The organism is Micromonospora sp. AB353 (assembly GCF_049538395.1).
In the GTDB taxonomy this organism is placed as follows: domain Bacteria; phylum Actinomycetota; class Actinomycetes; order Mycobacteriales; family Micromonosporaceae; genus Micromonospora; species Micromonospora aurantiaca.
Genome location: NZ_JBMVFV010000008.1, coordinates 1 through 115,062 on the forward strand (window position 1 = coordinate 1; position 115,062 = coordinate 115,062).

The 115,062-nt window shown below is 71.0% G+C and carries 87 protein-coding genes and 3 pseudogenes; 40 read left to right on the forward strand and 50 right to left on the reverse strand.

Translation table 11 applies throughout. From position 1 onward, the window contains the following. Positions 1–396: pseudogene (locus ACPCK6_RS06255) on the forward strand (hypothetical protein); the annotation flags it as partial. A 45-nt stretch (positions 397–441) separates the two neighbouring features. Further along, the gene (locus ACPCK6_RS06260) at positions 442–867 is read left to right on the forward strand and encodes a VOC family protein (protein WP_423480636.1); all 426 of its coding nucleotides are present in this window, start codon (positions 442–444) and stop codon (positions 865–867) included. A gap of 3 nt (positions 868–870) precedes the next feature. On the opposite strand, the gene ACPCK6_RS06265 is transcribed toward ACPCK6_RS06260, so the two are convergent. Further along, entirely contained in the window at positions 871–1,860 is a 990-nt protein-coding gene (locus ACPCK6_RS06265) for a BtrH N-terminal domain-containing protein (RefSeq protein WP_423480566.1), read from the reverse strand. Then, a complete protein-coding gene (locus tag ACPCK6_RS06270; protein ID WP_423480567.1) occupies positions 1,857–3,044 on the reverse strand; it encodes a DUF3800 domain-containing protein in 1,188 nt (395 codons plus the stop codon). Before ACPCK6_RS06270 ends, ACPCK6_RS06265 begins: the two co-directional genes overlap by 4 nt. 93 nt (positions 3,045–3,137) lie before the next feature. Between ACPCK6_RS06270 and ACPCK6_RS06275 the strand changes: the two genes are divergently transcribed. Continuing rightward, on the forward strand, positions 3,138–4,079 hold the full coding sequence (locus tag ACPCK6_RS06275; RefSeq protein WP_423480568.1) for an efflux ABC transporter ATPase subunit, DrrA-related: 942 nt from the start codon (positions 3,138–3,140) through the stop codon (positions 4,077–4,079). Then, complete coding sequence (locus ACPCK6_RS06280; RefSeq protein WP_318333226.1) at positions 4,076–4,822, forward strand: ABC transporter permease; 747 nt, start codon at positions 4,076–4,078, stop codon at positions 4,820–4,822. The genes ACPCK6_RS06275 and ACPCK6_RS06280 overlap by 4 nt, the downstream gene beginning before the upstream one ends. Here ACPCK6_RS06280 and ACPCK6_RS06285 read toward each other — a convergent pair. Continuing rightward, a complete protein-coding gene (locus ACPCK6_RS06285; protein ID WP_423480569.1) occupies positions 4,806–7,943 on the reverse strand; it encodes an ATP-binding protein in 3,138 nt (1,045 codons plus the stop codon). The genes ACPCK6_RS06280 and ACPCK6_RS06285 overlap by 17 nt on opposite strands. A gap of 480 nt (positions 7,944–8,423) precedes the next feature. Between ACPCK6_RS06285 and ACPCK6_RS06290 the strand changes: the two genes are divergently transcribed. Together ACPCK6_RS06290 and ACPCK6_RS06295 are read left to right on the forward strand one after the other, a co-directional pair. Continuing rightward, positions 8,424–9,104, forward strand: coding sequence for a hypothetical protein (locus ACPCK6_RS06290; RefSeq protein ID WP_423480570.1), 681 nt, complete (start codon positions 8,424–8,426; stop codon positions 9,102–9,104). Positions 9,105–9,247: 143 nt separating this feature from the next. Continuing rightward, positions 9,248–9,883 (forward strand): helix-turn-helix domain-containing protein, encoded by a 636-nt coding sequence (locus ACPCK6_RS06295; protein ID WP_228532064.1) that lies wholly within the window; start codon positions 9,248–9,250, stop codon positions 9,881–9,883. A 74-nt stretch (positions 9,884–9,957) separates the two neighbouring features. Here ACPCK6_RS06295 and ACPCK6_RS06300 read toward each other — a convergent pair whose 3' ends face one another. From ACPCK6_RS06300 to ACPCK6_RS06365, 14 genes are all read right to left on the reverse strand, one after another. Next, on the reverse strand, positions 9,958–11,049 hold the full coding sequence (locus ACPCK6_RS06300) for an alpha/beta hydrolase (protein ID WP_423480571.1): 1,092 nt from the start codon (positions 11,047–11,049) through the stop codon (positions 9,958–9,960). Between the two features lie 5 nt (positions 11,050–11,054). Next, positions 11,055–12,053, reverse strand: coding sequence for an LLM class flavin-dependent oxidoreductase (locus ACPCK6_RS06305; RefSeq protein WP_396880710.1), 999 nt, complete (start codon positions 12,051–12,053; stop codon positions 11,055–11,057). Continuing rightward, positions 12,050–12,379, reverse strand: coding sequence for a TIGR04076 family protein (locus ACPCK6_RS06310; RefSeq protein ID WP_423480572.1), 330 nt, complete (start codon positions 12,377–12,379; stop codon positions 12,050–12,052). The genes ACPCK6_RS06305 and ACPCK6_RS06310 overlap by 4 nt, the downstream gene beginning before the upstream one ends. Continuing rightward, positions 12,376–13,380 carry a zinc-binding dehydrogenase gene (locus tag ACPCK6_RS06315; RefSeq protein WP_396880712.1) on the reverse strand — a complete coding sequence of 335 codons (1,005 nt, stop codon included), beginning with the start codon at positions 13,378–13,380 and terminating at the stop codon, positions 12,376–12,378. Before ACPCK6_RS06315 ends, ACPCK6_RS06310 begins: the two co-directional genes overlap by 4 nt. After that, complete coding sequence (locus tag ACPCK6_RS06320) at positions 13,377–13,790, reverse strand: nuclear transport factor 2 family protein (RefSeq protein WP_423480573.1); 414 nt, start codon at positions 13,788–13,790, stop codon at positions 13,377–13,379. Before ACPCK6_RS06320 ends, ACPCK6_RS06315 begins: the two co-directional genes overlap by 4 nt. Further along, on the reverse strand, positions 13,787–15,052 hold the full coding sequence (locus tag ACPCK6_RS06325; protein ID WP_423480574.1) for an amidohydrolase family protein: 1,266 nt from the start codon (positions 15,050–15,052) through the stop codon (positions 13,787–13,789). The genes ACPCK6_RS06320 and ACPCK6_RS06325 overlap by 4 nt, the downstream gene beginning before the upstream one ends. Beyond that, positions 15,049–16,719, reverse strand: coding sequence for a hydantoinase B/oxoprolinase family protein (locus ACPCK6_RS06330; RefSeq protein WP_423480575.1), 1,671 nt, complete (start codon positions 16,717–16,719; stop codon positions 15,049–15,051). Before ACPCK6_RS06330 ends, ACPCK6_RS06325 begins: the two co-directional genes overlap by 4 nt. Then, complete coding sequence (locus tag ACPCK6_RS06335) at positions 16,712–18,400, reverse strand: hydantoinase B/oxoprolinase family protein (RefSeq protein ID WP_423480576.1); 1,689 nt, start codon at positions 18,398–18,400, stop codon at positions 16,712–16,714. The genes ACPCK6_RS06330 and ACPCK6_RS06335 overlap by 8 nt, the downstream gene beginning before the upstream one ends. Continuing rightward, positions 18,397–20,448 (reverse strand): hydantoinase/oxoprolinase family protein, encoded by a 2,052-nt coding sequence (locus ACPCK6_RS06340; RefSeq protein ID WP_423480577.1) that lies wholly within the window; start codon positions 20,446–20,448, stop codon positions 18,397–18,399. Before ACPCK6_RS06340 ends, ACPCK6_RS06335 begins: the two co-directional genes overlap by 4 nt. After that, entirely contained in the window at positions 20,445–22,478 is a 2,034-nt protein-coding gene (locus ACPCK6_RS06345; protein WP_423480637.1) for an ABC transporter ATP-binding protein, read from the reverse strand. Before ACPCK6_RS06345 ends, ACPCK6_RS06340 begins: the two co-directional genes overlap by 4 nt. Positions 22,479–22,480: 2 nt before the next feature. After that, entirely contained in the window at positions 22,481–23,365 is an 885-nt protein-coding gene (locus tag ACPCK6_RS06350; RefSeq protein WP_013285150.1) for an ABC transporter permease, read from the reverse strand. Then, the gene (locus tag ACPCK6_RS06355) at positions 23,365–24,375 is read right to left on the reverse strand and encodes an ABC transporter permease (RefSeq protein WP_013285149.1); all 1,011 of its coding nucleotides are present in this window, start codon (positions 24,373–24,375) and stop codon (positions 23,365–23,367) included. The genes ACPCK6_RS06350 and ACPCK6_RS06355 overlap by 1 nt, the downstream gene beginning before the upstream one ends. 15 nt (positions 24,376–24,390) lie before the next feature. Next, on the reverse strand, positions 24,391–26,046 hold the full coding sequence (locus ACPCK6_RS06360) for an ABC transporter substrate-binding protein (protein ID WP_355513074.1): 1,656 nt from the start codon (positions 26,044–26,046) through the stop codon (positions 24,391–24,393). Between the two features lie 252 nt (positions 26,047–26,298). Next, positions 26,299–26,472 carry a hypothetical protein gene (locus ACPCK6_RS06365; RefSeq protein ID WP_423480578.1) on the reverse strand — a complete coding sequence of 58 codons (174 nt, stop codon included), beginning with the start codon at positions 26,470–26,472 and terminating at the stop codon, positions 26,299–26,301. A 314-nt stretch (positions 26,473–26,786) separates the two neighbouring features. On the opposite strand from ACPCK6_RS06365, the gene ACPCK6_RS06370 reads away from it, so the two are divergent. The 11 genes from ACPCK6_RS06370 (at position 26,787) to ACPCK6_RS06420 (ending at position 40,950) form a co-directional block, all read left to right on the forward strand. Continuing rightward, on the forward strand, positions 26,787–28,094 hold the full coding sequence (locus ACPCK6_RS06370) for a CE1 family esterase (protein ID WP_423480579.1): 1,308 nt from the start codon (positions 26,787–26,789) through the stop codon (positions 28,092–28,094). A gap of 274 nt (positions 28,095–28,368) precedes the next feature. Continuing rightward, entirely contained in the window at positions 28,369–30,798 is a 2,430-nt protein-coding gene (locus tag ACPCK6_RS06375; RefSeq protein ID WP_423480580.1) for a ricin-type beta-trefoil lectin domain protein, read from the forward strand. Between the two features lie 124 nt (positions 30,799–30,922). Then, a complete protein-coding gene (locus ACPCK6_RS06380) occupies positions 30,923–32,647 on the forward strand; it encodes a family 43 glycosylhydrolase (RefSeq protein WP_423480638.1) in 1,725 nt (574 codons plus the stop codon). An 11-nt stretch (positions 32,648–32,658) separates the two neighbouring features. Then, positions 32,659–33,783 (forward strand): RICIN domain-containing protein, encoded by a 1,125-nt coding sequence (locus ACPCK6_RS06385; protein ID WP_423480581.1) that lies wholly within the window; start codon positions 32,659–32,661, stop codon positions 33,781–33,783. An 89-nt stretch (positions 33,784–33,872) separates the two neighbouring features. After that, positions 33,873–34,289 carry a PPOX class F420-dependent oxidoreductase gene (locus ACPCK6_RS06390; protein ID WP_194800788.1) on the forward strand — a complete coding sequence of 139 codons (417 nt, stop codon included), beginning with the start codon at positions 33,873–33,875 and terminating at the stop codon, positions 34,287–34,289. 43 nt (positions 34,290–34,332) lie between these two features. Beyond that, entirely contained in the window at positions 34,333–34,923 is a 591-nt protein-coding gene (locus tag ACPCK6_RS06395) for a DinB family protein (RefSeq protein WP_423480582.1), read from the forward strand. Positions 34,924–35,012: 89 nt separating this feature from the next. Continuing rightward, positions 35,013–36,824, forward strand: coding sequence for a putative glycosyltransferase family protein (locus ACPCK6_RS06400; protein ID WP_423480583.1), 1,812 nt, complete (start codon positions 35,013–35,015; stop codon positions 36,822–36,824). Between the two features lie 48 nt (positions 36,825–36,872). Then, positions 36,873–37,874, forward strand: a complete 1,002-nt coding sequence (locus tag ACPCK6_RS06405; protein WP_396880724.1) for a glycosyltransferase family 2 protein — start codon at positions 36,873–36,875, stop codon at positions 37,872–37,874. Positions 37,875–37,997: 123 nt separating this feature from the next. Beyond that, the gene (locus ACPCK6_RS06410; protein ID WP_463673744.1) at positions 37,998–39,119 is read left to right on the forward strand and encodes an SPFH domain-containing protein; all 1,122 of its coding nucleotides are present in this window, start codon (positions 37,998–38,000) and stop codon (positions 39,117–39,119) included. Between the two features lie 53 nt (positions 39,120–39,172). Next, on the forward strand, positions 39,173–40,204 hold the full coding sequence (locus tag ACPCK6_RS06415; protein WP_396880726.1) for a TFIIB-type zinc ribbon-containing protein: 1,032 nt from the start codon (positions 39,173–39,175) through the stop codon (positions 40,202–40,204). Positions 40,205–40,251: 47 nt separating this feature from the next. Next, positions 40,252–40,950 (forward strand): DUF4386 domain-containing protein, encoded by a 699-nt coding sequence (locus tag ACPCK6_RS06420; RefSeq protein WP_423480584.1) that lies wholly within the window; start codon positions 40,252–40,254, stop codon positions 40,948–40,950. Between the two features lie 93 nt (positions 40,951–41,043). Here ACPCK6_RS06420 and ACPCK6_RS06425 read toward each other — a convergent pair whose 3' ends face one another. Continuing rightward, positions 41,044–42,282: a cellulose-binding domain-containing protein gene (locus ACPCK6_RS06425; RefSeq protein WP_423480585.1), complete on the reverse strand. Its 1,239-nt coding sequence runs from the start codon at positions 42,280–42,282 to the stop codon at positions 41,044–41,046. Between the two features lie 241 nt (positions 42,283–42,523). Then, positions 42,524–43,387, reverse strand: coding sequence for a DUF6745 domain-containing protein (locus ACPCK6_RS06430; protein ID WP_423480586.1), 864 nt, complete (start codon positions 43,385–43,387; stop codon positions 42,524–42,526). Between the two features lie 152 nt (positions 43,388–43,539). Here ACPCK6_RS06430 and ACPCK6_RS06435 point away from each other — a divergent pair, with 152 nt between their 5' ends. Then, the gene (locus ACPCK6_RS06435) at positions 43,540–44,001 is read left to right on the forward strand and encodes an SRPBCC family protein (RefSeq protein WP_423480587.1); all 462 of its coding nucleotides are present in this window, start codon (positions 43,540–43,542) and stop codon (positions 43,999–44,001) included. A 46-nt stretch (positions 44,002–44,047) separates the two neighbouring features. Here the strand turns inward: ACPCK6_RS06435 and ACPCK6_RS06440 are convergent, their stop codons facing one another. The 4 genes from ACPCK6_RS06440 to ACPCK6_RS06455 form a co-directional block, all read right to left on the reverse strand. Beyond that, positions 44,048–44,740, reverse strand: coding sequence for a hypothetical protein (locus tag ACPCK6_RS06440; protein WP_423480588.1), 693 nt, complete (start codon positions 44,738–44,740; stop codon positions 44,048–44,050). Between the two features lie 16 nt (positions 44,741–44,756). Then, entirely contained in the window at positions 44,757–47,027 is a 2,271-nt protein-coding gene (locus ACPCK6_RS06445; RefSeq protein ID WP_423480589.1) for a fibronectin type III domain-containing protein, read from the reverse strand. A gap of 200 nt (positions 47,028–47,227) precedes the next feature. Further along, positions 47,228–49,036 (reverse strand): AfsR/SARP family transcriptional regulator, encoded by a 1,809-nt coding sequence (locus tag ACPCK6_RS06450; RefSeq protein WP_423480590.1) that lies wholly within the window; start codon positions 49,034–49,036, stop codon positions 47,228–47,230. Between the two features lie 239 nt (positions 49,037–49,275). Further along, positions 49,276–50,508, reverse strand: a complete 1,233-nt coding sequence (locus ACPCK6_RS06455; RefSeq protein WP_423480591.1) for a zinc metalloprotease — start codon at positions 50,506–50,508, stop codon at positions 49,276–49,278. A 37-nt stretch (positions 50,509–50,545) separates the two neighbouring features. On the opposite strand from ACPCK6_RS06455, the gene ACPCK6_RS06460 reads away from it, so the two are divergent. After that, positions 50,546–51,115 carry a hypothetical protein gene (locus ACPCK6_RS06460; protein ID WP_423480592.1) on the forward strand — a complete coding sequence of 190 codons (570 nt, stop codon included), beginning with the start codon at positions 50,546–50,548 and terminating at the stop codon, positions 51,113–51,115. A 112-nt stretch (positions 51,116–51,227) separates the two neighbouring features. Next, the gene (locus ACPCK6_RS06465; protein WP_423480593.1) at positions 51,228–51,632 is read left to right on the forward strand and encodes a DoxX family protein; all 405 of its coding nucleotides are present in this window, start codon (positions 51,228–51,230) and stop codon (positions 51,630–51,632) included. 24 nt (positions 51,633–51,656) lie between these two features. Here the strand turns inward: ACPCK6_RS06465 and ACPCK6_RS06470 are convergent, their stop codons facing one another. Both ACPCK6_RS06470 and ACPCK6_RS06475 read right to left on the reverse strand, forming a co-directional pair. Then, positions 51,657–52,781: a glycoside hydrolase family 53 protein gene (locus ACPCK6_RS06470; protein WP_423480594.1), complete on the reverse strand. Its 1,125-nt coding sequence runs from the start codon at positions 52,779–52,781 to the stop codon at positions 51,657–51,659. Positions 52,782–52,792: 11 nt separating this feature from the next. Next, complete coding sequence (locus ACPCK6_RS06475; protein ID WP_423480595.1) at positions 52,793–53,977, reverse strand: cellulose binding domain-containing protein; 1,185 nt, start codon at positions 53,975–53,977, stop codon at positions 52,793–52,795. 199 nt (positions 53,978–54,176) lie between these two features. Here ACPCK6_RS06475 and ACPCK6_RS06480 point away from each other — a divergent pair, with 199 nt between their 5' ends. The 3 genes from ACPCK6_RS06480 to ACPCK6_RS06490 all read left to right on the forward strand — a co-directional run bounded on the left by ACPCK6_RS06480 (position 54,177) and on the right by ACPCK6_RS06490 (position 56,158). Continuing rightward, a complete protein-coding gene (locus ACPCK6_RS06480) occupies positions 54,177–54,455 on the forward strand; it encodes an FmdB family zinc ribbon protein (RefSeq protein WP_423480596.1) in 279 nt (92 codons plus the stop codon). A gap of 21 nt (positions 54,456–54,476) precedes the next feature. After that, entirely contained in the window at positions 54,477–55,730 is a 1,254-nt protein-coding gene (fmdA, locus tag ACPCK6_RS06485) for a formamidase (RefSeq protein WP_423480597.1), read from the forward strand. A 98-nt stretch (positions 55,731–55,828) separates the two neighbouring features. Then, positions 55,829–56,158, forward strand: a complete 330-nt coding sequence (locus ACPCK6_RS06490) for a cupin domain-containing protein (RefSeq protein ID WP_423480598.1) — start codon at positions 55,829–55,831, stop codon at positions 56,156–56,158. Between the two features lie 86 nt (positions 56,159–56,244). Here ACPCK6_RS06490 and ACPCK6_RS06495 read toward each other — a convergent pair whose 3' ends face one another. The 3 genes from ACPCK6_RS06495 to mraY form a co-directional block, all read right to left on the reverse strand. After that, on the reverse strand, positions 56,245–57,141 hold the full coding sequence (locus ACPCK6_RS06495; RefSeq protein WP_423480599.1) for a hypothetical protein: 897 nt from the start codon (positions 57,139–57,141) through the stop codon (positions 56,245–56,247). After that, positions 57,138–57,521 (reverse strand): PadR family transcriptional regulator, encoded by a 384-nt coding sequence (locus tag ACPCK6_RS06500; RefSeq protein ID WP_135239087.1) that lies wholly within the window; start codon positions 57,519–57,521, stop codon positions 57,138–57,140. The genes ACPCK6_RS06495 and ACPCK6_RS06500 overlap by 4 nt, the downstream gene beginning before the upstream one ends. Before the next feature lie 110 nt (positions 57,522–57,631). Beyond that, positions 57,632–58,735, reverse strand: a complete 1,104-nt coding sequence (gene mraY / locus ACPCK6_RS06505) for a phospho-N-acetylmuramoyl-pentapeptide-transferase (protein WP_318333179.1) — start codon at positions 58,733–58,735, stop codon at positions 57,632–57,634. Positions 58,736–58,862: 127 nt separating this feature from the next. On the opposite strand from mraY, the gene ACPCK6_RS06510 reads away from it, so the two are divergent. Next, entirely contained in the window at positions 58,863–59,072 is a 210-nt protein-coding gene (locus ACPCK6_RS06510; RefSeq protein ID WP_423480600.1) for a hypothetical protein, read from the forward strand. Between the two features lie 67 nt (positions 59,073–59,139). Then, positions 59,140–60,147: an aminoglycoside adenylyltransferase domain-containing protein gene (locus ACPCK6_RS06515; RefSeq protein ID WP_423480601.1), complete on the forward strand. Its 1,008-nt coding sequence runs from the start codon at positions 59,140–59,142 to the stop codon at positions 60,145–60,147. Between the two features lie 40 nt (positions 60,148–60,187). Here ACPCK6_RS06515 and ACPCK6_RS06520 read toward each other — a convergent pair. The 7 genes and pseudogenes from ACPCK6_RS06520 to ACPCK6_RS06550 all read right to left on the reverse strand — a co-directional run bounded on the left by ACPCK6_RS06520 (position 60,188) and on the right by ACPCK6_RS06550 (position 78,908). Continuing rightward, positions 60,188–60,770, reverse strand: a pseudogene (locus ACPCK6_RS06520) (aldo/keto reductase). Positions 60,771–61,840: 1,070 nt separating this feature from the next. Further along, positions 61,841–66,496: a DEAD/DEAH box helicase gene (locus ACPCK6_RS06525; RefSeq protein WP_423480602.1), complete on the reverse strand. Its 4,656-nt coding sequence runs from the start codon at positions 66,494–66,496 to the stop codon at positions 61,841–61,843. 294 nt (positions 66,497–66,790) lie between these two features. Beyond that, on the reverse strand, positions 66,791–71,383 hold the full coding sequence (locus ACPCK6_RS06530; protein ID WP_423480603.1) for a DEAD/DEAH box helicase: 4,593 nt from the start codon (positions 71,381–71,383) through the stop codon (positions 66,791–66,793). A 55-nt stretch (positions 71,384–71,438) separates the two neighbouring features. Next, entirely contained in the window at positions 71,439–72,077 is a 639-nt protein-coding gene (locus ACPCK6_RS06535; RefSeq protein WP_423480604.1) for a KpnI family restriction enzyme N-terminal domain-containing protein, read from the reverse strand. A gap of 24 nt (positions 72,078–72,101) precedes the next feature. Further along, positions 72,102–73,889: a DrmB family protein gene (gene drmB, locus ACPCK6_RS06540; protein WP_423480605.1), complete on the reverse strand. Its 1,788-nt coding sequence runs from the start codon at positions 73,887–73,889 to the stop codon at positions 72,102–72,104. Further along, positions 73,886–76,879 (reverse strand): helicase-related protein, encoded by a 2,994-nt coding sequence (locus ACPCK6_RS06545; RefSeq protein ID WP_423480606.1) that lies wholly within the window; start codon positions 76,877–76,879, stop codon positions 73,886–73,888. The genes drmB and ACPCK6_RS06545 overlap by 4 nt, the downstream gene beginning before the upstream one ends. A 196-nt stretch (positions 76,880–77,075) precedes the next feature. Beyond that, positions 77,076–78,908 carry a UvrD-helicase domain-containing protein gene (locus ACPCK6_RS06550; RefSeq protein WP_423480607.1) on the reverse strand — a complete coding sequence of 611 codons (1,833 nt, stop codon included), beginning with the start codon at positions 78,906–78,908 and terminating at the stop codon, positions 77,076–77,078. A 561-nt stretch (positions 78,909–79,469) separates the two neighbouring features. On the opposite strand from ACPCK6_RS06550, the gene ACPCK6_RS06555 reads away from it, so the two are divergent. Continuing rightward, positions 79,470–82,625, forward strand: coding sequence for a protein kinase domain-containing protein (locus ACPCK6_RS06555; protein ID WP_423480608.1), 3,156 nt, complete (start codon positions 79,470–79,472; stop codon positions 82,623–82,625). Beyond that, positions 82,622–84,079 carry a serine/threonine-protein kinase gene (locus tag ACPCK6_RS06560; RefSeq protein WP_423480609.1) on the forward strand — a complete coding sequence of 486 codons (1,458 nt, stop codon included), beginning with the start codon at positions 82,622–82,624 and terminating at the stop codon, positions 84,077–84,079. The genes ACPCK6_RS06555 and ACPCK6_RS06560 overlap by 4 nt, the downstream gene beginning before the upstream one ends. Positions 84,080–84,129: 50 nt before the next feature. On the opposite strand, the gene ACPCK6_RS06565 is transcribed toward ACPCK6_RS06560, so the two are convergent. Both ACPCK6_RS06565 and ACPCK6_RS06570 read right to left on the reverse strand, forming a co-directional pair. Next, positions 84,130–85,980 (reverse strand): N-6 DNA methylase, encoded by a 1,851-nt coding sequence (locus ACPCK6_RS06565; protein WP_423480610.1) that lies wholly within the window; start codon positions 85,978–85,980, stop codon positions 84,130–84,132. Between the two features lie 211 nt (positions 85,981–86,191). Further along, positions 86,192–86,629 (reverse strand): very short patch repair endonuclease, encoded by a 438-nt coding sequence (locus tag ACPCK6_RS06570; protein WP_423480611.1) that lies wholly within the window; start codon positions 86,627–86,629, stop codon positions 86,192–86,194. 53 nt (positions 86,630–86,682) lie between these two features. Here ACPCK6_RS06570 and ACPCK6_RS06575 point away from each other — a divergent pair, with 53 nt between their 5' ends. Further along, complete coding sequence (locus tag ACPCK6_RS06575; RefSeq protein ID WP_423480612.1) at positions 86,683–87,789, forward strand: DNA cytosine methyltransferase; 1,107 nt, start codon at positions 86,683–86,685, stop codon at positions 87,787–87,789. Between the two features lie 71 nt (positions 87,790–87,860). Further along, complete coding sequence (locus ACPCK6_RS06580) at positions 87,861–88,955, forward strand: NaeI family type II restriction endonuclease (protein WP_423480613.1); 1,095 nt, start codon at positions 87,861–87,863, stop codon at positions 88,953–88,955. An 87-nt stretch (positions 88,956–89,042) separates the two neighbouring features. Here the strand turns inward: ACPCK6_RS06580 and ACPCK6_RS06585 are convergent, their stop codons facing one another. From ACPCK6_RS06585 to ACPCK6_RS06600, 4 genes are all read right to left on the reverse strand, one after another. Next, a complete protein-coding gene (locus ACPCK6_RS06585) occupies positions 89,043–91,514 on the reverse strand; it encodes an FtsX-like permease family protein (RefSeq protein ID WP_423480614.1) in 2,472 nt (823 codons plus the stop codon). Beyond that, positions 91,511–92,260, reverse strand: a complete 750-nt coding sequence (locus tag ACPCK6_RS06590; RefSeq protein ID WP_423480615.1) for an ABC transporter ATP-binding protein — start codon at positions 92,258–92,260, stop codon at positions 91,511–91,513. Before ACPCK6_RS06590 ends, ACPCK6_RS06585 begins: the two co-directional genes overlap by 4 nt. Before the next feature lie 129 nt (positions 92,261–92,389). Further along, complete coding sequence (locus ACPCK6_RS06595; RefSeq protein WP_423480616.1) at positions 92,390–93,073, reverse strand: ABC transporter ATP-binding protein; 684 nt, start codon at positions 93,071–93,073, stop codon at positions 92,390–92,392. Beyond that, positions 93,070–94,161, reverse strand: a complete 1,092-nt coding sequence (locus tag ACPCK6_RS06600) for an ABC transporter permease (RefSeq protein WP_423480617.1) — start codon at positions 94,159–94,161, stop codon at positions 93,070–93,072. Before ACPCK6_RS06600 ends, ACPCK6_RS06595 begins: the two co-directional genes overlap by 4 nt. Positions 94,162–94,333: 172 nt before the next feature. Here ACPCK6_RS06600 and ACPCK6_RS06605 point away from each other — a divergent pair, with 172 nt between their 5' ends. The 3 genes from ACPCK6_RS06605 to ACPCK6_RS06615 all read left to right on the forward strand — a co-directional run bounded on the left by ACPCK6_RS06605 (position 94,334) and on the right by ACPCK6_RS06615 (position 97,433). Continuing rightward, positions 94,334–95,554, forward strand: coding sequence for a sensor histidine kinase (locus ACPCK6_RS06605; protein ID WP_423480618.1), 1,221 nt, complete (start codon positions 94,334–94,336; stop codon positions 95,552–95,554). Next, on the forward strand, positions 95,551–96,189 hold the full coding sequence (locus tag ACPCK6_RS06610; protein ID WP_423480619.1) for a response regulator: 639 nt from the start codon (positions 95,551–95,553) through the stop codon (positions 96,187–96,189). Before ACPCK6_RS06605 ends, ACPCK6_RS06610 begins: the two co-directional genes overlap by 4 nt. A 140-nt stretch (positions 96,190–96,329) precedes the next feature. Continuing rightward, complete coding sequence (locus tag ACPCK6_RS06615; protein WP_423480620.1) at positions 96,330–97,433, forward strand: FUSC family protein; 1,104 nt, start codon at positions 96,330–96,332, stop codon at positions 97,431–97,433. A 52-nt stretch (positions 97,434–97,485) separates the two neighbouring features. Here ACPCK6_RS06615 and ACPCK6_RS06620 read toward each other — a convergent pair whose 3' ends face one another. Continuing rightward, positions 97,486–98,253, reverse strand: a complete 768-nt coding sequence (locus tag ACPCK6_RS06620) for a helix-turn-helix domain-containing protein (RefSeq protein ID WP_423480621.1) — start codon at positions 98,251–98,253, stop codon at positions 97,486–97,488. A 29-nt stretch (positions 98,254–98,282) separates the two neighbouring features. Between ACPCK6_RS06620 and ACPCK6_RS06625 the strand changes: the two genes are divergently transcribed. Beyond that, positions 98,283–98,723 (forward strand): nuclear transport factor 2 family protein, encoded by a 441-nt coding sequence (locus ACPCK6_RS06625; RefSeq protein ID WP_423480622.1) that lies wholly within the window; start codon positions 98,283–98,285, stop codon positions 98,721–98,723. Positions 98,724–98,772: 49 nt separating this feature from the next. Here ACPCK6_RS06625 and ACPCK6_RS06630 read toward each other — a convergent pair whose 3' ends face one another. Next, positions 98,773–99,159 (reverse strand): VOC family protein, encoded by a 387-nt coding sequence (locus ACPCK6_RS06630; protein WP_423480623.1) that lies wholly within the window; start codon positions 99,157–99,159, stop codon positions 98,773–98,775. A 168-nt stretch (positions 99,160–99,327) separates the two neighbouring features. Here ACPCK6_RS06630 and ACPCK6_RS06635 point away from each other — a divergent pair, with 168 nt between their 5' ends. Continuing rightward, positions 99,328–99,837 carry a hypothetical protein gene (locus tag ACPCK6_RS06635; protein WP_423480624.1) on the forward strand — a complete coding sequence of 170 codons (510 nt, stop codon included), beginning with the start codon at positions 99,328–99,330 and terminating at the stop codon, positions 99,835–99,837. Positions 99,838–99,868: 31 nt separating this feature from the next. Here the strand turns inward: ACPCK6_RS06635 and ACPCK6_RS06640 are convergent, their stop codons facing one another. Further along, positions 99,869–100,819, reverse strand: a complete 951-nt coding sequence (locus tag ACPCK6_RS06640) for a helix-turn-helix transcriptional regulator (RefSeq protein WP_423480625.1) — start codon at positions 100,817–100,819, stop codon at positions 99,869–99,871. Between the two features lie 58 nt (positions 100,820–100,877). Here ACPCK6_RS06640 and ACPCK6_RS06645 point away from each other — a divergent pair, with 58 nt between their 5' ends. From ACPCK6_RS06645 to ACPCK6_RS06655, 3 genes are all read left to right on the forward strand, one after another. Further along, on the forward strand, positions 100,878–101,621 hold the full coding sequence (locus ACPCK6_RS06645) for an alpha/beta fold hydrolase (protein WP_423480626.1): 744 nt from the start codon (positions 100,878–100,880) through the stop codon (positions 101,619–101,621). A 92-nt stretch (positions 101,622–101,713) separates the two neighbouring features. Then, positions 101,714–102,229, forward strand: a complete 516-nt coding sequence (locus ACPCK6_RS06650) for a SigE family RNA polymerase sigma factor (RefSeq protein WP_423480627.1) — start codon at positions 101,714–101,716, stop codon at positions 102,227–102,229. A 419-nt stretch (positions 102,230–102,648) separates the two neighbouring features. Continuing rightward, on the forward strand, positions 102,649–103,236 hold the full coding sequence (locus tag ACPCK6_RS06655; RefSeq protein WP_423480628.1) for a hypothetical protein: 588 nt from the start codon (positions 102,649–102,651) through the stop codon (positions 103,234–103,236). A gap of 94 nt (positions 103,237–103,330) precedes the next feature. Here ACPCK6_RS06655 and ygiD read toward each other — a convergent pair whose 3' ends face one another. Continuing rightward, complete coding sequence (gene ygiD / locus ACPCK6_RS06660) at positions 103,331–104,176, reverse strand: 4,5-DOPA-extradiol-dioxygenase (RefSeq protein WP_423480629.1); 846 nt, start codon at positions 104,174–104,176, stop codon at positions 103,331–103,333. Positions 104,177–104,333: 157 nt separating this feature from the next. On the opposite strand from ygiD, the gene ACPCK6_RS06665 reads away from it, so the two are divergent. Then, on the forward strand, positions 104,334–105,422 hold the full coding sequence (locus tag ACPCK6_RS06665; protein WP_423480630.1) for an epoxide hydrolase family protein: 1,089 nt from the start codon (positions 104,334–104,336) through the stop codon (positions 105,420–105,422). A 79-nt stretch (positions 105,423–105,501) separates the two neighbouring features. On the opposite strand, the gene ACPCK6_RS06670 is transcribed toward ACPCK6_RS06665, so the two are convergent. Further along, positions 105,502–106,665, reverse strand: a complete 1,164-nt coding sequence (locus ACPCK6_RS06670; RefSeq protein ID WP_423480631.1) for an MFS transporter — start codon at positions 106,663–106,665, stop codon at positions 105,502–105,504. Positions 106,666–106,890: 225 nt separating this feature from the next. Here ACPCK6_RS06670 and ACPCK6_RS06675 point away from each other — a divergent pair, with 225 nt between their 5' ends. Both ACPCK6_RS06675 and wrbA read left to right on the forward strand, forming a co-directional pair. Then, entirely contained in the window at positions 106,891–110,166 is a 3,276-nt protein-coding gene (locus ACPCK6_RS06675; RefSeq protein ID WP_423480632.1) for an AfsR/SARP family transcriptional regulator, read from the forward strand. 48 nt (positions 110,167–110,214) lie between these two features. Further along, on the forward strand, positions 110,215–110,856 hold the full coding sequence (wrbA, locus tag ACPCK6_RS06680; RefSeq protein WP_396880763.1) for an NAD(P)H:quinone oxidoreductase: 642 nt from the start codon (positions 110,215–110,217) through the stop codon (positions 110,854–110,856). A gap of 296 nt (positions 110,857–111,152) precedes the next feature. Here the strand turns inward: wrbA and ACPCK6_RS06685 are convergent. From ACPCK6_RS06685 to ACPCK6_RS06700, 4 genes and pseudogenes are all read right to left on the reverse strand, one after another. Further along, positions 111,153–111,453: pseudogene (locus ACPCK6_RS06685) on the reverse strand (hypothetical protein). Next, positions 111,450–111,629 carry a hypothetical protein gene (locus ACPCK6_RS06690; protein WP_423480633.1) on the reverse strand — a complete coding sequence of 60 codons (180 nt, stop codon included), beginning with the start codon at positions 111,627–111,629 and terminating at the stop codon, positions 111,450–111,452. Before ACPCK6_RS06690 ends, ACPCK6_RS06685 begins: the two are co-directional and overlap by 4 nt. 306 nt (positions 111,630–111,935) lie before the next feature. Beyond that, on the reverse strand, positions 111,936–113,147 hold the full coding sequence (locus ACPCK6_RS06695) for a helix-turn-helix domain-containing protein (protein WP_423480634.1): 1,212 nt from the start codon (positions 113,145–113,147) through the stop codon (positions 111,936–111,938). A gap of 386 nt (positions 113,148–113,533) precedes the next feature. Further along, the coding region (locus ACPCK6_RS06700; RefSeq protein WP_423480635.1) for a hypothetical protein at positions 113,534–115,062 on the reverse strand (1,529 nt) is incomplete at its 5' end.

Sequence of the window (115,062 nt, forward strand, 5' to 3'; positions counted from 1 at the left end):
CGGGCCGGGCTGGTCGAGGCGGCGCGGTGGCTCGCCGGCCAGGACTCCTTCCTGGGTACGGCCACCGGGCTGCTCGTCGACCTCGGCCGCCTCGACGACCTGGACGAGGTAGCCGCGCTCTGCGCCGGCCGGCCCGTGGTGGCGGTGCGCACCGCGCACCGTATCCGCGAGCGTCTGCTCACCATGCGGCAGCGGCCCGACCCGGCGGCCCTCGCCGGCACCGTGGCCCACCTCGCCGGGCGCGGCGACCTGGCCGGCGGGCTGTTCGCGGTGACGCTCGTCGGGCACGGGTCGGAGTTCGGCTGGAAGACGCCGTGGCGGGAGCTGCTGACCGGGCTGCGCGGTCACCCGGACGCCGACGTGCGGGAGGCCGCGTACACGCTCGACATGAGCTGACCGGGCAGCGTGTCGCCCTATGCTCGGGGCGTGACGCTTCAGCGGATGGACCACGTCAGCGTCGTGGTGGACGACCTGCCGGCCGCGATCGCCTTCTTCACCGAACTCGGGATGGAGGTGGAGGGCGAGATGCCGGTCGAGGGGCAGTGGGTGGACCGGGTCAACGGCATCGACGGCGTGCGGGTCGACATCGCGATGATGCGCACCCCGGACGGCCACGGCAAGCTCGAACTGACGCGGTTCCGGGCGCCGGCACTCGTCGCCGCCGAACCGGCGGACGCGCCGCCGAACACGCTGGGCCTGCGGTCGGTCATGTTCGCCGTGGACGACGTCGACGACACGGTGGCCCGGCTGCGGGCCCACGGCGGCGAGCTGATCGGTGAGGTGGCCGACTACGGGGACGTCTACCGGCTCTGCTACCTGCGTGGTCCGGCGGGCGTCATCGTGGCGCTGGCCGAGCAGCTGAGCTGACGCCTACCGCGCGTCGACCGCGGCCAGCACTGTCATCGCCTCGCGTTCGCGGACGGCCAGGTCGGCCAGGACCGCCGACGCGCGGGTCAGGTGGGCGGCGTCTCCGGTCCGCCCGGCGGTGGCGAGGTGGTCGGCGACGGTGGTCCACAGCGGCGCGATGCCGGCGTACATGAGCTGTGCCCGGCGCACATGGGCGTCGCCGGTGACGGTGGCGGCCTCGGCGAGGAAGTCCCGGTACATGGCGCGGAACAGCGCGCCGCCGGTGCCGCCGCGTTCCATCAGCGTCGCGGCGAGCGGCAGGTCGCGGGCCGGGTCGGCGGCGCGGTCCAGCCAGCGGGTCACCCGGGCGGCGGCGGTGGCGATCCCCCGGTGGCCGAGGTTGGCGATCGGCGGATCGAGGAACGCCCCGGCGTTGGCGCGTACCGCCGCGCGGACGGCGGCGTCCAGGTCCGGCGGGCCGCCGGGAGCGGTGAGCGTGTACGACAGGTGGCGCGCGGTCATCGGCCCACGCGCGGCGCGGGCCCGGGCCAGGCTGTCCAGCGTGGTGGTCACCGCGCCGCCCTGCTGGGCGGTGTCGACCAGGTGGGCGTGGGTGTCGTCGTAGCCGTACATCGCGACCGTGTGCCCGCCGAAGTGGACCCTGGTGGTGAAGTAGTCCAGGTGGTACGAGTCGAGTTGCAGGCCGACCGGCTGCCCGGCGTCCAGCGCGTCGGTGACGTTCCGCCACGCCCTGGCCGCCGACGTCGTCTCCCGGACGCGCAGGTCCAGGCCGAGGCGGCCGGCGGCGGCCCGGGTCACGCACAGCGGCTTGGTGCGCCCGCCGAGGAACGGCACGTCCATGCTCTTGGCGTCCCAGTAGACGAAGCCGAGCCCCTCGCCGAGGCCGAACAGCATCGGCTCGGACAGGTCCAGGCCCGCGTGCCGGGTCAGCACGCCGAGCGTGGTGGTCTCGCAGTGCAGTCCGGGGCGAGGCGTCACGTCGTCGAGGATCACGTCGCCTCCTGTTCCGCCGGCTCGGCGCTCGGGTCGTGCGCCCTGACGGCGGTGCCCGGGTCGTGCGTCGCGACGACGGCGTCCGGGCCGTGGTCGGGGGCCGGGGACAGCAGCGGGCGCAGCGGCCCGTCGCCGGGGGTGCCGGACATCCGGCGGGCCACCCCGGCGAGCAGGTCGGCGGCCTGGACGCGCGGGTCGTCGCGCGAATCGGTCATCACCAGCCCGGCCAGCGGTGACGGGCCGGCCGGGTCGCCCGCGGCCAGTGCCGCCTGGAGGCGGCGCAGCCGGTCCTCGGTGAGCGCGCTCTGCTCGTCGTGGATCACCAGCACCCGCCGCCGGCCGGCGCTCCAGTGCAGCACGGTCTCGGCCAATGCCGGCAGCAGCGGCTCCAGCGGTGGCGGGATCGTCCGGTCGCCCGCGTACAACCGGGCCTGCACGGCTGCCACCCGGGCCGGGTCGAGCGCGTCGAGGACCGCACCGGCCTGCGCGTCGCCGACGTCGCGACGCAGCGCGTCCCGCGCGGCGAAGAACCGCTCGACGCTCCGGTCGTCCGCCCGGTCCCGCCGCTTGGTGCGCAGCATCTCGACAACGGCGGCGAGGAAGGCCGCCCAGCCGCCCCCGGCCGCCTGCCCGGCCCGGTGCAGCGCCGCGGCGGCCGGACGCCGGTCACCGGACAGCCGGGTGCCCGCCGCGTACGACGGCTCGGCCAGCAGCAGGTCGACGACCCGGGTGGCGAGGAAGAACTCCTTGTCGACCAGGTGCACGTGCGCCCGCCCGCGCAGCGCCGACAGGAACCACCGCACCGCCTCGGCGGCCTCGCGGCGGCGCAGGAACTGCCGGGACTTGACCTCGTCGGGCGAGAACCGGAACCCGGACCGCAGCGTACGGATCAGCTCGGCCGCCTCGTCGCGGCTCAGGTCGACGCCGGCGTGGACGATCACCGGAGTGGCCGGGTCGAGCAGGTTGGTGCCGGAGAAGCCGGACTCGTCGCAGGCGATCTCCACCACCGGCCCGGTCACCGCGCCGGACGGCGGCAGCCCGCCCTGAAGCGGCAACCTGGTGGTGGACGTTCCCCCGGCCATGCCGACATGCTCGCCGACCGGGCGCGCCGGGGCCAGCCGATTCGGCCACGCCGGCCTCATTCCCGCGGCGTCGAGCGCCGCCAGGAACGTCTCCCGATCCACGGCGGGACCGTACGCCGCCCCACCGACAAGCTGTCAGCGGCCGTGTCAGCGCCGTGTCAGGGCGGTGGCGGTACGGCCGCCCATGGTGGTCGCATGACGAGTTCAGCGATAGCGGTCTCCGGGCTGCGCAAGGCGTACAAGGACCGGGTGGTGCTCGACGGCATCGACCTGGACGTCCCGGCCGGGACGATCTTCTCCCTGCTCGGCCCGAACGGGGCCGGCAAGACGACGACTGTGAACATCCTGACCACCCTGATCCGCGCCGACGCCGGGTCGGTGCGGGTGGCCGGGCACGACGTGGCCACCGAGGCCAAGGCGGTCCGCGCGGCGATCGGCGTGACCGGGCAGTTCGCGGCGGTGGACGAACTGCTCACCGGGCGGGAGAACCTGCAACTGATGGTCGACCTCGGCCCGCGCAACCGGGTGACCGGCAAGCGGGTCGTCGCCGAACTGCTGGAACGGTTCGACCTGGTCGAGGCCGCCGACAAGCTGGTGTCGACGTACTCCGGGGGTATGCGCCGCAAGCTGGACCTGGCGATGACGCTGGTCGGCGAGCCGCGGATCATCTTCCTGGACGAGCCGACGACCGGGCTGGACCCGCGCAGCCGCCGCACCATGTGGTCGATCATCAGGGAGCTGGTGGCCGGCGGCGTGACGGTCTTCCTCACCACCCAGTACCTCGACGAGGCCGACCGCCTCGCGGACCGGATCGCGGTGCTCGACCAGGGCCGGCTGGTCGCCCAGGGCACGCCGGAGGAGCTGAAGCGCCGGATCCCCGGCACGCACGTGCGGTTGCGGTTCGGCACCGGCGCCGAACTCGACGCGGCGGCGCTGGTGCTGCCCGAGGCGGTACGCGACGAGGAGGCGCTGGCGCTGCGCGTGCCCACCGACGGCGGGACCACGGCGCTGCGCGCCCTGCTCGACCGGCTCGACGCGCACGCGATCAGCGCCGACGACCTGTCCGTCCAGACCCCCGACCTCGACGACGTCTTCCTGGCCCTGACGGGCCGCACCACGGAGGTGGCCGCCAAATGAGCAGGAACCACTCGGTCGTCATGCTGCGCCGCAACCTGACGCACCTGCGCCGCAACCCGACCTCGGTGTTCAACGCCGTGCTGATGCCGATCATCGTGATGCTGATGTTCGTGTACATGCTCGGCGACGCGTTCTCCGTCGGCGTCGACTACGTCGACTACGCGACGCCGGGCCTGATGCTGCTGGCGGTCTGCTACGGCCTCGGCGGCACCGCGACGTCGGTGAACTCCGACATGACCAAGGGCATCATCAACCGGTTCAAGGTCATGCACGTCTCCCGGGGCGCGGTGCTGACCGGCCACGTCGTGGCCACCGTGCTGACGAACGTCCTCGCGGTAGCGGCCCTGGTCGGGGTGGCGTTCCTGCTCGGCTTCCGCCCGGCCGCCGGACCGCTGCACTGGCTCGGCGTGGCCGGCGTGGTGGTGCTGCTCAGCGTCGCGGTCAGCTGGTTCACCGTCGCGCTGGGCCTGTTCGCCAAGTCGCCGGAGTCGGCGGGCATGGCCTCCGTGCCGCTGGTCCTGCTGCCGTTCTTCAGCAGCGCGATCGTGCCCGCCGACAAGATGGGGCCGGGTCTGCGGCAGATCGCCGAGTACCAGCCGTTCACGCCGATCATCGAGACGCTGCGCGGCCTGCTCGAGGGCGCGCCGTCGGCCGGCGACGTGATCCCCGCGCTCGCCTGGTGCGCCGGCATCGCGGTGGTCGGCTACCTGTGGGCGCGGTCCACGTTCACGAAGCGAGCGTGACCTCGACCAGCCGCTCCCAGCCGGTCTCCCGGCCCTGTGCGACCGCCTCGGCGAACCCCGCGTCGCCGAGGCGGTCGCGCGCCGCCGCCTCGATCCGGGGCACGTCGGGGTGGGTGCGGTCGGGCTGCCCGCGTACCGCGGTGGCGGCGCCGAGCAGCCGCGCCGCCTGGTCCGGCCGGTCCAGGCGCAACGCCAGGTCCGCGACACCGACGAGCACCTGCGCGGTCAGCGGCGCATAGCCACCCTCGCGCGCCGCGCGGCACGCCGCCGCCCGATGGGTACGCGACTGCTCGACGTCCTCGGTCAGGTAGCCCAGCAGATCCTGGGTGCCCGCCCGGACACTGGCCAGGTCCGCCTCGTCGCCGAGCAGCGCCGACACCGACCGCAGCTGCGCGTACGCCTCGTCCGCGTCACCGTCGTGACGGGCCAGGTACGCCCGGACCAGCGCCAGTTCGGCCAGCGCGCCCGGCCAGGCGACCCCGGCGGCGAGCCGGTGCGCCTCGGCCAGCGCGTCGGCGCTCGCCGCCGCGTCGTCGCCCAGCCGGTACAGCCAGGCCAGCCGCGCCCGCATCCGGATCACGTCCTCGACGGCGCCGACCTCGGTGACCGCTCTGACCGCCTGCTCGTAGTAGTCGCAGGCGGCGGCGACGTCACCGCGTACGGCGATCAGCTCGGCCAGCTCGCTGAGCGCGAACGAGATCCCGAAGCGTTCACCGACCGCCCGGAACTCGGCGAGCGCCTGCCGCAGGCACGCCTCCGCCTGCGCCGCCTCGATGCCGAGGATGACCCGCAGCTTGCCCAGGTGCAGCCGGGCCAGCGCGCGTACCCACGGATCCTCGTGGTCGAGCAGCGACTCCCAGGCGGGCAGCAGCGCGTCCGGTTCCCGCAACATCCGCTCCATCGGCACGACCAGGGCCAGCTCCGGGTGGCCGCCGCGGCCCTCCCCGCTCAACCGGTACGCCTTGTCGATCCACTCGGCCGCGTGCTGCGCGTCGCCCGGCCCGGAACTGAGGAACAGCACCACGAGTCCGTACACCACGGCGCGGATGTCGTCGGGCACCTCGCCGGGCGCCTCGGTGGCCGCGGCGATCAGTTCCATGCCCTCGGTGCGGTGGCCGCCGAGCCACCAGTACCAGCCGGCGCCGGCGGCGAGCCGCATCGCCTCGGGCCCCTCGCCCGCGGCGAGCGCGCCACGCATCGCGGCGGTGATGTTGTCGTGCTCCGCGTCCAGCCGGGCGAGCCAGGTGAGCTGGTCGACGCGGCGCAGCCGCGGTTCGGCGGTCTCGGCCAGCGCGGTGAAGTACGCCAGGTGCGCGCGGCGCGTGGTGTCCTCCTCCCCCGCCTCGGCGAGCCGCTGCGCGGCGTACTCCTTGATCGTGCCGAGCATGCGGTAGCGCGGCGCGACGTCGCCGGCGGCGACCAGCAGCGACTTCTCGGTCAGCGCGGTGAGCAGGTCGAGCACGTCGCCCGCCTCGACGGCGCCGCCGGCGCAGACCCGCTCGGCCGCGTCCAGGCTCGCCCCGCCGGAGAACACCGACAGCCGGCGCAGCACCGCGCGTTCGGCGTCGCTGAGCAGTTCCCAGCTCCAGTCGACCATCGCGCGCAGCGTCCGGTGCCGGGGCAGGGCGGTCCGGCTGCCGCCGGTGAGCAGCCGGAACCGGTCGTCGAGCCGGGTGGCGAGCTGGTCGACGGACATGGCGCGCAGCCGCGCCGCGGCCAGCTCGATCGCCAGCGGCATGCCGTCGAGCGCGCGGCAGATCCGCGCCATCGTCGTCGCGGTACGGGCGTCGAACGCGAGGTCCCGGCGTACCGCCGCGGCCCGGTCCCGCAGCAGGCGCACGGCGGGCGACGACTCGACCTCGGCGGCAGTGGCGTCGCCGCCGGGCAGGCCGAGCGGCGCGACCGGCCACAGCGTCTCCCCGGTGATGCCGAGTGGTTCCCGGCTGGTGGCCAGGATGCGCAGCCGCCGGCACTCGCCGAGCAGCCGGTGCGCCAGCGTCGCCGCCGCCTCGACGACGTGTTCGCAGTTGTCCAGGATCAGCAGCATCTCCCGGTCCCGGATCGCCGCGACCAGCCGGTCGACCGGTTCCGCGCTGCCCGCGTCGCCGAGCAGCGCGTCCCGCAGGCCGAGCCCGGAGATCGCCGCCTGCACCACGTCCCCGTCGGCGCTGACGGCGGCGAACTCCACCAGCCACGCGCCGTCCGGCAGGTCGCCGGTCAGCCGGCGCCCGGTCTCGGTGGCCAGCCTGGTCTTCCCGGAGCCGCCCGGCCCGGTGAGCGTGGTGAGCCGGTGTTCGGCCACCAGCGCGCCGACGGCGGCGAGGTCGGCGTCCCGCCCGACGAAGCTGGTCAGCTCGGCGCGCAGGTTGGTCCGGCGGGTGTCCTCCCGGCGTACCGTCTCGCCGCGCAGCAGGGCGACGTGCAGCGCCGACAGCTCCGGGGACGGGTCGGCGCCCAGGGCGTCGGCGAGCGCGTCGGCGGTGCGCTGGTAGACCAGCAGCGCCTCGGTGTCCCGGCCGGCCGCGACGAGCGCGCGCATCAGCGACATGGCGAGCCGTTCGCGCACCGGATGGGCGGCCGCCAGGTCGGTCAGTTCCGGGATCAGATCGGCCTCCCGGCCGAGCCCGATCTCCGCGTCGTACCGGTCCTCCGTCGCGGTCAGGCGCAGTCGTTCCAGCCGGGTGGCCGCCGCGTCGAGCGCCGGGCTGTCGGGCAGGCCGACGTCGCGCAGCGCGTCGCCGCGCCACAGGCCCAGCGCCTCGCGCAGCAGCCGGACCCGCTGCGGCCCGTCGCCGTCGCGGGCCCGGCGGACGAGACGTTCGAACCGTACGGCGTCGACGGCGTCGGGCTCGACGACGAGCCGGTAGCCGTCCGGCAGCCCGTCGACCGCGCCCGCCGGCAGGGCCTTGCGCAGCCGGGACACCAGGCGTTGCAGCGCGTTGGCCGCGTCGGCGGGCGGGTGCTCGCCCCAGATCCAGTCGACGAGCGCCGCCTTCGGGACCACCCGGCCGGGCTGGAGCGCGAGGGCGGCCAGCAGCGCGCGCAGCCGCGCGCCCGGCACGTCGGCCGGGACGCCGCCGTCCGTGGTGACCTGGAACGGCCCGAGCAACCCGATCTGCACCCGCCGATCCTGCCACGACCGGCGACCCGGCCCGGGTCGCCGCCCCCGCCGGTCAGGTGGCCGGGCGCAGGTGCCGGCGCTACCTGGTTCACGCACCCATCTCGTACGGGGCACCTCCGGGACACCGATCCTGATAGGTTGCGCGCTCCGCACGGGTTCGACGGGGGAATGCGCATGTCCGACACGGGGGCCGGATCCGATCAGGGAGCGACCGGGAACGAGGAACAGCGGGCAGACACCGCCTGGATGCCGCCGTCCGGCGAGTCGCCGGCCGCTCCCGGCCCGCCACCGCCGGGTCCGGCCTACACACCGCCCACCGCGGGTCCGGCTTACACACCGCCCACCGCGGGTCCGGCTTACGGGCAGCCGACCGCGGTTGCGCCGTTCGGGCCGGCTGCGCCGTTCGGGGCGTACCCGCCGCCCGGCCCGCCGTCGACCGGCCGCAGCCGCGGACTGGTCGCCGCCGTCGCGGCGCTGAGCGTGTTGCTGCTGGTGGCGTGCTCGGGCCTGATCGGCGGCGCGTTCCTGCTGCGGTCCTCCGCGCGACAGACGGCCGAGCCGGAGCCGGTCGCGCCGCCGGTGGCGCCCTGGCGGTCGTCCGGCACGACGCCCGCGCCGGGCGCGACGGCGAGCGTGGAGCCCTCCACGCGCGGGCCGCAGCCCAGCGACTTCCCGGCGGCGCAGATCTCCGACCTCAACGACGTGTGCGACGGCGTCCTCTACTTCCCGCAGTCGCCGAAGCGCACCGGAGCGGCGCCGCACCCGGTGGCGCTGCTCGTCGACACCGACATGGGCACGCGCCGCCACGACCGGGTCTACTACTACGACGAGGGCCTGTCGAAGCGGGTGGAACGGACCTGGGCGTCGGAGGATCCGAAGGTCGTGCAGATGGTCGCCTGCCTGGATCGCACCAGCACCGGCACGACGATCCGCAAGTGCCGCTACGACGACCCGAAGCCGGACACGCTGACGCTGCTGAAGGCCACCTACCGCCTGCGGGTGTACGAGGTGGCGACCGGCCGCAGGCTGCTGGACAAGACCATGGGCGGGGACGACCAGCAGTGCCCGTACGTGGTCCTGTACGGACCGGACAAGAAGATCTACGCCGAGGTCAGCCACCGCTCGCTGCTCTCGGCGCTGCGCAACCTGGTGAAGCGGTAGGCGGGCGACGCCGGCCGGGGTCCACCCGGGACGACGCGGGGAAACCGGCCGCACGGCCCCTCGCGCACCGGCCGGGATGTTCGATAGCATCGAACATCCCGGCGGACGTCCCGCCACCTCGACAGGAGGTCCTCGTGCGGCCCATGAACAGTCAGCCGCCGTCGGAGCAGGCCGGCTCCGGTGGCGCCGCGGACGAGAACACGCCAGCGGGTGTCGTCGGCGGCCGGATCCGGCGCTACCGCAAGGAACGCGGGCTGACCCTGCGCGGCCTCGCCTCCCGCTCCGGGCTGTCCATCGGTTTCCTGTCCCAGGTCGAGCGCGGCATCTCCTCCATCGGCCTGACCGCGCTCGGCAGTGTCGCCAAGGCGCTCGACCGGTCGGTTGCCGACTTCTTCGACGCGGGCACGCCCTCGCCGGACAGCACCGTCTCCTCGCTCCCCCGGCACTTCACGCTGACCAGGGCGGAGACTGCGGCGACGCAGTACGTGTCCGGGCAGCAGACCTACCGCATGCTCTCCGACCGGGGGCCGGACCTGGTGCTCGAACCGATGCTGGTGCACATCGCGCCGGGCGGGCGCCGGGAGAACGCGTACGGCCACCGGGGCGAGGAGTTCGCCTACGTCATCTCCGGCGAGTTGCTCTACGAGGTCGAGGGCGTCGAGCACCGGCTGTTCCCGGGCGACAGCGTGCACCTGCGCTCGTCGGTGCCGCATCAGCTCTTCAACGACACCGACGCGGTGACGACTGTGGTCTCGGTGGTCACGCCCCGTCTGTTCTGACCCGCGCACCGGGCACCACGAATCGCCCTCCGTGTTCACGTAGGTGAACTCGGAGGGCGATTCCACGTCCGGCGTCAGCGACCGAGGCGCGCGTCCACGGCGGTCATCGTGTCCCGCCAGATGACCGAGGCCGGGTCGATGACGGCGAAGTGGTCCCCCGCCTGTTCGAGGTGGCGGATCTCGTCCCCGGCGGCTGCCGCGGCGGCGGCGTAGCGCCGGTTGGCGTCGACGAGGTCGAGGCTGTCCTCCGTCCCCTGCACGAGCAGTGTGGGCACCCCCGTCGGCAGGCGGAGCATCGGGTCGCTCTCGGCGTACCGGCGCGGTGCCGTCACCGGTGACCCGCCCAGCGCGGCGGCGACCGCGCCGTCGCCGAGGTAGCGCCGCTCGCCCTCGGTGAGGTCGAGCACCCCGGCCAGCGACACCGCGAGCGCGACACGCGGCCCGCTCGGACGGGCGGCCAGGTCCGCCGCGGCACGCAACGCGAGCTGCCCGCCGGCCGAGTGTCCCAGCACGACGATCCGGTCCAGGTCGGCCAGCCGGTCGCGGGCCGGTTCCCGCAGTGCGCGCAGGCCCGCCTCCACGTCCTGCGTGGTCGCGTCCCAGCCGTGCCGGTCCGGGCGCCGGTACTCCAGGTTCCAGGACGCGTACCCGCGCCGGGCCAGGTCGGCGGCGAGCGCGTCCATCAGGTCCGCGCCCCAGATGGACCGCCAGAACCCGCCGTGCAGCAGCACCGCGACCGGCGCCGGCCCGGCGTCCGGGGTGGACGGCGGTCGCAGGTCGCCCCACTGGTCCGGGTCCGGGCCGTAGGCGATCCGGGTGGCCGGCGCGCGGAGGCGGTGCACGGCGTGCCGGATCGCCCAGGCCAGGCCCCACAGTCCCCGCCCGGCCAGGTGGACCGCACCGGGCACCGGCGACTCGACGGTCAGGTCGTACCAGACCACGCCGGCCGGCTGCGCGCCGATGAGGGCACGGGCCGCTGGTGTGGGGCCGGGCAGCGCCACCACCGGCTGGTCCGTCGTGGCGAGCAGCGACCGCAACTCGTCGGCCGAGCCGGCGGTGACCACCTGACCGGCGACGTCCAGTTCGGCGCAGGTGGTGGCGGTCAACGACGCCAGCAGAGCCGGGTCGGCCACCAGGCCGGGGCCGACCACCACGGTGAGCCGCACCTGACTCACCTGCGCAGCAGCGGCAGGACGGCCGAGCCGAGCAGGTCCACGCCGCGCTCGTCGGTGAGGCCGTGCGGCGTGCCGAACTCGACCCGGCGCACGCCCGCGTCGATGAGCGCCTGGGCCTGCGCGGCGACCTGCTCCGGGGTGCCGGAGAAGGCGAACCGGTCCAGCACGTCGTCCGGGATCAGCCGGCCCGCCGCCTCGTCCTCGCCCGCGTCGACCAGGTCACCGACGCGCTTGACCAGGTCGTCGGGCATCTCGACGGTCGGGTCCAGCTCGGCCACCACCGCCAGGTACATGGCGACCTCGGTGCGGGCCTTCGCGCGGGCCGCCTCGCCGTCGGTGTCGACGACAGTCACCGCGCCGAGCACGATGCCGACGTCCGCGACGTCGCGGCCGGCCTTCTCCGCCCCCGTCCGCAGCCGCTCCCGGATCACCGGGACCATGTCCGGGTTGGCGCTGCCGCCCACCTTGATCTCGTCGGCGATCCGCCCGGCCAGCGCCGCGCCCTGCGGGCCCCACGCGCCGAGCAGCAGCGGCGGGTCGGGCCGCCGCACGTCGTAGCGCAGCGCGGTGCCGGGGGCGAGCGAGAAGACCTTCCCGGTGAAGCCGCTGCGGTCGCCGCGCAGCAGGCGGTAGACGACCTGGACGGCCTCCTCGATGGTGGTCAGCGGCCTCGGCTGCGGCAGGCCGACAGCGCCCAGCCAGGTCCCCCGGGCCAGACCCAGGTAGGCCCGCCCGTGCGAGGCCAGGTCCAGGGCGGCGAGCTGACCGGCGATCTCGTACGGCGCCATCGAGTACGGGTTCAGGCAGGCCGCGCCGAGGCGTACCCGTTCGGTCGCCTGTGCCATCTCCAGCAGCGGGAAGATCGGCGGCTGGTACATCAGGTCACCGAAGACGGTGAGCACGTCGAAGCCGTGCGCCTCGGCGGCGCGGGCCAGCCGGGCGTAGGCGCCGGCCGGCTTGTCGCTCTGCAGGCCGAGGCCGATCTCGACGGTCATGTCAGGTCCGCCGAGTTCATCGTGCGCCGGCAGGTCCGTTCCACCTTCATGACGAGCCGCTCCTCCGGGTCGGGGCAGATGAAGTGGGAGTCCTGGGCCAGCCAGTCCCCCGGCGCCAGGTCACGCTGCTTGGCGGCGAGGAAGGGCAGCACCGAGGCGAGCGCGTACACGCAGAAGTGCTTTCCCTCGGGCAGCCGCAGGTGCGCGCTGTTCGTCAGTTCGAAGTGGTCGCCCACGGCCATGCCGCACACCGACCGGCCCTCGATCCGGTCGACTGTCACCTTCAGGTCGTAGATCTCCATGTCGCCGCCGGCGGTGTCGCTCACGGCCCCTCCCCTTCGTCGATCCGTACGATGATCTTGCCGGTGGTCCGGCGTTCGGCCAGTTCGGTGAGCGCCGCGGGCGTCTCGTCCAGCGACACGACGCGGCTGACCGGCGGCCGGACCGCGCCGGAGGCGCACATGTCGAACAGCTCCTGGTAGGCGGCCTCGACGGCCGACGCGCGCTGCCACGGGTACTGCGAGCCCCAGGACAGGCCGACGAGCGTCGCGTTCGCCGCCATCAGCCGCAGCGGGTCCACCGGCGGCGGCGCGCCACCGGCCGCGCCCACCGCCACCAGGCGGCCCTCGAACGCCAGGCACTCCCAGGAGCGGGCGAACACGTCGCCGCCCACCGGGTCCACCACGACGTCCACGCCCCGCCCGCCGGTGGCCGCGCGCACGGCGGGCACGAAGTCGTCCGCCGTGTAGTCGATCGCCACCTGGGCGCCGTGATCGCGGCAGATCGCGGTCTTGGCCGGGCCACCCGCCGTGGCCAGGACCCGCGCGCCGCGGGCGACGGCGAGCTGGATCGCGGCGATGCCCACCCCGCCGGCGCCGGCGTGCACCAGCACCGTCTGCCCGGCGGTGAGACCGGATCGTTCCAGCGCGAACCACGCGGTCTGGTAGGTGACCGGCAGCGCCGCCGCAGTGACCGGGTCGACGGTGGACGGTCGCGGCACCACCACCGCGGCGTCCACGGTGACGGTCGTGCCGAGCGCGCCGCGCGGCAGTGCCGGGCAGGCGAGCACCTCCTGACCCAGCAGGTGCTCGGCCCCGGCGCCGGCGGCGACGACCCGGCCGGCCGTCTCCACGCCGGGTGTCATCGGCGGGTCCGGCCGCACCGGGTACTCGCCCCGGCAGAGCATGACGTCCAGGAAGTTCAGCCCCACCGTACGGACGGCGAGCCGTACCTCACCGGGGCCGGGCGGCGGGTCGTCGGGCAGCTCGGCGACCGACAGCACGTCCGCCGGCTCGCCGGTCCGCCCGGCGACCAGCCGCCGGATCATGCCGCGACCACCGGTTCCCGGACCAGCTCGGCGTGGTGGTGCACGATCACCCAGCGGCCGTCGATCCGGCGCACCACGTCGGTGACCCGGGTGATCTCCGGCTCGTCGTCCGGGCCGAGCTGCGCGACCAGCTCGTACCGGGCGACGCCGAAGTCGTCCCACACGTCGATGCGCTTGTCCCGCGGGGCGAGCACCGCCAGCCGGGGCCGCTGCCCCGCGGCGTCGCGCCGGGCGCGGTACTCGTCCAGCTCGGCCCGGGTCCGCAGCGGCCCGGGCAGGTGCGTCTCCCAGGTGGTCACGTCGGGGTCCAGGTGCGTGTCGAACCGCTGCTGGTCCCCGGCGAGGAACGCGTCGTACATGTCGTCGATGCCGGCGGCGATCGCTGCGGCGTCTGAATCCGCGAACGTCATCGCGTCTCCTCCTGGTTCCGGTCGTCGCGGGCGATCCGCCCGCCCTTCATCACCCACCGCACGTCCCGGAACGCCGAGGTGTCGGCGAGCGGGTCGGCGTCGGTCGCGATCAGGTCGGCGAGCTTGCCGACCTCGACGGTGCCGAGGTCGGACTCGGCGCCGAGCCACCGGATCGGTCCGAGCGTGCCGGCGTGGATGGCCCGCGCGGTGCCGATCCGCTCGGACATGTACTCCAGCTCCCGGATCGAGGCGGTGGTGCCCTCGAACTCCCAGAACGGGGGCATGTCGCTGCCGAGCAGCACCTCCACCCCGGCGGCGATCGCCATGTCGAAGCTCTCCAGGTGCCGGGGGCCGGCGCCGAGCGACCGGCACTGCATCCACTCCGGCACGCCCAGCTCGTCGAAGAACTCCTTGCACCGGGTCACCAGCAGCGTCGGCACGAGCGCGGTGCCGCGCTCGGCCATCCGCGCCGCGACCTGCGGAGTGAGCTGGTAGCCGTGCTCCACGCAGTCCAGTCCCAGCTCCACGGCCGCGCCGATCACGTCGGCCGGTCCGGCGTGCGCTGTCACCTTGCGGCCCCACGCGTGCGCGGTCTCGATCACCGCGGTCATCTCGTCGGCGAACAACTGGGGCGTGTGGATGCTCTCGTGCTCACCGGCGATACCGCCCGAGATCATCACCTTGATCAGGTCCGCGCCCGCCTTGATCTGGCTGCGGACGCCGTGGCGGAAGCCCACCGGGCCGTCACATTCGAGCGTGTCGTTGCTCTCGTGGCCGTGCCCGCCGGTGCACACCAGCGCCCGGCCGGCGGTGTAGATGCGCGGACCCGGCACGCGCCCGGCGTTGATCGCCCGCCGCAACGCGAAGTCGGCGTGGTCCTTCTCCGCCACGCAGCGCACAGTGGTCACACCGGAGTGCAGCGTGCGCCGCGCCCCGTCGGCCATGTAGTGGGCGAGGTCGTACGCGCCCATCCCCTTGACGCCCTCGCCGGCGGAGCCGGGCAGCGACAGCGAGAAGTGGGTGTGCATGTTGACCAGACCGGGCGTCACGTACGCGCCGTCGAGGTCCACCTCGGTCAGCCGGCCGGCGGCCCGCGCCTGCTCGGCCACCTCGGCGTACGGCCCGACGGCGGCGATCCGGTCACCCCGGACCCACACCCCGGCACCGGTCACGGGCGCAATGCCGTCCACCACGCGGGCATCGAGCACTGTGCAGTTGCCGAGCAGCACGCTCGGCTGTTCGGGCGAATAGGCGGCACTCACGTGATCACTCCATAAACGTCTCGGGCGGCCCGCGCGGAGACGTAGCCCTCGGCCACGTCCCGTCGTACCGCCTCCGGATCCCGACTCCTCGGGTCACCGTGCCCGCCGCCACCGGCGGTCAGCAACGTCACCCGATCCCCCACCGCCACCGCGGTACGCCGTGTGCTCACCCGGTGCTCCCGGTCCGTGCCCGGGAAGACGACCACCTGATTCGGCTCCGGCTGCTCGCCGCCGGCCAGCGCCCACGGGGCGCTCCTCGTCTTCTTGATCACCGACAGGAACTCACCCGGCGTCACGAACCGGATGTCCCGCCGCAGGCCGCAGCCGCCCCGGAACCGGCCGGCGCCACCCGAGTCGGTACGGATCTCCAGGCGCTCGAAGAACATGCCGGTCTTCGACTCCAGCACCTCCACAGGCGTGTTGCGCGCCTGGGTCTGGCACAGGTGGTTCGCCGGTCCGATGCCGTCGTGCCGGGGGGTGCCGCCCCAGCCGACCGGGTCGTTGTTGCTGACCGCGAACATGTCGCCGGTGTCCGGGTGCCGGCCGACCATCATGAACCCGGGCACGTCGCCGCCGGAGGAGGCGGCCAGCCGGTCCGGCATGCCCTGGGCCAGCGCCTTGAGGATCAGCTCCAGCGCGACGGTGCCGGTCCACTGGGTGAACGTCGCGGCCGGGTACTGCGCGTGGAACAGCGTGCCGGGCTCGGCGCGTACCCGCAGGGGCGCGAAGTGCCCGGCGTTCGTCTGCTCATGCGGCGTGGTGACGCCCTTGAACGCGACCCGGCAGGTGGCGATGGTGGCGCCCAGCGGCAGGTTCACCGGCCCGGGCACCGCCGGGGACGACCCGGCGAAGTCCACTGTGAACGCGCCGTCGGCGACGGTGACGGTGACCCGCATGAGGATCGGGTCGTCGCTCACGCCGTCGTCGTCGAGCCAGTCCTCGGCGGTCCAGCTGCCCTGCGGCAGCGCGGCCACCGCCGCCTCGGCGCGCTGCGCGGCGGCGTCGATCACCCGGTCGACGACGGCGTCGACCACTGCGGGGCCGTAGTGGCGGTACAGCTCGGTCACCCGCCGCTCGCCGGTCCGCAGCGCGGCGATCTGCGCGTTGAGGTCGCCGAGCACGAGTTCCGGCATCCGCGAGTTGAACCGGATCAGCTCGTGGATCTCCGGCACCGGCTCGCCCCTGACGTACACCTTCGTGCCGGGGAAGATGATCCCCTCCTGGTGCATGTCCGTGGAGTCGAGCACGTAGCCGGGATCCTTGGCGCCCAGGTCCATCCAGTGCGCCCGGATGCACAGGTAGCCGATCAGCTCCTCGCTGTCCGGCAGCACGACCGGCGCGAACATCGTCGCGTCGTACGTGTGCGCCGCGTTCCAGTACGGGTAGTTGAGCAGCACCACGTCGCCGCGGTGCAGGTTCTCCACGCCGACGTACTCGACGCCCTTGCGCAGCGAGTAGTCGTTGGCGCCGAGGAAGCGGGACAACCCCGTGGACTCCGCGACCAGCCGCAGCCGCCGGTCGTAGACGGAGATGCCGAAGTCGTACACCTCGTAGATCACCGGGTTGAACGCGGTGCGCACCAGCGCGGCCCGCATCTCCTCGGCGGCCGAGACGAGATGGCTGCGGACGACCTCGACGGTCGCCCCGTCGACCGTCGGCTCACCCATCGACGTCCACTCCGTAGACGTCCCGGGCCGCCTCCCGGGAGACGTACCCCTCGGCCACGTCCCGCCGCACCGCCTCGGGGTCGCGGCCGCGCGGGTCGCCGTGCCCGCCGCCACCGGCGGTCAGCAGGGTGACCCGGTCACCCGCCGCCACCACGGTGCGCTTGGTGCTCACCCGGTGCTCGCGGTCGGTGCCCGGGAACACGACGATCTGGTTCGGCTCCGGCTGCTCGCCGCCGTCGAGCGCCCACGGCGCGCTCTTGGTCTTCTTGATGACGGTGAGGAACTCGCCCGGGGTCAGGAAGCGGATGTCGCGCCGCAGGCCGCAGCCGCCCCGGAACCGACCCGCGCCACCGGAGTCCGCGCGGATCTCCCAGCGCTCGAAGAACATCCCGGTCTTGGCCTCCATGACCTCGATCGGGGTGCCCCGGCCGGTGCTGCCGGAGACGTGCGTGGCGGCGTCCATGCCGTCGTGCTGCGCGGTGCCGCCCCAGCCCACCAGGTCGTTGTTGCTGACCGCGAACATCTTGCCGGTGTCCGGGTGCACGCCGACCATCATGAAGCCGGGCACGTCGCCGCCGGAGGACGCGGGCAGCCGGTCCGGCATGCCCTGCGCCAGCGCCTTGAGGATCAGCTCCACCGCGACGATGCCGGTCCAGAGCGTGAACGTGGGCTGCGGGTAGACGGCATGGAACAGGCTGCCCGGCTCGGCCCGCACCTCCAGCGGCGCCACGGTGCCGGCGTTCGACGGCTCGTCCCGCGACGTCAGCGACTTCAGCACGACCTTGCAGATCGCCTCGGTCGCCCCGAACGGCATGTTGATCGGGCCGCGGGTGGCCGGGGCCGAGCCGGCGAAGTCGACGATGAAGTTTCCGTCGTCGATCGTCACCGTGACGCGCATCTTCACCGGGTCGTCGGTGATGCCGTCGTCGTCCACCCAGTCCTCGGCGGTCCAGGTGCCCTGCGGCAGCGTCGCCAGCGCCGCCCGGGCGCGGGCCTCACCGTCGGCGATGATCCGGTCGATCGCCTGGTCGACGGTGGCCCGGCCGAACTTCTCGATGATCTCCAGCATCCGGCGCTCGCCGGTGCGCAGCGCGGCGATCTGCGCGTGCAGATCACCGAGCACCGCGTCGGGCATCCGCGAGTTGAAGCGGATCAACTCGTGGATCTCGCGCACCGGCACGCCCCGGGACACGACCTTGGTGCCCGGGAAGATCAGCCCCTCCTGGTGCATGTCGGTCGAGTCGAGCACATAACCCGGGTCCTTCGCGCCCAGGTCCATCCAGTGCGCGCGGACGCAGAGGAAGCCGACCAGCTCGCCGTCCGCGTCCGGGTCCGCCTCGTCCGGCCGGAACACCGGCGCGAACAGCGTCGCGTCGTACGCGTGCGCCGCGTTCCAGTACGGGTAGTTGAGCAGCACCACGTCGCCGCGGTGCAGGTTCTCCCGGCCCACGTACTCCACGCCCTTGCGCAGCGAGAAGTCGTTCGCGCCGAGGAAGAACGTCAGCCCGGTGGCCTCGGCGACCAGCCGCAGGTCGGCGTCGTACATCGACAGGCCGAAGTCGTGCACCTCGTAGATGACCGGGTTGAACGAGGTACGGATGAGGGTGGCCCGCATCTCCTCCGCGGCGGACAGCAGATAGCTGCGGACGACCTCGACCTGGGCTCCGTCCAGCGTGGTCATGCGGCTTCCTCCAGGGTGACGAGCAGGTATCCGTGGTCGTCGACGGTGACCCGCTGACCACTGGGCACCACTGTGGTGGAGGTGCCCTCGTCGACCAGCGCCGGTCCGTCGAAGGTGTCGCCCGGCGCCAGACGGGCCCGGTCGTAGACCGCGAACGGCACCACCGCCTGCTGCCCGAAGTCGTACGCGTCGCGGTGCGCCAGCAGCGCCTGCGACGGGTCGCCGTCGCCGCGCGGCAGGGTCTCCAGCTCCGGCCGATCGGTGCGCCCGATGCCGCGCACCCGCAGGTTGAGGATCTGGAGCGGGTTGCCCATGGTGTGGCCGTACCGGGCGCGGTGCGTCTCGTCGAACGCGGCGCGGACGGCGTCGCGGTCCAGCTCACGCCCGACGGTGACCATCAGGCTGTGCTCCTGGCCCAGGTAGCGCAGCTCGAACTGCCGCTCCAGCACCGCCTCGCCGGCCGGCACGCCCTGCGCCACCAGCGACGCGACCGCCTCGGCCTCGACCGCCTTGAACAGCTGCTCCAGCTCCGACAGGTCGGCGTCGTCGAGCGTGGCCATCACGGTACGGCTGAAGTCGTTGACGATGTCGGCCGAGAGCATGCCCCAGGCGGAGAAGCCGGACGGCGCGAACGGCACGACCACCTCCCCGATGCCCATCTCCCGGGCCAGCAGCGGCGCCAGCAACGGGCCGGCCCCGCCGAACGCGAGCAGCGCGAACTGCCGGGGGTCGTGCCCCCGCTCGACGGTGATCTGCCGGACCGCGCCGACGGTGCGGGCCAGCAGCACGTCGAACACGCCCGCCGCCGCGTTCTCCACGCTGAGGCCGAGCGGATCGGCCAGCTGCTCCTGGATCGCGGCGCGCGCCTCGGCGTCGCGCAGGCCCATGGTGCCGGCGAGGAACCGGTCCGGGTCCATGTAGCCGAGTACCACCGCCGCGTCGGTCACAGTCGGCCTGGTGCCACCTCGGCCGTAGCAGACCGGGCCGGGGTCGGCGCCGGCGCTCTGCGGGCCGACCTTGAGCAGGCCGTGGTCCAGCCAGGCGATCGATCCGCCGCCGGCGCCGATGGTACGGATGTCGTACGTCGGGATGAGCAGCGGGAAGTGCTCCAGTTGGGCCTCGTACGCGGCGACCGGGTTGCCGCGCTCGATCACGCAGGCGTCCAGCGAGGTGCCGCCGATGTCGAACGTGAGCACGTTGTCCCGGCCCAGCTCGGAGGCGACGTACGCGGCGCCGACGATGCCGCCGGCCGGGCCGGACAGCACGGTGTGCGTGGGTGCGGTCTTGGCGACCGCGCTGGTCATCGAGCCGCCACCGGAGCGCATGATCAGGAAGCGCCCGGCGAAGCCGCGCTCGGCCAGGCCGGACTCCAGCTCGTCCACGTACCGCTCGAAGATCGGCCGGATGTACGCCTCCAGCACGGTGGTGCTGGTGCGCTCGTACTCCCGGTACTCGCGCACGATGTCTGTCGACAGCGACAGGCTGACCTCGGGGAACTCCTCGTGGATGAGGCGCGCGGCCTCCCGCTCGTGGCTCGGGTCGAGGAACGAGTGCAGGAAGCAGATGGCGATCGAGGTGACCTGCTGGTCCACCACGAGCGTGCGGGCGGCCTCCCGGACGCTGTCCGGGTCCAGCGGCTCCACCACGCGGCCCCGGTAGTCGAGCCGGCCCCGCACGCCGGCGGTGAAGCGGCGCTGCACCAGGCTCTCCGGCCGCTGGTACTGGAAGTCGTACATGTGGTCGGACGGCACGTTGCCGCGGCCGATCAGGAAGATGTCCCGGAAGCCCTCGTTGGTGATGATGCCGGTACGGCCACCACGACGCTCCAGCACCGCGTTGAGGCCGAGGGTGGTGCCGTGGATGAACAGCTCCACCTCGGACAGGTCGGTGCCGAGCGCGGTGATCGCGTTGAGGACACCGTCCGCGGGCCGGGCCGGGGTCGTGGCCGCCTTGCGGAAGCGGACCCGGTTGGTGCGCGTGTCCAGCTCCATGGCGTCCACGAAGGTCCCGCCGATGTCGACGGCGAGCCGGATGGGGCGACGGGTCATGGCGTGACAGCCTGCCTTCCGATGAGGGCGGGAAGCTCGGGAACGCGCCAGCAGGCGGCCCGGCTCTCGCCGTACGACTGAAGCTCCTGCTGCTCCGTTCGGCACCGGTCGGTGACGAACGGGCACCGGGCGGCCATCGGGCACCCGGTCGCGGCGTCGGCTTCCTCCAGGTCCTTGACCAGCTCGACGGACTCGCCGTCGGACCCGGCCGTCCCGCCGAGGCGGGGGGCGCTGCCCAGCAGCGCGCGGGTGTACGGGTGCCGGGGCGTGTCGAAGACGACGTCCACCGGTCCCTCCTCGACGACCCGGCCGAGGTAGAGCACCACGACGCGGTCGGCGAACCCGCGCACCGTGGCCAGGTCGTGGGAGATGAACACCGAGGCGCGGTCCGCGTCGGCGGCCACGTCGGCGATCACGTCGAGGATCTGCGCCTGGACGGTGACGTCCAGCGCCGAGGTCGGTTCGTCGAAGACGATCAGGTCCGGCTCGCCGACCAGCGCGCGGGCGATGCCGATGCGTTGCGCCTGGCCGCCGGACAGCTCGTGCGGGTAGCGCCGGAGGATCGACCGGTCCAGCTCCATCCGGTCAAGCACGGCGTTGACGCGCTCTTCCCGCTGGGCCGGGGACAGGCCCGCGGCGCGCAGCGGCTCGGCGATGGAGTCGCCGACGGGACGGCGCGGGCTGAGCGAACCGATCGGATCCTGGAACACGAGCTGCGCCCGGGTGCGGGCCCGGCGCAGCGCCCGGCCGCGTGGGCGGGGGCGGCCCGGCTGCTTGACCAGCGCCTGCCCGGCGACCGTGACGGTGCCGGACGTGGGCGCGACCAGGCCCATCACGAGCTTCGCAAGGGTGCTCTTGCCGCAGCCGCTCTCGCCCACCACGCCCAGCGTCTCGCCCGGTCCGAGCCGGAGCGTGACGCCGCGCAGCGCGTGGTGACCGCCGGATCCGAACCGGCTGCGGTAGACGACGTGCGCGTCCTCGATCTCCAGCACCGCGGGCTTCGGGTCCGTGCCGGCCGCGACCGCGCCGGACGTGGGCGGCGTGTGCGACACCTGCGGCACGTCGGCGTCCAGCGGCCGGGTCTGCGGGTGGAAGCAGGCGAGCGACCACTCGCCGCCGCCGGGCACCGGCACGGTGGCCGGGCGCCGGGACGAGCAGGTGCCGTCGGCGTGCGCGCACCGGGCGACGAACGGGCAGTTGTGCGGCGCCTGCGTCAGCAGCGGCATGGCGCCGGGGGTGGCGACGACCGGCCGGCCGCCGACGTCCGGCACCGACCGCAGCAGCGCCCGGGTGTACGGGTGCGCGGGCTCCCGCAGCACCTGCGCGGCCGGTCCGCTCTCCACCACGGTGCCGGCGTAGAGCACCACCACCCGGTCGCAGACCTCCGCGATGGACGCCAGGTCGTGCGAGATCAGCAGGACGCCCCGGCCGTCGGTGTCGGCGGCGTGCCGGAACTGGCGCAGGATCTCCCGGGTCAGCGTCACGTCGAGGCCGGTGGTCGGCTCGTCGGCGATCAGCAGCTCCGGCGCGCAGCCGGTGGCCAGCGAGATCATCACACGCTGGGCCATGCCGCCGGACAGCTCGTGGGCGTACGCATCGAGCCGCCGCTGCGGGCTGCGGATGCCGACCGCCTCGAACAGCTCGCGCGCCGCCTCCCGGGCCCGCTCGCCGGACATCTCCTGGTGGGTGGCGAGCCGGTCGACGAGTTGCTTGCCGATGGTGCGGGTGGGACTGAGCGCGCCGCGCGGGTTCTGGAAGCAGATCGCCACCCCCCGGCCGCGGTGGGCGGCGAGCGCGGTGTCGTCCATGCGCAGCACGTCCGAGTCGCCGAACAGCACCCGGCCGGTGGCGTGCGAGCCGCCGGGCAGCAGCCCGACGATGGCGCGGGCCACCATGCTCTTGCCGCCGCCGCTCTCGCCGACCAGGCCGACGACCTCGCCGGGCCGGACGGCGAAGCTGACGCCGCTGAGCGCGGCGACCTGCCGGCCGGGCCGGCGGATCGTCACGGAGAGGTTCTCGATCGAGAGCATGGTCACCGCCGCTTCGCGTTCGCGCGGTCCTGCAGGCCTTCGCCGAGCAGGCTGAACCCCAGGACGCAGACGAACAGGGCCAGGCCGGGCGGGACCGAGGTCCACCACCGGCCGCCGACCACGTCCGCGGCGCCGAGGCTGATCATGGCGCCCCACTCCGCCTCGGGGATGCTCACGCCCAGGCCGAGGAAGGAGAGCCCGGCCAGGGTGAGCATGGCCCAGCCGCAGTTCAGCGGCGCGATCACCCGGACCGGGGTGAGGCTGTTGGGCAGCAGGTGCCGCCAGAGCACGCCGACCGGCGACGCGCCGGAGGTGATGGCGGCGTCCACGAACGGCAGTTCCCGCAGCGACCGCACCTCGGCGCGGACCAGCCGGGCGTACGCCGGCGCGTTCACCGCCGCGATCGTGATGATCAGGTTGATGGTGCCGTTGCCGAGCAGGGCGGCCACGGCGAGCGCCAGGATGAACGTGGGGAACGACTGGAAGATGTCGACCACCCGCATCAGCACGTCGTCGAGCCAGCCGCCGAAGTAGCCGGCGACCAGGCCGAGCAGCGTGCCGACGACCACCGCCAGCGCGACCGCGGCCAGCGCGATGCCCAGGTCGAGCCGGGCGGCGTAGAGCACCCGGCTCCAGATGTCCATGCCGTTGCCGTCGGTGCCGAGCAGGTGGCTGCCGCCCGGCGCGACGAGCGTGTTCGCCGCGTCGATCTCGGTCTCGCCCCACTGGCTCAGCAGCGGCGCGAACACCGCCAGCAGCGCGACCACCGACAGGATGCTCGCCCCGGCGATGATCATGCGGCGGGCGAATCGGCTGTCCCGATCGCCGCCGGGCACGACCACCGGCGCGGCGGCGGGGCCGTCGGGGACGGTTCGCAGCTCGGCCATCAGAGCCTCACTCTCGGGTCGAGGATCGCGTGGACCACGTCGGCGATGAGGAACACCAGCACGTAGCACAGCGCGATGACCAGCACCGACGCCTGCACCACGGGGTAGTCCCGGTAGAGCAGGCCGCGCAGGGCCCACTGGCCGAAGCCCTGCCACGAGTACACGTACTCAACGAGCACGGTGGAGCCGATCGCCGTACCGAAGACCAGCGCGGCCAGCGACGGCAGCCGGACCAGCGTCGCCCGCAGCAGGTAGCCGTAGTGCAGCGTGCGGTCGCGCAGCCCGTGTGCCTTCGCCGCGGCGTACGACTCCGAGTGCAGCACCTCCAGCGCGGAGGCCCGGACGCTGCGCAGCAGCGGGGCCACCACGCCGACCACGAGGGTCAGCACCGGCAGCACCAGGTACGCCGCGGCCGAGGCGATCGCCGGCCCGTTGGCGGTGAGGACGGCGTCGACGAGGTCGGCGCCGGTGAGCGGGGTCAGGCCGGTGTCCGGGTCGACCCGGCCGTTGGGCGCCGGGAACCAGCCGAGGATGCTGTAGCCGACGAGCACCAGCACCAGGCCGAGCCAGAACTCCGGTACGGAGTTGCCGACCAGCGCGAAGATCCGGACGCTGTGGTCGCCGGCCCGGTTGGCCCGCTTGGCCGACCAGATGCCCAGCACCGTCGCCACCACGAGCGCGATGCTCACCGAGATGACGACGAGTTCCAGGGTCGGACCCACCCGCAGCGCCATCTCCGAGCCCACGGAGCTGCCGCTCTGGATCGACGTCCCGAAGTCACCGGTGAGCAGCCCGCCGAGGTAGTCGAGGAACTGCTGCCACAGGGACTGGTCCAGCCCGAAGCGGGCCCGGGCGGCGGCGGCGTCCTCCTCGGTGGCGTTCTGCCCGAGGATGCTGCGGACCGGATCGCCCGGCAGCACCCGGACCAGGAGGAAGGCCAGGACGACCACGCCGAGCAGAACGGGGATCAGCTGGAGTAGTCGCCTGACGACGAAGCGGAAGATACGCATGGGTGGGTGGTGTCCCTAGGCCGATGCGCTCAGGTAGCGCAGGCGGGCGAGGCCGTCCATCGGCTGCACCCAGCCGGCGACGGACTCCCGGACGGGCAGGTTGAAGTTGGGCTGGCAGATGACCACCCACGGCACGTCGGCGGCGAGGATCTCCTGGACCCGCTTCCACAGCGCGTTGCGGGCGCCGGTGTCGACTGTGGTGTGCGACTTCTCGTAGATCTGCTCGATCTCCGGGTTGCTGTAGTTCGAGTAGTTCAGGTTGGCGCCCTTGACGAAGCTGGTCGCCAGCATGTACTCGACGTCGTCCACCCAGAGCTGCCCGGAGGTGATCTGGAGGGGGATGTTCTTCTTGGTCCGCCGCTCGCCGAGGGTGGCCGGGTCCAGCGGGGTCAGCTTGAGCCGGATGCCCGCCTTCGCCGCCTCGCTCTGGACCTGGACGGCGATCTTCTGCTGCTCCTCGTTGTCGGCCTCGAAGACCAGCTCGGAGTCGAGCGACGCCCGGCCGGCGGCGGCCATGGCGGCCTTGGCCTTCTCCAGGTCGTAGGTGAACGGGTAGCCGCTCTCGTCGTAGCCGGGCATGTCCAGCGGGACCGGGCTCTTGGCCGCGCGGGCGTCGCCGCCGTACACGTTGTTGATGATCTGCTCGTAGGGCACCGCGTACGCGAGCGCCTTGCGGACGTTCACGTCGTTGAACGGCGCCGCGGTGACCGACATCTGGATGGCGACCTGGCGGTTGCTGGCCGCCGAGATGACCTTGATGCCCGGGGCCTTCTTCAGGTCCTGGATGTCGCGCTGGCTGATGCCCAGGGCGATGTCGATGTCACCGGCCTGGAGCTGGAGGCGCTGGTTGGAGGCGGCCGGCACGACGGAGATCCGGATGGTCGGCGTCTTGGCCGGGTCCGGGCCCGGGTAGCCGGTGTTCGCGCTGAGTTCGATCTCCTGGCCCTGGGTGGCCTTGGCGACGTTGAAGTAGCCGCCGGTCGGCGGGTTCTTCGCGAACCACTCCTTGGCCCAGGGGTCGCTGGCGCTGGCGCGCTTCTTGGCCTCGACGGAGTCGAAGACGTACAGCGAGATCGCCTGGATCTGCCGGGTCAGTGCGCTCGGGAACGCCTGGTGGAACTCCACCGTGTAGTCGTCGACGACCTTGACCTGGTCGGCGCTGGTGAGGCCGATGGTGCGGTAGACGCCGGCGACGTTGGCCTGGGCGGCGAACGCGCGGTCCTTCGACCACTTGACGTCGGCGGCCTTCATCTCGTTGCCGCTGGCGAACTTCACGCCGCGGCGCAGCTTGAGCGTCCACACCTTCTGCTCGGCGTCCGGCTCGAACGACTCGGCGAACGTCGGGGTGATGTTCTGGGTGTCGAGGATCTGGCTGCCGCCGGCGTTTGTGACCCCGTAGTCGATCAGGTACGGGAAGACGTTCTTGTAGAGCATCAGCGCGGTCAGGTCGAAACCGACGAAGTCCTGGTCCCAGCTCGACAGGTAGCTGGAGACGGCGATGCGCAGCGTCTTGGCGGAGGCGCCGCCGGACTTGCCGTCCGTGGACTTGTTGCCGCTGTCCGCGGCGCAGGCACCGGTGGCGAACAGGAGCGCGACGCTGCCACCCAACTGCAGGACGCCGCGGCGGGAGAGCGCGGGCGAGGAGGCGCCCGGACGGGGTGAACGAGCCATGAGAAGCCCTCCTAGAAGCACGAGGCGAATGGCCCGAGCTGCGGACCTACCTGGTGTTCTACCGGATTAGGCATGAGTGAACAATAGGGTGAACGGTGTTCACTGAACACGCCCGCTCGATGAACCAAGAGCGCTCCCGGACTGCGGGATGCCCCCGCTGTCGGCGTTCACATGAGTTCACCGAAACGTTACGTACGACGGATCGAACAGGGCCGGAGGTGATCGTCCTCGGCGGCGGCGTCTCCCACGCGCTCACACCCGACCTGGTGCGGGCTGCGCGGCCGGCTGCACGAGATCGTGCCCGCCGCCGAGGCGGACCTCGCCCGCGTACCCCAGCCGGACGCCCTCGCCGGCTGCGACCTGCCGGCCCGGCCGGCCGCGCCTGAGCAGGCGGCGCCCGCGCCGCGCGCTCCTGTGAGCGCTCACCCGACCGCCCACCCGGCATTCCTCCGGGCCCGGCTGGTTGAACATGTTATCGATAACCTGCTATGTTCCGGCACGGGAGCGAAGGGCACGCTCCCCGTCACCCCCGCAACCGGCAAGGCGACCCGAGGCACCGTCCTCGCCGCCCCGCCGGTCGGTGACCAGTCCGGGCCGCTCCGCCGATGCACGCCGACGCAGGCGGCCAACGGACGACTTCGGCCCCGGCCGCACGCGCGGCTCCGCGCCCTCTTCGCAGGCGACGTCGGCATCGACGGACGGTCCGGCCTGCACCGCCACCCAGGGCAAGGAGTCCAGCAATGGCGAAACGAACACCCCTTCTCTCATCCATCGCCGCAGCGGCAGTGCTCCTCGCTGCGGTCGCCGGCGGCGCGCTCAACGGCGGCCTCGGCGAGACGGCGCAGGCGTCGACGAACGGCACGCTCGCCGCGACCGCCGGCTGCGGAAAGGCGCCCACGCTGTCCAGCGGGACGCGCACCATCTCCAGCGGCGGCCAGAACCGCAGCTACATCCTGCGCATCCCGGACGGGTACGACCGCAACCGCCCGTACCGGCTGATCTTCGGGTTCCACTGGTTGAACGGCTCGGCGAACAACGTCGCCTCGGCCGGCTACTACGGCCTGCTGCCGCTGTCGAACAACAGCACGATCTTCGTCGCCCCGCAGGGCATCGACAACGGCTGGGCCAACACCAACGGCCGGGACCTGACGCTGTTCGACGACATCTCCCGGCAGATCGAGAACGACCTCTGCGTCGACACCAGCCAGCGGTTCGCGCTCGGCTGGAGCTACGGCGGGGCGATGAGCTACGCGGTGGCCTGCGCCCGGCCCACCGTCGTCCGCGCGGTCACCGTCATCTCCGGCGCCAACCTCAGCGGCTGCAACGGCGGCACCCAGCCGGTCGCCTACTTCGGCATCCACGGCATCTACGACAGCGTGCTGAACATCTCCGCGGGCCGGTCGCTGCGGGACACGTTCGTCCGCAACAACGGCTGCACCGCGCAGAGCCCGCGCGAGCCGAGCCGGGGCAGCCTCACCCACATCACCACCACGTACTCCGGCTGCCGCGAGGGCTACCCGGTGCAGTGGGCGGCGTTCGACGGCGACCACACCCCCAGCCCGGTCGACGGGTCGTCCAGCCCGAACGACTCCCGGACCTGGACGTCGGGGGAGATATGGCGGTTCTTCAGCCAGTTCGCCTCCACCACGCCGCCGCCCACCACCGCGCCGCCGACCACCGCACCGCCCACCACGCCGCCGCCCACGACGCCGCCGCCGACCACGCCGCCGCCGACCGGTGAGCCGGGCGCGTGCACCGCGACCTACCGGACCGTGAACACCTGGCCCGGCGGCTTCCAGGCCGAGGTCACCGTGGCGAACAACGGCGCCACCACGCTCAACGGCTGGACCGTACGCCTGACCCTGGCCTCCGGCCAGGCGATCAGCAGCCTCTGGAACGGCGTCAACACCGGCACCACCGGCTCGGTGTCGGTCCGCAACGCGGCGTACAACGGCACGCTGGGCGCGAACGCCTCGACGACGTTCGGGTTCACCGCCACCGGGAACGGCGCCACGGCCCCCAGCGGCGTCAGCTGCACCAGCCCCTGACCGGGCCGGCCCGCCGATCCCCGCACGGGGAGCCGGGCTGTGGGGTGGCACCGCGCCGCCCCCGGCCCGGCACCAGTCGGGACAACGTGAGGTTCCGTATGCTCTAATTAACTCTGGTCGATGTTTGCGCTAACATCCGCGATCCCGCGGGCCATCGCCACCACAACCTGGGGAACGCAGCACGACGTTTGTTAGCGTTTACACCGACGGCCATCCACAACTCGCGATACCCGGCCCCGCCGGCCGGACGGTCGCGCGTACCCGAGGAGCCGTCATGGTGATCACCCGTCCCCGGCCCGTCCGATCCGGGCCATCGCGTCTCGTCATACCCGCCCTGTCTCTCGCCCTGGCCGCCACCGGCGGCGGCCTGACCCTCGCCGCGACCCCCGCGCAGGCGGCCACCACGATCACCGTCAACGGCGCCTCCGGCGGCCAGACGTTCGACGGGGTCGGCGCGGTCAGCGGCGGCGGCGGCAACAGCCGGCTGCTGATCGACTATCCGGAGCCGCAACGCGGGCAGATCCTGGACTACCTGTTCAAGCCCGGCTACGGCGCCGCGCTGCAGATCCTCAAGGTCGAGATGGGTGGCGACACCAACTCCACGAGCGGCTCGGAGCCGAGTCACGAGCACGTCCGGGGCGACCTGAACTGCAACCGCGGCTACCAGTGGTGGATCATGGAGCAGGCCAAGGCCCGCAACCCCGCCATCAAGCTGGCGGCGCTGCCCTGGGGTGCTCCCGGGTGGATCGGCAACGGCAACTTCATGTCCCAGGACATGATCAACTACTTCGTGGACTGGCTGGGCTGCGCGCAGCAGCACAACCTCACCATGGACTACATCACCGCCGCCCAGAACGAGAAGCGGACCGACGCCAACTGGACCATCAGCCTGCGCCAGGCGTTGAACGCCAACGGTTACAGCGGCGTGAAGATCATCTACGGGGACGACTACCCCGGTAGCTGGGGCCCGGCGAACGCCGTGGCCAGCAACGCCACGCTGCGCAACAGCATCGACGTGCTCAGCGGCCACTACCCGTGCGGCTACCTCAGCGCGCAGACCACCTGCACCGCCTCCTCGACAGCCACCAGCACCGGCAAGACGCTGTGGAACAGCGAGGGCGGCTCGCAGGACTACAACGACGGCGCCAAGCCGCTGGCCCGCGGCATCAACCGCGGTTACATCGACGGCCGGATGGTCGCCTACCTCAACTGGGACCTGATCGCCGCGATCACGCCGAACCTGCCCTGGTCCACGGTCGGGCTGATCCTGGCCAACCAGCCCTGGTCCGGCTGGTACTCGGTCGGCAAGAACACCTGGGCGCTGGCGCACACCACCCAGTTCACCGCGCCGGGCTGGCGCTACCTGGACTCGTCCTCGGGCTACCTGGGCGGCAACCGCAACAACGGCAGCTATGTGTCGCTGCGTTCCCCCACCGGCGGCGACTACAGCACCGTCATCGAGACCATGGACGCCACATCGGCGCAGCAGCTCACCGTGAACGTCACCGGCGGGCTCTCCACCGGCCAGGTGCACGTGTGGTCCACGAACCTGAACTCGACGAACCCGAACGACTTCTTCGTCCGCGGCGCGGACATCACCCCGTCGGGCGGTTCGTTCTCGCTCACCGTCCAGCCCGGACACCTCTACACCGTCACCACCACGACCGGGCAGGGCAAGGGCACCGCCACCAGCCCGGCCCAGGGCTCGCTCGGCCTGCCGTACCGGGACGACTTCGACGGGTACGCCGCCGGACGCCTACCGAAGTACCTCCAGGACATGCAGGGCGCGTTCGAGACCGTCGGCTGCGGCGGCGGCCGGGCCGGCATGTGCCTGCGGCAGATGTCCGCGCAGGCGCCGATCACCTGGAAGACGCTCGCCGACCCGGCCACCTACGGCGGGAACCTGAGCTGGGGCAACTACACCGTCTCCGCCGACGTCCTGCTCGAACAGTCCGGCTACGCCCAGATCCAGGGCCGCGTCGGCACCACGAACCTCGACCCGATCGGCCGGTACAACGGCTACTTCCTGCGGGTCACCGACTCCGGCTCGTGGTCGATCCTGCGGAACAACACCGCCGGGCAGCTCGCCACGCTGCGCAGCGGAAACGTCGCCGCGCTGGGCACCGGCCGCTGGCACAGCCTCGCGCTGGGCTTCGCCGGCTCCACCATCACCGCCACCATCGACGGCACGACCGTCGGCACGGTCACCGACTCCACGTTCGGCACCGGCCAGGTCGGCTTCGGCACCAGCCAGGGCGGTACCGCCCAGTTCGACAACCTGTCGGTGGTCGCCGGCCCGGGCGGCAACCCCGGGGGTACGAGCGGCGCTCTGCTCAACCCCAACTCCAGCCGCTGCCTGGACGTGCCGAACCAGTCCCAGACCAACGGCACCCAGACCGCGTTGTGGGAGTGCAACGGCGGCACCAACCAGCAGTGGACGGCGACCTCCGGCCGGCAGCTCCAGGTGTACGGCAGCAAGTGCCTCGACGCCGAGGGCCAGGGCACCTCGTCCGGCACCCGGGTCATCATCTGGGACTGCAACGGCGGCGCCAACCAGCAGTGGAACGTCAACACCGACGGCACGATCACCGGCGTCCAGTCCGGACTGTGCCTGAGCCCGAACGGCGGCGGGACCGGCAACGGCACCCCGATCGTCCTGTCCGCCTGCACCGGCGGCAGCAGCCAGAAGTGGAGCCGGGCGTGACGGCCCGACCTTCGCCGACCGTACCCATCCGCCGCGGCGCGGCCTACCGGGGAGATGACCTGTGACCTCAACGCTATGGAGACCCGACCGCCGGACCAGACGATGGCTCGCGCTGGCCGTGACCATGCTCGCCCTGCTGGGGCTGGCCCCGGTCATCGCCGGCGGGCTGAAGCCGACCGTCGCCCGGGCGGACAACCCGATCGTGCAGACGATCTACACGGCCGACCCGGCCCCGCTCGTGTACAACAACCGGGTCTACCTGTACACCGGCCACGACGAGGACAACTCGACCTGGTTCACCATGAAGGAGTGGCGGGTCTTCTCGTCCGACGACATGGTCAACTGGACCGACCACGGATCGCCGCTCAGCCTCGCCACGTTCAGCTGGGCCAAGCAGGACGCGTGGGCCGGCCAGGCGGTCCACCGCAACGGCAAGTTCTACTGGTACGTGCCGATGGTCGTGCGGGCAACCGGCCAGATGGGCATCGGGGTGGCGGTGGCGGACAGCCCCACCGGTCCGTTCCGCGACGCCATCGGGCGTCCGCTGGTGAGCAACGGCGAGATCGACCCGACCGTGTTCATCGACGACGACGGCCAGGCGTACCTGTACTGGGGCAACCCGCGCCTGTGGTACGTGAAGCTGAACGCGGACATGATCTCGTACTCGGGCAGCCCGACGCAGATCCCGCTGACCACTGCGGGCTTCGGGGCGCGGACCGGGGACGCGAACCGGCCCACCCTCTACGAGGAGGGGCCGTGGGTGTACAAGCGCAACGGCCTCTACTACATGGCGTTCGCGGCCAAGTGCTGCTCCGAGTTCGTCGCCTACTCGACCGCGCCCGGGCCGCTGGGCCCGTGGACGTACCGCGGGACGATCATGCCGACCCAGGGCAGCAGCTTCACCAACCACCCGGGGATCATCGACTTCAAGGGCAACTCGTACTTCTTCTACCACAACGGCGCGTTGCCCGGCGGCGGCGGTTTCACCAGGTCGGTGGCGGTGGAGAAGTTCTCCTACGGCGCGGACGGCTCGATCCCCACGATCAACATGACCACCACCGGCGCCCCGCAGGTCGGCACCCTGGACCCGTACGCCCGGCAGGAGGCCGAGACGATGGCCTGGGGGCAGGGGGTGGAGACCGAGGCGTCCTCCCTGGGCGGGCGGAACGTCGGTTACATCGACAACGGGGACTACATCAAGGTCAAGGGCGTGGCCTTCGGCGCCGGCGCGACCAAGTTCACCGCCCTGGTGGCCTCGGCCGGTAGCGGTGGGTCCATCGAGCTGCGCCTGGACAGCGTGACCGGCCCGCTGGTGGGCACCTGCCAGGTGACCCCCACCGGCGGCTGGCAGACGTGGACCAACCCGAGCTGCCCGGTCAGCGGCGCCACCGGCACCCACGACCTCTACCTGCGGTTCACCGGCGGCAGCGGCTCGCTGTTCAACATCGACCACTGGTGGTTCACCTCCAGCCTCAGCGGCACCCCGCCGCCGGTCCCCCCGTCGACCCCGCCGCCCTCCTCTCCCCCGCCGTCCACCACGCCGCCGCCGACCGGCGGCGCCTGCACCGCGACCTACCGCACCACCAACTCCTGGTCCGGCGGTTTCCAGGCCGAGGTGACGGTCACCGCGGGCGCCGCGGCGCTCAACGGCTGGTCGGTGCGGTGGAACCTCGCCGGTGGTCAGAGCATCAGCCAGGTCTGGAGCGGCACGCTGAGCACCAGCGGCTCCACGGCGACCGTCCGCAACGCGGCGTACAACGGCTCCGTGCCGGCGTCCGGCTCGACCACGTTCGGCTTCATCGCCGACGGCTCCCCGTCCACCCCGTCCCTGACCTGCACCAGCCCGTGAGAGGAGCGTTCATGCGTACCAGAGCGAGAAGATGGCTCACCGCGGGCGCCGCGCTGGCCCTGCTGGCCGCCGGCGTGCTGACGCCCGCCGGCCCGGCGGGCGCCGAGTCCAACGGCGGCACCCGGGTGATGCCGCTCGGCGACTCCATCACCGAGGGCACCCAGGTGCCGGGCGGCTACCGGATCGGCCTGTGGCAGCGGCTGGCCGGCGGCGGCTACCGGGTCGACCTGGTCGGCTCCCAGTTCAACGGGCCGGGCAACCTCGGCGACCACGACCACGAGGGCCACCCCGGCTGGCGCATCGACCAGATCGACGCCAACATCACCGGCTGGCTGAACGCCTACCAGCCGCGCACCGTGCTGCTGCACATCGGCACCAACGACATCCTGCAGAACTACAACGTCTCGACCGCGCCGAACCGGCTCTCCTCGCTCATCGACCGCATCACCACCACGGCGCCGAACGCGGACGTGTTCGTCGCGCAGATCATCCCGCTCGCCAACTCCGGCCAGGCGGCGGCGGTGCGCACGTTCAACGCCGCACTGCCCGGCATCGTGCAGTCGAAGGTGAACGCCGGCAAGCGGGTCCACCTGGTCGACCAGTACTCGGCGCTGACCACCGCCGACCTGATCGACGGCATCCACCCGACCGCCACCGGCTACGACAAGATGGCGGCGGTCTGGTACCGGGCGTTGCAGTCGGTGTCCGGCAGCATCGGCATCCCCGGCAGCGGCGGCGGCACGTACCAGAACGTGCAGCTCGTCGGCGCCGGCTCGGGCCGGTGCCTGGACGTGCCGAACGGCAGCACCACGAACGGCACGGCGGTGCAGCTGTACGACTGTTGGGGCGGCACCATGCAGCGCTGGACCTACACCTCGGCCAAGCAGTTGCAGGTGCTCGGCAACAAGTGCCTCGACGCCAGCGGGCGGGGCACCGCGAACGGCACCAGCGTGATCATCTGGGACTGCAACGGCCAGCCCAACCAGCAGTGGAACCTCAACGCCAACGGCACGATCAGTGGGGTCCAGTCCGGGCGCTGCCTGGACGCGGCCGGCTACGGCACCGCCAACGGGACCAGGATCAACCTCTGGGACTGCCACGGCGGCACCAACCAGCAGTGGAGCACACGCGCCTGACCGGCGTGCGACGGGCTCCCCGGCGGACACCGCCGGGGAGCCCGCCGCATGACCAGCGGCGGGCTCGGCGGGTACGTAGAGTGAGAGCCATGTCGAAGCCGCCGCTGCCCGAGCCCGCCGTCGCCATGCTGGGCAAGCCGAATCCCGCCGTCATCGCCACGCTGCGCGACGGCCAGCCGGTGTCCGCTGCCACCTGGTACCTGTGGGAGGACGGCCGCGTCCTGGTGAACATGGACGAGGGCCGCCGGCGGCTGGCGCACCTGCGCAGCGATCCCCGGGTCTCCCTGACCGTGCTGGACGAGGGGAACTGGTACACCCACGTCAGCCTCATCGGGCGGGTGGTCGAGCTGCGCGACGACGAGGGCCTGGCGGACATCGACCGGATCTCGCAGCACTACACCGGGAAGCCGTACCCGCGGCGGGACCGCGCCCGGGTCAGCGCCTGGATCGAGATCGAGCGCTGGCACGGATGGGGCGCGCACAAGGACAACAGCCAGACCGGCTGACGGCGCCCCCACGATGTCCGACCCATGCGGAAGAGTGTCGGGCATGAGTGAGCCGTACGACCCGAAGGCAGCGCTGCACCACTACCTGCGCGCGATCCGGGAGAACCTGATCTGGAAGCTCGACGGGCTGAGCGAACGTGACGCCCGGCTTCCGCGCACCGCGACCGGCAACAACTTCCTGGGCCTGCTCAAGCACTGCCTGAACGTCGAGGCCGGCTACTTCGGGCAGGCGTTCGGCCGCGAGTTCCCCACACCGGCGGAGCTGGTCGCCGCCGAGACGTTCGACGCGGACCCGCAGGCCGACTGGTACGCCCGCGAGGACGAGACCAAGGACGGGCTGATCGACCTGTACCGCCGGGTCGGGGCGTTCGCGGACGAGACGATCGAGACGCTGCCGCTGGACGCGCCGGGGCGGGTGCCGTGGTGGCAGCCCGGCCGGCAGGACGTGACGCTGCACCAGGTCATCGTGCACGTCTGCGTCGACCTGGCCCGGCATGCCGGGCACGCCGACATCATGCGCGAGCAGCACGACGCGGCGATCGGGCTGGGGCAGGACAACCGGAACATCCCCGACGGCTACGACTGGCCGGCGTACGTCGGCAAGCTGTCGGCGCTCGCCGACCGGTTCGAGTAGGCGGCATTCCGGTATGCCGGGCCGGAAGTTTCAACCATATTTCGGACAGCGGATCGACAGGACCAGCAGCATCGTGAAGCATCTATCCCATGAAGATCCGGCCCGCCGTCGCCCCGCCGGCCGCTGAGGACACCGGTCCCGAGCAGCCGCCCGCCGACCAGCCCTCGGACGACCGCCCCTCGGACGAGCGCCCCGCGGACGGCAGACGCCGGTGGCGGCCGAACCCGGAGTGGACGCTGGCGATCCTGGGCAGCCTGCTGCTGGCGGTGGTGCTGACCTGGCCGACGATGCGGCACCCGGCGACCACGATCCCGGGCGACCTCGGCGACCCGACGTTGCAGGCGTGGCAGGTCGCCTGGTCGGGGCACGCCCTGCTCAGCGACCCGGCGAACCTCTGGAACTCGAACACGTTCTATCCGGAGCGCTACACCTACGCCTACAGCGACACCCTGCTCGGGTACGCCCCGTTCGGGATGCTCGGCTCCGGCTTCGAGGCCGCGGTGATCCGCTACAACGTGCTCTACGTGCTGCTGCACGCGCTGGCGTTCCTCGGGGCGTACGCGCTGGCCCGGCAGCTCGGCGCCAACCGCTGGGGCGGTGCGGTCGCCGGGATCGCGTGGGCGTACGCGCCGTGGCGGCTGGCGCACTCCGGCCACCTGAACATCCTGTCCAGTGGCGGGATCGCGCTGGCCCTGGCGATGCTGGCCCGGGGTCACGGCTGGTCGCTGCGCCACGGCTACCGGCCGGAGCGCCGCCGTCCCGGCTGGGCGGTGGCCGGGTGGCTCGTCGCGGCCTGGCAGGTCACGCTCGGCTTCGGCATCGGGCTGCCGCTCGTCTACTTCCTGCTGGCCGCCGTGCTGGTGGCGGCCGGCTGTTACGGCTGGTCCTGGTGGCGCAAGCGGGAGCGGCCCCCGTTCGGCCGGCGGCTCCTGATCGCGGACCTGGCCGGCGGCGCCGTGTTCGGCACCGTGACGCTGCTGCTCGGGCTGGTCTACCTGCGGGTGGTCGACCTCAACCCGCAGGCCGTCCGGTCGCTGGACTGGACCAAGATGTTCTCCCCGCCGCTGATCGGGTTCGTCACCGCGCCCGGCGACTCGTGGTTGTGGGGGGAACGGCACGCCGCCGCCCGCGAGCAGCTGACCTGGCCGCCGGAGATGGCGTTGCTGCCCGGCATGACGCTGATCGGGCTGGCCGCGGCGGGGTTGTTCGTCTCGGCGTTCCCGGTGCGGCACCGGGTCGCGCTGGGGCTCGGCGTGACCGGCACCGTGCTGCTGGGCCTGGGCGCCACGCTCGGCGGGGACGGCGACCCCGGCTATCTGACGTTGTCCAACCTCCTGCCGGGCTGGGACGCGTTGCGCACCCCGGGCCGGATGATGCACTGGACCAGCCTGCTGCTGGCGGTGCTGGCCGCCGGGCTGATCACGGCGCTCGCCGAGTCGTGGCACCGCCCCTCGGCCCACCGCTGGTCGCGGGCCGTGGCACCGCTGGTCCTGCTGGTGCCGCTGGCCCTGGTCACGCTGGAGGGCGTGAACCGCACGCCGCACCCGGTGGTGCCGACGCCACCGGCGGCGATGCGGGCCGCGCCGGAACCGATGCTGGTGCTGCCTGCCGGCGGGGTGGGCGACCTGAACTACATGCTGTGGTCGACCGACGGCTTCCCCCGGATCACCAACGGGCTCGGCGGTTTCGAGCCGGTCACCCAGGCCCAGACGCGGGTCGCCGTGGCGACGTTCCCCGACGCGGGCAGCGTGGCGTACCTGCGCGGGATCGGCGTGCGGTCGGTCGTCGCGGTGCCGAGCCGCGCGGCGGGTACGCCGTGGGAGGGCATCGAGACCCGGCCGGTCGACGGGCTGGGCATCACCCGGGAGGAGTTCGATGGCACGCTTGTCTACCGCCTCTGACGCCGTGAGCGCCGGTCCCGTGTGCCCGGGCCGGGCGGGGTGAGCGCCGTGCGGTTGTCGGTGGTGGTGCCCTGTTTCAACGAGGAAGCGTCGGTGGAGCGGCTGCACGAGATGCTCAGCGTCGCGTTCGCCGAGCTGACCGACGTGGACGTCGAGGTCGTGTACGTCGACGACGGCAGCGAGGACGGCACGCTGGCGGCACTGCGCCGGCTCGCCGCCGCCGACCCGGCCGTCTGCTACACGTCGCTGAGCCGCAACTTCGGCAAGGAGGCGGCCATGCTCGCCGGCCTGCGCCGGGCCACCGGCGACGCGGTGGTCATCATGGACGCCGACCTGCAGCACCCGCCGCGGTTGCTGCCCGAGATGGTGATGCTCTACCGCCAGGGCTTCGACCAGGTGATCGCCCGCCGGGACCGCCGCGGTGACCGGTTCATCCGGATGGTCGCCTCGCGTTCCTTCTACCGCCTGGTCAACTGGTGGATAGACGTACGCCTGCTCGACGGCGCCGGCGACTTCCGGCTGCTGTCCCGGCTCGCGGTGAACGCGATCCTGGCGATGCCGGAGTACAACCGTTTCTCCAAGGGCCTGTTCTCGTGGATCGGTTTCCGCACCGCGGTGGTGGCGCACCGCAACGAGACCCGGCAGGCCGGGCGGAGCCGCTGGACGTTCGGCAAGCTGTTCAACTACGCGTTCGACGGCCTGCTGTCGTTCAACAACCGGCCGCTGCGCCTGGCGATCTACGGCGGCCTGTTCCTCACGCTCATCGCGGTGGGCTACATGGCCTGGGTCGTAGCGGACGCCGTGGAGAAGGGCATCGACGTGCCCGGCTACACCACGATCATCGTCAGCGTGATCGGGCTCGGCGGCATCCAGATGATGATCCTCGGGGTGATCGGCGAGTACATCGGCCGGATCTACTACGAGACGAAACGCCGTCCGCACTATCTCGTGCAGGAGACCGAACGCGTCGTCGATGCCCCCGGCCGGACCTCCCGGATTCCGGAGCAGCGTGCGGCCACCGGCGAATCGATGGCCGGCGAGACCGGCTGAGCAACCCCGATCGGTGGGTGCCGATAGGCGCAGAATCGTTCTCTTTTCGCAGGTGGCGGGCGGTTGCTATGGTCGCCCGCGACGCCGGACACCGGCGCCGAGGAAAGGGTTGCGATGGGGCTGATGGACAAGCTCCGGGGCGAACTCATCGACATCATCGAGTGGCTGGACGACAGCCGCGACACGATGGTCTGGCGGTTCCCCCGGTATCAGAACGAGATCAAGATGGGCGCCCGACTGGTCGTCCGGGAGTCCCAGACGGCGGTGTTCGTCAACGAGGGGAAGATCGCCGACGTCTTCACACCGGGGACGTACACGCTGGAGACCCGCAACCTGCCGATCCTGTCCACCCTGAAGGGCTGGAAGTACGGCTTCAACTCGCCGTTCAAGGCCGAGGTGTACTTCGTCAGCACCCGGCAGTTCACCGACATGAAGTGGGGCACCCAGAACCCGGTCATCCTGCGCGACGCCGAGTTCGGCGTGGTCCGGGTACGGGCGTTCGGCGCCTTCGCGGCCCGCGTGGTGGACGCGTCGCGCCTGCTGCGGGAACTGGTCGGCACCGACCCGCAGTTCCGCACCGAGGAGGTGCAGGAGTACCTGCGGCAGCTCATGGTGGGACGCCTCGGCGGCGCGCTCGCCACGGCCGGGGTGCCGCTGCTGGACCTCGCCGCGCACCAGGACGCGATCGGCCGACGGCTGGCCGCCGTGCTGACCGAGGAACTGGCCGAGGTCGGCATCGCGATCCCCACGTTCGTCATCGAGAACGTGTCGGTGCCGCCGGAGGTCGAGCAGGCGCTGGACAAGCGGACCAGCATGGGCGCGGTCGGCGACCTGGACCGGTACACCCGTTTCCAGGCCGCGAACGCGATGGAGGCCGCTGCGAACAACCCGGGTGGTGAGGCGGGCGCGGGCATCGGCCTGGGCCTGGGCATGGCGATGGGCCAGCAGATGGCCCGGTCGATGGGCCCAGGCGCGGCCACGCAGCCGGCACAGCCCGCCCCCGCGCAGCCGGCCGCCGCCGAGCCGCCGCCGCTGCCGGGCCAGGCCCAGTGGTACGTCGGCGTCGGCGGCCAGCGGCAGGGCCCGTACGACCTCGGTGCGCTCGCCGAGCAGGCGAACGCGGGCGCGCTCGGCGCGGACACGCTCGTCTGGCGTACCGGGATGGCGCAGTGGCAGCCGGCCGGGCAGGTGCCCGAGCTGGCGTCGGTGCTCGCCAGCGTCCCGCCGCCGCTTCCGCCGCAATGAGCGACACGGCTGTCTCGCCGCCCTCCTACCAGTGCGGGGGGTGCGGGGCCCGGGTGGAGTTCGCGCCGGGCACGACGACGCTCAGTTGCCCGTACTGCGGGCACCGGCAGGAGATCGCCGGCGCCGGCCGGGAGGTGCGCGAGCACGCGTACGCGGAACTGGCGTCGCTGCCCCGCAAGCCGGTGGCGAGCGTCGGGGCGCACACGTTCGTCTGCCCGGGCTGCGGCGCCCGGACGGAGAGCGACGCGCTGGCGCAGCGCTGCCAGTTCTGCGCGGCTCCCCTGGTGGCCGACGCCGGGGCGGGTGAGCTGATCGCGCCGGAGGCGGTGCTGCCGTTCGCCGTCGACCGCAACGGTGTGCGGACGGCGCTGGGCCAGTGGTGCCGCAGCCGCTGGTTCGCGCCGGGGAGCCTGAAGAAGGTCAGCGAGGCCGAGACGCTGAAGGGCACGTACCTGCCGCACTGGACGTTCGACGCGCGGACCGTGTCGGACTACCAGGGTCAGCGGGGCGAGTACTACTACGTCACCGAGACGTACACGGTGACAGTCGACGGCAAGCAGGAGACGCGGACCCGGCAGGTGCGGCACACCCGGTGGCATCCGGCCGCCGGCACCGTACGCCGGGACTTCGACGACGTGCTGGTGCCCGCCACCACCCACCTGCCCACCGAGCAGTTGGACAAGCTGGCGCCGTGGCCGTTGACCGAGGCGGCCGCGTACCACGGCGACTACCTGGCCGGATACCAGGCGCTGCGGTACGACACCGAACCCGAGGCGGGCCTGACCGAGGCGAAGGCGCGGATGGCGCCGGTCATCGAGGGGGACTGCCGGTCGGACATCGGCGGTGACGAGCAGCGGGTGTCCGCCGTGGACACCACGTACTCCGACGTGTCGTACAAGCTGATCCTGCTGCCGGTGTGGATCGCCGCGTACCTGCACGCGGGCCGCTCGTACCAGGTTCTGGTGAACGCGCGTACCGGTGAGGTCATCGGCGAGCGTCCCTACAGCACGGCGAAGATCGTGGCGGCGGTGCTGGCCGCACTGGCGCTCGTCGCGCTCGTGGTGGCGTACGCGATGAGCCGCTGACGCGTACGGGCCACCGGTGTGCCGACCGGCGGAGGAGGGAAGCCCCGATGGACTCACTGCGGAAGACCTCGCTGGTCGCGGGCGGCGCCTATCTGCTCACCTTCGTCTCGATCCCCACCGTCGGCCTGTACGCCCCGGTCCGCGAGCCGGACTACGTCCTCGGCACCACCTCGCAGGCCCCTGTCGTCCTCGGCGGCGTCCTGGAGATGATCGTCGCGCTCGCCTGCATCGGCACCGCCGTCGCGCTGTACCCGGTGCTCCGGCAGCAGGGCCCGGCCCGCGCGCTGGGCTTCGTCGGCGCCCGGGTGCTCGAAGCCGCCGGCATCATGATCGGCGTCGCGGGCATCCTGACGCTCGTCGCGCTGCGGGACTCCGCCGCGGGGCCGGACGCGCTCGTGACCGGCCGCGCGCTCGTCGCCTTCTACGACTCGGTGTTCCTGCTCAGCCAGGGCTTCCTGCCCGCGGTGAACGCGCTGCTGCTGGGCACCCTGCTGTACCAGTCCCGCCTCGTGCCGCGCTTCCTGCCGGTGCTCGGGCTCGTCGGCGCGCCACTGCTCGTCGCCTCCGACCTCGGCACCCTGTTCGGCGCCTGGGACCGGCTGTCAGCGGTGGCGGCGGTCGCCGCGCTCCCCATCGCGGTGTGGGAGTTCTCGCTCGGCGTCTACCTGGTCGTCAAGGGCTTCCGGCCCGCCCCCGTCACGGCCGGCGCGGTGGAGCCCCGGCCGGTCCGGGACGCCACCGTCTGAGCCCTGTCAGGCCCGCGCGCCGCCGCGAGCCGGTCGAACGCCATGGGTGTCAACTGGGTGCCGAGACACCCATGGCGTGCCACTCGCTGTGGGTCAGCAGCCGATCCGGGTGGAGCCCATCGCCACGTCGTCGTACCAGAGGGTGTCGGCGCCGCCGCCGTAGCTCTCCCAGCCCAGCTTCAGGTCGGTGAGCTGCGGTCGCCAGGTGCGGTTGTACCACTGGCCGTCGATGTCGTGCGTCGGCACGCCGTCGGCGGTCAGCCCGGTCACGGCGACACCGTCCAGCCAGGTACGCATCTGGCCTGCGGAACCATCCACCATGAACTCCAGGCAGGCCCAGCGGTTGGTGGGCAGCGGCACGCTCTGCGCCACCCCGGCCGGGCTCTGCTCGGGCAGCGTGGCGTCGTCGGAGGCGCGGTTCCACTGGAGCGCGCCGTTCTGGCCGCCCAGCCGCAGGTCGCGGTTGCCGTCGGCGGCGTCGGACATGGTGATCATCGTGGTGTGGTCGGTGGGCTGGGCGGTGGTGTGCCGGAGCCAGATCCGGGCGTACCTGATGCTGCCCAGGCCGCTGAGGTTCTTCGTGGTCCGGACGAACACGTGGTTGCAGTACCCGGCCGCGCCGTTGATGCGGACCGCGCGGCTGCCGCTGTGCGTGGTCGACGTGTCGATGGTGGCCGTGCCGGCGCCGGAACAGTCCGGGCTCACCACGTTCCAGTCACCTGACGGCGTCGGGCCGGTCTGGTTCTCGAAGCCGTCGCAGAGCACCGCCCCGGCGCAGCCGCTCGGCGGCGGCGTCGTGGCAGGTGGCGTCGTGGGCGGTGGAGCTGTCGTGGGCGGCGCGGTGGTGGGCGGCGGCGTGGTCGGCGGGGCGGTGGTCGGCACCGTCGTGGTGGGCGGCGGCGTGGTCGGGCCGGTGCCGTTGCACGGTACGCCGTTGAGGCTGAACCCGGTCGGCGCGCCGCCGGCGGTGCCGTACGTGCCCTGCACGCCGAACTCGGTCGAGCCGCCGGCCGGGATGCCGCCGTTGTACGACATGTTGCGGGCGGTCACCGTCGACCCGGACTGGCTCACCGTGGCGTTCCAGCCGTTCGTGACGCGCTCGTCCCCGGCGTACGTCCAGGTGACGGTCCAGCCGGACACGGCGGTGTCACCCGGTGAGACCTTGATGTTCGCGGTGAACCCGCCGGGCCACTGGTTGGGTGTGTAGTCGACCCGGCAGCCCTGTGCGGCTGCGGCCGGGCCGGTGAGCAGGGCCGTACCGGCCGCGGTGACGGCGGCCAGCGCGGCGACGGCCGCCACGAGCGGGGCGGGGCGGGCACGGAGAATCGTCATGGGAAGTCCTTCGGCGTCGGACAGGGCGCAGCCGCGCGTCCTCGTCGGACGCGCCGGTGCGCGAGGGTGCGGCGCGGCGGTGCGCCACGGTGGGTGGTCGATGCGTACGACCGATGTGCCCGGCTCGAAGGCGGCCCGGTCAGCCGCCGGGGTCCGGTTCTCGCGGACCTCGGCGGCGCCCGAGCCCCAATCTATTGACCGTCGCCTATCCAATCAAGGGCTCCGCCCGCGCGGACGCCCGTCATCCCGGATCGGCTCCCACGCCGCTCAGCAGGGGTTGCCAGCCGTCGCGGTAGCGCACCCCGCCGGGTCGCAGCCGGACCCGGTCGTGTGGCGTACCGGGGATCGGCTCGGTCCGGATCACCTGTGGCCGGTCCACCACGACGCAGACGTCCTCGCCCGGCCACCACCAGCCGCAGGAGCGGGCCAGGTCGGCCCAGGTGTCCAGGTGCCCGGCATCCTCCGGCCCGTACCGGGCGAGGCCGAGCCGGCGCAGCACGTCGTAGTAGGCGATCCACGACGCGTCCTGCTGCCCGTACCAGCACACGGGCACCGGGCCGTCATCTGCGAGCGCCGCACGCACCGGCAGGTAGAACCCGTGCGCGAGGCTGCGGTGCAGCGCCGCGCGTACCCCCTGGTGCAGGACGACGGCGAGCGGTACGCCGCCGTCGAACGCCCGCTGCGGCGCCAGCTCGGGCCACGGCTCCTTGGCCTTGCCCCGGCGCGCGGGCGACAGCTCGGGATCGGTGTGCACGACGCCCGCGCTGAGCGCGCCCCGGAGCTGGGAGACGACCATGGCGATGTCGCTCGCCACCAGCGGCGTCCGGGGCGGTCGTACCGCCCGGATGCGCTCGTGGAGCCGGTCGAGGGTGGGCCAGCCGGTGACCAGAGGCAGTGCCTTCGCCGGCGAGTCGACCCATTCGAAGCGGGGTCGCGGCCGCGACGCCCTCGCGTAGACGGCGGTCAGGCAACGCTCGGCGGTCTGCCGGTCGGCCGGCTGTGTGGACAGGGCGTGGCCGAGCCATTCCTGGCGGATCCGGGCCGCCTGCTGCCACAGTTCGTGCGGGCTCTTCGCGGCGTCGTCGCGCCGCGGGGAGGCGCTCATCGCGCCGGGGCGTCGCCGCCCTTCCGGTAGGAGATCATGGAACGACTCTGACCCATGTCTCGGCACCGCTCAAGCGAATTCCGTACCGTGACCGCATCCGCAGTGCCCGGCCAGGAGAGAAGGGAACACCGTTGCCCGTGGACAGTGACCGCTTGACCCGACCCCCTGCCATCACCGCGCAGATGCTCATCCGCCGGCCCGCCGCCGAGGTCTTCCAGGCGTTCGCCGACCCGGCGGTGACCACGAGGTTCTGGTTCACCAGGAGCAGCGGCCGGCTGGAACCCGGTGCCGTCGTCACCTGGGACTGGGAGATGTACGGCGTCTCCACGGTCGTGACGGTCAAGGACGTGGAGGAGAACCGCCGCATCCTGGTCGAGTGGGATCCGGAGTCCCCCACCCGGGTCGAGTGGCGGTTCCTGCCGGGTGCGGACGACACCACGCTGGTCCGGGTCACCGAGACCGGCTTCGCCGGCACCGCCGACCAGGCCGTGAGCAAGGCGATCGACTCGATGGGCGGGTTCACCATGGTCCTCTGCGCCGCCAAGGTGCTGCTGGAGCAGGGTGTGCTGCTGAACGCGGTCGGAGACGCCCACCCGTCCGGATTCGAGGACTGACCGCGCCCCGCGGTGGGCGGGCCGGGCCCACCCACCGCGGACCGGTTCATCCGGCGAGCGTGGCCTTGGCCGCGTCGATGGCGTCGAGCAGCCGTTCCTGGTGCTCGAATCCCTCGTCGTCGACCACCGGGCTCGCCCCGCATTCACGCTGCCGCGCGTGCAGCAACGTCTCCTCCACCGGCGTCACCGGGAAAGCCAGCGGATCGAGACCGGGAACTCCTTCTACGTCCTCGACCAGGAGCCACTTGTTCGCCTCGTCGTAGCGGACCACACCCGCGGCGATCCCCCTGGTCCACTGGTCGAAGAGCACGGCCAGGCTGGGGGCGGCACGAACCGACTCCCAGGCGTCCTCGCCGACCGGGTAGCGCCAGATCTCCCCCTCGTGCTCGCCCGCGAGGACGAACGTGTAGAGCAGGAAGTCGAAGTGGAACAGGGGTAGTTGCTGTTGCCAGGGAAACGGCGTCCCTACCGACAACCCCAGGTAGTCGAGCGCGTCCGCGCCGTCCGGCCACGGCATCCGCCACCCGCCGTTGGGGAGCAGCCGCGCGTCGGGCCAGCGCTGCGCCTGTAACCAGGCCAGCTGATCCGCGACGTGGTCCACGTCGAAGATCCGGCGCACCCGGTCCGGCGGCGAGCCGACCGGCGACTCGCCCGGGTCGGGCCAGTCGAGGCCGGCGGCAGTCGCCGCGACGCGGTACTCCCGCACCGCTTCGCGCAGTACGCGCATGTCGTCGAGCATCAGGAGGCTCCTCGGCTCACGGGGCCACGGGCGTCATGCACAGGCTAGCCCCGCCGCCGCTGAGCTTGAAGGCGAAGCTCGGACCGCCTGCCTCGACCCACGGCTTCACCGGCAGCACGACGAACTTGGTCTTGTCGCTCACCTTGCACTTGCCGTAGAACGCGTTGATGTCGTTGGCCTGGGGGAGCGACTCGGCCGTCGACACCAGCTTCAGACTGGCGACCTGGCCGGTCAGATCGACCGCCTGGTCGGTCGACCAGAACGGGAACTCGTCGCAGGTCTGCCCAGGAACCCGTACGTCGCACGCGTTCGGTTTGAACGCCGCGGTGCCGAACCAGCCGCGGCTGTGGCCCTTGGCGCGCGCCGCCTGCCCGCCGACGCTTCGCGCCGGGTAGAACCACACCGCCCGGGTCGGCGGCTGCGGGTATCCGCCGTCTCCCATGGCGGCCACGATGTGCTTGCCGGTCTCCGTCATGTCGGCGCCCTTGTAGTTCTTGGCCCCGGGTACGTAGACGATGATGTCGTCGTCGCATCCGGCCTTGCCCTGGGTGCCGCGCTGCGCCGTACACGCCTGGTCGATGATTCGCTTGAGGCGCGCGTCCTCCGTGGAGTCCCACGCGAAGGGGAGGTTGCGCTGGTTGGCCACGAGTTTCGTCGTCTTGACGACCTCGGCGTAAACCTTGAGGCTGTTGTACCACTCGCCTTCGTCCAGGCCCCAGTTGTCGAACTGCTCGAAGTCGACGTCGTGCGTGATCGGATACTCGAGGATCCCGTTGATGCCGATCGTGCCGGGGAACAGGATCGCGAGCAGCGCGCCCAACGCGACCCCGAGGCCGAGGCCGCCGAGGCCGACGACCCACCACGAGATGCTGGCGGCGGCCACCGGGGCGGCCGCGGCCGCCGCCGCCGTCTCCGCGACGGGAGCGATGAGCGTCGCGCAGGCACCGCTGCTCAGACACCAGGCGATCGGCACCACTGCCGGTTGCAGCAGCAGCGGCCTGGGCTGCGTGTCGTCGATCGACGAGATGACCGGCCCGCGGCCGGCGGGGGCGATGGCGAACAGCGTCCGGGTCAGGTCGTCCGCGCAGTCGACGAGCTTCTCGCCGGACGGCGGCAGGACGGCGTCGAGGCAGCTGGTGTCGGCGGCACGGTAGCAGCCGAGGAAGATCTCCGTGGCGCCGGCGGGGACCGGCACGCCGGCACGGGAGCTGGCCGCGAGGTAGATGTCACCACCGGCACCCGCGCACTGGGACGCCTCACTGGCGGTGGTCTGCGTGACCGCGGGCGACAGCTCGTCCACGTGGATCATCGTGGTGAAGTCACCGGCGAGTTCCCGCACCACCGTGCCGTCGGCGCTCAGCGCCTCCACCCGGAAGGCGTACGGCGTGTACTCCTCCAGTGGCTCGATCGGGAGCTTGATGACGCTGTCCGCGGTGCACGGGCTGGCGACGTTGCCGTTGCCGTCCTCGCAGAGCTGGTCGCGCTCGAAGTGGTCGTAGATCTCGCCGTCGAGGTAGGCGCGGTAGCTCGCCTCAGTGGCCGGGTTCGGGTGCCAGCTGGCCAGGGCGCCGCCCTCGTCCGGGTCCAGGGTGAGGCCCTCGTCCACGTCGGGTGGCGGCGGCAGGGCGTCGGTCGTGAACGATGCCGTGGCGGGCGTCTTCGACCGGTTACCGGCCAGGTCAACGGCGACCACGGAGACCGAGTGGTTGCTCGACGGCTGGAGTCCGGTGATCGAGTACGAGCGGGTGCCGACGGTGGTCCGGTGCGGGGTGCCTCCGTCGACGGTGACCTCGTAGCCGGCGAGGCCGTAGTTGTCGGTCGCCGCGCCCCAGGTCACCTTCGCCCCGGTCGCTGTGATCGTGCCGACCGTCAGGTTCGGCACGTTGCTCGGCGGGATCAGGTCCAGCACGGTGATGTCGCGCAGGATCCGTGCGTAGCGACCCGGTTCGCGCTCGGCACGGGTGCAGACCTCTACCGGACCCAGTCGCGGTGGGCGCATGCTGGTGGTCCACGAGGCCGACCAGTCCGTGACGCCCTCCGGCGGCGGGCCGTAGGTGAAGCTGGTCGAGGTGGTCTTCTCGACCGAGACGTCCACCATCGTGGCCTGCTTGTGGACGTACCCAGTGACGGCGATCCGGCCGTTCGCGTCGACCGCGACCTCCGACCCGGCTGCCGGTCCTTCGAGGCGGATGGACGCGTGGTTGACGTCGTCCGGCACGGACGGGTCGGCGCATGCCGGAAGTTGCGCCTCGGTTTCGACCTGGGCGGACGCCGGCTGGCTGATCATGCTGAGCGGGAGGAGGATCGCGACGGCGAATGCCGTCGCGCGTAAGGACCGACTGAAATAACGATGAGGTCTGTAGCCTGACATGCCGCCCCGTCTCACTGAGATTGGTCGATGACGAGCGGAGCCTGTCACGGCGATCTATATTCGAGATACTCTGTCGTCTACGCCCGGCAGACGACCCGACCCGCCGGCAGGGCCGATCACCCGGACCGGGACAACAGCGTGCGGAACGGGTTCCCGCGGACGAGCCGCGACTCCGGCCCGGACGGCGACGTGGCCAATTCGGCGGCGTAGTCCCTGACCAGCGCCGGCAGTCGATAGCGGGCCGAACCGTCCCGGACGACCAGGTGCGCATCGACAAGGCCCTCCATGGCCCGCCGGATCCGCTCGGTGGACTCGCCGAGTTGCGCTGCGGCACGGTCCACCGCCGCCGGCGCCTCCGGGCAGGCGGCGAGAAGTGCGAACAGCCGGCCGGCCACCTCGTCCTCCGCGGCGACGACCGCGACGGCGGCAGCCAGGCTCGCCCGTACGGAAAGGTCGTCGTAACTCAGCAGATCCAGCTTGCTCGTTCCCGCGGCGAGTTCACCGACCAGGGCGGCCACCGGCATCCTCGGCCACGTCGCCAGCCTCGAACCGGCGACCCGCAGCGCCAGCACCGACCCGGCGCATAGCCCGATCAGCTCGGCTGTCGCGCCCGGATCCGCGGCCAGCCGTTCCGCGCCAGCGAGCGCAGCCAGCAGTTCCCGTGCGCCGGGCTCGGCCAACGGCGACAGGGCGACCCGCCGTACACCGTCGAGGTTGCTCAGCGAGCGCCGGGCGACGGCGATCAGGGCAGGGCCGGGACTGGCGGGCAGGAGGGGCCGCACCTGGGCCGCGCTGGTGACCCCGTCGAGGACCAGCAGCAACCGGCGTCCGGCGCTGAGCGAGCGCAGGCGACCGGCGCGCTCGTCGGCGCTGTCGGGGATGCCGGCCGACGGGACGCCGAGCGCGCGCAGCACCCGGGCCAGCAACTCCGCCGGGGTGACCGAGACCTGGTACGCGACGTCGACGAAGATCTGCCCGTCGGGGAAGTCGCCGGCCACCGCGTGGGCGGCGCGTACGGCGAGCCCGGTCTTGCCGCTTCCCGGCGGGCCCGTGACGACCACGACCGCCGGCACCCGGCCCGTCGCTCCCGTACCGACCTCGGCCACCTCCCTGGTACGTCCGACGAAGGTGACCAGATCCGGTGGCAGCTCCCGGGGCACCGTCCGACCGGTTTCGGCAGCGGGAGCCGGATCGGTCGTCGACGGCTCCGGCGCCCCGATCACCGACGGCGGCCGGGTGTACGAGACATCCGGCGCCCGCTCCAGGATCGCCCGGTGCAGGGCGGCCAGCTCCTCGCCCGGCTCGATACCGAGATGCTGGTCCAGCCGGGCACGCGCATCCCGGTAGGCGGCCAGTGCCGCCGGCACCTCACCGCAGCGGTACAGCGCGAGCATCAGCTGCCCCCACGCCCGTTCCCGCAACGGGTACGCGGCCAGATGCTCACGCAGCCCGGGCAGCAGCTCGGCGTGCCGGCCGACCGCCAGTCGGGCGTCGGTCAGCAGCTCGAACACCTGAAGCCGCTGCTCATCCAGGCTCGCCCAGCGGTTGTCGAGGGTGGTGCCGGTCGGCAGCCCTTCGCCCGCCGAACCGCGCCACAACGCGAGTGCGGCGTCGAGTGCGGGAACGGCGTCGAGCGCGTGCCCCCTGACCAGCGCCGCGCGGCCGTTCTCCGCCAGGCGGTGGAACTCCGTGACGTCCAGTTCGCCGGGCTGCATCCGCAGCTCGTACGCGTTCGGACGTGTCACCAGTCGATCGCCCACCAGCCGGCGCAGGGCCGCCGCGTGCGAACGCAGGTTGGCCGTCGCCGATGGTGGGGGAGCATCGGCCCAGATCATTCCGGTCAGCCGGTCCAAGGACACGGACCGGTTCGCCGCCAGCGCGAGCCCGGCGAGCACGGCCCGCCGCTTTCCCGGGCCTGGTGCCACGCGGCGACCGCCCACCCTCAGCTCGACAGTGCCCAGAAGCCGAATTTCCAATTGCATCCCGTCGCTCCCCCGTCGAACTCCGAGGCCGCCCAGAGTAGGCGAGTCCGCAGATCAGGACAAGGTGATGCGATAACGACTATTGTGACGAACATCAATGTATATAGCGGTGTGTCGGCGTAACGGAAACACATCGGAAAACGCTTCATGACGGCGACCGGGCCGCCGGTTCGGCAAATCGGTCAGGCGCGCGCGGCCGGTGCCGGCGCGAACAGGGCCGGCGCCGGCTCGGCGGCCCGGATCGCGGCCACGAGCTGAGCCAGCTGAGGGTAGTCACCGGGGGCCGCGCGGAGAAGATGGTCCGCGTCCGCGTGGTTGCCGAGGTACGACTCGGCGGCCGCTCGCAGAAGAAGCGCGAGGGCGCAGAGGTCGGACGGCTCGGCACCGGGACGAACGTCGACAAGCAGGGATCGCGCATCCTCGGGCCGCTGGTTGAGCAGGTGAGCCAGGCTTATCGCGATCCGGGCGGACAACACGCCCGGCTGCGACCGGACGGCGATCTGTGCGAGTTCGGAGATCTCCCGCACCTCCCGGCGATCCACAGGCGATCCGTGCACCACCGCGGCGTACAGGTACCACAACCCGAACTGGACGCTCAGCGCCTGCCCGATCGCCGCGGCCGCCACGGGATCGGTGCCGCCCGCGCGAGCCAGCGCCGCGAGCCGCTCGGCCTCCTCGACCAGCTCCGGGGACTGTGTACGGGCCGCGCGCAGTCTCTGCTGGTAGCCGGCGAGGGCCAGGAGCGGATCGCTGCCGGGGCGGGGTTGAATGCCGACCCGGTGGACGTCATTCACCGCTCGGGCGACCGCCCCCAGTGCGCTGACCACCTCTTCCTGGTAGTAGCCCGCCCGCAGCCCTTCACGGGTGGCTGCCGGAGCCCGGAGCCAGCGGAGCAGGTGGTGGCCGTCGCTGCCGGTCGAACGCCCCGGAACGAGGTTGGTCAAGGCGAGCAGTGCCCCGACGAACGCGGCGCCGAGCAGCGTCGAGCGCGTCAACGCCGTACTGGTGGACCCCGACGCGACAACGAGTGCCGTCGCGGCGCACAGGTTGCTCAGCGGGCCACCGAGATAGAACAGCACCATCCGCAGCGGCAACGCCGTCATCGACGGCGCAGGCCGGACCGACACCTCGTTGCGCCAACCGTTGAAGGGCGCGATACGGACCGCGACGACCGGCAGGCGCAGCAGCTTCGCCACGACGAGGTGCCCGCACTCGTGCAGGACGAGGTGCAGCCACAACGACACGCAGGTGAGGCCGGCCGCAGCGATCGCACCCGTCACGGACTCGGTGACGAGCAGCGCGAACGCCGCCGCCTCCACCGCCAAGAGGAGTGAGACGGCGAGCAGCCGACGGCGAAGCTTCACGAGGAGATGGTACGGGCGGACAGGCGGCGGCAGGGGGATCCGCGCCCGCACCCGGCATGCGTTGACGCAGGATGACACGCTTGCGCCGATGGATGCGTTCGTCTCACAGTTGCCGGCGCTGCTCGGCGTCGTCGTCGGTGCCCTCGGTACGGGTCTGGTGACCTTCCTGTCCACCAGAAGTCAGTGGAAGCGCGGTCAGTCCGTACGGTGGGACGAACGACGACTGGAGGCGTACGGCGAGTTCGCCCAGGTGCTCAAGGAGATCCAGGCGATCTCGCTGCGGGTTCTGGCCGCGGCGGACGGCGACAAGTACCGCTCAGGGTTGGACAAGGCCGCGGCGCTGCCCCGGCTCGCCGACGCGGACATCAGGCACACCCTCGCGTGGGAACGCCTGTTGCTGCTCGGGGACGCCGCCACGGTCGCCGCCGCGCAGGACTGGCGCGAGGCGGTCTGGCGGCTGGAGCACCGAGCCCGCGAGGCCGGGGAGAGCACCGAGCCGCTGAGCGACCTCTACCAGCAGGCCAACGCGAGCCGTGATCGCTTCTATGACGCGGCTCGACGCGGCCTGGGCGTGAGCGGCGGATCAGTCGCCCAGTCCGACCGCCTGCAGCAGCGCCTCGCATCCGAGGACCACCAGCCCGAGGCCCGCCGCAGCTGATTCTGGCCCTCGTCCCGCTCCAGGCGCGATGAGTTCGCCCGCCCTGGCCGGTCTGACCTGTGTATCCGATCGGATACGGAGATCCGGCAGACCGCCAGGAGGGACGAGAACCATGACCGTTGTCGACACCACTCCCCCGCCCGTCGCCCGTGGTCTGCACCGCACGCTGTGGGTGCTCCAGGGCTTCCTCGGCGTCTTCTTCATCGTCGCCTCGGCCGGCCCCAAACTGTTCGGCGAGACGAACGCGGTCCAGACCTTCGAGGACATGGGCGCCGCGCCCTGGTTCCGCTACCTCGTCGGTCTGCTGGAACTGGCCGGTGGCATCGGGCTGCTCGTGCCGAGGCTGGCCGGCCTGGCCGCCGTCGGGCTGGCGCTGCTCATGATCGGCGCCGCTGTCACGCAGGCGTTCATCCTGCACGGCGGCGCGCTGGTGCTCACCCCCGTGGTGCTGTTCGTGCTGTTCGTGTTCATCGCGTGGGGCCGCCGCCACTCGATCCGCTCGCTCCTCGGCCGCTGATCAGGGGGTGCGCGGGCCGGCCCGTCAGGGCGTCCAGCGCACCCCCGGGTTCACCCGCCCGAACCAGTCGAAGACGGCCATGTTGTCCCACTGGTTCCCGGTGCCGTTGATGTTCGCCGGATCCCAGCCGTTGCCGCTGACGGCGTACCAGGTCGGCTCCCAGTAGAAGACACCGATCGCGCCGGCGTCGCGGGCGGTGTTCTGGACCCAGTCGAACTCCTGGGCCTGCCCGGCCCACGTCGCGCTGATGCCGTCGCAGGTCGCGTCGCCGATGGCGTTCGGCTCGCCGTCCGCGTCGGCCCGGGTGAAGGGGTACGCGGTCTCCACGATCACCACCGGCTTCCCGTAGCGGTTCCGCACGTCGACGATGTTGTTGTAGAGGTTCGCCAGGCTGCCGTGCCACATGCAGTAGTAGGACAGGGCCGTCATGTCCCACTGCACGCCCTGCGCGCGGATGCCGTCGTAGAACCAGCGGGCGTTGGCGTTGCTGTCGGCGTTCGCAGTGTGGATCATCACGGGGATGCCGCCGCCGCACGCCTTCACCGCGTTGTAGGCCTGCTTCAGCAGCCCGGCCAGCGGGGCGAAGTCGTTGTTGACGACCTTGCCCTCGTTCCACAGCATCCCGACGTTGATCTCGTTGCCGATCTGCACGCTGTCCGGCAGGGTGCCCTGCCCGCGCAGGGCGGCGCAGACGTCGTAGGTGAAGGCGTACACGTCGTTGCGGAGCTGGCTGAGGCTGTGCCCGGCCCAGGCGGCGGGCTTGTACTGCTTGCCGGGGTCGGCCCAGGTGTCGGAGTAGTGGAAGTCGATCAGCACCTTGAGGCCCTTGGCCTTCGCCGCGCGCGCCTGGGCCAGCACCCTGCTCTTGTTGTTGTAGCCGCTGGCCGGGTTGTTCCAGACACGCAGCCGGACGTAGTTGACGCCGACGGACCTGAGGATGTCCAGCGGGTCGCGGGCCACCCCGCCCGCGTCGTAGTACTTGGCGCCCAGGTCCAGGCTGCGCTGCAACGAGGAGACGTCGGCACCGCGCATGCTGAGCGTGTTCGCGGCGGCGACCGGCGCGGGCGTACCCCCGAATGTGGTGGTGACGGCGAGGACGACGGCCGTGACGGCCCCGACCAGGGCGCGACGGCGGTGGCGTGTGGTCACAGGACTTCCTCTCAGCCGACAGTGCAGGGGGCGCCGTTGAGCGCGAAGCCGGTCGGCGGCGCGTCGCTCGCGCTCCACCGCCCCTGGAAGCCGAAGGTCGCTGATCCGTCCGGCGCGATGACGCGGTTCCAGTCGGCGTTGCGGGCGGTCACGGCGGTGCCGGTCTGGCCGACGGTGGCGTTCCACGCGGTGGTGACCTGCTGGTCCCCGGGGAAGCCGAAGGTGACGATCCAGCCGTCGACAGGCACCGTCCCGGTGTTCTGCACCGTGACCGTGGCGACGAAACCGCCCTGCCACTCGGCCTGGTTCCGGTAGGTCACCCGGCAGGTCGAGGGCGGCGGGGGCGGCGGAGTAGACGTCGTGGGCACGGTGACCGTGTTTGATGCGATCGACACGTTGCCGGCCGCGTCGCGGGCCCGCACGTAGTACAGGGTGCGCAGCGGCGTCGGCGGGGGCAGCGCCGCCGTGTACGTCGTGCCCGGCACGGTGGCGACGAGCGTCGAGGTGAACCAGCCGTCGAACCGGTAGACGTTGTACCCGAGCACGCCGACGTCGTCTGTCGACGGCGCCCAGGACAGCGTGGCGGTCGAGGCGGTCACGTCGCCGACGGTGAGGTTCTGCGGGGCGCTCGGCGGGGTGGTGTCCGGCCCGGTGTCGGTCACCGGGGTGACCACCGTCAGCGCCTCGGTGGACGGCGAACGGCGGCCGTCGCCGTCGCGGGCCGACACCCGGAAGGAGTACTGCCGGCCCGGCTGGATGTAGCCGGTGATCGTGGCGGTGGTGACGTCACCGAGGCTGAGGCCGTAGACCACGTCGTCGAACGCCTGGTAGTACATGATGTCGTACCCGACGACCGGGCAGCAGCCGCGCGTGGCGGCCGTCCAGGTGAGGGTGACCGACGTGGTCCGTACCCGGGTGGCGGTCAGGTTGGTGGGCGCGCTCGGCGGGAACGGCGTGGTGCTGGGCGGGTCGGGCGTCCCGGGCGTCGACGTGGGCGACGGCGCGGTCCCGGTCGGCTCCGCGGCGGGCACCGCGGTGCCGCCGGGCGCCGGCGCGGCAGCGGGGTACGCGGTGCCGGCGCCGGCCGACGGCACGGCGATCAGTGCGGTGCCGAGCACGGCGGCGGACAGCACGACGGCGGCCGGCAGACCCGGCCGCAGGCGGCGCAGAAGCGAGGACGAGAAGACGGCGGCCATGGGGTAGACGATGCCCGCAACGTATCGATGATCGCCAACATGTCCCACACCTCGGCCGGCACGGCAGCCGCGACGCGGACCCTCCACCTCATTCGGTGTTTTGCGCCGCTTATGTCGGCAATCAGCCACAATCGGGACGACAGGGTGAGCCGCTGCGGAACGGCCACCGCACGCACGAGCGGCTGGACGGGAAGCGGCGATGGCCACCTTCGAGTACCGCTGCCCGCAGGACGGCAGCTTCGACGTCGTGATGCCGGTCGGCACCGCGGGGCCGTCGGCGAGCTGCCCCCGGTGCGGGTCTCCGGCGGCACGCGTGTTCTCCCCGCCGGGGCTCGCCCGCGTGCCGGCGGCGCTGCGTGAGGCCGTGGACCGGACCGAGCGCAGCGCGGAACAGCCGGAGGTGGTCGGGCGGGTGCCCGGCCGTCGCCCGGCGCGCCGCTCGACGAACCCGGCCCACGCCCGCCTGCCCCGATGGTGACCACGAGAAGGGCTCGACACCGTGCCTGAACTGCTGTTCTCTCTCGACTCCACGAAGAGGTTCACCGACCAGGAGAAGGTCGGGCACAACCGCTGGCATCCCGACGTCCCGCCCGTGGCGGCGGTACGGCCCGGACAGTCGTTCCGCGTCCACTGCCGCGAGTGGTTCGACGGCGCGATCCACAACGACGACTCCGCCGACGACATCCGGGACGCTCCGCTGACCCGGGTGCACGCTCTCAGCGGCCCGTTCGCCGTCGAGGGCGCCGAGCCGGGCGACCTGCTCATGGTCGACATCCTCGACATGGGCCCGATCCCTCAGGAGTCCGGTCCGCTGGCCGGTCAGGGCTGGGGCTACACGGGCATCTTCCCCACCGGCAACGGCGGCGGCTTCCTGACCGAGCAGTTCCCCGACGCCTACAAGGCGGTCTGGGACTTCACCGGCCGCAAGGCCACCTCGCGGCACATCCCCGGCGTCTCGTTCACCGGGATATCCCACCCGGGGCTGATGGGCACCGCCCCGTCCGCGTCGCTGCTCGCGACCTGGAACCAGCGGGAGGGGGCGCTGATCGCCACCGCACCGGACCGGGTGCCGCCCCTGGCCCTGCCTCCCGAGCCCCAGGACGCGATCCTCGGCAGCCTCACCGGCGCCGACTTCGACCGGGTGGCCGCGGAGGCGGCGCGAACCGCGCCGCCCCGGGAGAACGGCGGGAACCAGGACATCAAGAACTTCACCGTCGGCAGCCGGGTCTTCTACCCGGTGTACGTGCCGGGTGCCAACTTGTCCCTCGGCGACCTGCACTTCTCCCAGGGCGACGGAGAGATCACCTTCTGCGGCGCCATCGAGATGGGCGGCTTCGTCGACCTGCACGTCGACCTGGTCAAGAACGGCATGCAGACGTACGGCGTCGCCGAGAACACGATCTTCATTCCGGGTGACACGCCGCCGCAGTTCTCCCAGTGGCTGGCCTTCTCCGGGCTCTCCGTCACCCTCGACGGCGAACAGCGGTACCTCGACTCGCAGCTCGCCTACCAGCGCGCCTGCCTGCACGCCATCGACTACCTGACCCGCTTCGGCTACCAGCCGGAACAGGCGTACCTGCTGCTCGGTGCCGCACCGATCGAGGGCCGGCTCTCCGGCGTGGTGGACATCCCCAACTCCTGCGCGACCGTCTACCTGCCCACCGAGATCTTCGACTTCGACATCCGCCCCTCGGCCGCCGGTCCGACGCGGATCGACCCGGGCAAGGGCGCCCCGAAGGCCACCATGCGGTGAGCAGGTGCCCCTGACTGCCGGTGGTCCGGCGACGGGCGACCACGCTACGGTGCGCGGATGACCGTCCTGCCCGGCACGACGAGGAGAGGGGACACCTCATGCAGAAGTCATCCCTGACCGCACTGGCCCGCGAACAGCTGAAGCTCGCGCACGCCTCCTCCAACGGCCGCAGCAGCTCCACCGTCTACGGCGGTCACGAGCACAGGCTCCGTCAGACGGTGATCGCGCTGACCGCCGGGCAGATGCTCAGCGAGCACGAGAACCCCGGCGAGGCCACCGTCCACGTCCTGCAGGGGCGGGTCCGGCTCGGCGCCGGCGAGACGTCCTGGGACGGCGCACCCGGCGACCTGCTGATCGTGCCGGACCGCCGGCACACGCTGGAGGCGCTCGAAGACTCGGCGGTGCTGCTCACCGTCGCCAAGCGCTGACGACCGCACCCGTCCTCATCGGGCTTCGATGACGGCGGTGGCCCCTGCCGGGCGGTCCGGCCGGAGCCGGACCGCCCGCCCGTCGATCAGGCGCGAGTGCGCTGCCGCTGCCGGGTCGACACGACCGCGACGACAGCCATCAGGACCGCGACGACCAGGGACGGCAGGGCGTCCGGCCGGCGCAGCAGTTCCCCCGTCAACCCGGCGTTGTCCAGCTGGTGCAGCGTGCCCAGCAGCAGGGTGGGGACGACGGCGATCAGCAGCCGCTGGTCGGCCGTCGCCACCCACAGGAAGGCGGCCACCCCGGCGACCACCAGGACGGCGGCGACGATCCGCGGACCCGCGTCGACCATGCGGAGGCCACCCGCGGGGATGAGATGCAGGGCGAGAATGCCGGCGGTCACCAGGACGGCGTTGGCCCGGGGCGCCGGCGGCACGTCCGCCGGGCGCCGCAGGCCCAGCACGATCAGCGGCGCGGCGACGACCGGCGCCCACCACTGCGGCAGGCCGTTGAGGAACAGGTACGGCGAGATCAGGCTCGGCACCACCGCCGCGGTCACCGGCAGGACGGCAGCGGTGCGGGTACGGTCCGCGACGAGCGCCACCAGCGCGGCGGTCAGCACGACCTCGTGGACGCCCTGGTTGCGCAGGACGGTCACGGGGTCCGCGAGCCCGCCGTACTGCAACGCCTCGACGAGGTCGTCCAGGCCGATGAGGACACCCAGCGCCAGCACCGCCAGGGCGCCGAGGTGAAGGCCCTGCCAGAACAGCACGGCGGTGGGACGGGCGGCGGTGCTGCCGCCGTACACCCGCAGGCCGCCCCGGACGAGCGAGGCCGCCTCCCGGGCGCTGGGCCAGCGACGGGTGGTGGGTTCGTCGCCGATCAACGTGTCGATCAGCTCGTCGGCGCGTTCGCGTCGGTAGCCGGCCGGGTAGGCCCGCAGCAGGATGCGGTAACGCTTCTCCAGGACATCGGAACTCATGCGGGTCTGATCCTCACGGTGGAAGGGTGACGGGCACTTGCCTGCGATGCGACCCGGCGCGGCAGGCGGTCCATGACCACCCGGGCGGCCTGGGCGAGCCGGTCGGCCTCTTCGGTGAGTACGCGACAGCCCTCGTCGGTGAGCCGGTAGTAGCGACGGGCACGCCCGTTGACGATCTCCTCACCGTCGGCGGTGACGAGGCCCTCGCCGAGCAACCGGTCGATCACCGAGTACAGCGATCCGGCGGCGAGGGTCACCCGCCCGCCGGACAGCTCGGTCACCCGCTTGATCACGGCGTAACCGTGGAGCGGCCCGCCGAGCAGGGCGGCGAGGACGAAGTACGACGGTTCCCGTAGCGCGGGACGCGATGCCGATCCCATGAACCGAATATACAACCTACTTGAGTATACGTCCAAGGTGAATGTGCACAGTGGCAGGTGCGACACCGACAGACGGTCCCCCCGCACCGGCGTCGTCTGTCGCTCTGCCGCTATCCCACGGTCGCCAGGAAGTCCGAGTAGAACAGGCCCAGGCCGGCCGCGACGCAGACACCGGCCACGATCCAGAAGCGGACCACGATGGTGGACTCGCTCCATCCGGCCAGCTCGAAGTGGTGGTGCAACGGCACCATCCGGAAGACCCGCCTGCCGGTGGTCCGGAACGAGACGATCTGGATCACCCAGGTCGTGGTGATGATGACGAACAGCCCGGCGATCAGGATCGAGAGCAGCGTCGTACGGGTCACCACCGCGAGCCCGCCGATCAGGCCGCCCAGCCCGAGCGCGCCCACGTCACCCATGAAGATCCGCGCCGGTGACGTGTTCCACCACAGGAACCCCACGCAGGCGCCGGCCGCCGCGGCCGCGATCATGGCGATCTCCAGCGGATCGCGGACCTGGTAGCAGTACTCGTTCACGCGGGCGTACCCGTCGTCGGCGCACCAGTGCCGGTACTGCCAGAAGCCGATCAGCGAGTACGCGCCGAGCACCAGGATCGACGCGCCGGTGGCCAGGCCGTCGAGGCCATCGGTGAGGTTCACGCCGTTGGACATCGCCGTGATCACGAAGATGAAGACCATGACCGCGCCGACCTTGCCGACGTCCAGCCAACTGATGTCGCGGATGAGCGAGATGTGCTCGCTGGCCACGGTCTGGCCGTTGGTGCTCGGCACGTACAGCGCGGCCACACCGAAGCCGCCGCCGACCAGCGCCTGGCCGAGCAGCTTGCCCTTGGCGGACAGCCCGTCGGAGTTGCGCCTGCGCACCTTGAGGAAGTCGTCGAAGAAGCCGACCGCGCCGCAGAAGACGAACAACCCGAGCAGCACCAGGGCCGTCATGGTCGGCCCCTCCTGCGCGATCTGCCGTTCGGGCAGGGTGGTCAGGGCGAGGTGCCCGGCGACGTACGCGAGGACCGTCGCCACGATGAAGACGACGCCGCCCATCGTGGGCGTGCCCACCTTGTGCTCGTTGCTGGCGAGCCCGATGGACCGGATCGGCTGACCGGCCTTCAGCGCGGTGAAGACGCGAACCGCCACCGGCGTACCGAACAGGGAGATGACGAACGCGACGGCGGCCGCGACGATGACGGCCCTCACGGACGGGCCTCCACGAGCTCCGGATTCTCAGCGGTCACGAGACGTGAGCTTGCCATCCGGCGGCGGACGGAGCAGCCCCTGACCGTCGCCACGCCGAGGCTGGCGCGTACGCCGTAGCGTCGACGGCATGAGAACGATGCTGGTGTCACTCGCGGTGATCGTGGTGGTGGTGCTCGCGCTCGTCGTCTTCGTCGCCCGGCGCGACCGGACGAGACGCCCGTCGGACGAGGACTCGGCCGCCGTCCGCCAGGCCGGCGCGGACCGGCACCGGCACGACGCGCAGCGGCAGGCCGCGTCGGGTCTCGCCGAGCGGCACCGCAACCCGCCGAGCACGTAGGCGCCACCGGCGGTGCGGGCCGGTTTTATCGGTGGCCCCGCCGCGACCCACCGTGCAGGATCACCTGGTGGTCCCACCCGACACGGTTCTCTCCGACCTCCGCGAGGCGTGGCGCCGCACGCTGGCGGATGACCTTCTCGGCCTGTATGTGCACGGGTCGCTCGTGGCAGGCGACTTCGACGTGAACCGCAGCGACCTCGACCTGCTCGCGGTGCTCGCGAGCGACCCGGACGAGAAGCTCCTCGGCGTCCTCGCCGACCTGCACGCGGACCTCGACCGGCGGCACCCGCTGTGGGCCGGCCGGATCGAGGTGGAATACGTGTCCCTGGACGCGGTGCGCGCCGTTCCCGGACGGGACCACGTGATCGCCCGGATCAGCCCCGGGGAGGCGCTGCACCTGCTGCCCGCCACCACCCACCGCGTCGTGACCTGGGCCGCCGTGCACGACTACGGCCGTACGCTGCTGGGACCGCCGGCCGGCGAACTGCTGCCCGCCGTCGAACCCGGCCTCGTCCGCGCCGCCCTGCGGGACCACGTCCGCGACTGGCCGGCCTGGGTGCTCGAGATGACCCCACCCGGAGCCCAGTCGTACGCGGTGCTCACGCTCTGCCGGGCCTACCAGCGCCTGTGCGACGGGCGGCAACTGTCCAAGCGGCAGGCCGCCGAGCAGACGATCGCCGCCCTCCCGCGATGGGCGGACCTGATCGTCTGGGCGCGCGACTGGTGGTACGACTCCGGCCAGGACAGCGATCCCGGCCGGGTCGACGAGGTCAAGGCGTTCGTGCACGAGGTCAGCGCCGCCATCCTGACCGCGACCGATGGTGGGCAGTGGCGCGAGATGGACTGCGACGCAGCAACGAAGCAGGCGGGCATCGTCGACGTGGCGGCGATCCATCCCGGCCAGGAACGCCGACCCGGAGCGACGCATGGCCCGGCCGGCCGCCGGGCCGGTGTCGATCTCCCGGCTCACCCTGACCTGGAGCGGCCGCGCTCGGGGATGAGTCCCCGGACCACGAGCCACGAGCTGCGCGGCGGTAAAGTGGAGAGGGACGTAACCGCTGCCGGCAAAGGGTGAGACCTTCCGTCGAGGGTCGTGGACTCGCGGCAGGGCGCCGCTAGTCGAGCCCGGCCATTTCCTCGGGGGACAGGCGCAGCGCCCCGGCGGCCAGGTTCTCGACCAGATGGTCGGGGTCGCCCGTACCGGGGATGGCCAGCATGTGCGGCCCGCGGCTAGGGTCCACGCGATGCGCACCTGCGCCGGCGTCGCCCGTGCGCCCGGGCGACGGCCGCCACCGCCTCGTTGCCGGCCACGCCACCTGCCTCACGTCCGACGCCGGCGATCGCGAAGAACGGCACGAAGGCGACGCCCTACTCCCCGCAGGTGGGCACGAGCTGGTCGTGCACACGTCGGAGGGGTCGCGGCCCGGCCCGACCTTCGTGGTGATGACCAGTTCGTCGGCGTACGGCGAAAGCGCCGTGTTGATCAGCTCGTTGGCCGACCGCAGTGGCGAGAAGTAGAACGCCGCCGTGTCGATGTGGTTGACGCCGAGCTCGACCGCCCGGTGCAGCACGCCGATGACGCGTTCGCGGTCGCTCGTCACACCGCGGTTGCCGGTCAGGCGCATCGCGCCGAATCCGATCCGGTTGACGGTCAGGTCGCCTGAGCGTCCAGGTGCCTGCGGACGCCGCAGTAATCATGTTGGGCGTTGGGCGAACCTAGCCATCCCCGCTGACCTGCACAGGCGGTCATCCGCCCGATACCGGTTCCCGGAGATCGCTGTTAGGTTATATACAGTGAACGACGATGATTTTCCACGGGGAACGGCGGCGCGGATCTCGCCGGGGTCGAGGGCTTACGCGCCGCTGAACGGCCTCTTCAACGTGCCCCGCTGTCCTCCGACGTCGCGGAGTTGGATCGGCTGATCGACGACCGCCTCGTGTTCACCGGCCTGACGGCCGTCTCTACTCCAAGCAGAACGACCTGCACGCGCACCGATCCGGCCAGCAGACGATGACCCGGGTCGACGAAAAGGACCTGGCCGTGCTCGCCGTCGGCGGCACCGGGGGTGACGTGGTTCCTCGGCACGCTGGAAGGCACCCTTGCCGGCGAGCCGTTCTCGCCCGAGTCCGCTCACGCGCACGTGGATCCTCGACGAGGACGAGGGGTGGCGCCTGCTCGCGGCACACGTCGGTCCGGTCGGCTGAGACGCCCTCGCGCACGGTCCCGTGGTGCCGGGCTGCCGTAAGATCGCGGCGAGTGCCTTGGTGATGTTCCACACGAACGGCTACGCGGCGCGCATCGATCTCATCGGCGACCTCCAACGCTCAACGGCAGCACGTCGCCAGTACGGATCGGTCGCTTTTACCGGCGATGTGGTTCGGACCGACCGTGTGGATGACCCTTTGGGCGGCAGATCCCACCTGTCGTCTAGCCGGCCCCGCCGAGGGCAAGGCCGTTCGAGAACCTAGGGACGCACTCGTCGAGGATCGTCGGCCCTCCACGGCGATGGATGGCACCGTTCACGCCGCCACCCACGCGCATGGCGTTGCTCACCAGGTTGACGACAGCGTCCACCGCCCTGCGCTGTGTTATCCCGGAGGATCGCGGTGATGGTCGGCACTCCGCCATCCTGTCTAAGCGTCTGTCTCATCTTGTGCCCGCTTCTGCGATAAGACGCGCGCCGAAGTCCGCCGTCAGCGCGTTCACACCCCGCCGTGACGTATCGACACACCACTGGGACGGACTTCGTCGGCAGAGGTGGATGGCGTCAGGACTTTCGCCACATCTGCTCGAAGTCGGTGAAGGCGAGCTGTTGCTGATGGTTGATCACGTTGTCTCTCACGTTGAGGATCAGGCAGCGCTCAGTGCCGTTGTTGCGCGGCCCACGCAGGCCGCGGCCGATCATCTGCTGATAAACGTTCGGACTGTAGGTGGGCCGGGCCACAACGACGACTCGCGTCGCCGGGGCGTCGAAGCCTTGGTGTAGGACGCCGTAGTTGGTGAGGACCGTGATCCTGCCACGGCCGAACTGTTCGATGATCTGTTGCCTCCGCTTGGTCGGTGTCTCGGAATCCACGGAGGCGGAGCGCACACCCTTGTCATTGAGGACGGCGGCCAGGAACCGCGCGTGGTTGACAGAGGTGGCGAAGACGAGCACCGGCCATTCCCGGTCGAGACCGAGCAGGGCGCTGATCAGAGTCCGGTTCCGCGAATGGTCTTCGGCGAGACGTCGTTCGGCGCCGGGTGGGAGGGTGCCACGGCCCATGGACATCATGCCGAGTTCCTGCGACGTGAGTTCGAGCTCGCCGCCTTCCAGGACGGCGTGGTCGGTGCGGGCGAGGATGCCCATGTCCTGCAGTCTGCCGTACGGGTCTTCCCCCAACACACCATCGTCGAGTCGGTTGCTGCCGTAGCGCGCGATCAGCCGTTTCGTCTCGTCCGTGCTCTTGCCACGGAACGGGGTGGCGGTCAGTCCGACTAGCGGCCGCGTCAGCCGATGCTGGGAGATCCCCATCCGTTCGAGCAGGGCGGTGTAACCCTTCGTCGTGGACCCATGAGCCTCGTCCACGATCACCAGCAAGGGCTCACGTAACCATTCATAGGCAGGTTGGTGTAGCCGGGCGGTGAGCTGATCGTCGGTGGCTACCACCAGGTGCGGGTTGCCACTGACCTGGGTCGCGTCGCGGCTGCCCCAGAAGCGGCTGATACTCAGGCGTGTGCCGCCGACGCCGGTCTTCTCCCACACGTACTTCCAGCTCTGCACGGCCTGCTCGCACAACTCGTTGGACTGGGCGATCCACAGGATCGGCCGCCCCGGCCCTTCGGCGCCGAAGGTCTTGAGATAGCGAATGACGGCCTCGGCAGCGACACGGGTCTTGCCCGCACCGGTGGGGAGGCTGAGCATGCCGCGCATCGGCTGCGCCTGCATCAGCAGTTGCAGCATTCGCGAGGCGAGCACCTCCTGGTAGTCGTGCAGCGGGAAATGCGGCGTCGGTCCCTCAGCGGTCTCCAGCGGCGGTGGGGTCTCCTCCTTCGTGCCCGCGTACCGGTCATGGAACCCGAGGTCCGCGACCTTCTGCCGGGACTTGGTGTCCCCGGTGAAGGGCACCTTCAGGCTCTCGTCGATCAGCTTGAGGTCATCACGGTGGTGGCGCAGGATGCCGTCACCGTGGGCGTGCAACGCGAGCTCGGCGACGCGCCGGTCCGGGACCGCTGCGCCGCTCTGCGCCCGTTCCCAGGCCAGCAGACCCTCCGGCAGTCCACGTCGCAGCCGCTCGGCGCCGATCAGCAGGAGAAGCTTCTCGATGACGACCTTCGTGGCTCGGACCTGCTTGAGGATGTCCTGATTCTTGGCCTCCTCCCGCATCTCGAGGATCTTCTGCACCTCGCCGGGCGACAGGCGCAGGTCGAGTTCCTTCGATACGGCCTGCAGGATGCGTCGTTCATCGGCGGGGTGGCGCACGTATACCACGCGGTCACGGTTCGCCGACTCCAACGGAGTCGTCCGCATGCCTGCGGGGGTGCGCTTCACCTCGTCGAGTTCGCCGCACACGACATACGACCAGCCGTTGGCGAGCCGGCTGCGCAGTACGGCCAAGTGCGGGAATTCGGTGACGACTGCGACCGGTTCGTTCTCCTCTGCGGTACGGACCTCCATGCTGACGGCATCGGCGTATCGCAGCATCCCCCAGGTCTCGACCATCGTCTCGACGTCGGCCACGGTGGGCGCGAGCAGCGCGGGAACGCGCTCCATGACGAGGGTGTCGTACTCCACGCGATCGGCCGTCACGCAGATCTCGTCATCCGGTCGCGAGCCCCAGGTGTCCCCGATCCGACACCTGGTCCCACCTCCCGGCCATTCCACACCCGAGCGCAGGACGAGCGCGTAGGCCTTGCCGGGAACGACGTCGTCCTGCGAGCTCTCCACCGTCTGTACGACGTAGCGCCATAGCGGTGCCGGGATCCCGTCGACCGTGGACGGGAGGCCGAGGACGTCGGCGACGTTGCGATCGACCTTCGCGACGGGCAGTACGTCGGCGTACTCCTGCAGGCCGGGGTTGACGGTCATAGGTACGGGTAACAGGCCGCGGCTGCTGTCGGTCTTGCCGTGCCTGCGCACCATCCACACCAGCGGTGACGGGACGTGGAGCATGCTGCTGTGCGCCCGGACGGTCCAGTCGCGCACCAGTCGCCCAGCGGGTAGGTGTTCGACGAACAGCGCCTTACCCTCGTCGCTGAGGGCGGTGAGGACACTGAGCGGACCGGGGGGCGTGGTGCCGTCCACCTCCAGAGCTGAGAGCTTACGTGGCCTGACGTGCCTGTCCAGGCTGTCGTTCAGTCGCTTCAGCGCGTACTCGCGGTACTCCTCGAACCATCCGTCCTCGCGCGGGTCGACGCTCATCTCCGGTATGTCGGACATCCCGAGCGCGATCAGGGTCGGCCGGTCCGCGCCGTGGACGCGTAGGTCGACGACCAGATCCCGGTCCCGGCTGCCGTCGGAGGGAATGACCCGACCCGGCAAAAGGCACTCGGCCAAGGGCCGGAACCGTCCCGCCATGGTGCACACCTTGAACGCGCGCATGGGATCGCGGAAGACCTTGCGGACTGCGTCGGCGGCATCGTGAGGTGTCACCCGACGCACGAGCCCCCACAGGGTGTGCCAGTCCTTACCGTCGTAGCCGCCGACGCCGCGATCCAGAACCGCTCTGAGCTTTCCCAGCGGTGTCGCCTCCCGGACCCCCAATGAGTCGAGGTCGCTGCGCAGACCGATCTCGTCGGTGACGCCCGCGTCGACATAGATCAGGTCGTCGGCGAGCTCGTCGAGGCCGCTGCGCTGGTACAGCTCAGGATGATCGACGGAGACCATGCCGTGGGACTCGGTCAGCACGATCCGGGCCCTACGCGCGGCGTCGGCATGGTCGGAGTTCTCGCGGTGAAGCCCTGCGAGGATACGGATCGCGCAGACGGAAGCCTCGGCGGTGCCGTCCTGCACCAGCGATTGCAGCCACCGCACGATCGACGCCTCGTTCAAGCCCGCGTTGTCGAAGATCAGGCGTGCCCGGGCACGTCGCTCGCGCTGCTCGATCGACGGGTGGGTCCAGTCGTGCGGGCGCCCACTGTAGCCGACCCACAGCTGCATGAGGGCCGGCGGGATGTTCTCCGGTGGCATCGACAGCTCGCGGGGCCCACGCAGCACACCGATCTGGTCGGGCAGCGACGGACGTGCCGCCGTGGTCTCCCAGACTCGTTTGGTGAGCCGGTCATCGGCCCACTGCGGCGCCTCCCTCCCCCGACCGGGCAGAAGCGTCAGGTAGGAGCCCGGATCCGCGCTGTCGACCAGTTCCGGCAAGGACTCGACGATGAGCAGCGCCGCCTGCGCGATGAGTTCCTCGTTGAACGGGTTGTTGTCGTACAGGTTCTGCCGGTCCTCGCTGGTCTTCCACGGCGCGTTGAGCAGACCGCGTAGCGTAGTGGCGTAGTTGGTGGGGAAGAACGCCCAGAAGGTGCCCCGTTCACCGCGGCCCCTGTCCTCCGGTACCGCCCAGGATACGTCGATCTCGGGGCGGTCGTGCAGTTCACCGGCACCCTGCTGCGCCGTCGCGGAGGGGTGGAACGTGCGGGTGAAGACCCGCCAGCGGCTGGTGTCGTCCTTACCCGGGCTGGCAGTGCTCTGGAGGGTGAAGCGGGTGCCGTCGTTGCGCACGAACAGCTCCCGCACCATGGACTGACGGCTGGAGCGGTCCTCGAGGATCAACGACCGGACGTGTGGCGAGAACAGTTGGAACTCGGCGGGAAACCCGCGTAGATCGAGACTGAGTCGAGCGGCCTTGCCGGGTAGCAGCGGCAGCCGCACGACGGTGGCGGCCCACTCGAGCAGCTCGGCGAGGATCGGATCGGACGCCGCCTCCTGGGCCGTGTCCAGGACTCTGCCCATTCGCAGGATGGGGATGTCGACGGCGCCGGGGACCACGGCCCGGATGGTCTGCTCGGCCCAGGCTCGGTCGAACCCGAAGGAGCCGGTCGTGCTGAAGAACTGTGGTGTGTCGCTGACGCTGAGCACGGACTTCACACCCACGCCGAATCGGCCGATCTGTCCGCCTCGCTTGCGGGAGACGCCCATGCGCAGGATCGTGTCCGCCCCCGCGGGGGTCATCGGGTTACCGGCGTTGGCGCAGTAGAGGTAGTCGTCGGTGAGGACCACCCGGATCTCACCGTCCGGCAGGCCTCGCATCTCGTCGGCGCCATTCTGGACCAGCTCGTAGACCTGGCGGTCGCCGTATCCGCCCTGGGTGATGCGTCGCTCGCCGTTGGCGTGCTCCTGAACCATCCCGGGGTCGATCGCGTAGTGCTGAAGCGCGACGGCAGTGAGCGCTTCAACGGCCTCACGGACGGACGCGTATGACGATGGGATGGAAGAGCTCATCAGATCCCGCCTCGGGCCGAAACAGAACGAACACGCGGAGAAAGGCACGGCATCGAGTTCAGAGCTTGCACTCGGACTACGAGCTTGAAGCTTCGCAGCCCGGAATGCCCCGTTTCGGCCGAGCATTCGCGCTCAACACCCGCCCACGGTAGCACTGCTGTTAACATTGTCAACACCATAGAACGTCCGCAGTTTTGTCAACGAATTCGGCCGACGACGACCGTTTACGGCGGGCCGCGGGAGCCGCTGCGGACGAGCGGATCTCCACCGCGTCGGTCCCGGGCGTGGCACGCCTCATCCAGGTGAACGCCACAGATACTCGAAGCCACGGAAGGCGAGTTCAGCGCCGAAGTGAGCGATGTTGTCGGCCACGTCCAGCACCAGACACTCCTGCGTGCCGTGGTTCCTCGGACCGCGTAGACCCCGCCCGATCATCTGCTGATACACGTTCGGGCTGAAGGTCGGCCGGGCTACAACGATGGCCCTCGTCGCCGGCGCGTCGAAGCCCTGGGTGAGCACGTTGTAGTTGGTCAGCACCCTGATCTCCCTCTCGCGGAAGCGACGGATCGTCTGCCGGCGCAGACCGTCCTCCGTCGATCCGCTGACCGCGGCCGAACTCACGCCACGCCGATTGAGGAGGGCGGCGAGAACGTGAGCGTGCTCGACGGAGGTCGCGAACACCAGGATCGGCCACTGCTGCGGCAGCGCCGTGATCTCCTTGACCAGCATCGCGGTGCGTTCCTGGTCCGCCGCCAGACGGTTCTCGGCACTGGTCGGCAGCCAGGGATGAACCGCCGCATCGGCGCGTTCACTCTCCGACAGCTCGATGGTCGCCCCGTTCAGCTCACGATGACGAACCTGGGCCAACACACCCATATCCTGCAGGCTCCCATACGGCTGCGGCCCCAGCACCTCCCGCCCGTCAACGTCGAAGTCGAGCCGATTGGTGTTGTAGCGGCGAGTCAGGCGCTCCGTCTCCCGCTCGTTGGCGCCGACGAACGGGGTCGCGGTCAGCCCGATCAACGGACACCTCGTGCGATACGGCGTGATGCCGAGCGACGCCAGAACCGACGTGTACCGTGGGCTCAGGGACCTGTGCGCCTCATCGATGACCACGCACTGGGCATCCCGCAGCCACTCGTAGTCGTGTGTCTCGATGACCATGGCAAGCTTGGCGTCGGTGGCGACCACCAGATGGAAGCCGTCCGTGATCGGATCGGCCGCATTTCCGGACCAGAGCCTGCTGATGGTCAGCCGCGCGGCGCCGCCGAGACTCCGCCAGGCGGTCTGCCAGCTGTACACCGCCTGCTCGCACAGCTCCTCCGACTGCGCGATCCACAGGATCGGTCGCGACCGCGCCAACGCCTCCTCGCGCATGGACTCGATGAGCGCCTGGACCGCGGTGCGCGTCTTGCCGGCACCGGTCGGCAGACACAACATCCCGCGCTGCGGCGGCCGCGACTCAGCGACCGAACGGACCCGCCGTACCATGATCTCCTGGTACTCGTGCAGCGGTGGGAACGAGGCCGGCCCGTCGACCACGACACTCGCCTCCAAGGCGGGTTGCCGCTCACCCGCGTACGTCGCAGGGAAGCCCAGATCGGTCACGAGCCTCCGGGCCCGATGGCCACCTGCCCACTGCTCCGGTATGTCGAGGCCTAAGCGGTCGAGGTCGCTGCGGTACTCCCGCACCACCGTGGAACCGAAGACGTTCAGGGCGAGCTCGGCGACGGCGCGGTCGTCGAGCGGCCCCTCGGATGCGGCCACGGACTCCAGGACCGGTTGCGGAATCCTGGTGCGCAGAACGTCGGCGCCGAGCAGGACGAGCAGTCGAGCGGCGTCGTCGGGCTGGTCGCGGACGGCGACGAGGCGCGCGTCCCGTCGCACCTGGTCGTTGTGGGCCAAGATCTGTTCGACCTGCTGATCGGTGACCTGAAGACCGAAACCGCCCCGGAGCCGACGCAGCAGTATCGCGTCGTCGTAGGGTTCCAGGCAGTAGACGACGTCATCGGACCTGAGCATCGACGCCGGCCGTGCCCGCCGCCCGTTCGGCCCACTGACCAGTTCCTCCAACTCGCTGCACGCGACGACCCGCACGCCGTGCATGGGACGGCCGGGGAGGAAGCGCAGCCGTGGGAACAGGTCCTCCAGCGGCACCGGCTCACGCACGGGAACCGCTCGCACCTCGTGGCTGAGCACGTCGTCGAGGACCGACAGACCCCACGCGACCCTCAACCCGTCGACCGCCTCCGGCGGTACCGGCAGCGTCGGGACGTCGTGATCGCGGAGCCGGCGCCGTTGCCCGGCATCGACGGCCATGGTGACCTCGCCGGGCGCGGCCCACCTCCGGTCGGCGCCGACCAGGCAGCGGATCCGACGCGGCGCGGCGGCCAGATGTGAACAGGCCAGCCCGTAGAGTTCCCCCACCTGCTCGATCTGCAGGTGCTCCTCGGCATGGGCGACCAACCGCCGCCATCGAGCCTCGCCGACGTCGTCGATGTGCTGCGGTAGCCCCAGAGCCGTCGCCAGATCGGCACCCACATCGGCCGCCGGCAGCAGTCCCGTCGGAAGAGCCAGCGCGGGACCGACACTGTCCTCGACGGGTAGGAGACCCCACGACGTCTGCAGATGGCCGTAGCGCCGCGCCGCCCAGACCAGCGGCGACGGCACGTCGACTCGGAGGCCGGCGCGGGTGGCGGCACTGACGTGCCATGTGGTGACGACACCGGCGAGTGGCACATGCTGCAGGAACCGCGCCGTCTCAGACGGGGTGAGGGTACGCAGCAGTCCGAGAGGGCCGGCGGGCGCCATGCCGGCGACCTTGATCCCACGTTCGGCCGGCCTGCTCGCCTCCGGCGGCAGTGACCCGTAGAAACACGAGATCATCTCACGGCGGTACTCGTCGAGCCGGCTGTCCCGGCCGGGGTCGTCTGACTCTCTCGGCACGTCGCTCAGGCCCAGCAGCGTCAGCAACGCCACATCTTCGCGATGGAAGTCGACGTCGACGGCGGCCGCCGAGCCGGGCTGTACCACCCGACCGGGCATCAGGCAGTCACGCAGCCCCACGAACGAGCCCGAACCGGCACGGACCCGCACCCGGTCGGCGAACTCCTGCTCGTCGATCATCTCGGCGGCGACGGACGGGACGAGGCGTCGGGTCAGGGCCCAGAACGACTCCCACGACTCGTCGTCGACAGTCGGCGGGTCAGTCTGCAGCAGGGACAGCAGTCGCCCGGCAGCGTCGGCCTCGTGGATCCCGAGATCGGTCAGGTCCTCGTCGAGCTCGGGATCCTCGTCGAGGCGCCGGTCGATGTAGGTCAGCCCGTCTGCTTCGGGCTCCCCCGGTGTCCGGCGGAAGACCTGATCCGACAGTGTCAGGACCCGACCGTCGTCGACGAGCACGACCCGCGTGCGTGCCACATCCACCAGAGGATGGCCCCGTTCGGTGATCCGCGCGACGATGCGCAGCGCGGCCGCCGACCCGGCCGGGGAGCCGGGTACCGCCACGGCCTGCAACCACTGCAGCAGCGTGGCCGGCCCTCTCGCGGCACCCAGGAGGATCTGCTCCGCCCGCGACCGCCGCACCGTCTCCTCGACTGAGTGATGGCACCAGTCGTCGGGACGTCCGGTCACGCCCCGCCACAGCGACAACCACTCCGGATCGAGCCGGGCCGGATGCAGCCGCAGCTCCATCGGGGCGCGCAGACGACCGGTCTGGTCCGGCAGGCTCGGCCGGTCGGCGGCGAGCCGGTAGACCTCCATACTCAACGCCTTGTCCGCCCAGTTACGAGCTTCGCGGCCCCGCGCGGTGATGAACAGCAGGTGGCGGGACGGATCCTCGTCGGTGCTCAGTTCCGGCAACGAGTCGACGATCAGCTCCGCCGCGGCCGTCATCAGCTCCTCGTTGAACAGATTGTCCTTGAGCAGGTTCTGCCTGTCCTCGTTGGTCTTCCACGGGGCGTTGAGGATGCCGCTGAGCGTGGTCTCGTACGTCGTCGGGAAGAAAGACCAGAATCTCCCGGTCCCCTGGCCACCACCGGAGACCGGCACGGCCCAGGACACCGGGACCTCGTCCCGGTCGTGAAACTCGCCGGCGTCGCGGCGCGCCTGCTCGCCGGGGCGGTGGATCCGTTCGAAGACCTTCCACACGGCGGTACGCTCCGCACCGCCGGACTGCTCGACGACGACCCGGTCGGTCCCGTCTGCGCGGACGGTGACGATCTTCCGCTGCGGGACGAGCCCGGTCCGGTCGTCGAGCTCCAAACGACCGATGTGCGGGGAGAAGAGCACGAAGTCGCTGGGGAACTCCTCCAGGTCTCGGACGAGCCGGTTCAGGTGTCCATCGAGCAGGGGCAGCCGGATCACCGTCGTGGCCCAGGACATCAGCTCGTCGAGCACCGGGTCGCAGGCCCGGGCTGCAGTCGCATCCAACACGCGCGCGACCCGCAGCACAGGCGTCGGTCCTGTCGCACCCGTACCGGCGCGGATCGTCACCTCGGCGTGGCGCCGGTTCCACCCGAACGACCCGCTGCGGCTGAAGAAGTCAGGGCTGTCACTGATCGACAGCACGGACTTGAAGCCGAGCCCGAACCGGCCGATCTCCGTCCCTCGCTTGCGGGACATGTGGGAGGCCAGAATGGTCTCCGCGCCGTCCCGGGTGATCGCCGTCCCGCGATTCGCGCAGTACAACGCGTCGGTGGTCAGCACGACGTGGATCCCGCCGCCGGGCTCGCGTTGCAGTTCGTCGGCGCCGTTCTGGATCAGCTCGTACAGCTGACGGCGGCCGTAACCGCCCTGGGTGATCGACCGCTCGATGTTGGCGTGTTCCTCGATCAGTCCGGGGTGGGCCGTGTAGGCCCGGAGGCACTGATCCGTCAGCTCCGTCACCCGACGGGCCACCGCGCCGTCGGGTCCCTCCCAGAGCGGCTCCGGCACCACTGTCTCAGTCCTCCAGCCGGGCGAGCCGGTAGAAACCCGGGGGAATGTCCGGGTCGTCCTCGTGGCTGTGGATCAGCCAGCCCTCATCGATCAACGTCTGCAGGTCGGTACGCCACCCGGCCGACCTCGCGACGCGCTCGAGCCGGGCCGCAGCGACCGGCCACGGCGCGACATGGAACAGGTACTCGATCAGGCGGTCCTTGGGGTTACCGCCCCTGATCTGCGTGATCAGTACGTCGTCGTCGACGACCGATCGATCGAGGTGGTCGGCTCTCAGCCGGTAGGAGCGCCCCGGTCCGCTGCCGAGGGCCTCGATGTCCCAGCCGAGATCACGCAGTTCGCGGATGCGACGCGTCCACTCCTCAATCCCGGAGACACCCTCGAGTTCCCCCGCGGTGACCGCCTGGCCGACCCGTTGCCGCAGGTATGCCAGCACTGCCGTACGGGCCCCACCCAGCAACTCCTGGCGTACCCCGGCCAGGGCGTCGCGTTCACCGGCGATCAGGCGCCCGATCTCGGCGGAGGTCGTCAGCCAGCCGGTGGCGGTCTGTTCCGTGCGCCGAGCCCGGTGAACCAGGCCGAGCGCCTCGGTCAGCCTGCGTTCCAACAGGTCCAGATGATCGGCGACGTTCGTCCTCGACACGGACTCCCCCTTCCTCTCAGCGTGTCAGACACCGCTGAAGAACCCACCGTCGGGATGCGTCGGCCAGCCGATCAGCAGGCCTCTGTCCAACAGAGTGTTGTTGTGCTCGCAGCTGGTCTCCGGCAGCAGGCTGCACACGTGGCAGGCGGCGAGATTCAGGCTGTCCGCCCCTCCGGTCTCGGACTCCATGCACAGCGGGTCCGCCGAGCACCACTCGGCTCGTCGAAGCGCCGACCGCAGCGTGCGCGCCAGGCGGTCCGGATCCGCCTGGCGCACGATGCCGCCGAGGCTGCCGGCGGAATCGCTCGTGGCCGTGTAGATGAGCAGACCGGCCATCTCACCATCGGTGTAAAGCCGCTCACGCATCGCCGACGCCGAGTATCCGGAGTCCAGGCTCCACTCGTTGATCAGCACGTGCGCCAACGTGTGCAGCAGGATCACGCGGGCCGTCAGCCGTGACGGCGGGGCGGGCCGGCCGGCGGCCTCGGCGCGCCGTCGCAACAGTGCGTCGTGGTTGGCCATGAGCAGCCCGGCGCGGTCGATGACGGCCTTACGCTGTTCCCATTGCCGCAGCACCTGCTCGCTGATCCGCAGGAAGACACCCTCACCGATGACCTCCATCGCCGGCAGCCACCCCGGGTCGCCCAGCGTCAGTGCCGCGTGTCGGGTTACCGTGTCCGCAGCGCTCGGCGGCTCGACCCGGGTGAACGACTGCAGGACGCGCACCTCGCGCAGTCGGGTCACCTTCATCACCTGACCGATCTGCGGCGCCGGCAGGACTCCCGCAGCCGGGTGGCATTCGAAGTCCTCGTACTCCTCGTCACCGCTGGTGCCGGCGCACAGTTGCTCGTACTCCTCGGCACGCAACTCGGCGTCCAGGTCACCCGACTCCGCTATGGCCCCCTCCTCCTCGAAGCGAGCCCGTTTCCGTACGGCGGCGACGACCTGCCCGCTCGTGATGCCCTTCATCAGGACGCCGGCAGCCTCAGCCTGTTGGGCGATGACCTCGTCGCTGGACGTGCGCCACATCGCGTAGTAGCGGTCGATGGCCGTCTGCACCTTGCCCGACCACGGCGGGATAGCCAGGGAGGAGCGCACCATGCCGAACCAGGCCGCCGAGGAGCCTCGCTGCAGGGTCCGCGGCGGTCGGACGCAGTCGAGCTTGGCCGCGTCGCGCAGCCACGGACGCGCCCCCGTGCAGCGGATCCCCAGCCTGCGCAATTCGCTGCGCCGGAACGCGCCCTCCATGGACGCCTTGCGGCCGCATCCGCACTCGATCTGGATGGACCGCAGGCTCGCCGTGCGTCCCGTGGTGACCATCTTGAGGTCCTGCATGCAGGACACGACTCCTTCCGGGGAGCCGCGGTGCACCCATTTCCGGTACGGGAAATCCTCCAGGTGCCCGTCGTCGCAGGCGAGCACGAAGCGGCTCGGGATGAGCGAGCCGCCGCAGGCGCACGTCGAGCCGCGCCCACCGAAGCGCCCGTACGGCTGCAACAGATGGCATTTCATACAGGTGTACATCTCGGGGAACCGCTTGAGGCCCGCACCGTGGTAGTCACTCTCCGCCGGCGGGAGGTAGAGCTTGTCGACACGCAGTGCACGCTGCAGCCGCGGCTCGCTCGTCTCCTCCCGGTCGTTGACCCGCCAGCTGTCCAGGCCGAGCACGATGTACGAGGCCTCGTCGATCGCGATCATCGATCCGACGCCGTACGTGGTGATCATCTGGGCCCGGCGGGCCTTGCCGATCGGCGGCCTCCTGGCCGGTGCGCTCCGTGTCGGCCGTTGCGGCCTGCGTCCCGGCATGCTCATCGCCCCTCTCGTGGGAACAGGCTCGTCTCCACGTCGACGTCGCGGAGACTGTTCATGGTCTGGAAGGAGTGCGGTAGGTCGTCGTCCTCGAAGGTGCACAGCAGAGCGGAGTGCTCCGGTCGTGCTCTGGGGTCGGCGGGGCTCCTGCCGACCCGATACTTCAAGCCGTTGTTCCAGTCGGCCAGCTCGGCCCACCGCTGAATGATCTCGTCGAGGTGTTCGGCCGTCGCCTGCACCTCGTCGGGGGCCACCCGACGCACCCGCTCCAGGATCCGGTCGGCCAGGTCCCTCAGGTCGGCCTCGAACACGTCCAGGTTCCCTGCGGCGTCGTTGTCGCGGGCGTCGGCGACCGTCATGCGTACGGCGCTGATCAGCGCCGCGTGCAGCGCCCGGTCACGGGCACGTGCGGAGAACGGCGTGACGCTGGTCGACTCCACCTGGCGGTACAGTGCCGAATGGTACGAGCGGAAGTTCTCGTAGTGCGAGCGGTCGCGCGATCGCGCGGCGTTGTAGAGCATCACCACGGTCCCGGGGTGCTTGCGTCCGACCCGGCTGGTCGCCTGGATGTACTCGGCCGTCGTCTGCGGCTGGCCGGTGACGGCCATGAGGCCGAGTCGGTCGACGTCGACCCCGACCGAGATCATGTTCGTGGCCAGCACGACGTCGAGCGCACCCGGCTGCCCGTACGGCACGTCGAGCTGGCGCAGCAAACCCGGGATCTCACTGGCGTTGGCCCGGCTGGTCAACTCGCGGGTCTCGACATCGCGCGGCTCAGCTCCGCCCTCCTCGGCCAGGCGTTGCAACCGCAGCACCACGTCGTCGTTGACCTGGAGTTCTGCTGCCGCCAGCAGGCGCAGACTGTTGAAATAGCCGATCAGCGTCCAGTAGGCGTCGCGGACCTCGTCCTTGGCGTCGATCTGCACGGCATGGTGAAGCAGGGCGGCGTACGCCCGTACCAGCAGCGTCGCCTGGCTGGTCCCCGGCGCGAACAGGCCGATGTAGCGGCGCGTCGGCTTGCGGTCCGCCGGCGCCTGCACGGCGAACCACGAGTCACGGGCGTCGAGCCCGGACGGCGGGAACTGGTGCACGTCCCGGTCGAACAGCGCCCTGCCCTGTTCCCTGGCCCGCCGGATCGTCGCCGTCGAGGCGACCACCTTCGGCCGGTCACAGGCGATGTCGAGGGCGGACTCGTACAGCCCCACCAGGGTGCCCAGCGGACCCGAGATCAGGTGCAGCTCGTCCTGGATGATCAGCTCCGGAGGCGGTGTGTCCGCGAGCGCTCCGACCCGGTTGAACAGCGCCGCCGGTTCCGGCTTCCACGCCATCTGCGCGAACTTGTCCACCGTGGCGATGACGAGCGTCGGGCGGTACGCGTACACCGCCTGATCGACCAGGTGCACAGGCAGACCGTCGCGGAACTCGCACTCGCCGTCGCCGCACGCGACGACCATCCTGGTCTCAGGGTGATCGACGCGGTAGTGAACAGCATCGATCGCGATCCCGCACCAGGGACAGCGCCGCAACTGGACGGGGTTCTCCTCGCGCAGGATCTCCCCGTCGCGCAGCCTGCGCAACGCCGTCTCGGCGTCCTTGAGGTAGTTCGGGGTGGCACTGGAGCCCACCCACATCCCGATGGACACCTCCTCGGTGCCCAGGTCCGGCTCGTCATGTCTGATCCGCTCCATCGCACAGATCAGCGTCGCGGCGCGCTCGAACTGCTGCAGGGTGAGCAGCCGCAGCGTGTAGCGCATCAGGACGGTCACTCCTGCGCCGCCGTCGCCGCGGCGCAGGCGGCGCAGGAAGACGGTGAACGCGACCAGCCCCAGATACGCCTCGGTCTTACCACCGCCGGTCGGGAACCACAGCAGATCGGCGACCTGCCGGTCCTTGTGGTCGGGATCGGCGATCCCCCGCAGGCACAGCAGGATGAAGCCGAGTTGGAACGGGTACCACCGTCCGGCCGTCAGGTCCGGGCCTGCTGTGCGGTCGCGCATGCGCAGCGTACGGGCGCGTTGCAGCGCCATGGCACGGTTGGCCAGTTGGAAGGCTCGGAGCACCTCGGCATCCCCGGCGAGTAGGTCGACACCCGCCACCATCCGGTCGTGGGCGCTACGGCACAGCCGTGCCTGTTCGACGGCGACGTCGGCATAGGCGGTATCGGCCAGCGCCGCTGCCCTGGCCTCGAGTTCACCGACCCACTCCCCGTATCCGGCCAGCAACGCCCGCAGTCTGCCGACGACATCGTCGCGGGCACCGGTGGCCAGCGCGTACATACCGAGCCCGGAAGCGTCGATGCGGCTGTTCGACTCCGACAGCAGAACGTCGAACGACGGCACGAACGACGAGCGCACCTCGGCCACCCGCCGAGGACGATCCGAGGCGTCCGGCTCGACCGGATCGCTCCATTCGGCCGCGCAGCCGTGTCCGGTGGCGAACGACGGGGCATGCCGATAGAGCAGTTCGGCCAGCAGCGTCTCCTGATCGTCGCCCGCAGTCGGGGCCGACTGTTGGACGATCGCCGGTGCGGCGCCCTGCGACGCCACGGTCAACGCACACTGGAAGAAGCAGTACGGATCCCGCATGGGCCCGGCGGCGACGTGGACGTCGACGACGGTGACGGTGACGGTGACGAAGCCTCGCCGGTCCGCCGGCCGCACCAAGGTGCGCACCTCGAGGCCGGGCACCGCCTGCACCGTGTCGGCACCGGTCAGGGTCAGGTCCAGCGGGATCGGTGGCACCGACACGTTGCGCCGACGCCACCGTACGGTCGACTCCTCCGTGGAGCGGGCCGCCTGCGACTGCGCCTCGGCCGGGCGTCCGTCCGCATCGATCGGCTCGTACACGGCGGCCGTGACCCGCACCTCCAGCGATCCGGCACACGGATCCGCCACGAACGTCAGTCCCATCGAGGAAGGGCTCTGCACGTTGGCCATCGACACCCCGGTGTCGGGCCGTTCGTCGGTGTCCAGGCGGGCGGAGGCCAGGTCCACATCCGACTCCGCCGCATCCTCGATACGTAGTTCGACGTCGCGCTGCGGAAAGAGCACCCCGGTCAGGTAGCTGGTGACGGGTGGGTCGGTCAGGATCTCCTCATCGCCGCCGGCGGGCCCGAGCAGGTCCAGTACGAGTCGTTCCGTCAGCTCGTCGCGGAACCCGTAGTGTTCGTCGAAACCGCTCACCGGCGACTCACCCTCCTGTCTTCTCATAGTGGAAGCGGCTCAGGCCGCTGATCCGCGGTGCCAACCAGACCCCGTGGTCGCCCAGACCCGCACGCGCGCCCTCCGCGGTGCTACCGGCGGCCACCTCGACCGCTTCGACGTGGCAGTCGGTGATCGTCGCCGGCCAGGCCCGACGGTTCCCGGCCCTGCGGCCGCCAAGATGCCTGCCAATCGCCTCACGGAACGCCCTGGACACGACCGCGATGAGCCTGCCCTGGTGTTCCACGCCGTACAGCGGTGCCGGGCAGTCGTCGACATCACGGGCCAGCACCGTCATCCGCACTTCGTCGCCGGACCGGACCGCCTCGGCCAGGTATCGCTGCACGGCACCGGGGTCGTCGCTGAATCCGCGCACACCCGCCGGGAATTCGTGGTCGATGTCGTGCCCTTCCACGGCCATCCCCAACCATGGGCGGCGGCTGCCGCCGAATCTGGCCAGTCCCCACCGCCCAGACTCCCCGGACTTCCGCCGGTAGACGGGTGAGCGGTCGGGCAACGCCGTGAGCCGGAACAGATCCTCACGTGATCGGGTCATGGCCATGTACGTCAGCCGAGCCTGCTCCAGCGGATCCTCGTCGTCCCGGGTGTCGCTGTCGAGCAGGAACACACGGTCGAACTCCAACCCCTTCGCCCGGTGCAGCGAGGAGACCGTCACCGCCACCGGCGGTGTGGGCAGCCGCAGACGGCCGATGCCGCGGGCAGCGATCAGGGCACGCAAACGGCCGAGATCGATGCGGTCGCGACCGCGCCCGAGCACCTGCAGCGCCTGCCAGGTCGCCTCCGCCGCATCGGCGTCCAGGCCGCAGACGGCGAGGAAAGCGTCATGGCTGATGCTGACGGCGGATCCGTTGCGGAACAGTTCCAGAAGCCAACGAGGGTTGAGGTCATCGCCCGATCGACGCTGCAGCTGATGCCCGACGCCGGCCGCGTGCAGGACGGCGGAGACCTCGAGTGCCTGGCCGTTGTCCCGACACAGCACCGCACAGTCCCCGTCCAGGTACGAGAAGCCGCTGACGATGTCCGGCAACGCCCCGGCCGCGGGCACGTCCAGCAACTCCCGTCGCATGGACGTGGCGATCCGCCCGGGGTCGCCGTGCCCGGCCGGTGAACGCAGCGCCTCACCGCACGCGAGAAGTCCTGCCGGGCGCGGGGTCACGGCCCGGAAGTCGTGGGTGAGCGACAGCTCGACCAGATCATCGTGGTAGCGGTCCCGGAGCCAGGAGAAGACGTCGCCGACGTCCTTCATGTCACGACATTGGAAGTCGTAGACGGCCTGGGCGGGATCCCCGACGGAGGTGAACCCCGTGTCCAGGGCCTCGAGCAGCGCCTGAACGAGTCGACGGCGGACACCCACCAGATCCTGGACCTCGTCGAGCATCACGTGCCGCAGACCGTTCAGGAACTCCTCGGCGTCCCCGGCGAGGATCGCGTCGGTCGCCGTGCGGATCCGCTCGTCGAAGCCGAGCAGGTGCCAATCGCCCGGATAGGTCTGAGTCAACAGCTCCAACGCCCAGGCGTCGAAGGTGCGAGGCCTGACGAACCGGCCCGCGCCGTCGGACCGGCTGGACCGCCGCTCCAGTTCGTGTACCGCGGCGCGGGAGAACGACAGCACCAGCACCTCGTCGGCGTCGAGGCCTTGCGCGGACAGCCGGCCCAGGCGCTGCACCAGCGTGAAGGTCTTGCCGGTACCCGCAGGTGCGATCACCAGTGTGCGGGCGTCCCACGGCTGCTCGATGACACACCGCTGCTCGACGGTCGCCTGGTCCTCACCGACTCGCCCGGCGCTCACCTGATGGCCCACGTGATCTCCGAGTCCGCCCACACCAGTCCCCCACTGAGTCTCACATCTCCGTCCGGGCTCGGCCTCGGCCGTACCGGCCGGGGGCACGTACTGATCCGCCCGCCCACATCGCCGTCAGAACCGCCCCGCAGTCCTTCGGACGGGCACTCTCGGCTCGACCGACAGGTGAGTTCGAACGCCTGTCGCGCCGGCGACTCGAACGCTCCGCAGGACCGTCCTCCGTCCCGGCATGGGCGCCACACTATGCGGACCTGTGAACGAAGTCAACAGACGGATTCGGACTCGAAGATGTAAACAATAGTATGGTGTCGAGGGTGGTTCACGAGGAGCACGACATCCATGCCCCACCATGCGAGGGTGGGGGCCTCAGTATCGTCTCACTGCGACGACCGGCTCGACGGACCCGCGATCCGACCCCGTCGGGCACACGCTGCAACCGACGCGTCGCGGGGCGATGCCGCCGTGGATGACGGATACGGGAGACTGCACGGCGGACACCTCACCGCGCGCCGGATCGTGAATGCCCGGTGAGCGGATGGTCGACGGGGGGCGAGGAACCGAGTGCGAGCGCTGACGACGTGGGATCCGCGCTGGATCGGCCGCAATCGCCGATACGAGATCCTCGCCGAGCTGGGCGCCGGCGGCATGGGAAAGGTGTATCTCGGTCGCTCGCGCACCGCTGAGTTGGTCGCCGTCAAAGTCATCCAGCCGCACCTGCTCGACGACGACATCGTCCTACGCCGCTTCCGCGCCGAGATCTCGCACCTGCGCCGCGCCCAGGGCCTACGCGTCGCGCACTACCGCGGTTGCGAGCTGAACCGGGACGACCCGTGGCTGGCGGTCGAGTACGTCAACGGCTCGACCCTGCGCCGATACGTCATCGACAACGGCGTCCTCGACGGCGCCACGACGGCCGCCCTGGGTGCGATGCTGGCCGAGGGCCTGGAGACGATCCACAGTGCCGGACTGCTGCATCGTGACCTCAAACCGAGCAACGTCATGCTGGGCTCGGACAGCCCTCGGATCATCGACCTCGGCCTCGCCGTCCTGCGCGAGCACCGCGATCGTCTGACGCAGCTCGGCCACGCGGTCGGCACCGTCGCCTACATGGCTCCCGAACAGGCGTCCGGAGAGACCGATTTGACCGAGGCGGTCGACGTCTACGCCCTCGGCGCCACCCTGCTGTACGCGAGTACCCGACACCACCCGTACCCGCAGGCCGCACCCATCGTGCTCGCCGGATGGATCACCGACCCCAAACACCCCCCGGATCTGACCGGGGTGCCCCGCGATCTCCGTCCGCTGCTGGCCGCCATGCTGGCGCATCGTCCCGACCGCCGCCCCGGCGTCGCCGACCTCATCACCGAGTTCTCCCGAATCGTCGAGGCTCAGCCGGGCGGTTTCGTCGCCGTACGTCGCCGCCTGCTCGACCACACACCCCCCGAGCCGCTTCCCGAACCGCTTCGGTCCGTCGCTGACTCCGATGACACCGACCCGTGGCCGGACGGCCCCACCGAACTGGTCACCACCGGCAGACCTGTCCGAGCATCTCGCACGATCGGAAATCCCAGACCGCCCATGCCGTCGAAGGAGCAGCCCATGACCGGAGGGGGACGACTGCGCGTACTGCAGAGCGCCGAGAAGGAGATCCTCAAACTCTCCCGGGCTGACGTCGGTGCGGTCTACGAGTTCCAGTACAAGTTCCGGTCCAACCCGGACAATCCCGGACTACGACTCAAGCAGCTCAAGGGCGGCGACCGGTTGTGGTCGGCGCGGGTCAACGCCGATCTGCGCGCGATCCTGCTGCACATCACCGAACGCGAATATCTGCTGGTCGACGTCAAACACCGCGGCGAGGTCTACGAAGGGCTGGACCGTTACGCCTACCGGGTCAACCGGGTCACCGGGGCGCTGGAGGTGGTCGACCTCGAGCCCGTGCCCGACACCGTGCTCGTCACCGTTCTGGCCCCCGAGGCGCCGCCTCTGTTCGACGGTCATCCGGATACCGTCCTGCTGGACCTCGGCGTCGCCGAACCGCTGCTGCCACGCATCCGCGCCCTGCGCACCGAGGACGAACTGCTCGAACTCGTCGAGATCGCACCCCAGCTGACTGCGGACGTGCTTCTCTCGCTCTACGACGGCACGCCGGTCGAGGACGTGCGCCGGCTGATCACCGAACCTGTGCGCATCACCGAACGGGTCGACCCCGACGACCTCGCCGCCGCACTGGTGCGTCCCGCCACGCAGGTCACCTCCGACGACAAGGCATTGCAGGCCGTTCTGTCGGAGTCGTTCGAGTCTTGGCAGGTGTTCCTGCACCCGACGCAACGCAGGCTGGTCGAACGCGCGACCAGCGGCCCCACCCGCATCAGCGGTGGGCCCGGCACCGGCAAGACCATCGTGGCTCTGCACCGCGTGGTGCACCTGGCCTCCGGACTCGAACCAGGCGGCCGGATCCTGCTCACCACGTTCAGCCGAAACCTCGCCGTCGACCTCCGCAACCGTCTCACGTCGCTCGCCGGTGTCGAGGCGCTGCAGCACGTCGACGTGATCAACATCGACCGACTCACGAGGCGATTCGCCACCGAGTCGCCGGCCGACGCCGGTCGCACTCTGGTCGACGAGCACCGCATCATCGACTACTGGCGGGCCTTCCTCGGTCGAGAGGATCCGGGATGGGCACCGGAGTTCCTCTCCGCCGAGTGGACCCACGTGGTGCTCGGGCAGATGCTCGACAGCGGGGACGAGTACGCCATCGCGCGGCGGCCGGGGCGCGGGCGCCCGCTGAGCCGCCCGGACCGAGCCCGGGTCTGGGAGCTGTGTCGACGTTTCGAGCAGTGGACCGCCGAACAGGGTGTCTGGACCCACGCCCAGATCGCCGTCCACGCCGCCCGCGCCGAAGAGGCACGCCTGCGACGCCATGGCGAGCCCGCCCGCTACCGTCACATCGTCGTCGACGAGGCCCAAGACCTCAGCACCGCGCACTGGCGTCTGCTGCGCTCCCTGGTACCGGCCGGACCCGACGACCTGTTCGTCGTCGGTGACACCCACCAACGCATCTACGACAACCGAGTGACTCTGTCGCGCTTGGGAATCGACATCCGCGGCCGCTCACACCGGCTCACCCTCAACTACCGCACGACTCGCCAGATCCTCGCCACCGCTCTCGAGTTGATGAGCGGCGAACGATACGACGACATGAACGGCTCGACGGACACGCTCGAGGGATACCGGTCCCTGCTCAGCGGGGGTCACCCGACGCTGCGCCGCGCCGCCGACTGGCCGCAGGAGATGGACCTCGTCCGGCGGCAGCTCAAGGCATGGGGGGACGAGTCCGACGGCTCGGTCGCCATCTGCGTACCCACGCACGACCTGGCGGTCGACCTTGCCGCTCACCTGACTGCCGACGGTGTCGACGTCGTCGAGGTCGGTCCGGACGGTCCGCTCCGCCCAGGCGGAGTGCACCTGGGGACCATGCACCGGTTCAAGGGGCTGGAGTATCGCCGGGTGATCATCGCGGGTGTCCGAGAGGGGCTCGTCCCACATCAGCGCATCAACGGCTTCCGGGAGTCCGACCCCACCCGCTACCAGCGAGAACGGCAGCGCTACCGCTCTCTGCTTTTCGTGGCCGCGACGCGCGCTCGTGACGATCTGGTGATCTCGTGGCACGGCATCCCCAGCCCGTTCCTCACCCACCACCAGGCCATCGGCGCATGAACGTCACCGCCCATGGCGCGAGGACACCCTCGCCGACGATCGCGCAGCGCTATGAGCTGTCGGGCCCACCGGTGCGGGGCAGCATGGGCGAGCTCTACCCGGCCTACGACCTGTCCCTCGACCGCGAGGTCGCGGTCAAGCTCATGCGCGATGACCTGACCGACGACGATCAGCGCACCGAACTCGTACGCCGCTTCCGCCGCGAGGCACGGCTGTTGGCCAGGATGCGGCATCCCGGAACGCCTGCGGTTCTCGACACGGGGGATGACGACGGCCGACCGTTCCTCGTCATGGAGTGGGTGGACGGCGCGACGCTGCGCAATCTGATCGACGAGGTGCAGCCTGTCCCTCGGGAGTGGACGTTGTACGTCGTCGCACAGATCTCTGCCGTGCTGGCCCGGGCGCACGAGCTGTCGCTCGTGCACCGCGACCTGAAGCCGGACAACGTACTGCTGTGCGCCGACGGCACGGTGAAGGTCGTGGACTTCGGATTGGCGATCGTCGTCGACGGCAGCTCGACCCACCTGACTCCGCCCGGAGTCGTCACGGGTGACTGGCGCTATCGGGCACCCGAATGCGACTTGGGCGTGGCGTCACCGCGCACGGACCTCTACGCCCTCGGCCGTATCCTCGAGGAACTGCTCGGGGACGACTCCACCGACGACCCCCTGTGGGAACTGGCCGCCGCGCTCACTCACGACCTTCCTCAGCGGCGGCCGAAGAGCGCGAGCGATGTCCTCGCTCGCCTGACCCCCCTGCTACGCCGCCCGTCGCCACTACCGGGCTTCGTCGCGGCCACGACACCCGTGGGGTACGTCGAGACCACCGGTTGCCTGCCCCGGTCCACTCCATCGACCCGAGTCGCATCCACCGGGTGGACCTCGACGGCGGTGCGACACGTACGCGCCGCTGCGGCGGAACACGCCGAGCAGGGCCGGCCCGCCCGAGCAGCCGATCTGCTGCGCACCGTCCTCGACGATCCGGACGTCCCGGGAGACGCCCTCATCGACATCCGCCGTGATCTCGCGACCCTGCTCATCGAGGCCGGCGAGACGGGCGACGCCCTGCGTGCCTGCGTCGACGCGCTCACCGCCATGACCGGCCGGCTGTCTGCGGATCACCCTGCCGTCGTCTCACTACGTCTGGCACTGGCCCGGCTGTACGCACGCGACGGTGACGTCACGACGGCCACCGACATGTACGCCGCGATTTCGAGGGACCTCGGAGGGCGGATGTCGACGCGTACCGAAAGGGCTACCGCCACGCGCGAGCTCGCGATGACGACGGCGGGCGCGGGGGATCGGGCCGCGGCCGAGGCGGTCCTGACGGAGTTGCTCGTGGACCTTCGCGATGTGGCACACGTCGACCATGAGCAGATCGAGGCCACCGTCGACGCTCTGATGCTCGTGCGTGCGCCCCGGCGCCTGCCGCCTGCGCGTGGCGCGACCGACTGACGGTACCGCGTCGGAGACGCTGCGAGCGCGGGGCGGATGGTGCGACCCATTCAGACCGGCCGCAGCCTACCCGAGGCCAGGGCGTCCGCCGTGAGTCGTGTGATGTCCGCCCCCAGCGCCGCCGTCTCACGGATCGTCTCGGTCAACTCGTGTAGCCGCCGGAAGACGTCGCCCTGTCGCCGCTGCTCGATCATCGCCGTCCTGGGCAGTTGCACCCGGCGTACGTCGAAGCGCGACGTACCCAGCAGGCTGCCGGCCAGTCTCTGGTTCACCGTGGTGCAGAGGTGGCCTACGAGGAACCAGGGATCCAGTACCTGCGGGTCCGGCCGTAGCAGCCAGAGTTGTCTTCCGAGCAGCAGATCCGACTCGGTGTTGACCCGGGCGACGAGTCGTCGTTCGCTGACGGACACCACTACGTCCCCCGGCTGCAGAGCGATCCGCGGGTTGAGGCGATCGTCGGCCGTTCCCGAGGCAGGCCGGCCGTCCGTCAGGTCTTGGACCGTGAGGGTCAGTCCCTCAACCTGCTCCCCCTCACCACCACGAACGGGCCCGAGGATCTGCAGCGATCCGCTTCGAAGCAGGTCGCCTACCGTGATCGTGGAGACGACGGTCTCCCCGGAGCCATCCTCCAGGCCGGGGAGCAGGCCGGGCATGCGGGCGGCCGACTCCGTCAGACGGCGACCGGCATCGATCAGCCGCGGTCCCGCGTCGGCCACATCGGCGTCGCCGAGGTGATGCCGTCCGGGTGACAGGTCGACCTCCTCGTCGAGCAGGTCCAGCACGGGAACCGTGTGCGCTTCGACGAAGTCCGAGCGGTCTCCGGAACCCAGGAACGCCGTGACGACGTCAGCGACACTACGATAGGCCGCCTCGAGATCACGTTCGGTGGTGTCGAGCAGCAGTACCTCTGCGACACCCCGGTTCGCCTTCTGCAGGACCCACAGGTGCAGCGGCACCGCGTGCGGTGGGGCGGCGCCGGGCGGCAGCGCGATAACCGCCCGCAGGGCCCCGCGGCGCAACATGTTCGCCCGGATACGGCGGCCGGCGCGGCGCGACGCGACCGACGGCGGCATGAGCAGGACAGCGCGCCCGCCCGGTCTCAGATGAGCGATCGCGTGCTGCGCCCACGCCAGTTCCGGTTCGGTGCGCGGCGGCGGCCCGAACTCCCACGGAGCGTTGCCCAGTTCCTCGTGTCCCCAGTTGGTCTGCCCGAACGGCAGGTTCGACACGACGGCGTCCACTGCGACGTCGGGGAAGGCGTCCGCGCGCAGGGAATCACCTGTGCGCACCTGCCCATCTCTACCGTTGATTGCGAGCCAAAGGTCGGCGAGGCGCGTCAATCTCGAATCATCGTCCTGCCCGTACAGGTTCGCGGCCCCGGCCCGGGCCGCGGCACGCAGCACGCCACCGGCACCGCAGGCCGGATCGAGGACGGACACACCGGCGGCGCCGGCCAACTCGACCATCAGATCAGCGAGATCGTCAGGGGTGATCACGGAACGTTGTGCGGGCAGGGCGGCATAGCGACGCCACAGCTCGTCGAACGTCGCGACGGGCCCGTGAACCTCGACGAGGTCGTCGAGCTCCGGTCGCAGGAGGTCGAACGGCAGGGTCCGCTGGCCGAGTAAGTGCTCACCTGCTGCGGCCAGCGCCTCGGCGGGTTCGCCGGAGGCGGCCAGCAGGTTGCGCCACAACCGGTCCTCGTCAGCGACCGAGGGTGCCTTGCCCTGGCCGGCGAGCCACTGTTCGACCTCTTCGAGGTCGAACAGAGGGGACGCGGTGGTCCCACCCACCGGTGCGGGGAAGTCGTCGTACCGCTTGCGCCAGTTGCTGACCGCCGCCCGCCCCACGCCGGCGAGGCGCGCGATGTCCGCTGCAGTGACCCTCGCTCTTCGATGCACGCCAGGAGTGTACATGGCCCTCAAGGCGCTCGACTGTTTACACAGATGTCGTAGGCCGACGCCATTTCCCACGTTGTATCGACTGACCGACGGTGAACACGGTCACGGAAGCGATAAGACGCGCCGAGCGCGTGAGAATGTCGACGACGGGGGCGCAGCCACAGAACCCCGACACTCGGGCCGACGACACAGGCGTGGGCGACGGTCTGCATCAATGACGCGAGGCGCCGTCGCGCGCGGCCGTGACAGTAGCCGCGATCCTGGCGGCCGCCTCGGCGACCGGTTCGTGCTCCCAGACCCGGACGACCTTCCAGCCCTGCGCCATGAGCCGCTCGTTCGTGTCGGCGTCGCGGCGCCGATTCGCGGCGACCTTCTCCGCCCAGAACGACGCGTTGGTCTTGGCGACTGTGTGATGCTCGGGGCATCCGTGCCAGAAGCAGCCGTCGAGGAACACCGCCAACTTGAGCTTCGGGAACAGCAGGTCAGCTGTGCGGCGCACCGCTTTGATCGGCCGGCGATTGACGTAGTAGCGCAAGCCCAACGCGTGCACGGCACGCCGCAACGCGAGCTCGGGCTTCGTGTCGCGACCAGTGTTGGCCTGCATGGATCTGCGGACGCCGATCGACGACGCCCACGAACCTTCGGACATGCGTTCTACCTCACCAGCGCGGCTCGCGTGTCACAGACGTGACGACAACTATCATGTCGCACGTGAGTGATCGCTTGAGCTTGATCGACCTCTTCGCCGGGTGCGGCGGAATGACCGTCGGCTTCCACAACGAGGGCTTCCGTCCGATTCTCTCGGTCGAGTGGGATCGTGCGGCGGCCTCCACCTATGCCGCCAACTTCGGCGAGGGACACACCCGGTGGGAGGACATCGAGAAGATCACTGACGACGAGATCCCCGATGCCGACGTCATCATCGGCGGGCCTCCTTGCCAGGGCTTCTCCAACCTCGGGACCAAGTCGGTGGAGGACCCGCGTAACAAGCTGTGGAAGCAGTATCTACGCTTCGTCGTCAAGGCCAACCCGCAGGTCTTCGTGATCGAGAACGTCGAACGGTTCTCACGCACCAACGAGTTCCAGCTGTTGATGGAAGAGGCCGACCACGGCATCCTCAAAGACTACGTACTCACCGCGGGCGTCCTACTGGCGGCCGACTACGGCGTCTCGCAACGTCGGCCTCGTACGATCGTGATCGGATCCAGGATCGGCGAGATCCCACTCCCTGCCGCGACCCATGCGAAGACACCCTCGGGAGAACTGAAGCCGTGGCGCACGGTACGCGACGCCATCGGATGGGTCGATGAGCATGTGACGACCACCGAGCTTCCGCCGAGGGACACGACATTCTTCGGACAGACCATCCGAGGCGACTTCTCCGGGTACGACATCCACTTCGGACGACAGCCGACCCCGATGTCGCTCGCGCGCTACGACCACATCCCTCCCGGCGGCGGTCGGTTCGACCTGCCCGATCATCTGCTGTCGCGGTGCTGGCGAGAGAAGAAGACCGGTACGACCGACGTGATGGGCCGGATGCGGTGGGACGCGCCGTCGCTGACCATCCGTACCGAATTCTTCAAGCCGGAGAAGGGCCAATATCTGCACCCGCAATGGGAGCGGAACAGCCCGGAGAGACGCGTGAACCGGGTCATCACCCACTACGAGGCCTCGCTGCTGCAGGACTTCCCGAAGGACTACAAGTGGTGTGGATCCAAGACGGAGATCGCCAAGCAGATCGGTAACGCCGTCCCGTCGGGCCTGGCTGCGGCCATCGCTCGACACCTGAAGGACTACCTCGATTGACCGGAGACTCCGGCGGCCGCCTCGGCACCGGGTGTTTGACCGGCAGTCGACCGCTCTGACACCCTGCCCATGTGTCGATCGTCCAGGGCGAGCTGTTCGAAGACGATGAAGTATGGGCCGCACTTCCGCGCACACTGCAGGTTCAGCGCTCCAGGGTCCTGCCGATCCGGCCCCTGACCTCGGGCAGGCCACGGATGGCGACCGGACCGTCGTCGTTCCGCACCGACGCCCGACCACCCACGCCGGCCGAGGACCCTGAGATCTGGGCGGTCCATTCGGTGATCCGATCGATCGACCCCGACGGCGTCCGTACGGGCTATGCCATCCGGGAGGCGCTCGACCAGATCTACGACGGCCAGCGAACCGGGCGGTGGGATTACACGCAACTCCTGAAGACGGAGAAGACGCACGTCGGCACCCTCGTCGAGATCTGGCTGCAGAGAGAGTTCCGGTTCGACGACGGGCAGGACCTCGACTATCGGATCGCCGGCGTCGAGGTGGACTGCAAGTGGTCCCTGAACCTGTACGACTGGGAGATCCCGCCGGAGATGTACAGCCGGGGAGACAAGGTCGCGCTACTGGTCTGGGCCAATGAGTACACCGCCCGCTGGGCGTCCGGCCTGATCCGCATCAGCGAGGACGTGCTTCGTCCGCTGGGCAGGCAACGCGACGGCAAACGCCGATTGAACGATCGAGGCCGAGACCGCATCCTCTGGGTCCACGGCGGCGCGGATCTGGTCAAGAACACCCTGCTGCACATCACCGATCCGAGGAAGCTCGAACTCATCGCCTACGCCACACACGGCCAGACGGCGGTCACGAACCTGTTCAGAGAGATGGCCGGCGAGCTGATCAACCGAGCGACGGTATTCACCGCCGCTCAGCAGGTCGACAGCGCCAAACGAGTTCGGGATGCCCGCCGCATACTCCGGCCCGAAGGCATCGTGATATTCGGCCACTATCAGCCTCACCCACGGATGGCTGCACAGCTCCACCTTCCGGTGCCCACACTGGGCAGGTTCGTCAGCACCCGACTACACCCCTGGCAGCCCGGCGACGAGGACCCACATACCGAGATCGAGGGCTCGCTGTGGCGCCGTGCACGGCCGAAGGACCCGATCGTGCCGGCACCCACGCTGCCCAGCCAGGGCGGCGCCGACGGATGAGCGGCTGTCTCCGAGCCGTTGTGACATCGACGTCAGGCACTCACGGGTGGCATCGGCCGTCGGACGCCGATGGAGGGTGAACCGCTCCTACTCCTTCAGGCCGATGTTGTCGATCGGCGAAGCGTTGAGCAGCCGCCGGACCGGCCACACCGTGCTCACCAGCGCCAGCAGTGTCGTACCGCCGAGCACCGCCGCCCACCCGAGCGGCGGAACGTACGGGATCGGGCTGCCGGTCAGTCCGTTGACGATCGCGGCCAGCGTCAGCACCGCGATCGCCGCGCCGAGCAGCACCGCGGTGCCGAGCAGCCCGGCCTGTTCGGCCCGGACCATCCCGCGAATCTGACGGCGGGTGACCCCGACGAGTTGCAGCAACGCCAGCTCGCGGCGACGGGCCAGTGCCGCCATCACCATCGTGGTGGCCGCCGCCAGCGCCGCGTACCCGACCATCACGCCGATCAGCAGCCGGTTCAGCCAGGCGCCGAGCGCCAGATCGGTGCTGAGCAGGCGCGTACGGGTGGCCGCGTCGAGAACCTCGGTGCCGGGCCGCGCCGCCGCCCACGTGGCCAACGCGGTGCCGGCGTCCGGGCCGCCCCGGACCAGCACCTCGTCGACGGTGTTCCCCGCCGTGTGCCCGGCGACAGTCTCGGCAGCCACTGTGACGTCGCCGAAGCCGAGGCCACGGTCGTAGATCGCGATGACGTCCAACGTGACCGGGGTGCCGTCGCCCAGCCAGAGTGCCGCCTTGTCGCCGACGTCCCAGCCGGACGAGGACGCCTGCGTCGTGGACAGGGCGACGGTGCCGGCGCGCAGGTCGGCCAGGGTGCCCTTGCGCACGGCGAGGTCCATCGTCGAGGTGACGCCCGCCGGGTCGACTGATTGCGCGCCGACCGGCTCGATGCCGCCGAGTGCCCGCATCACGACCTGGGTGCGGCGTACCCCGGTGGCTGCCTGCACCCCGTCCAGCTCGCGGATCTCCCGCGCCGCGTCCGCCGGCAGTCCGCCCGGAGCGGTGAGCACCCGCTCGGCGAGGGTTCCCGTGCTGTTCTGCGTGGCGGTCTGCCGTTCCAGGTTGTCCTGCAGGAACCAGACCGAGCCGCCGAACCCGACGGACAGCACGAGCGCGGTCAGGACGGTCGCCATGCCCTGCGCGTTTGCCCGCAGGTTGGCCGCGGCCAGGTAGCCGCCGGCCCGCCAGATCCGCGGCAGCACCGGGGTGAGCAGGCGTGCCGCGTACGCGTTGAGGTGCGGTGCGAGCAGCGCCACCGCGATGACGAACAGGTAGAGCATGCCGACCGCGCCGGCCAGCGCCCCGGCCGACCCGGCGGCGCCGAGCGTGAACGCCCCGGAGCTGCCGGCCGCCATCAGCGTCAGCACGCCGGCGATCAGCCGTACCGGGCCGCTGCGCCGGGGTTCGACGGCGATCTCACCGAGCGCCTCGATCGGCTTGATGGCGGTGACCCGGCGTGCGGCGATCAGTGCGGCGACCACCGCGACGAGGACCGCCGTACCGATGGCGGCCGGCACCGCGAACAGACCGCCCGTCATCGGGAAGCCAGCCGGCACGAACCCGCGCCCGACCAGTTCGCCGTGCACCCAGCGGGCCGCCAGCAGGCCGGCCGGGCCGCCGATTGCGGAGCCGGCCAGGGCGAGCAGCGTGGCCTCGGCGACCAGCATGCGGCGCACCTGCCCCGGTGTGGCGGCGACCGCGCGCAGCAACGCCAGGTCACGCCGGCGGTGCCGGACGGACAGCCCGATGGTGCCGGCCACCACGAACACGATCAGCAGGACGACGTACCCCCCGAAGGCCGACCCGGCCCCGACCAGCAGGCTCCGGGCGGCCTGGTTATCCGACTGCTCGGCGTTCCCGCGGTCCTTCCCGGCGTACGTCGTGGCGCCGGCCGCCGTCGCGATCTCGCGCACCGCGCCGGGGTCGGCGCCGGGTGCCATCCGTACGCCGATCGCGTCCACCCGGCCCGGGTGGGCGGACAGGCGCGCGGCCTGCGCGTCGGTGAAGAACACCGCCGCCGAACCGGTCTCCGCGGTCCCGCTCACCCGGTACGAGCGGCCGATCCCGCCGACGACCAGCGCGATTCGGTCGCCGGGCGCCACTCCGAGCCCGGTGTCGGCCACCACCTCGTCGTCGGTCCGGGGCGCGGCGCCGGCGGCGAGGGGACGACCGGTGAAGACGTACGTGTCCCAGCCGTGTCCCACGGCGGCGGGTGAGCCGATCAGCACCCTGTCGTCGCCGGTGACGGCCGTGACGCCCGGCACCCGGCGGATCCGGTCCACCAGGTCGGCGTCCACAGTGCCGCCCTCGGGCAGCGTCACGGTGCTCGTGGTGGTCTCGCCGTCGAACTCCCGGGACGTGTGGCTGATCGTGCGGTTGGCGACGACCACGTCGGCGCTCGCCCAGAGCCGCGGCTCCGGACGGAACCGCAGCCCTGATTCGACGAGCGAGCCCATCGCCACCAGGATCAGCACGCCGACGATCAGGGCCAGCAGGGTCGCGGCGGCGGGGCCGGTGCGGTGCCGCAGCAGGCGCGCGGCCAGGCCGGTCATCGGAGAACCCGCCCGTCCAGCGACGCCAGGTGCTCGGCGATCCGGACGGCGCTGAGCTGCGGGAGGTCCGCGACCATCGCACCGTCCGCCAGCACGAGCACCCGATCCGCGTACGACGCCGCGATCGGGTCGTGGGTCACCATCACCACCGTCTGCCCGTGTTCGTCCACGACCGCGCGCAACAGGGTGAGCACCTCCGCCGCGGTCCTCGAGTCGAGGGCGCCGGTGGGCTCGTCCGAGAAGATCACCTCGGGGCGGGTGGCAAGCGCCCGGGCGATCGCCACCCGCTGCTGCTGGCCGCCGGACAGCGCCGCCGGCCGGTGGTGCAGCCGGTCGGCGAGGCCGACCCGCTCGACCACGTGGGTCAGCCAGGCCCGGTCCGGGCGGACGCCGGCCAGACGCAGGGGCAGCACGATGTTCTCCTCGACCGTGAGCGCGCCGATCAGGTTGAACGCCTGGAAGACGAACCCGATCCGGGTACGACGCAGCTCGGTCAGGCGCGTCTCCGACAGCCCGGACAGGTCGGTGCCGCCGACGATCACCCGGCCGTTCGTGGGGCGGTCGAGCCCGGCCGCGATCTGCAGCAGCGTGCTCTTGCCGGAGCCCGACGGCCCCATCACCGCGGTGAACGTGCCCCGGCCGAAGCCGACATCGACGCCCGCGAGCGCGGTCACCTGGTTGCGGCCGGTGCCGTACACGCGGCTGAGTCGTTCGACGTGTACCGCCGGTTCGACGGTCTGTCCCATTCTGGTGGCCTCTCTCCGTGTGATCGGCGGGAACTGCGCGCACCAGAAACGCTATTGAGCTGGGGGAACAGCGACCATCCAGCGGGCTGCCCAGTCCGGGTACAGCAGGCACCACCTACGACCCGTACCTCAGCGGGCCGGCGCCGGAAGGTGGAGGCGGCCGTCGTGGACTTCGGCGATCTGGTCGACGGCGGTGAGGTGCGTGCGGTCGTGGGTGACCAGAACGGTGGCGGTGCTCTGCTGGTGGGTGAGACGGGTGATCAGCTCGATGACGGCGGCGCCGCGTTCGTGGTCGAGCGCGCTGGTGGGTTCGTCGACGAGCAGGACGGTGGGGTCGTTCATCAGGGCGCGGGCGATGTTGACGCGCTGACGCTGGCCGCCGGAGAGCTGGTGCGGCCGGCGGTCGGCCTGGCCGGCGAGGCCGACGGCGTCGAGGAGTTCCACGGCGCGGGTACGGGCTCTGGCCGGTGGGCGGCCGTCGATCTGGGCCATCACCTGGAGCTGCTCGGCGGCGGTGAGGGAGGGCAGCAGGTTGGGCTGCTGGAAGACGATGCCGATCTTGTGGCGGCGCAGGTCGGCGAGTTCGCCCCGCGTCATCCCGGTGGTGGCGGTGCCGTCGATGGTGACGGTGCCGGAGTCGGGGGTGATGAGGGTCGCGGCGACCGCGAGGAGGCTGGACTTGCCGGAGCCGGAGGGGCCGATCACGGCGGTCAGGCTGCCCTTGGGTACGTCCAGGGTGACGCGGTCGAGGGCGGTCAGGCGGCCCTCGCCGTCGGGGTAGGTGAGGGTGATGTCGGTCAGGTTCAGGCTCATCGGGCGCTCCCCAGGGCGGTCAGCGGGTCGACGGAGGTGATGCGGCGGATGGCCAGAGCGGCTCCGAGGGCGCCGAGGACGACGATCACGGCCGCGGGAAGGAGGACGGTCACCGGGGTGAGGAGGAACGGCACCGTGGACCCGGCGACGAGGGCGCCGAGCGCGGCGGCGATGCCGGTGCCGAGCAGGGTGCCGCCGACGAGCAGGACGACGGCTTGTCCGAGGGCGTCCTTGAGGAGGTTGGCGGTGGGGGCGCCGAGTGCCTTGAGCACTGCGACGTCGCCACTGCGCTGGATGGTCCAGACGGTGAAGAAGGCCCCGATGACGAGGGCGGAGATGGCGAAGAGGAAGCCGCGCATCAGCTGCAGGGAGCCGTTCTCGGAGGTGTAGGAGCCGATCGCGGACAGCGAGTCGGAGACGGAGACCGTCCTGGTGCCCGCCTGCCGGTCGGTGGCCGCCGGATCGACGTCCGAGGTGGTGGTCAGGGCGACGACGGTGGCCGTCGGGCTGCCGTCACCGGTGCCGGTGGGAGGCGTACTCTTCTGCCACACGCCCAGGCTGGTCCACACCACGGGGGTGTGGCTGAAGGAGGCGTCGCCGCGTACGGCCGCCACTGTGAGTCGCTGCCCGGCGAGGGTGACGGAGTCGCCGGCCTGCACACCGAGGTCGTCGGCGGCCTTGGTGGACAGCACCGCCGATTGGTCGTCGATCCGGCCGCTGTCGGGGGCCAGGCGGGAGCCGGGCCGGACGCCGAAGGCGGAGACCCCGGCGCTCCGGTTTCCGGCGGTGGCCCTGGTCGTGGTGATGCCCAGCGGTTCGGCGCCGGTCACGCCGGGGGCCTCGGCCCACTGCTGCCACTGCTTCTCGGTGACCGTGGAGTTGGAGTACGACACGTCCTGGCCCTCGCCGGGGGCCTGGAAGGCGATCCTGTCGACGGGCAGGTCGGTGATGGCGGAGATGTTCTGCCGGCCCAGTCCGGCCGTCAACCCGGACAGCAGCCCGACCAGCAGGGTGATCAGCATGATGACGGTCCCCATCAGGGCGAAGCGCCCCTTGGCGAACTTCAGGTCTCTCCAGGCGACGAACACGGCAGCGGCCTGTCCTTTCCGGCGGTGGAAGCGGTACGACTCCACCATCGCGGCCGGCGCCGGTGTCCGCGTCTGGCGTAGGCGGGCACTTCGCGGGCCGAAGGACGGCGCCCGGGTTCTAACTTTCGATAGAGGCCCCGGGGCCGCCGGCCTCGGTAACGTGGGACGCACTGTGAGCACCGCTGCCCCTGCCCTGACCCCGACCACCCGAGCCCTGGCCTGGTGCCTGCACCTGCTGATCATCGGCCTGCTCGTCCTGGCCGCCGGCCGGGCGGTGGCCGACGACCGGCCGCACGCCGGATCGATCGTGGCCGTGGCGGTGGCGTGCGGTCTGGCGTACGCCATCGGGCCGCTCATCCCCCGCATCCGGCGTTCGCGGCGGGCCGCCGCGTGGTGGCTGGCCGCCGTCGGGGCCGTGTGGCTGGTGTTGCTGGGCCTGACCCCCGACGCGATCTGGGTGGCGTTCCCGCTGTACTTCCTCCAGCTCCACCTGCTGCCGCGCCGCGCCGGCCTGGCCGCCGTGATCGTCACCGCCGTGGCGGCCGTCGCCGGCTTCGGCGCCCACACCGGCTCCTTCACCCCGGCCACGGTGATCGGTCCCGCGCTCGGTGCCGCCGTCGCCGTCGGGGTGGTGTGGGGGTACCAGGCCCTGTATCGGGAGAGCGAGCAGCGCCGGCAGCTGATCGAGGAACTCACCGCCACCCGGGCGGACCTGGCCCGGGCCGAGCACACCGCCGGCGTACTCGCCGAGCGCGAGCGTCTGGCCCGCGAGATCCACGACACCCTCGCTCAGGGCCTGTCGAGCATCCAGCTGCTGTTGCGCGCCGCCGAGCGTGCCCTGCCCGGCCGGCCCGGTGCCGCCTCCGGTCACGTCGACGCGGCCCGTCAGGTCGCCGTGGACAACCTCGCCGAGGCCCGCCGCTTCGTCGCCGCGCTCACCCCGCCCGCCTTGGAAGGCACCACCCTGGCCGGCGCTCTGGAACGCCTGTGCACGACCACCAGCGCCCGCCACCGCCTCACCGCCCGCTTCCACCTCGTCGGCGACCCCGTATCGCTGCCGACCGCCCACGAGGTGGCGCTCCTGCGTATCGCCCAGTCCACAGTCGGGAACACGCTCCGCCATGCCCAGGCGGCCACCGCCGAGATCACGCTCAGTCATCTCGGCGACTGCGTCGTCCTTCACGTCGCCGACGACGGGCGCGGCTTCGACCCGGAACACCTGCCCGCTCCCGACCTCGACGGAGGCGGCTTCGGCCTGGCGGCCATGCGTGCCCGCATGGCCGCCCTCGGCGGCACCCTGGCCGTCGCATCCGCGCCCGGCCGGGGCACCGCCGTGACCGCCGAGCTTCCCCTCACCCCGCCCACCCGCACCGACCCCGAGGGCCGCCCGTGACCGACGACGTCCCCATCCGCCTCCTCCTGGCCGACGACCACCCGGTCGTACGGGCCGGGCTGCGCGCCGTGCTGGAAACCGAACCCGGCCTGGTCGTGGTGGCCGAAGCCGCCACCGCCGAGGAGGCAGTCACCCGCGCCGCCGCAGGCGACATCGACGTCGTCCTGATGGACCTGCAGTTCGGGACGGGCATGGGCGGTGCCGAAGCCACCGCCCGGATCACCGCCCGCCCGGATGCGCCGCGTGTGCTGATCGTCACCACGTACGACTCCGACGCCGACACCCTGCCCGCCATCGAGGCCGGCGCCACCGGCTACCTCCTCAAGGACGCCCCACCCGAGGATCTGGCCGCCGCCGTCCGCACCGCCGCCGCCGGGCGCACCACGCTGGCGCCCACCGTCGCGCACCGCCTGATGAACCGCCTGCGGACGCCGGGCACCACCCTGACCCGACGCGAGACCGAGGTCATCGCCCTGGTCGCCGACGGTCTGTCGAACCACAGCATCGGCACCCGGCTCCACCTGACCGAGGGCACCGTCAAGTCCCACCTGGCCCGCATCTACGCCAAGCTCGGCGTCGAGTCGCGTACCGCCGCCGTCGCCACCGCCACCGAACTCGGCCTCATCCGCCGCTGACCCCGGGCAGGTGCGGGTCGTCGGCCAGGCCGGCTGCCGGCGTCAGCGATTGAGCAGGTCACGGCCGGGGTAGTGGCCTTCCTCGCGGAAGATCAATCGGCGGCCGGGTCCCGGCCTGTCCGGCGAGAGGGGTACGACCGGTGCGGAGCTGGGTGCGCGACGCCGTCGGGCGGTTGCGCGGCGACGGGATGACAGTGGTCGAGCTGACCGCCGCCGCTGTGGTCGCCTGGCTCGTGGCGGCGCTGGTCATCCGTCACCCGGACCCGTTCTTCGCGCCGACCGCCGCGCTCGTCGTGCTCGGCGAGTCCCGCGGGCGACGGCTGCGGCAGACCGTCGAGATCCTGCTCGCCGTGGCAGCCGCTGTGCTCGTCGCGGAGCTGCTGGTGTACGCGCTGGGCCCGGGCACCGAGACGGTCCTGCTGGTGCTGCTGCTCACCACCACGACGCTCGTGGTGATCGGCGCCCGCCGTGCCCTGGTCGTGCAGGCCAGCGTCTCGGCCATGTACCTGGTCGTGGTCTCCGCGCCGAACGGGACGCTGATGCCGTTCCGCTTCGTTGACGCGCTCATCGGCGGCGCCGTGGCGCTCGCCGCCAGCCAGCTGGTGGCCGCCCGTGACCCGCTGGCACCACTGGTGGCCCAGGCCCGGCGCAGCTACACCGACCTGGCCGACCTGCTCGACCAGGTCAACGCGGCGTTGCGCGGCTGCGACGAGGACGCCGCCCGCGCCGCGCTGGACCGGGCGCGGCAGGTGGACGACTGCGTCGCCGAGATGCAGGCTGCGGTGCTCGCCACCGGCGAGACGCTGCGGCTGGGACTGCGCCGCCGGCACCTGGGCAAGCTCGCCGAGGTGGAGGCCACACTGCGGCAGCTCGACTACGCCGCCCGCAACATCCGCGTACTGGCCCGGGCCGGCGTGACCCTGACCCGCCGGCACACCGCCACGCCGCCGGAGCTGGCCGCCGCGATCGGCGCGCTGACCTCCGCCGTACGGTCGGCTGGGGAGGCCATGGCCCACGACCTCACCGGCGCCGACGCCGACCGGCACGCGCAGCGGGCCGACGCGGCGGCGCTGGAGGCGGTCCGGATCGCCGCGGGTCTGCTGCGGACCGACCCGCCGTTGCCGGTCACCATGATCGTCGGGCAGATCCGGGCGACAGCGATCGACCTGCTGCGCGGCGTCGGCCACGACGACGTGGCGGTGCTGGACCGGGTGGACGAGGCGCTCGGCCTGAGCCGGGGGTGACACCCGGCTGCCGTCGGCCGTCGGAGCCGACTTGCCAGCGGCTGACAGGACGCTACGTCGTGAAGTAGGCGGCACTCGCCGCGTCGGCCGGGTAGTAGGACTCGATGGCGATCTCGTCGATCGTGATGTCCATCGGGGTGCCGAATGTGGTGATGGTCGAGAACAGCCGCAGCTCTCGTCCGCCGACGCGAAGGATCATCGGTATCACGACGTCCGCTTCGATCCGTTGACTCGACGTGTTCTCCGGCTCGGGCGCCAACAGTTCTTCGTAGAGTGCGGTGAGCTCAGGGTCGGGAGCAGTGGCGAGCTGGCGTGAGATCCGGGTGCGGAACACCGCGCGCACGTCGGCCAGGTTGACGACCATGCGCGCGAGACCGCGCGGATCCAGTCCCAGCCGTACCAGGTTGACCGGCGGTCGCAGCAGGTCAGGAGCCACCTGTGCGAAGAACGGCTCGACGGCGCGGTTGGTCATCACGATGTTCCACCGGCGATCGAAGACCACCGCCGGGTAGGGCTCGTGCGCGCGGAGCACCCTCCGGACAGCGTCGTGGACGGCTGACAGTGCGTTGTGGTCGAGCGACCGCTCGGCGTACCGAGGTGCGAAACCCCCGGCGAGCAGCAGCCGGTTGCGATCACGCAGCGGCACGTGGAGCTGATCCGCGAGTCGAAGGATCATGTCGGGGCTCGGCTTGGACTTACCGGTCTCGACCAGACTGACGTGACGAGCCGAGACGTCCGCAGCGATCGCGAGATCCAGTTGGCTGAGTCCCCGGCGCTGCCGCCACTGCCGCAGGAGTTCCCCGACCGTGCGCACGATCATGGAGCGTACTCATCGTCGCGCCGGACGCCATGAAATCCGAGTTCATCGACAACCGGAGCGGTCACGCGAACACTGCATCCGTGACCACGGCGAACAAGAGCATCGTCCAACGGGCGCTGGCAGGACTGATCGAGACGGGCGACGTGGATGCGCTCGCCCGGTTCCTGAGTGACGACTTCGTCCACCACAGGCCGGGTACGACCACATCGACCAAAGTGGAATGGCTCGCCGCCGTCCGCGCCGCGCTGGTACCGCTTGCCGGCATGCAGGTCGAGATCCATCAGGTGCTGGCCGACGGCGATCACGTCGTGATGTACTCGCGGCGTTGGCTTCCCGACGCAGGACCGGAGATCGCGGTCGTCGACATCTGGCGGATCGACGATGGGCTGATCGCCGAGGCGTGGGAGATCATCGAGCCGGTGACCCAGGTGGACGCCAACCTCGCGTGGTGGAAACCTGCTCAGCACTGAGCAGGCGTAAGCCACCTGCGATGCCGGATCTGGCAAGCGGCTGGCAGCCTCAACGGGATTGAACGATCTGGATCGGGTTGCCGTCGGGGTCGGCGGTCCACGCGATCAGTAACCGGCCGAGCCATACGTGTGGAGGTGCGAGAGCGGGTGCTCCGTCTGCGACCAGGCCCTCGTAGGCCGCGGTGGTGTCATCCGTCCAGAGGATGACCGCGACGCGCTGGCCTTCGGCGACCGGGTCCAAGCCGTGGTCCTCGCGGGTGGACGCGACCGAGGCGATCCCGATCTTGTATCCGTCGAGGACGAGATCAACGTGAATCGGTTCGCCGTCAGTCGGCACCCGGAAGGTCTCCCTGAATCCCAGCCGGTTATAGAAGGCGGCTGCCCGAGTGAGATCGTCGCTGAAGAGGACCAGCTGGGGACTGCGGAAGGTCCACATGCCGCGAGCCTATCGGCGACGCGCCGGGGTATCGAGGACCAGCTGGGTCAGGCCCGCCGAGGAAAGCACATCTCGGATGCCGTGGCTCGGGTGCGGTGTCACACTGCGGCAGTGGAGCGCTTTCGGTGTGCGGGCTGCGGGAACACGCTGAGCGTCCCGGTCCGGTTGGTGGAACTGCCGGCGGCGCCGCACTGGTCGGTCCTGGACTGCCACCACGTGAATCCACCGCTCCTCGACCCGGGCGCCTACGCGATCGACGAGGCCGCCTACGGTCGTGATCAGGTCACCGGCACCTTCGTCCTCTCCCCCGGCGACGTACGCGGGACGCGCTTCGTCCATGACCGTGTCCGCACGGGCTGCTGGTCGCTGGTGGGATGGATCCCCTGCGTCGCCTGTCGAGGCTGCGGGGCCGTGGTCGCCTGGCGGGCCGACGACTGCAGGATGGCGCAGGAACTGCGCTTCCATCCAGCGATGGTCGTCCGGGAGCGGTGTGAGGATGAGCCGGACCGCGTGACCGATCCTTTCGCGCTGATCGCCGATTGGGACCGTCCTGCGCCCGACACCAGAACACACCGCGGGGTGCCTGAGCCGACCGGTCCTCGACCCGAACTCGTCGCCACCCGCTGGGGCGGCCGAGGCTTGAGGGAAGCTCTCTTCCGGGACGATCCGCCGGCCTGACCCGGCCGCGCCTGACCACCTCTACCGACCCTCAGGCGTCGGCGAGCAGCCGGTTGGCCAGGGCGCGTACCTCGTCCTTGAGTTCGTCCGGGCGGTCGATCGTGAACGAACAGCCGAGCCCGGCGAGCATCTGTGCCGCACCGTCGAGCCGTTCGGCTCGGGCGGTGAGGCGCACCCCGCCGGGCACCTCGGTGAGCGTGCCGACCGACTGCGGGATCCGTCGCTGCGCCTGCTCCAGGCTGGTGTGCAGCACCACGGAGATGTCGTGCGAGTACGGCACTGCCGCCAGACCGGTGAGTACCTGCGTGGTGGGATCGAAGCCGGCCGGGATGTCGAACCTGCCCGGGGTGGGGTGGGCGGTTCCGATGCGGTCGAGCCGGAACGTCCGTACGGCCCGGCGGTGGTGGTCGTGGCCGGTGACGTACCACCGGCCGGCGTGGAAGACCAGCCCGTACGGGTCGAGCCGGCGCTCGCCGGACTGGCCGCGCCAGGTGGTGTAGGTGATGGTCACCGGTTGCTGATGCCGGGCCGCGTCCGCGAGCACCAGCAGCACCTCGATGCCGGCCGGGGCGGGCTTCCGCGCCCGCGCGGTGAAGTCCACGGTCTCCAGCAGCGAATCGATCCGCCGGGCGAGAACGGCCGGCAGCACCCGGCGGATCTTCGCGGTCGCGCTCTCGGCGGCCGCGCCTTCGGCGGTGACCAGCCCGGCCCGGCCGGCCGCGACGAGCCCGAGCATGACGGCGACCGCCTCCTCGTCGGTGAGCATGAGGGGCGGCAGCTTGTAGCCGGGCGCGAGCCGGTATCCGCCGTAGCGACCGCGCCGGGCCTCGACCGGGATGCCGAGGTCGGCGAGGTGCGCGGCGTATCGGCGGACCGTGCGCTCGTCGACGCCCAGCCGACCGGCCAGGTCGGCGACGGTGAAGCCGCCGCCGGCTTGGAGGATCTCCAGCAACGCCAGGACGCGCGCGGTCGGCCGGGTCACGAATCCCTACTTCCCATCCGGGCGGAACCTGTCCGGTATTGATCGTAGCGTGTGACGCATGACGACATTCGTACTGGTTCCGGGGTTCTGGCTCGGCGCGTGGGCCTGGCGGCCGGTCACCGCCGTCCTGCGCGCGCACGGCCACGAGGTGTACCCGCTGAGCCTGACCGGCCTGGGCGAGCGCGCCCACCTGGCCCGCCCGGACACCGACCTCGACGTCCACGTCACCGACGTGGTCAACCTGCTGCGCTACGAGGACCTGCACGACGTGGTCCTCGTCGGGCACAGCTACGCCGGCGCGGTCGTGACGACAGCAGTTGCCGACCGCATGACCGACCGCATCGCCCAACTGGTCTTCGTCGACACCGGCCCGCTGCCCGACGGGGCGGCGAACGAGGACTTCAGCCCGCCCCCGGAGCGTGACCGCAACGCGGCGCTGGTCGGCGAACACGGCGACGGCTGGCGGCTGCCGCCCCCGCCGTGGGCCGAACTGGCGGCGAGCGCAGCAGACGTGGATGAATCGGTTGTCGCGCTGCTCGGTGAGCGGTCGGCGGCCCAGCCGTGGGCGACCGCCACCACCCCGGTGCGGCTCACCGGGGCGTGGGAGAAGCTGCCCCGCCTCGGCGTGCTGTCGAGCTTCACCGCCGAGCAGGCACGCGAGATGGCCGCCACCGTGCCGCTGTGCCGGCACATGGCCGGCGATTCGTGGCGGTACGAGGAACTGCCGACATGGCACTGGCCGATGCTCAGCCGACCGGCCGAGCTGGCCCGGATCCTGCACGAAGCCAGGCCGGCGGCATGACCCGCGGTGCCCGGGCGACCGTACCCAGGTCACCCGGGCACCGGTACGGGGGAACCATCGAGCAGGTCCAGGTCCCTTAATTGGGTATGGGCTTGCTTCGCAGAGCGGAACCCGCCGGCTACGAGGAATTCGTCGCCGGCCGGTACCGCGAGATCGTTCGCTTCGGCGTACTGCTGACCGGTGACGGCCGGCTGGGCGAAGACCTCGCCCAGGAGGGTCTGATCGCGGCCTACCGGTCGTGGCACCGGTTGGGCGTGCCGGACGGGCGACCGGAGGCGTACGTGCGGCAGGTGATGATCCGTGCCGCGATGCGGGCCAGGCGCCGGCGCTGGCGCGACGAGGTGCCGACCGGGGAGCTGCCGGACGCGTCCCGTGGTGGGTTCGCGGATCAGTCGGATCTCAGCGTGCAGGTGCTCGCCAGTCTGCGGCGGTTGCCTGCCGACCAGCGGGTGGTGCTCGTGTTGCGGTTCTGGGCCGACGCCTCCGAGGCCGAGGTGGCGCAGACCCTCGGCGTCGCGGTGGGAACGGTCAAGAGTCGCACGTCCCGTGCCCTGGCGGCGCTGCGCGCCAGCGGTCTGTTCGTCGAATCCTCCAAGGAGACGCCGTGAATCCCACCCACGTCAGCGAACTGCTCGACCGCGCGGCCGCCTCCGTGACGCCGGCCGAGACCGATCCCGCCTCCCGGCTGGTCCGCCTCGGGCGGCGCAGCGTGCAGCGCCGTCGTCGTGCCTGGGGAACTGCCGGCTCCGTCGCCGTCGCGGCCGCGGTCGCGGCCGTCGCGGCCCTGCCCCAGGTGAGTGCGCCCCCGAAGGGGTCTGAGACCGCGGGGGCCACGGTGAGCCTGGGTGGCCTGTCCGTCGCCGTTCCGGAGGGCTGGCGGACGAGCGAGGTCACCACCCTCGACCCCTGCACCGCCGAGCCGCACACCGTCTACCTCGCCGCACGGTGGGATCCATGGGCCACGCGACCGACGTCTGTCCCGCCTGGGGCCGCGCCCTTCAGGTGCAAGTCGGATGGCCAGGCGTGGATGGCCGTCGTGCAGCAGGGCGTCGCCGCGGCCGTCAGCCCGAACCGGCTGGTCGTCAAGGACGGGCAGCTGATCCAAGTCTCTCAGCCCAACCAGTACGCCATCCCGTCCGTGTGGACCTACCGCGCCTTCAACGACGAGATTCAGGCGACGACGGCCTTCATCTCCGGGGACGAGACGGGCCGCGAGCAGCTGCTCAAGCACGTCACCTGGCCCGCCGGCCCGGCGGCCCCGGCCTCCGGCGGCCTGGTGTTGCCCGACCGCATCACCAACGCCACCACCGAGGCGCCGCCCACAAACGGCATGGTCGTCGCGACGGACGCCAAGACGCTGAACCAGATCCGGACAACCCTCGCCGCGTTGCGCGACCCCGTGCCCGCAGCGGAGGAGTGCACACTGCAGAAGCCCGGTGCGGTCGGGATCAGCCTCGGCGAAGTCACAGTGATGCTGGGTGACGCGACATGCCCGCAGGCGATCTCGACCGGCGGCGGTCGCGTCCGGATCCCGGCCGGGCTGGGCAGGGAACTGCTCGACCTCATCGTGGCGAGCGACCGCGCCGCGGCCGAGCGAGCCACCACCAAGGATTGACCGAACCACTCCCGCAATCGGCGTGCAGTCCAGGAGACCGGCCCACCGCGACTGCACCTTGAGCCATGGCGGCGTTCGACCAGCCGGCACTTGGTCAGATGTTGGAGCCGTCCGGCGGCAGCCCAGGCGGTGGCTGGGGAGATCCGCCCCGGCCGGCGGCCGGTGGACAGGACATGCCCAGGGTGTAGGCCGTCATGGACAGCGAGCCGTAGGCGTAGCCGTCGACGAGGACCTCGACGTCGGGGGTGTCCGTGGCGGCGGCCAGACCGGCGAGATACAACGCGGGGATGAAGTGATCCGGTGTCGGTACCGCACGGCGGAAGTCCCGGTGGGCGTCGAGGGTCGCGTACTCGCCCGGGTCGGTCAGCATCCGGGCCTTGGCGTCCTCGTCGAAGCGTCGCGCCCAGTCGAAGCCGTCGTCGGTCAGCGCCCAGTCCATGCCGCGCAGGTTGTGCACGACGTTGCCGCTCGCCACGATCAGCACGCCGCGCCGGCGCAGTGGAGCGAGCCGGGCGCCGAGTTGAAGGTGGTAGTCCATCGGCTTGTCGGCGTTGATGCTGAGCTGGACGACGGGAATCGTCGCGCCCGGAAAGGCGTGCAGCAGCACCGACCAGGTGCCGTGGTCGATGCCCCAGCTGTCGACGTCCGCCCCGACCCAGGTCGGATGGACGACGTCACTGACCTCCTCGGCCAGCTCGGGCAGCCCCGGCGCCGGGTACTGCACCTCGAACAGCTCCGGCGGAAACCCGTAGAAGTCGTGGATGGTCCTCGGCCGGGGCATCGCGGTGACGGCCGTGGCGTTGATGTACCAATGGGCGCTGACCACCAGGATCGCGCGGGGACGCGGCACCGCGGCGCCGAAGGCTCTCCACGCGGAGGTGTACCGGTTGACCTCGAGGGCGTTCATCGGGTTGCCGTGGCCCAGGAACGCCGCGGGCATCAAGACATCCAGGGCCGGATGTACGTCTGAAGGCACGTGGACACGATAGTGCCGCTTCGCGGCGGTTCCGGCCTGAATCACGCTCCTCGGCGGATCGGAGGTCGAGTCTGCCGGATCGTGGCTGCCGAGTGACTCCTGACGATGGGACCATGATCGGGTGACGCCCTTCCAGATCGATGTGCCCGAAGCCGTCCTGGACGACCTGCGGGCTCGGCTCTCGCGGACGAGGCTCGCGCCGGCCGCACCGGGAGAGCCGTGGGCCGCCGGCACCGACCCCGGGTACCTGGCAGATCTGGTGCGGTACTGGCTCGACGGATTCGACTGGCGTGCGGCCGAGCGTGCCCTCAATCGGCACCCTCAGTTCGTCACCACGATCCGGGGCACGCCGGTCCACTTCGTTCATGTCCGCTCGGCGTCGCCGGACGCCACGGCGCTGATCCTGACCCACGGCTGGCCCAGCACGTACACGGAGATGCTGCCCCTGGTGTCCCGGCTCGCAGACTTCGACCTCGTCATACCGAGCCTGCCCGGCTTCGTCTTCTCCGGGCCGCTCGCCGAGGGCCCCACGACCGAGGCGGCTGTCGCGGACGTGTGGGCCGAGCTGATGGCCCGTCTGGGCTACGACCGCTTCGGCGCCTACGGCGGCGACATCGGGTCCGGCGTGACGACGTGGCTCGGCGCCCGCCACGCAGATCGGGTCATCGGGGTCTTCTCGCAGCACATCAAGTTCCCACCGGCGGACCGCAGGGACGATCTCAGCCCGGCCGAGGAGGCGTTCATCGCCATGCTCGACGCGAAGGCCCAGGATGACTGGGGCTACGGAATCATCCAGGAGACACGGCCCGACACCCTTGCGGCCGCGCTGAGCGACTCGCCGTCCGGACTGGCCGCGTGGATCATCGAGAAGTACCAGCGATGGAGCGACTGTGGCGGCGACATCTCCCGCCGGTTCGGCGTCGACGAGCTGCTGACCACCGTGATGCTGTACTGGGTCACCAACTGCATCGGCACGTCCTTCCGGCCCTACCGTGACGACCGCCTGGCCCCACATCTGCCGATGGTCACCGTGCCCGCCGGTATCACGGTGAGCGTGGAGGACGCCGGCCTGCCCCGGTCGTTCGCCGAACGCACCTACGCCGACCTCACCCACTGGCGCGAGCCCAGCGTCGGCGGCCACTTCCTCGCCCAGGAAGAGCCCGACCTGCTCGCTGCCGACCTGCGCGCCTTCTTCAGCGCACTGCGGTGATCCAGAAGCCCAACCGAACGCCGCGCCACGCAGGCCACGACGCCCGAGGCGGCCGACGGTGAACTGCGCGTCGGGGCCCTCACGTGGTTGGGTGCGAGAGCGTCACGGCAACCGCTGGTCCGATCGCGACGCTGAGCAGGTAGGCGAGGTTGAACAGACCGAGTGCTTCGGCCCGGTGCGAGGTGGATACGACGCCGGCCGCGTGCAGGGCGAGTACGCCTTGGCCGGTCGCGGCGGCCAAGGAGCCGAGCGTCATCGCCGCGAGCAGCAGCGGTACGGCGGTGGTGACCGCCGCCAACAGCAGCGCGGCGGCGCCGGTGACGAGCAACGTCGCGGCCGCGCCGCGGCGTGACACCCGCACGGATGCCGCGACCAGGAACCCGGAGCAGATGCCGCCGATCAGGTACGGCGCCAGCAGCACGATCCCGCTCCGGGTGCCTGCCCATCCCGCGTGCTGTCGCAGCAGGTCCGGCGCGGCGTAGAGCAGGGCGAAGTTCCCCACTCCCAGCGCGAAGGCCAGCGCGCACGCCGCGAGGAACCGGCCGTTCCGTGCCACCGCAGCAGGCACGAAGCCGTCCGGACGGACCTTGGTCCAGAACACCAGCAGAGGCAGCAGTACAACGGTGGCCGGGCCGGCCACCAGCGGCCGGTGCGGAATGAGGACGGCTGCGGTGACCAGCACGGCCAGGATGGTCATCCCGAAGACGTCGAACGGCGTCGGCACCGCGTCCGGTGAGGTGGTGCCGCGGCGAGCCGCGGGCACGGCGAGCACCGCCAGCAGTGGCAACGCCAGTGCCGCCTGCCACGAGGAGAGGTCGGCGATCAGTGCGCCGGTCAGCGGACCGGTGGCCCCGACGACCGCCAGCGACGCGGCGACCACGCCCATCTGCCGGGCCGAACCGGCCAGTTTCATCGCGGTCACGGTGAGGCCGGCAGACCCCAGTCCCTGCACCGCCGCACCGGCCACCATCGCCGGCACGCTCGGGATCAGCACGAGGATGAGCGTCCCCGCGGCCACCAGCGCGGACGCGACGGTCAGGACCGCTCGTACGCCGCGACGGGCGAGCAGCGCCGCCAGCAGCGGTGTCCCCAACGCGATCCCCCAGCCGAAGGCGGTCACACCGGCGGTCGCGGCCTGTTCCCCGCTACCCGTTGCGCGCGCCAGGTCGTCGAGCAGCAGTGCCGGTGCGGCAATCCCGAACGACAGCGGACCGGCCAGCAGGGCGAGCCAGGGTGTGGCCACCCGCCCTGGTGCGAGCTGCCTGTGGCGGGAAGCGGCTCGGCGCCGCTGTAGCTGATCCATGTCGTTCCTCCGGTGTCGGCTGGGTTCAGCCTGCCGGGGGCTCCTTACCACCGGCTGATGGCCGGCTGACGTACGCGTCGGTGACCCCGCGCCGTTTCCCGGTGAGCGGACCGGTGGTCGGTGGACGTTCGCGGGGCGGGACAGCCGGCTGGCTAGTGTGAAGCGATGAGGTTCGGAGTGCTGGGCGACGTCGCGGTGTGGACGTCGGACGGCACACCTGTCGCCGTGCCCGGCCTCAAAGTGCGTGGTCTGCTGGCTGACCTGCTGGTTCACGAGGGACGCCCGGTGACCGCCGACCGGCTGATCGAGGATCTCTGGGGTGACGAGGCGCCCGGCAACGCGCTCGGGGCGCTCCAGACCAAGGTGTCGCAGTTGCGCCGCGCACTGGGGGCGGGCGAGGCGGGTGGCCGTGCGCTGGTCGAGTCCGGGGAAGCCGGCTACCGGCTGCGGACGCCGTCGGAATCGGTCGACGCCGGACGCTTCGCCGCTCTGTTGCTACGTTCGGGCGCGCAGCGGGAGCCGGCTGTGCGGGCGGCGACGCTGACGGAGGCCCTGTCGCTGTGGCGCGGTTCCCCGTACGCCGACTTCAGTGACGAACGATTCGTCCGCCAGTCGGTCGAGCGGCTCAACGACCAGCGCCTGACCGCGCTGGAGGAGCTGGCCGAGGCCCGGCTCGATCTCGGTGAGCACCATCTGCTCGCCGGGGAACTGACCGACCTGGTCGCACGCCACCCGTGGCGTGAGCGACTACGGGCCGCGCACCTGCGCGCCCTGTACGGCTCGGGACGCCAGCATGAGGCACTGTTCGCCTACGAGCAGTTCCGTCGGCAGGCGCGCGACGAACTCGGCATCGATCCCGGCAGAGAGTTGGTCGAGCTGCACGGGGCGATCCTGCGCCAGGATCCCGCCCTCCAGCCGCCGGCACCGGCGTCGAGTCCGGCCCGGACCAATCTTCCGGCGCCTCTGTCGCCTGGTCCGTACGGCGGGCTGATCGGGCGCGACGCGGCCGTCGAGGCGGTGCGGGAGCGGCTGACGAACGAGCGGCTGGTGACCCTGACCGGTCTGGGTGGGGTGGGAAAGAGCAGGTTGGCGATCGAGGCCGCTCGTGCGCTGGGTGACACGTTCCCCGCTGGAGTGTGGCTCGTCGAGCTGGCCGGCCAGCCGTACTGCGGCGACCACGCGACCTGCGCCGAGATCGTCGACATGGTGGCGGCGACGCTCGAGATCCGGGACGACGGCCCGCCCGGCCTGCCCGGTGATCGATCACCGCGCGAGCCGATGGACCGGCTGGTCGCCGCGCTGCGAGGCCGGCGAATGCTGTTGCTGCTCGACAACTGCGAACACGTGGTGGCGCCGGTTGCTCAACTGACCGAGAAACTCCTCGGCGCCGCGGCCGACCTGCGCATCCTGGCGACGAGCCGCGAGCCGCTGGGGATCCCCGGCGAAGTCGTCTTTCCGGTGCCGCCGCTGGGCCTGCCGGAGCCCGGGGCCGGCGCGCGGCAGGTCGCCGAGGCTCCGGCGGTTCGGCTCTTCGTCGCCCGCGCCCGCGCCACCGAGCCGGGGTTCACCGTCGATCAGCGGAACGCGGATGCGGTCGCCGTCGTCTGCCGGCGTCTCGACGGCGTACCGCTGGCGCTCGAACTGGCCGCGTCCCGCCTGGCCGTTCTCGACCCGGGCGAGCTGGCGGCACGGCTCGACGACCGCTTCCGGCTGCTGTCCTCCGGCCGGCGCACCGCGCCCGCGCGTCAGCAGGGGCTCCGCGCCGTGATCGACTGGAGTTGGGAGTTGCTGTCGCCTCCCGAACGCGCGGTGCTGCGCCGGCTTGCGGTCTTCGCCGACGGCGCCACCCTGGCCGCCGCCGAGCAGGTGTGCGGGGGCGGGCAGGTGGCATCGGACGAGGTCCTCGATGTGCTGGCACGCCTGATCGACAGATCGCTGGTCACGGTGCGGCACGGCGAGGGTCCGCGACGCTTCCGGCTGCCGGAGACGGTGGCTGCCTACGGTCTGGAACAGCTCGACCGCGCCGCCGAACTGCCCGCGACCCGTCGCCGTTATGCCACGTGTTTCGCCCGTCTCGCCGAGCAGGCCGCCGGACGGCTACGTGGTCACGATCAGAGTCGCGCGCTACGCGAGCTCGACGCTGAGAGCGCAAACCTCCGGGCGGCACTCGACGTAGCCGCCACCGACGGTCAGGCCCGCGTGGGCTTGACCCTCGCCACCTCGTTGTCCTGGTACCGGCTGCTCCGGGGTCGGTTCGGAGAGGTGAGCCGGTCACTGCGAACGGCGTTGGACATCGTCCCGATGGGCGAGGACGACGTCGCACCGGACGGCCTGCGGCGACATGCGCAGATGTGGCTGACCGCTCTCGCCACCCGGGACGGCGATCCGACCGCTCCCCGGCAGCGGATCCTGGAGAGCTACCAGGACACCGAGGGGCCGGAGAAGGCGTTCGCGCAGTGGTTGTTCGCCTCCATGATGCTCGGCTCCGGTGATCCGGGCGAGGCCGCCGCCCTGGTCGACGCGGCGCTGGCGGCGTTCCGCGCCGGCGGGGACCGGTGGGGCATCGCCGCCGCCTGCGCCATCCGGGCGGACCTCGCGCTCGTACTCCGCAGCGACCTGCCCGCCGCGCAGCGTGACTGCGAGACCAGCCGGTCGCTGTTCGAGCAGGTGGGCGACCGCTGGGGACAGGTGCATCCGACGAGCCTGTTGGGAACCCTGGCCGAGATCCACGGCGACTACGATCGCGCCGCCACGCGCTATCGGGAGGCGCTGCGCATCGCCGAACACCTGCGGCTGTGGACGTCGGTGTCCCGGCAGCTCGCATGCATCGGCCGGCTCGCCATGTTGAGAGGCGACCTCGACGAGGCCGCCGTCAGTCACAACCGCGCGCTACAGGTGGCCCAGGAACAGTCGAGCCCTTCCGCTGTCGCCTTCGCCGGCACGGGCCTGGCAATGATCGCGCGACGGCGGGGCGACCTCGACGCCGCCGAGACCCAGCAGCGGGATCTGCTCGACTGGAACCGCCGTGCCGGCTTCCTGCCGGGCTGCGCGCTCGCGCTGGCCGAGTTGGGGTTCATCGCGGAGCACCGCGGTGATGCCGTCCTCGCCGAGCGCCACCACCGTGAGTCGCTCGACGCGGCGCGCGCCACCGGGGATCAACGGGCGATCGCCCTGGCTCTCGAGGGCCTGGCCGGGGCCATCAGCCTCGGCGGTGACAGCCGCCCCGCCGCGCGGCTGCTCGCCGCGGCACGGACGCTGCGCGAGGCCGCCGGAGCGCCGCTGCCTCCCGGCGAGCAACACGACGTCCAGCGCATCACCGTCCGCCTCCGGGAGGCGCTCGGCAGCGACGAACTCACTGCCGAGATGAGCCGCGGCGCACAGCTCGACCTCGACGAACAGCCGTTCAGCGGCGTCGGTAAGGGGATCGTCAGCGAACGGTAAGCCTGCTCGGCACGGTTGACCGAGAACCGAGCCGAACCAGGAGGCACCATGCAGACCGATGCCAGGATCGCCGTCATCTACTACTCCGCCACCGGCACCGTGCACCGGCTCGCGCAGGCATTTGTCGACGGAGCCGCGGACGCCGGCGCGGAGGTCCGCCTGCGCCGGGTGGCGGAGTTGGCGCCGGAGCACGTCATCGATGCCAAGCCGCAGTGGCGAGCCCACCTCGACGCCACTGCCGACATCCCGGTCGCCACCCTGGACGACCTCCGGTGGGCCAACGGGTACGCCTTCGGCACGCCGACCCGTTTCGGGAACATCTGCTCCCAGCTGCGCCAGTTTCTCGACACCACGACCGTCCCGTGGCAGGCGGAGGAACTGGCCGACAAGCCGGCGACCGGCTTCACCGCCACCTATGAGGAACACGGCGGCCAGGAGGCGACCCTGCTCAGCCTCTATCAGACCTTCCACCACTGGGGGTCGATCATCCTCCCTACGGGCTACCTGAACTACGACACCGCTCACGCCGCCGGCGGAAACCCGTACGGCGTCAGCCTGGTGGAGAGCCGCGCCGGCCGGGATCCCGAGTACGCCAGAGCTGTCCTCGAGACGGCCTGCTTCCAGGGCGCACGCCTGACCCGGATGGCAGCCGCTGTCGCTGCCGCCCGCGCGGACAGCCGGCTCGGGTGAGGCCCGGCGGCGGGAGCAGGACGACACCCGGGCGGATTCGTCGGTAGGCACGACAGGTCATGTCGAACATCGCTCAACGGGGTGCCGGTGGCTTGTCTACTCGCCGGTCGGGCCGCCTGCCCGCGTGTGCCGGCCCTGCGCGCGCAGTGCGGCCAGCAGGTCGGCGCGGGTCTCCTCCGGCCCGACGAACCACCGCTCGTCTCACCGGTCACCCCACGGGTCGCCGAGCTCGCGCCGGGAATCCCCACTCGATCCAGCGCATCTCAGCGAGCCGATCGGATCAGCTTGACATGAGGTCAGGCGGTCTGATCACGCGCTGCCCGGATCGGTTCGGCTGGCACGGTTGCTGTACATCACTGCTGGCATGAGCTGGTCGGCCGCCCTGGTCCAGCCGAGGAAACGGCGGTACAGCACCCCCGCCGGCGTCCAGGGCATGTCCTCGGTGGCCTGGACGAGATAGCTGCCGAGGTAGAGGGCCAGCGACACCGGAGCATCCTCGTACTCCGCGCGCAGCTCGCGCTTGCGGGTCGGGCACGGCCAGGGCAGGTCGCAGCCACCGCAGCTCCAGACCGGCATGACCGGGCCGTGGGTGGTCACCGCATACCCTCCAAGAACCGCGCGGTGACCGCCCGCGCCTGCCGGCTCGTCGCCCATTCCACCTGCCAGCACGGGTACGGAGTCAGCCGCGCCCACCACGCTCGGCAGCCGGCACACATGCCGTCGAGCCCTCGGACGTGAACCGCGACGATCGCCTTTTCCTGCTCACTGGTCACTGCTCACCCTCCGACGGCCAGTGGCCCCGATTGATCGGAATCCGATGCCGGGCGCGGCAGGGCAGGTCGGACCCACAGCGGCAGATGCGCCGCCAGAGCCGCCACGACCACACCGGCCGGTGCCTGCGAGCAAGAGTCAGCGCGGTGGCAGAAAGGTAGTCGTCATACGAGACGCGCCACACGGACCCTCCCCCGGTTCTGAGGGGGACGCGGCGACCAGGCGATACCCGCACCACCCGCCGCATCCCGTGAGCAGGACGCTACGGTCGGTCGCAGAGCGGAATGGGTAGGGTTCCTACCCCTGGATCACGAGAGCAGCCCGACCTTGACCGCGAGGTCACGGGCGTCGTCACGGGTGGAGCGCGGGCCGTCGAGCAGGTCCAAGGTGATCTGGCGGGCGTACCCGTTGAAGCGGATCGTCTCGGGGGCCGACTCGTACGCCTTCCGCAGCGTCGTCACGGCCGCTTCCTTGTCGTCCTTGCCGTAGTGCGCTCGCGCCACCTCGATGAGATGGCGTGCCCGGCGCGGCCTCGACGGGATGGCCGCCGAGTCGTGGCGGCGCGCCTGCCGTACCGCCTCACCGGACTTCTGCAACTCCACCGCCACCGTCACCGCGTGGGCGCCCATGATGACCCGGGAGAACGACGTCTGCGGCTGATAGAAATCCTCCGGCAGACGCTGCGCCACCCGGTCCGCCCGATCCCAGTACCGCCACGCCCTGCCTTCCTCGCCGGCACGCGCGGCGGTGTAGGCGGCCTCGAAGTTGAGCGCACCCCACAACGCCAGCAGATTCGTGCCCGCGTCAGCCGCCCTTGGCTCCAGAGCCGACAGGACATCCTGGGTCACCACCATGGCGGTGTCCCAGTCCCCGGCGTCCCGATGCACCTGACAGAGGAACCATGCCGCGAGGGCCGCCGCCTCCGGGTCACCCGAATCCTGCGCCGCCACCATCGCCCGGTCCGCGACCCGCCACAACAACTCGGCAGCCGGCTGGTACGCAAGGAACATCTGCGTCAACCCGAACGTCTCCGCCAGCAGCGACTGCGCCTGCCGACGCTCGACGCCCTCGTACACCAGCGCGGCCCGCTGCACGTCGTGCAGAAGTCTCGGCAGCAGCCCACCCAGCACCGTCCGGTGATCGGACGCCTGATGACGCGCCCGCCACGCCGTCGCAAGCCGCTCCCTCAAGCCGGCCAACGACTCCACCGCAGCCTCATCGGAGAGCACGACACGGTTCACGGCGTCCCGCACCGACGCCAGCGCCGGATGCTCAGGCCCGTTCACCACAGCGGACCTGTCGCTCAGCTCGCCGGCCAGGGCGGACACGTCGACCTTCAGCGCACGCGCGATGCGGTCCAGCATGTGAATGCGCGGAGGCAGGATCCGATCGGTCTCCACCGCCTTGACCCACTCGGCGCTGCGCCCCACCAGCCCACCCAGCACCGCGCGGGTCTTCCCGGACCGCTCCCGGTAGACCTTCAACCGCTGTCCGAAGGTCAACTCCGGCAAGGATTCCATCCCGAACCTCCTCATAGCGCGGGATGCGCCACCGGCCTCTTGGCCGCCGTGGCACCAACGCTACCGACCTGCTTGCGGCCGCATAACCCCGAGCACACCGGCATGCTGTCCGGCGCCTTCGTGCTGACTCAGACCGGTCGATTCGGATTCGGGGCAAGGCGAGCGGTTCCACGCTCGAACTGGATGGAGCACTTCGGTGTGAACGCCGCTTCCGCCTGCTCCCGGACATCAACCTTTGCCGTCTAGTCGCACTCCATCCACCCCGGCCACCTTCCCCTCCCAGGGAGTACCCGGGTCCACTAGCCATCGCGCTGACTTTTTGCTAACGCCAGCATCGCCGTGCGACGCTGTCATGGACACCTGCTAGGCAGGAGTTCGCAGGCAGCCTAGTAGTCAGTGAATTTGGCAGATCTATCGATGTTGACTTCTGCTTCTTCGGGAAACTGTCCGCCGATCACCAGCTTGCCTTCCTGATCATGAATCAGGTCGAACCGAAAACGCTTCCAGCAAGGCACGTCTGCGTGAACCAGGACAACTCCGCCGGCAAGATGGAACGTGTTGAAGCTAACGTCGAGCATGCCAGGCTTGCCGCCATTGGGCCTAATGCGCAAATCTCTGCCGGTAAACTTTCCGGGCCCAATCCGGATCTCCGTTGGCCCTTTTGGAATAACATCCAAATTGACATATGAATCGTCTGAGATGTCGGAAGGAATGGAGATATCGACGTCGCTGGTCGCCACGTCATGCAGCACAAGCCGATTCGTCAACTTGTAAGCATGCATCGACAGTCTACTCCGTTCCAGGTGACTGCCAGACAAATCCACCTCCCCATCAATTACCGATGAACGCTGCTGGAACCAAAATCCTTCCCCATCGGAATCAAACTTTAGGGCGGAATCACTGACCTTCGCGCGCCTTAGCAGGAAGTGGGAATATTCCCCGACATTCATCCTGTCCAACTCGAAGGAACTACGGTCAATGATCGCTTCATCGAAGATGGCTAGACTATCACCCGAAAGGCTCATGCCCTGCATTAGGATTCTGAAGTTGTTAAACTCCGAGCCGGTGAAGTCTAGGATTGAATCATTGAGCTTAGACACCCTTAGCCGCATTTCACCATTACGGAATAAGCAATTCCGGAACTGGATCCTTACGCCATCGAGTGAAATCTGATCTAAGTCGACGTTGTCGAAGTGCCCACCGGAGAAATCCAGCTCCTCCGAACCCCATGACACAATATCGTCTGGCTTCAGCAGTCGGCGCCTTACCGCCTTCCACGCTGTTCGGCGAACCTCGCTTTCGCCTACGTCAGGGGAATCGGAGGTTAAGTCTAGCGTCGGCAATCGGAGGTATGAGCAGATGGCCATAACGCACGGGGTGCGACCCTCAACCCAGTCGTCACTGAGGATGGCCATCGAGTGAAGTCCAGCGAGGCGGGCGGACGGTCGCTCATGGGACATCAACTCCGCAGCCTTTACGTAGCGGTCTGAGTATACTTGCTGATCCGCACGGAGGCCGTCTCGTTCGGCTAGAATCTGCTTCCGGAAGGCATATATGGCTCCGAGTGAAGCCCCCGTAAGCGCGGTAAGGCTGATGGCCGCCGTAAGCACCGCCGGAAGGGTCTTGTCATTCGGAGCATGAAAACCGGAGAGCAGTGCGATGAGAACCCAAAGGAAAATGAAGAAGAAAACAAACAAGGCGACGGCAGCCACGGCAGCGAATGGCAGAATCTGGTGAAGCCCTCCACCTAACCTCGGATTACTGAGATCAGACAGGCTTTTCGCCGCCTGCGCTCTCGCCTTCCACAGGCGCTGCGTCAGGTTTGACCTAGAGGAAAAGTCTGTCGCGGCCAACTCTTCTCCGCTCTTTGGCTGATCTACCTGGCTCGACTTTGCTGTACATAGTGCCAAGCGAC

Bases quoted from the DNA above. Each gene is read 5' to 3' on its own strand.
- ACPCK6_RS06410 (WP_463673744.1), top strand. From the start codon at position 37,998: ATGGACAAGCTCCGGGGCGAACTCATCGACATCATCGAGTGGCTGGAC.
- ACPCK6_RS06625 (WP_423480622.1), top strand. From the start codon at position 98,283: ATGAAATCCGAGTTCATCGACAACCGGAGCGGTCACGCGAACACTGCA.
- ACPCK6_RS06385 (WP_423480581.1), top strand. From the start codon at position 32,659: ATGCGTACCAGAGCGAGAAGATGGCTCACCGCGGGCGCCGCGCTGGCC.
- ygiD (WP_423480629.1), bottom strand. From the start codon at position 104,176: ATGCCCGCGGCGTTCCTGGGCCACGGCAACCCGATGAACGCCCTCGAG.
- ACPCK6_RS06280 (WP_318333226.1), top strand. From the start codon at position 4,076: ATGAGCAGGAACCACTCGGTCGTCATGCTGCGCCGCAACCTGACGCAC.
- ACPCK6_RS06500 (WP_135239087.1), bottom strand. From the start codon at position 57,521: ATGGGATCGGCATCGCGTCCCGCGCTACGGGAACCGTCGTACTTCGTC.
- ACPCK6_RS06590 (WP_423480615.1), bottom strand. From the start codon at position 92,260: ATGGGACAGACCGTCGAACCGGCGGTACACGTCGAACGACTCAGCCGC.
- ACPCK6_RS06335 (WP_423480576.1), bottom strand. From the start codon at position 18,400: ATGACCACGCTGGACGGAGCCCAGGTCGAGGTCGTCCGCAGCTATCTG.
- ACPCK6_RS06630 (WP_423480623.1), bottom strand. From the start codon at position 99,159: ATGTGGACCTTCCGCAGTCCCCAGCTGGTCCTCTTCAGCGACGATCTC.
- ACPCK6_RS06340 (WP_423480577.1), bottom strand. From the start codon at position 20,448: ATGACCCGTCGCCCCATCCGGCTCGCCGTCGACATCGGCGGGACCTTC.
- ACPCK6_RS06645 (WP_423480626.1), top strand. From the start codon at position 100,878: ATGACGACATTCGTACTGGTTCCGGGGTTCTGGCTCGGCGCGTGGGCC.
- ACPCK6_RS06490 (WP_423480598.1), top strand. From the start codon at position 55,829: ATGCAGAAGTCATCCCTGACCGCACTGGCCCGCGAACAGCTGAAGCTC.
- ACPCK6_RS06260 (WP_423480636.1), top strand. From the start codon at position 442: ATGGACCACGTCAGCGTCGTGGTGGACGACCTGCCGGCCGCGATCGCC.
- ACPCK6_RS06495 (WP_423480599.1), bottom strand. From the start codon at position 57,141: ATGAGTTCCGATGTCCTGGAGAAGCGTTACCGCATCCTGCTGCGGGCC.
- ACPCK6_RS06570 (WP_423480611.1), bottom strand. From the start codon at position 86,629: ATGTCCGAAGGTTCGTGGGCGTCGTCGATCGGCGTCCGCAGATCCATG.
- ACPCK6_RS06295 (WP_228532064.1), top strand. From the start codon at position 9,248: ATGAACAGTCAGCCGCCGTCGGAGCAGGCCGGCTCCGGTGGCGCCGCG.
- ACPCK6_RS06350 (WP_013285150.1), bottom strand. From the start codon at position 23,365: ATGGCCGAGCTGCGAACCGTCCCCGACGGCCCCGCCGCCGCGCCGGTG.
- ACPCK6_RS06395 (WP_423480582.1), top strand. From the start codon at position 34,333: ATGAGTGAGCCGTACGACCCGAAGGCAGCGCTGCACCACTACCTGCGC.
- ACPCK6_RS06275 (WP_423480568.1), top strand. From the start codon at position 3,138: ATGACGAGTTCAGCGATAGCGGTCTCCGGGCTGCGCAAGGCGTACAAG.
- ACPCK6_RS06360 (WP_355513074.1), bottom strand. From the start codon at position 26,046: ATGGCTCGTTCACCCCGTCCGGGCGCCTCCTCGCCCGCGCTCTCCCGC.
- ACPCK6_RS06675 (WP_423480632.1), top strand. From the start codon at position 106,891: ATGAGGTTCGGAGTGCTGGGCGACGTCGCGGTGTGGACGTCGGACGGC.
- ACPCK6_RS06655 (WP_423480628.1), top strand. From the start codon at position 102,649: ATGGCCGTCGTGCAGCAGGGCGTCGCCGCGGCCGTCAGCCCGAACCGG.
- wrbA (WP_396880763.1), top strand. From the start codon at position 110,215: ATGCAGACCGATGCCAGGATCGCCGTCATCTACTACTCCGCCACCGGC.
- ACPCK6_RS06695 (WP_423480634.1), bottom strand. From the start codon at position 113,147: ATGGAATCCTTGCCGGAGTTGACCTTCGGACAGCGGTTGAAGGTCTAC.
- ACPCK6_RS06560 (WP_423480609.1), top strand. From the start codon at position 82,622: ATGAACGTCACCGCCCATGGCGCGAGGACACCCTCGCCGACGATCGCG.
- ACPCK6_RS06465 (WP_423480593.1), top strand. From the start codon at position 51,228: ATGACCGTTGTCGACACCACTCCCCCGCCCGTCGCCCGTGGTCTGCAC.
- ACPCK6_RS06320 (WP_423480573.1), bottom strand. From the start codon at position 13,790: ATGACGTTCGCGGATTCAGACGCCGCAGCGATCGCCGCCGGCATCGAC.
- drmB (WP_423480605.1), bottom strand. From the start codon at position 73,889: ATGAGCATGCCGGGACGCAGGCCGCAACGGCCGACACGGAGCGCACCG.
- ACPCK6_RS06345 (WP_423480637.1), bottom strand. From the start codon at position 22,478: ATGCTCTCGATCGAGAACCTCTCCGTGACGATCCGCCGGCCCGGCCGG.
- ACPCK6_RS06525 (WP_423480602.1), bottom strand. From the start codon at position 66,496: ATGAGCTCTTCCATCCCATCGTCATACGCGTCCGTCCGTGAGGCCGTT.
- ACPCK6_RS06390 (WP_194800788.1), top strand. From the start codon at position 33,873: ATGTCGAAGCCGCCGCTGCCCGAGCCCGCCGTCGCCATGCTGGGCAAG.
- ACPCK6_RS06355 (WP_013285149.1), bottom strand. From the start codon at position 24,375: ATGCGTATCTTCCGCTTCGTCGTCAGGCGACTACTCCAGCTGATCCCC.
- ACPCK6_RS06585 (WP_423480614.1), bottom strand. From the start codon at position 91,514: ATGACCGGCCTGGCCGCGCGCCTGCTGCGGCACCGCACCGGCCCCGCC.
- ACPCK6_RS06420 (WP_423480584.1), top strand. From the start codon at position 40,252: ATGGACTCACTGCGGAAGACCTCGCTGGTCGCGGGCGGCGCCTATCTG.
- ACPCK6_RS06510 (WP_423480600.1), top strand. From the start codon at position 58,863: ATGAGAACGATGCTGGTGTCACTCGCGGTGATCGTGGTGGTGGTGCTC.
- ACPCK6_RS06330 (WP_423480575.1), bottom strand. From the start codon at position 16,719: ATGGGTGAGCCGACGGTCGACGGGGCGACCGTCGAGGTCGTCCGCAGC.
- ACPCK6_RS06575 (WP_423480612.1), top strand. From the start codon at position 86,683: ATGTCGCACGTGAGTGATCGCTTGAGCTTGATCGACCTCTTCGCCGGG.
- ACPCK6_RS06445 (WP_423480589.1), bottom strand. From the start codon at position 47,027: ATGATCAGCCAGCCGGCGTCCGCCCAGGTCGAAACCGAGGCGCAACTT.
- ACPCK6_RS06370 (WP_423480579.1), top strand. From the start codon at position 26,787: ATGGCGAAACGAACACCCCTTCTCTCATCCATCGCCGCAGCGGCAGTG.
- ACPCK6_RS06305 (WP_396880710.1), bottom strand. From the start codon at position 12,053: ATGACCGTCGAGATCGGCCTCGGCCTGCAGAGCGACAAGCCGGCCGGC.
- ACPCK6_RS06430 (WP_423480586.1), bottom strand. From the start codon at position 43,387: ATGAGCGCCTCCCCGCGGCGCGACGACGCCGCGAAGAGCCCGCACGAA.
- ACPCK6_RS06380 (WP_423480638.1), top strand. From the start codon at position 30,923: ATGCTCGCCCTGCTGGGGCTGGCCCCGGTCATCGCCGGCGGGCTGAAG.
- ACPCK6_RS06425 (WP_423480585.1), bottom strand. From the start codon at position 42,282: ATGACGATTCTCCGTGCCCGCCCCGCCCCGCTCGTGGCGGCCGTCGCC.
- ACPCK6_RS06475 (WP_423480595.1), bottom strand. From the start codon at position 53,977: ATGGCCGCCGTCTTCTCGTCCTCGCTTCTGCGCCGCCTGCGGCCGGGT.
- ACPCK6_RS06595 (WP_423480616.1), bottom strand. From the start codon at position 93,073: ATGAGCCTGAACCTGACCGACATCACCCTCACCTACCCCGACGGCGAG.
- ACPCK6_RS06620 (WP_423480621.1), bottom strand. From the start codon at position 98,253: ATGATCGTGCGCACGGTCGGGGAACTCCTGCGGCAGTGGCGGCAGCGC.
- ACPCK6_RS06315 (WP_396880712.1), bottom strand. From the start codon at position 13,380: ATGATCCGGCGGCTGGTCGCCGGGCGGACCGGCGAGCCGGCGGACGTG.
- ACPCK6_RS06440 (WP_423480588.1), bottom strand. From the start codon at position 44,740: ATGCTCGACGACATGCGCGTACTGCGCGAAGCGGTGCGGGAGTACCGC.
- ACPCK6_RS06400 (WP_423480583.1), top strand. From the start codon at position 35,013: ATGAAGATCCGGCCCGCCGTCGCCCCGCCGGCCGCTGAGGACACCGGT.
- ACPCK6_RS06375 (WP_423480580.1), top strand. From the start codon at position 28,369: ATGGTGATCACCCGTCCCCGGCCCGTCCGATCCGGGCCATCGCGTCTC.
- ACPCK6_RS06480 (WP_423480596.1), top strand. From the start codon at position 54,177: ATGGCCACCTTCGAGTACCGCTGCCCGCAGGACGGCAGCTTCGACGTC.
- ACPCK6_RS06460 (WP_423480592.1), top strand. From the start codon at position 50,546: ATGGATGCGTTCGTCTCACAGTTGCCGGCGCTGCTCGGCGTCGTCGTC.